At 69.4% G+C, this 82,915-nt stretch carries 74 protein-coding genes, 8 pseudogenes and 1 riboswitch; of the genes and pseudogenes, 40 read left to right on the top strand and 42 right to left on the bottom strand.

Annotated features, from left to right (window positions below; genetic code table 11):
- A partial coding sequence (locus ACIBA9_RS22700; protein ID WP_399365573.1) for a transposase occupies positions 1 to 513 on the top strand: 513 nt, incomplete at its 5' end.
- A gap of 98 nt (positions 514 to 611) precedes the next feature.
- On the opposite strand, the gene ACIBA9_RS22695 is transcribed toward ACIBA9_RS22700, so the two are convergent.
- Both ACIBA9_RS22695 and ACIBA9_RS22690 read right to left on the bottom strand, forming a co-directional pair.
- The gene (locus tag ACIBA9_RS22695; RefSeq protein ID WP_399365571.1) at positions 612 to 1,073 is read right to left on the bottom strand and encodes a hypothetical protein; all 462 of its coding nucleotides are present in this window, start codon (positions 1,071 to 1,073) and stop codon (positions 612 to 614) included.
- Between the two features lie 5 nt (positions 1,074 to 1,078).
- The gene (locus ACIBA9_RS22690; RefSeq protein WP_399365569.1) at positions 1,079 to 4,855 is read right to left on the bottom strand and encodes a DNRLRE domain-containing protein; all 3,777 of its coding nucleotides are present in this window, start codon (positions 4,853 to 4,855) and stop codon (positions 1,079 to 1,081) included.
- Between the two features lie 819 nt (positions 4,856 to 5,674).
- Between ACIBA9_RS22690 and ACIBA9_RS22685 the strand changes: the two genes are divergently transcribed.
- From ACIBA9_RS22685 to ACIBA9_RS22675, 3 genes are all read left to right on the top strand, one after another.
- Positions 5,675 to 6,106: a hypothetical protein gene (locus ACIBA9_RS22685; protein WP_399365567.1), complete on the top strand. Its 432-nt coding sequence runs from the start codon at positions 5,675 to 5,677 to the stop codon at positions 6,104 to 6,106.
- Between the two features lie 115 nt (positions 6,107 to 6,221).
- A complete protein-coding gene (locus tag ACIBA9_RS22680; RefSeq protein ID WP_399365565.1) occupies positions 6,222 to 6,701 on the top strand; it encodes a hypothetical protein in 480 nt (159 codons plus the stop codon).
- 943 nt (positions 6,702 to 7,644) lie between these two features.
- Positions 7,645 to 8,217 (top strand): TetR/AcrR family transcriptional regulator, encoded by a 573-nt coding sequence (locus tag ACIBA9_RS22675; protein WP_399365563.1) that lies wholly within the window; start codon positions 7,645 to 7,647, stop codon positions 8,215 to 8,217.
- Positions 8,218 to 8,342: 125 nt separating this feature from the next.
- Here the strand turns inward: ACIBA9_RS22675 and ACIBA9_RS22670 are convergent.
- Positions 8,343 to 9,566: pseudogene (locus ACIBA9_RS22670) on the bottom strand (phosphatidylglycerol lysyltransferase domain-containing protein); the annotation flags it as partial.
- A gap of 361 nt (positions 9,567 to 9,927) precedes the next feature.
- On the opposite strand from ACIBA9_RS22670, the pseudogene ACIBA9_RS22665 reads away from it, so the two are divergent.
- From ACIBA9_RS22665 to ACIBA9_RS22650, 4 genes and pseudogenes are all read left to right on the top strand, one after another.
- Positions 9,928 to 10,739 (top strand): annotated as a pseudogene (locus ACIBA9_RS22665) (M56 family metallopeptidase).
- Between the two features lie 164 nt (positions 10,740 to 10,903).
- On the top strand, positions 10,904 to 12,232 hold the full coding sequence (locus ACIBA9_RS22660) for a diacylglycerol/lipid kinase family protein (RefSeq protein ID WP_399365561.1): 1,329 nt from the start codon (positions 10,904 to 10,906) through the stop codon (positions 12,230 to 12,232).
- 187 nt (positions 12,233 to 12,419) lie between these two features.
- A complete protein-coding gene (locus ACIBA9_RS22655) occupies positions 12,420 to 13,262 on the top strand; it encodes a flavin monoamine oxidase family protein (RefSeq protein WP_399365559.1) in 843 nt (280 codons plus the stop codon).
- The gene (locus ACIBA9_RS22650) at positions 13,246 to 13,806 is read left to right on the top strand and encodes an FAD-dependent oxidoreductase (protein WP_399365599.1); all 561 of its coding nucleotides are present in this window, start codon (positions 13,246 to 13,248) and stop codon (positions 13,804 to 13,806) included. Before ACIBA9_RS22655 ends, ACIBA9_RS22650 begins: the two co-directional genes overlap by 17 nt.
- A 184-nt stretch (positions 13,807 to 13,990) precedes the next feature.
- Here ACIBA9_RS22650 and ACIBA9_RS22645 read toward each other — a convergent pair whose 3' ends face one another.
- Entirely contained in the window at positions 13,991 to 14,614 is a 624-nt protein-coding gene (locus tag ACIBA9_RS22645) for a TetR/AcrR family transcriptional regulator (RefSeq protein ID WP_399365557.1), read from the bottom strand.
- A 106-nt stretch (positions 14,615 to 14,720) separates the two neighbouring features.
- On the opposite strand from ACIBA9_RS22645, the gene ACIBA9_RS22640 reads away from it, so the two are divergent.
- Both ACIBA9_RS22640 and ACIBA9_RS22635 read left to right on the top strand, forming a co-directional pair.
- On the top strand, positions 14,721 to 15,374 hold the full coding sequence (locus ACIBA9_RS22640; RefSeq protein ID WP_399365555.1) for a CatB-related O-acetyltransferase: 654 nt from the start codon (positions 14,721 to 14,723) through the stop codon (positions 15,372 to 15,374).
- Positions 15,371 to 16,225, top strand: coding sequence for an alpha/beta fold hydrolase (locus ACIBA9_RS22635; RefSeq protein WP_399365553.1), 855 nt, complete (start codon positions 15,371 to 15,373; stop codon positions 16,223 to 16,225). The genes ACIBA9_RS22640 and ACIBA9_RS22635 overlap by 4 nt, the downstream gene beginning before the upstream one ends.
- Before the next feature lie 77 nt (positions 16,226 to 16,302).
- Here the strand turns inward: ACIBA9_RS22635 and ACIBA9_RS22630 are convergent, their stop codons facing one another.
- The 3 genes from ACIBA9_RS22630 to ACIBA9_RS22620 all read right to left on the bottom strand — a co-directional run bounded on the left by ACIBA9_RS22630 (position 16,303) and on the right by ACIBA9_RS22620 (position 18,417).
- Positions 16,303 to 17,073, bottom strand: coding sequence for a class I SAM-dependent methyltransferase (locus tag ACIBA9_RS22630; protein ID WP_399365551.1), 771 nt, complete (start codon positions 17,071 to 17,073; stop codon positions 16,303 to 16,305).
- 346 nt (positions 17,074 to 17,419) lie between these two features.
- Positions 17,420 to 17,656, bottom strand: coding sequence for a hypothetical protein (locus tag ACIBA9_RS22625; protein ID WP_399365549.1), 237 nt, complete (start codon positions 17,654 to 17,656; stop codon positions 17,420 to 17,422).
- Positions 17,657 to 17,769: 113 nt separating this feature from the next.
- Positions 17,770 to 18,417 carry a maleylpyruvate isomerase family mycothiol-dependent enzyme gene (locus tag ACIBA9_RS22620; RefSeq protein WP_399365547.1) on the bottom strand — a complete coding sequence of 216 codons (648 nt, stop codon included), beginning with the start codon at positions 18,415 to 18,417 and terminating at the stop codon, positions 17,770 to 17,772.
- A gap of 72 nt (positions 18,418 to 18,489) precedes the next feature.
- Here ACIBA9_RS22620 and ACIBA9_RS22615 point away from each other — a divergent pair, with 72 nt between their 5' ends.
- Positions 18,490 to 19,407 (top strand): LysR family transcriptional regulator, encoded by a 918-nt coding sequence (locus tag ACIBA9_RS22615; RefSeq protein ID WP_399365545.1) that lies wholly within the window; start codon positions 18,490 to 18,492, stop codon positions 19,405 to 19,407.
- 846 nt (positions 19,408 to 20,253) lie between these two features.
- Here ACIBA9_RS22615 and ACIBA9_RS22610 read toward each other — a convergent pair.
- The gene (locus tag ACIBA9_RS22610; RefSeq protein WP_399365543.1) at positions 20,254 to 20,808 is read right to left on the bottom strand and encodes a GNAT family N-acetyltransferase; all 555 of its coding nucleotides are present in this window, start codon (positions 20,806 to 20,808) and stop codon (positions 20,254 to 20,256) included.
- Positions 20,808 to 22,049 (bottom strand): MFS transporter, encoded by a 1,242-nt coding sequence (locus tag ACIBA9_RS22605; RefSeq protein ID WP_399365541.1) that lies wholly within the window; start codon positions 22,047 to 22,049, stop codon positions 20,808 to 20,810. The genes ACIBA9_RS22610 and ACIBA9_RS22605 overlap by 1 nt, the downstream gene beginning before the upstream one ends.
- Before the next feature lie 47 nt (positions 22,050 to 22,096).
- On the opposite strand from ACIBA9_RS22605, the gene ACIBA9_RS22600 reads away from it, so the two are divergent.
- Positions 22,097 to 23,503 (top strand): PLP-dependent aminotransferase family protein, encoded by a 1,407-nt coding sequence (locus tag ACIBA9_RS22600; protein ID WP_399365539.1) that lies wholly within the window; start codon positions 22,097 to 22,099, stop codon positions 23,501 to 23,503.
- A 132-nt stretch (positions 23,504 to 23,635) separates the two neighbouring features.
- On the opposite strand, the gene ACIBA9_RS22595 is transcribed toward ACIBA9_RS22600, so the two are convergent.
- Positions 23,636 to 24,289, bottom strand: a complete 654-nt coding sequence (locus ACIBA9_RS22595; RefSeq protein WP_399365537.1) for a TetR/AcrR family transcriptional regulator — start codon at positions 24,287 to 24,289, stop codon at positions 23,636 to 23,638.
- A 92-nt stretch (positions 24,290 to 24,381) separates the two neighbouring features.
- Here ACIBA9_RS22595 and ACIBA9_RS22590 point away from each other — a divergent pair, with 92 nt between their 5' ends.
- Together ACIBA9_RS22590 and ACIBA9_RS22585 are read left to right on the top strand one after the other, a co-directional pair.
- Positions 24,382 to 24,795, top strand: a complete 414-nt coding sequence (locus ACIBA9_RS22590; RefSeq protein WP_399365535.1) for a DUF4345 domain-containing protein — start codon at positions 24,382 to 24,384, stop codon at positions 24,793 to 24,795.
- A gap of 640 nt (positions 24,796 to 25,435) precedes the next feature.
- Positions 25,436 to 25,556, top strand: a pseudogene (locus tag ACIBA9_RS22585) (MerR family transcriptional regulator); the annotation flags it as partial.
- A 101-nt stretch (positions 25,557 to 25,657) separates the two neighbouring features.
- Here ACIBA9_RS22585 and ACIBA9_RS22580 read toward each other — a convergent pair.
- Positions 25,658 to 26,266, bottom strand: coding sequence for a TetR/AcrR family transcriptional regulator (locus ACIBA9_RS22580; protein WP_399365533.1), 609 nt, complete (start codon positions 26,264 to 26,266; stop codon positions 25,658 to 25,660).
- Between the two features lie 46 nt (positions 26,267 to 26,312).
- Between ACIBA9_RS22580 and ACIBA9_RS22575 the strand changes: the two genes are divergently transcribed.
- Positions 26,313 to 26,840: an SRPBCC family protein gene (locus tag ACIBA9_RS22575; protein WP_399365531.1), complete on the top strand. Its 528-nt coding sequence runs from the start codon at positions 26,313 to 26,315 to the stop codon at positions 26,838 to 26,840.
- 493 nt (positions 26,841 to 27,333) lie between these two features.
- Here ACIBA9_RS22575 and ACIBA9_RS22570 read toward each other — a convergent pair whose 3' ends face one another.
- The 6 genes from ACIBA9_RS22570 to ACIBA9_RS22545 all read right to left on the bottom strand — a co-directional run bounded on the left by ACIBA9_RS22570 (position 27,334) and on the right by ACIBA9_RS22545 (position 33,082).
- Positions 27,334 to 28,062 (bottom strand): DJ-1/PfpI family protein, encoded by a 729-nt coding sequence (locus ACIBA9_RS22570; RefSeq protein ID WP_399365529.1) that lies wholly within the window; start codon positions 28,060 to 28,062, stop codon positions 27,334 to 27,336.
- The gene (locus tag ACIBA9_RS22565) at positions 28,059 to 29,090 is read right to left on the bottom strand and encodes a GlxA family transcriptional regulator (protein ID WP_399365527.1); all 1,032 of its coding nucleotides are present in this window, start codon (positions 29,088 to 29,090) and stop codon (positions 28,059 to 28,061) included. Before ACIBA9_RS22565 ends, ACIBA9_RS22570 begins: the two co-directional genes overlap by 4 nt.
- Positions 29,091 to 29,980: 890 nt before the next feature.
- A complete protein-coding gene (locus ACIBA9_RS22560; protein WP_399365525.1) occupies positions 29,981 to 30,853 on the bottom strand; it encodes a GyrI-like domain-containing protein in 873 nt (290 codons plus the stop codon).
- Between the two features lie 804 nt (positions 30,854 to 31,657).
- Positions 31,658 to 31,828: a hydrophobic protein gene (locus tag ACIBA9_RS22555; RefSeq protein WP_093682652.1), complete on the bottom strand. Its 171-nt coding sequence runs from the start codon at positions 31,826 to 31,828 to the stop codon at positions 31,658 to 31,660.
- A 179-nt stretch (positions 31,829 to 32,007) separates the two neighbouring features.
- Positions 32,008 to 32,199: a hypothetical protein gene (locus tag ACIBA9_RS22550; RefSeq protein ID WP_399365523.1), complete on the bottom strand. Its 192-nt coding sequence runs from the start codon at positions 32,197 to 32,199 to the stop codon at positions 32,008 to 32,010.
- 256 nt (positions 32,200 to 32,455) lie between these two features.
- On the bottom strand, positions 32,456 to 33,082 hold the full coding sequence (locus ACIBA9_RS22545) for a TetR/AcrR family transcriptional regulator (RefSeq protein WP_399365521.1): 627 nt from the start codon (positions 33,080 to 33,082) through the stop codon (positions 32,456 to 32,458).
- A gap of 96 nt (positions 33,083 to 33,178) precedes the next feature.
- On the opposite strand from ACIBA9_RS22545, the gene ACIBA9_RS22540 reads away from it, so the two are divergent.
- Entirely contained in the window at positions 33,179 to 34,429 is a 1,251-nt protein-coding gene (locus ACIBA9_RS22540) for an NADH:flavin oxidoreductase/NADH oxidase family protein (RefSeq protein ID WP_399365519.1), read from the top strand.
- 826 nt (positions 34,430 to 35,255) lie between these two features.
- Here the strand turns inward: ACIBA9_RS22540 and ACIBA9_RS22535 are convergent.
- Positions 35,256 to 36,218, bottom strand: coding sequence for a hypothetical protein (locus ACIBA9_RS22535; protein ID WP_399365517.1), 963 nt, complete (start codon positions 36,216 to 36,218; stop codon positions 35,256 to 35,258).
- A 253-nt stretch (positions 36,219 to 36,471) separates the two neighbouring features.
- Between ACIBA9_RS22535 and ACIBA9_RS22530 the strand changes: the two genes are divergently transcribed.
- On the top strand, positions 36,472 to 36,702 hold the full coding sequence (locus ACIBA9_RS22530; protein ID WP_399365515.1) for a hypothetical protein: 231 nt from the start codon (positions 36,472 to 36,474) through the stop codon (positions 36,700 to 36,702).
- Positions 36,703 to 37,171: 469 nt separating this feature from the next.
- On the opposite strand, the pseudogene ACIBA9_RS22525 reads toward ACIBA9_RS22530, so the two are convergent.
- The 6 genes and pseudogenes from ACIBA9_RS22525 to ACIBA9_RS22500 all read right to left on the bottom strand — a co-directional run.
- Positions 37,172 to 37,494: pseudogene (locus tag ACIBA9_RS22525) on the bottom strand (IS5/IS1182 family transposase); the annotation flags it as partial.
- A 7-nt stretch (positions 37,495 to 37,501) separates the two neighbouring features.
- Positions 37,502 to 37,959: pseudogene (locus ACIBA9_RS22520) on the bottom strand (GNAT family N-acetyltransferase).
- Between the two features lie 198 nt (positions 37,960 to 38,157).
- Positions 38,158 to 38,595 (bottom strand): glutaredoxin domain-containing protein, encoded by a 438-nt coding sequence (locus ACIBA9_RS22515; protein WP_399365597.1) that lies wholly within the window; start codon positions 38,593 to 38,595, stop codon positions 38,158 to 38,160.
- 88 nt (positions 38,596 to 38,683) lie between these two features.
- Entirely contained in the window at positions 38,684 to 39,319 is a 636-nt protein-coding gene (locus tag ACIBA9_RS22510; RefSeq protein WP_399365513.1) for a BBE domain-containing protein, read from the bottom strand.
- Positions 39,320 to 39,352: 33 nt separating this feature from the next.
- The gene (locus ACIBA9_RS22505; protein WP_399365511.1) at positions 39,353 to 42,475 is read right to left on the bottom strand and encodes an FAD-binding protein; all 3,123 of its coding nucleotides are present in this window, start codon (positions 42,473 to 42,475) and stop codon (positions 39,353 to 39,355) included.
- Positions 42,476 to 43,620: 1,145 nt separating this feature from the next.
- Positions 43,621 to 43,968: an STAS domain-containing protein gene (locus ACIBA9_RS22500; RefSeq protein WP_399365509.1), complete on the bottom strand. Its 348-nt coding sequence runs from the start codon at positions 43,966 to 43,968 to the stop codon at positions 43,621 to 43,623.
- A gap of 722 nt (positions 43,969 to 44,690) precedes the next feature.
- Here ACIBA9_RS22500 and ACIBA9_RS22495 point away from each other — a divergent pair.
- A complete protein-coding gene (locus ACIBA9_RS22495; RefSeq protein WP_399365507.1) occupies positions 44,691 to 45,893 on the top strand; it encodes an IS110 family transposase in 1,203 nt (400 codons plus the stop codon).
- A gap of 283 nt (positions 45,894 to 46,176) precedes the next feature.
- Here ACIBA9_RS22495 and ACIBA9_RS22490 read toward each other — a convergent pair whose 3' ends face one another.
- From ACIBA9_RS22490 to ACIBA9_RS22480, 3 genes are all read right to left on the bottom strand, one after another.
- A complete protein-coding gene (locus ACIBA9_RS22490; protein WP_399365505.1) occupies positions 46,177 to 48,489 on the bottom strand; it encodes an FdhF/YdeP family oxidoreductase in 2,313 nt (770 codons plus the stop codon).
- Between the two features lie 36 nt (positions 48,490 to 48,525).
- Positions 48,526 to 49,146: an SRPBCC family protein gene (locus tag ACIBA9_RS22485; RefSeq protein ID WP_399365595.1), complete on the bottom strand. Its 621-nt coding sequence runs from the start codon at positions 49,144 to 49,146 to the stop codon at positions 48,526 to 48,528.
- Positions 49,147 to 49,393: 247 nt separating this feature from the next.
- Positions 49,394 to 50,059 (bottom strand): hypothetical protein, encoded by a 666-nt coding sequence (locus ACIBA9_RS22480; protein WP_399365503.1) that lies wholly within the window; start codon positions 50,057 to 50,059, stop codon positions 49,394 to 49,396.
- Positions 50,060 to 50,469: 410 nt separating this feature from the next.
- On the opposite strand from ACIBA9_RS22480, the gene ACIBA9_RS22475 reads away from it, so the two are divergent.
- From ACIBA9_RS22475 to ACIBA9_RS22450, 6 genes are all read left to right on the top strand, one after another.
- The gene (locus tag ACIBA9_RS22475) at positions 50,470 to 50,610 is read left to right on the top strand and encodes a hypothetical protein (RefSeq protein WP_399365501.1); all 141 of its coding nucleotides are present in this window, start codon (positions 50,470 to 50,472) and stop codon (positions 50,608 to 50,610) included.
- A gap of 23 nt (positions 50,611 to 50,633) precedes the next feature.
- Positions 50,634 to 50,786, top strand: a complete 153-nt coding sequence (locus ACIBA9_RS22470; protein WP_399365499.1) for a hypothetical protein — start codon at positions 50,634 to 50,636, stop codon at positions 50,784 to 50,786.
- Positions 50,787 to 51,354: 568 nt separating this feature from the next.
- Positions 51,355 to 52,524, top strand: coding sequence for a hypothetical protein (locus ACIBA9_RS22465; protein WP_399365497.1), 1,170 nt, complete (start codon positions 51,355 to 51,357; stop codon positions 52,522 to 52,524).
- Positions 52,525 to 53,123: 599 nt separating this feature from the next.
- Positions 53,124 to 53,882 carry a hypothetical protein gene (locus ACIBA9_RS22460; RefSeq protein ID WP_399365495.1) on the top strand — a complete coding sequence of 253 codons (759 nt, stop codon included), beginning with the start codon at positions 53,124 to 53,126 and terminating at the stop codon, positions 53,880 to 53,882.
- Between the two features lie 645 nt (positions 53,883 to 54,527).
- Complete coding sequence (locus ACIBA9_RS22455) at positions 54,528 to 54,800, top strand: hypothetical protein (protein ID WP_399365493.1); 273 nt, start codon at positions 54,528 to 54,530, stop codon at positions 54,798 to 54,800.
- A 466-nt stretch (positions 54,801 to 55,266) separates the two neighbouring features.
- Positions 55,267 to 55,334: riboswitch (guanidine-III (ykkC-III) riboswitch) on the top strand.
- Positions 55,335 to 55,345: 11 nt separating this feature from the next.
- Positions 55,346 to 56,224 carry an MBL fold metallo-hydrolase gene (locus ACIBA9_RS22450; protein ID WP_399365491.1) on the top strand — a complete coding sequence of 293 codons (879 nt, stop codon included), beginning with the start codon at positions 55,346 to 55,348 and terminating at the stop codon, positions 56,222 to 56,224.
- 81 nt (positions 56,225 to 56,305) lie between these two features.
- Here ACIBA9_RS22450 and ACIBA9_RS22445 read toward each other — a convergent pair whose 3' ends face one another.
- On the bottom strand, positions 56,306 to 56,566 hold the full coding sequence (locus ACIBA9_RS22445) for a helix-turn-helix transcriptional regulator (RefSeq protein WP_362163651.1): 261 nt from the start codon (positions 56,564 to 56,566) through the stop codon (positions 56,306 to 56,308).
- Complete coding sequence (locus ACIBA9_RS22440; RefSeq protein WP_399365489.1) at positions 56,566 to 57,180, bottom strand: DUF2975 domain-containing protein; 615 nt, start codon at positions 57,178 to 57,180, stop codon at positions 56,566 to 56,568. Before ACIBA9_RS22440 ends, ACIBA9_RS22445 begins: the two co-directional genes overlap by 1 nt.
- Positions 57,181 to 58,013: 833 nt before the next feature.
- Between ACIBA9_RS22440 and ACIBA9_RS22435 the strand changes: the two genes are divergently transcribed.
- The 5 genes from ACIBA9_RS22435 (at position 58,014) to ACIBA9_RS22415 (ending at position 61,649) form a co-directional block, all read left to right on the top strand.
- On the top strand, positions 58,014 to 58,220 hold the full coding sequence (locus ACIBA9_RS22435) for a hypothetical protein (protein ID WP_399365486.1): 207 nt from the start codon (positions 58,014 to 58,016) through the stop codon (positions 58,218 to 58,220).
- Between the two features lie 107 nt (positions 58,221 to 58,327).
- Positions 58,328 to 58,642 (top strand): hypothetical protein, encoded by a 315-nt coding sequence (locus tag ACIBA9_RS22430; RefSeq protein WP_399365484.1) that lies wholly within the window; start codon positions 58,328 to 58,330, stop codon positions 58,640 to 58,642.
- A gap of 281 nt (positions 58,643 to 58,923) precedes the next feature.
- On the top strand, positions 58,924 to 59,961 hold the full coding sequence (locus ACIBA9_RS22425; protein ID WP_399365482.1) for a TetR family transcriptional regulator: 1,038 nt from the start codon (positions 58,924 to 58,926) through the stop codon (positions 59,959 to 59,961).
- Positions 59,958 to 60,713: an SDR family NAD(P)-dependent oxidoreductase gene (locus tag ACIBA9_RS22420; RefSeq protein WP_399365480.1), complete on the top strand. Its 756-nt coding sequence runs from the start codon at positions 59,958 to 59,960 to the stop codon at positions 60,711 to 60,713. Before ACIBA9_RS22425 ends, ACIBA9_RS22420 begins: the two co-directional genes overlap by 4 nt.
- Before the next feature lie 57 nt (positions 60,714 to 60,770).
- Positions 60,771 to 61,649, top strand: coding sequence for an ABC transporter substrate-binding protein (locus ACIBA9_RS22415; RefSeq protein WP_399365478.1), 879 nt, complete (start codon positions 60,771 to 60,773; stop codon positions 61,647 to 61,649).
- Between the two features lie 998 nt (positions 61,650 to 62,647).
- On the opposite strand, the gene ACIBA9_RS22410 is transcribed toward ACIBA9_RS22415, so the two are convergent.
- On the bottom strand, positions 62,648 to 63,727 hold the full coding sequence (locus ACIBA9_RS22410) for a TDT family transporter (RefSeq protein WP_399365476.1): 1,080 nt from the start codon (positions 63,725 to 63,727) through the stop codon (positions 62,648 to 62,650).
- A 280-nt stretch (positions 63,728 to 64,007) separates the two neighbouring features.
- Positions 64,008 to 64,202 carry a hypothetical protein gene (locus ACIBA9_RS22405; protein ID WP_399365474.1) on the bottom strand — a complete coding sequence of 65 codons (195 nt, stop codon included), beginning with the start codon at positions 64,200 to 64,202 and terminating at the stop codon, positions 64,008 to 64,010.
- A gap of 153 nt (positions 64,203 to 64,355) precedes the next feature.
- Between ACIBA9_RS22405 and ACIBA9_RS22400 the strand changes: the two genes are divergently transcribed.
- Entirely contained in the window at positions 64,356 to 65,360 is a 1,005-nt protein-coding gene (locus ACIBA9_RS22400; protein ID WP_399365472.1) for a GlxA family transcriptional regulator, read from the top strand.
- A gap of 267 nt (positions 65,361 to 65,627) precedes the next feature.
- On the opposite strand, the gene ACIBA9_RS22395 is transcribed toward ACIBA9_RS22400, so the two are convergent.
- Positions 65,628 to 66,044 carry an ester cyclase gene (locus ACIBA9_RS22395; protein ID WP_399365470.1) on the bottom strand — a complete coding sequence of 139 codons (417 nt, stop codon included), beginning with the start codon at positions 66,042 to 66,044 and terminating at the stop codon, positions 65,628 to 65,630.
- 387 nt (positions 66,045 to 66,431) lie between these two features.
- On the opposite strand from ACIBA9_RS22395, the gene ACIBA9_RS22390 reads away from it, so the two are divergent.
- Both ACIBA9_RS22390 and gvpJ read left to right on the top strand, forming a co-directional pair.
- Positions 66,432 to 67,916 carry a DUF488 family protein gene (locus tag ACIBA9_RS22390; protein ID WP_399365468.1) on the top strand — a complete coding sequence of 495 codons (1,485 nt, stop codon included), beginning with the start codon at positions 66,432 to 66,434 and terminating at the stop codon, positions 67,914 to 67,916.
- Positions 67,917 to 68,249: 333 nt separating this feature from the next.
- The gene (gene gvpJ, locus ACIBA9_RS22385; RefSeq protein WP_399365466.1) at positions 68,250 to 68,636 is read left to right on the top strand and encodes a gas vesicle protein GvpJ; all 387 of its coding nucleotides are present in this window, start codon (positions 68,250 to 68,252) and stop codon (positions 68,634 to 68,636) included.
- A 526-nt stretch (positions 68,637 to 69,162) separates the two neighbouring features.
- Here gvpJ and ACIBA9_RS22380 read toward each other — a convergent pair.
- A pseudogene (locus ACIBA9_RS22380) lies at positions 69,163 to 69,388 on the bottom strand (VOC family protein); the annotation flags it as partial.
- Between ACIBA9_RS22380 and ACIBA9_RS22375 the strand changes: the two are divergent.
- Positions 69,345 to 69,551, top strand: a pseudogene (locus tag ACIBA9_RS22375) (IS5/IS1182 family transposase); the annotation flags it as partial. The pseudogenes ACIBA9_RS22380 and ACIBA9_RS22375 overlap by 44 nt on opposite strands.
- A 288-nt stretch (positions 69,552 to 69,839) precedes the next feature.
- On the opposite strand, the gene ACIBA9_RS22370 reads toward ACIBA9_RS22375, so the two are convergent.
- Entirely contained in the window at positions 69,840 to 70,556 is a 717-nt protein-coding gene (locus ACIBA9_RS22370) for a TetR/AcrR family transcriptional regulator (protein ID WP_399365464.1), read from the bottom strand.
- A gap of 181 nt (positions 70,557 to 70,737) precedes the next feature.
- Here ACIBA9_RS22370 and ACIBA9_RS22365 point away from each other — a divergent pair, with 181 nt between their 5' ends.
- Entirely contained in the window at positions 70,738 to 72,342 is a 1,605-nt protein-coding gene (locus tag ACIBA9_RS22365) for a CocE/NonD family hydrolase (RefSeq protein ID WP_399365593.1), read from the top strand.
- A 4-nt stretch (positions 72,343 to 72,346) separates the two neighbouring features.
- On the opposite strand, the gene ACIBA9_RS22360 is transcribed toward ACIBA9_RS22365, so the two are convergent.
- Both ACIBA9_RS22360 and ACIBA9_RS22355 read right to left on the bottom strand, forming a co-directional pair.
- Positions 72,347 to 72,538, bottom strand: a complete 192-nt coding sequence (locus tag ACIBA9_RS22360; RefSeq protein ID WP_399365462.1) for a hypothetical protein — start codon at positions 72,536 to 72,538, stop codon at positions 72,347 to 72,349.
- Positions 72,539 to 72,746: 208 nt separating this feature from the next.
- Positions 72,747 to 72,944 (bottom strand): hypothetical protein, encoded by a 198-nt coding sequence (locus tag ACIBA9_RS22355; RefSeq protein WP_399365460.1) that lies wholly within the window; start codon positions 72,942 to 72,944, stop codon positions 72,747 to 72,749.
- 160 nt (positions 72,945 to 73,104) lie between these two features.
- On the opposite strand from ACIBA9_RS22355, the gene ACIBA9_RS22350 reads away from it, so the two are divergent.
- A complete protein-coding gene (locus ACIBA9_RS22350) occupies positions 73,105 to 73,635 on the top strand; it encodes an SRPBCC family protein (RefSeq protein WP_399365458.1) in 531 nt (176 codons plus the stop codon).
- 18 nt (positions 73,636 to 73,653) lie between these two features.
- Here ACIBA9_RS22350 and ACIBA9_RS22345 read toward each other — a convergent pair.
- The 4 genes and pseudogenes from ACIBA9_RS22345 to ACIBA9_RS22330 all read right to left on the bottom strand — a co-directional run.
- A pseudogene (locus tag ACIBA9_RS22345) lies at positions 73,654 to 74,026 on the bottom strand (IS5/IS1182 family transposase); the annotation flags it as partial.
- A 55-nt stretch (positions 74,027 to 74,081) separates the two neighbouring features.
- Positions 74,082 to 74,858, bottom strand: a complete 777-nt coding sequence (locus tag ACIBA9_RS22340; RefSeq protein ID WP_399365456.1) for a hypothetical protein — start codon at positions 74,856 to 74,858, stop codon at positions 74,082 to 74,084.
- 227 nt (positions 74,859 to 75,085) lie between these two features.
- Positions 75,086 to 75,673 (bottom strand): hypothetical protein, encoded by a 588-nt coding sequence (locus tag ACIBA9_RS22335; protein WP_399365454.1) that lies wholly within the window; start codon positions 75,671 to 75,673, stop codon positions 75,086 to 75,088.
- Between the two features lie 409 nt (positions 75,674 to 76,082).
- Positions 76,083 to 76,958 (bottom strand): hypothetical protein, encoded by an 876-nt coding sequence (locus ACIBA9_RS22330; RefSeq protein ID WP_399365452.1) that lies wholly within the window; start codon positions 76,956 to 76,958, stop codon positions 76,083 to 76,085.
- Positions 76,959 to 77,861: 903 nt separating this feature from the next.
- On the opposite strand from ACIBA9_RS22330, the gene ACIBA9_RS22325 reads away from it, so the two are divergent.
- Positions 77,862 to 78,170, top strand: coding sequence for a hypothetical protein (locus tag ACIBA9_RS22325; protein WP_399365450.1), 309 nt, complete (start codon positions 77,862 to 77,864; stop codon positions 78,168 to 78,170).
- Between the two features lie 361 nt (positions 78,171 to 78,531).
- On the opposite strand, the gene ACIBA9_RS22320 is transcribed toward ACIBA9_RS22325, so the two are convergent.
- Complete coding sequence (locus ACIBA9_RS22320; RefSeq protein WP_399365448.1) at positions 78,532 to 79,389, bottom strand: ArsR/SmtB family transcription factor; 858 nt, start codon at positions 79,387 to 79,389, stop codon at positions 78,532 to 78,534.
- 363 nt (positions 79,390 to 79,752) lie between these two features.
- Here ACIBA9_RS22320 and ACIBA9_RS22315 point away from each other — a divergent pair, with 363 nt between their 5' ends.
- The gene (locus tag ACIBA9_RS22315) at positions 79,753 to 80,004 is read left to right on the top strand and encodes a hypothetical protein (RefSeq protein ID WP_399365446.1); all 252 of its coding nucleotides are present in this window, start codon (positions 79,753 to 79,755) and stop codon (positions 80,002 to 80,004) included.
- 100 nt (positions 80,005 to 80,104) lie between these two features.
- Positions 80,105 to 80,545, top strand: coding sequence for a hypothetical protein (locus ACIBA9_RS22310; protein WP_399365444.1), 441 nt, complete (start codon positions 80,105 to 80,107; stop codon positions 80,543 to 80,545).
- Positions 80,546 to 80,712: 167 nt separating this feature from the next.
- Here ACIBA9_RS22310 and ACIBA9_RS22305 read toward each other — a convergent pair whose 3' ends face one another.
- Positions 80,713 to 81,612, bottom strand: coding sequence for a LysR family transcriptional regulator (locus ACIBA9_RS22305; protein WP_399365442.1), 900 nt, complete (start codon positions 81,610 to 81,612; stop codon positions 80,713 to 80,715).
- A 98-nt stretch (positions 81,613 to 81,710) separates the two neighbouring features.
- Here ACIBA9_RS22305 and ACIBA9_RS22300 point away from each other — a divergent pair, with 98 nt between their 5' ends.
- Together ACIBA9_RS22300 and ACIBA9_RS22295 are read left to right on the top strand one after the other, a co-directional pair.
- Entirely contained in the window at positions 81,711 to 82,076 is a 366-nt protein-coding gene (locus ACIBA9_RS22300) for a YybH family protein (RefSeq protein ID WP_399365441.1), read from the top strand.
- Positions 82,028 to 82,702, top strand: coding sequence for a transposase (locus tag ACIBA9_RS22295; RefSeq protein ID WP_399365591.1), 675 nt, complete (start codon positions 82,028 to 82,030; stop codon positions 82,700 to 82,702). Before ACIBA9_RS22300 ends, ACIBA9_RS22295 begins: the two co-directional genes overlap by 49 nt.
- Positions 82,703 to 82,915 lie beyond the last annotated feature (213 nt).

Below are 82,915 nucleotides of genomic sequence, written 5' to 3'. Positions count from 1 at the left end.
GGCGACTGCTGGGCGGCGGCCACGAACGGCCGGTGCCGTCCCGCGACCCGGCACCAGGCCCTCGACGCGCTGCGACAGCAGGTCCCGCCGTGCCCGCACGGCCGTCTCGACACCGCACTGGGCGTCCTGCCTCTCCTCGTCGGCGTCTCGGCCGGCAACACACACGACAGCGAAGGACTGAAGCCCATGGTCGAGGGTCACCAAACGAGACACGACCCCCACCGCGGCCGTCACTTCAAACCCCAGCGCCTCCACGTGGACAAAGCCTACGACCGCGCCAACCTGCGGAAATGGCTGCGCGGCAGACGCATTGGCGTCCGGATCGCCCGCAAAGGCATCGAGTCCAGCGAACGACTGAGCCGCCGCCGGGTCATCGAGCGCACGATGTCCCGACTGTCCGGCTACCGGCGCTTGAGTCCCCGCTACGAGCGCGATCCCCGCAACTACCTGGCCCTTCTCGGCCTGGCAGCCGCCCTGCGCTGCTACAAGCGACTCGTCCGCCTCACCACGTAGGCGGTCTTACTATGCGTGCCGCGCCGGGTGCTCGCATGCGAAAGCCCCGCACGCTCCGTGCAGGTAGTCCGGAGCGTGCGGGGCGGATCAGCGGAGGATCAGTGGTACGCCTTGGCTGCGAACAGATCGATCCACCAGGTGTTCTTCACCCGTTCGAGCTCGACCGTCACACGCTGGTGTGTGTCCGTGAACTCCAGGTAGCCGCCGCGGCTGTCCTTCGGGTCCTCGTCGCCGATGTGAGCCACGACGCTGCCGTGAGCGGCCTTGCCGTAGCTCTTGACGATCCGGTCCGCTTCTTTCGCGGCGTCCGCCTCGGAGGCCGGGGCGAGCTGGGCCAGGGCGGCGCGGTCACGGGCTTCGATCCGCTGCACGAAGCAGCGGATCAGCAGCCGCACCTGCTCGGGCGGCGGCGGATCGCTGGACACCGGCGAACTGCCGAAGGTGACCCGCACGGCAGGCGTCCGCGACGCCGTGTACATCGGGTGGGGCTTGTCACCCCCCGAGCAGCCGGCCGCCGTCAGGGCCACGGCCAGTAGCAGGAGGTTCCGCACAATGCGCATGATGCCTACCAGGTCGGGGAGATATGGGCGATCCACACCGTGGCACCATGGTGCCTGGACCGTGCGGCGGCCAGGGTGTCGTAGCGGTGGGGGCTGCTGTGCTGGGCGATGTAGACCTTTCCTCCGCTGTTCTTGACCACCATGGCGGCGTGGCTGATGGGGTCCTTCGACTTCTTGTTGTAGTCGAAGAAGACGACGTCGCCGGGGGTCGCCTGGTTGTCGTAGGAGCGCCACGAAGCGCTGTGCTCCAGGTTGAGGAAGTGGAAGAAGTGGTTGGCGGCCGCCCACGAGTACGTCTGGTTGAGGTAGTTGCGCCACCAGTTGTAGTCGCTCCGGTACCAGCCCGAGTTCATCCCCATCCCGCCGCCGCGATTGAGCGCCTTGGAGACGAAGTTGGTGCAGTCCTCCCCGAACTCGTCCTTGTCGTTGCGGTGGCGGTAGGCCCAGTCCGCCGCGCCGGAGCGGCTGACGCTGGTCCGCATCGGAGTGATGGTCGACGGCTGGGCGACCGCGTAGCCGTCGCCGTCGGAGGCGGTGGGCGACGCGTCCGCGGCGTCGTCCATGACGGTGGAGTCGGGATCGTCGGCGGTCACGTACGTGGCCGCGCCCGCGGTCGGCGGCAGGTAGGTCTGCAGGTCCTTGTCGTCCAACTGCTGGGTGAGGACCGGCTTCCCGGAGGAGTTGTCGAAGACGAACGCGTCGTTCGTCAGCTCGGCCAGGGGCTCGGAGTCCCCTGAGCCGTCGTGGGTGACGGTGGTTCCGGTGTGGACGGCGTGGAGGACGACGGCGTTCGTCCCGTTGCCGGCCGCCAGCGGCGTCTGCAGGGCCGCGGTCAGCGTCGTGTACGTGATGCCGTGACCGGCGTCGGTGGTGTGCTGGTCGAGGAGACCCGGCTCCTGGCTGTGCAGCAGAGCGGTGAAGCCCGGGCCGTGGGCCGAGGCCGCGACAGCGGCGTCCGCGGAGGTGTACCGGCCGCTGATCAGGCCGTTGCGGGCGTCCAGGTACTCCTGGGCGATCTGCTGATAGGCGGTGGTGCCGTTGGCCACCGCCGCGGTGGTGACCACCGGGGACAGCGCGGCACGACCTGTGCCGTAGTCATTGGTGGCCGTCACCTCCACCGTGTAGGGCGCGCCGTTCGGCAGTCCGGTGACAACGACCTGGCTGTCCTGTGTCTGCTGTTGGGCGACCTGGGTCACGCCGCTGTCCTTGACGGTGACGGTGTAGCTGAGGTCGCTGCCGTTGTAGCCCGTGTCCTCGGGCGGGTTCCAGGACACGAGCAGTCCGCCGTCGCCGGCCACCGCCCGTGCCTGGGTGGGGGTGCCGGGAGCCGTGGCCGAGGTGTAGGTGACGGTGAGCTGCGGCCCGTCGGCGGCGGGGCCGGTGTCACGAGAGGAGTGGTAGGACACCCCGGTGGTGGTGGGCGAGGACTCGTCGTCCGCGCGGAGGGCGACGCCGTGGTTGGACTCGGGGTTCTCCAGCCAGCCTTCCACGACATCGGTCACGTCGAGGGCCGCCGGGTCCGCCGGGCCGGTGACGTAGGCGTTGGCGGACTCGGACGTCTGGAGATCGGCCGCCGTGGCCGAGTTCGACCAGTCGTCGTTCATGGGATGGAGTTCGAGGCCATGGGACTCACAGGCACCCAGGCAGCCGGCCGCGGTGAGGCGCAGGGCGGCGGAGGTCACGCGGGCACCGGCGGGTATCGCCGACAGGTCGGCCTTCAGGTAGCTGCGCCAGTGGGCGGTGCCGTCGGCGCCGACCTTCAGGGTGGCGTCCTGAACGGGTGCGTCCGACACCGACATGTCGGTGAACGCGTCCCGGCCGATGGTGATCGTGGACGTCGTGGGCGCGGCAGGGGCTGCGGGAAGCTTGACGGTGAAGGACACCGGCGCGGAGTAGGCCGAGCAGCCGCCTTCGGTGCAGGCCCGCATCTGCCAGGTGTAGGAGGCCCCGTCGGTCAGCAGGCCGTCGGGCACCTGCGCGGCGGCACGCTTGCCGCTTTCGGCCGACGTCGTGACCAAGGGGTTGTTGCCAACGACGGCGCCGGAGGAGTCCTTGAGGACGAAGTCCGTCGTGACCTGGCCGCCGGAGGCCGCGGTGATCATGCCCGAGAGGATGGGGGTCAGGGTCTGAGTGGCGCCGGTCTGCAGGCTTTGCGGAGCGTCGGCCCGCGCCGGAGGCGCCTTCGACACATCGACCGTGAAGGAGGTCCACGCCGACCAGTCGGAGGTGTCGGTGCCGTCACCTGTCTGACCGCGGAACTTGTAGGTATGGCCGTTGACGAGCTTGCCCGAGGGGACCTGGAGACTCGCCGCCGCCCCGGCCGAGACCTTGGCCCCGGTGCTGCTCAGAACGGTGGTCGTCCCCTCCGCGATCTCCCAGGAGGGGGTGAGCGTGTTCTTGTCGGCGTCCGAGGTCAAGTAGGACAGGGTCGGGGTGGTCGTGGTGACGTAGGCGCTGGTCCCCGTGCCACCGCCGGGGGCGGCGGTGAGAGCGGCGGGGGCGGCCGGCCGGGTGTTGTAAGTCACCGACAGATACGGGTCGTTGGACACCGCCTCGGAGGAATTGAACCGCTTCCAGCCGTACGGGTCGCTCTCGTCCGTGGCCCGGATGCCCAGCGCGTCGCTCACATGGCCGTTGTCCGACCACGCTTGTACCAGGCTGGTGATGTCGACCGAGTCATATCCCGCGGCACACGCCGAGGAGTATCCCTTGGTCGCGGTGGACGAGGCCCATTTCTTGTTCCACTTGGGCTGGTTGGTCCAACGGCTGCTGGTCGAGGCTTGGGCCGTGTCCCACACCTCCCAGGAACGCGCCGTGCACGACCAGGAGTGCGTCTCGTACAGGTTCAGAGCGGCCGACAGGATGTGCTTGCCCTCGTACGGCTGCTCCGGGAAGTGCAGGAAGGAACGGGCCACCTGGCTGGAGCCGTTGTTGCCGAGCTTCAGTTCGGTCGCCGCCGACTGGTCCGTCCCATAGCCTTGCTGGACGAACGTGTCGAAGACGTCGGCCAGTTTCAGGGCAGGGTCGACCGTCACCGGATACACCGTGTCCGGGTCCTTGAGGAAGGCCGGGTCGGCCGAGAATCGCAGGGCTACACCCGAGCCCTTCTGCTCGACCTTGACCTTGACCGGTGCGCGATGAAGGTGCTCACCGGAGCGGTCGTCAACGCGCGCGTCCCACATGGTCGGTGCGGGTATGAGGCCGGCGGGAAGCCCGGTCTTGTTGTCGACGAAGCTCACCCCGCCGTCCAGCGTGGCCCGTGCGGTCAGGCCAGGTGCGCGCAACGGCATGGTGAAGGTGCCGTCCGCGGCGGCGGTCCGGTCCTTGAGGACCAACGACTGCTCCACCCCGGTACGGGTCGACTCCACCACGATGTCCGCGTGCGGCAGGGCATCGGGGTAGGTCGCGACGTTCTCCCGGATCGCCGGCTTCGGCAGCGTCCCGTCCCAGCCCAGAGTGACGGACTGCTTCCCCGATCCCAGCGTGATCAGCGGCGCCGGCCCGTCGGACTTCCCGGCGAGCCGGAGCCCCAGCGGGTGAGCCTTGGCGCGTACGGTGCCGTCCGCGGCGCGGACCAAGGACGCGTCGACGTCCGTCCAGCCCGACCCACTGCGGTAGCGCACCGGACCGGCGTGCTGCTCCATCGTGAGCGTGCCGTTGGCGTTCGCCCACGTAGTGGTCGTCTCGGTGCGGTCGGCGACCACTTCGACCCGGTGCTTCTGCCTGGCGGCAGCGCGCAAGGCGCTCGCCTCATCGCCACCGTGCTTCGGTGCCACCTTCATCGGCGCGGCATGCGCATCCGACGCGCCGGTCGTCCCCGAAAGGGAGATCAGCGACGACATCAGCAGCACACTCGCGGCGGCACAAACCCCCCTGGCGCAGCGGCGCGGTCTCCCCGACCACAGCCGGCGCTTCCCCAACAGCTTCATTTGTTCCTCTGTCATGCACTTGTCCAAAGAGCAGAACCTTAACTCAGCTACAGCTGTTTTCCGCCACCAGCCGGGCCTCGACCTCGAACCATGCGAGCGACCATCTGACGTACCGTCCGATCGCGTGGAGCCGGCACCAGTCCTCGGGCCTGCCTCGGCATGGACGGGTAGGGGGCCGGACCGTCGTCCAGGGCGGTGAGGCATGTGGTTGCGGCCTGAAGCGGAGCCGGCGACTGAGAACTCGGCCTGCCCGGCCGGGAGATGGTAGCGGGGCTCGCGCCGCCAATGAGCAATGCACCGGAGGACGAATCCCGTTGCGGCTCCGCGGGCTCGCCTCCGCCTGGCGTGCCGCGGACTACGGCGGGACCGAGTGCAGGCTGACCTGCGGCTTTCACTACAGCGCCCCATCTACGTCACGTTTTCATTACATCTGGCGAGAGGCGCGCAGAGTCCTCTCTCGAGGACCGCGGTGACGCTAAATGCTGCTTCTCGGTGGATTCCGGCTCCCGATTGGTGAGCAATCCGGACATCACGTCAGGTCGCTTGTCGCGAAAGGGAGTTGAGCCGAAGGCCCTAGCTGCCACAAACGCCTCGACTGTGCCGGTTCGTCAACCCACCCAGCTGTCAGTGATCTTTGTGAGACTCCCCAAGCCGGACGCCCCTATACCCGGCATGAATGCGGAGCGGACCGAGACGAGCACCACCTACGCCAACCCCGACGGCACCCTGACGACCGAGGCGTTCGCCGCGCAGATCCGGGTGAAGCAGGACGGCAAGTGGAAGGACATCGACACCACGCTGTCCGACACCGGCGCCGACCTCACGCCCGAGACCGCGGCGGCACGTATCGCCGTCTCCGACGGCGGTGACACCGATCTGGCCTCAGTGTCGGACGACGGCAAGACCTTCGGACTCGGCTGGCAGGACACCCTGCCGACCCCCCACGTGGACGGCGACACCGCCTCGTACGCACTGGGTGAGGGCGAGACGCTCAAGGTGACCGCGCTGCCCGAGGGCTTCTCCCAGAACGTGCTCCTCGACCAGGCACCACACGGACCGGTGACGTACCGGGCACCATCTCAGGTGCCGGCTGTGACTCGGTGAGCGACGACGGCGAGTGCAGCGACGGCTGGGACGGCAAGTGCACGGTGTTCTTCACGGACATCGCTCTGGCAGAAAAGGCGCTTCCCGGAGGGGTCAAGAAGTGGTGAAACGAACGGTGAGACTCACAGTCCTCGCCGCCGTGTCCGTCGTGGCGATGACCGCGTCGGCGTGCAGCAGCTCCAAGCCCTGCGCCGGAGTCGGCGTCACCTCGCAGATCGGCGTGATGTTCCTCCAGCGGGGCTACACCGACCTGGCCGGCGCCTCCTACGAACTCTGCGCAGGAGGCAGATGCGGCAAGGGCCACTTGGCACAGGAGGACATCACCCGGATCAGCCTGCGCCTTCCCGACGACGTGGATGAGCACCTCGGCACAGTCCGCTTCCGCGTCACTCCCAAGGGGAGCAACCATCCCAGGATCGATGCGTCCACCGACGTCAAACTGACCCGCCAGCCTGACGGTTGCGGTGGCGGCGCCTACAGCGAAGGCCTCGCCTTCACCAAAGAGGGCGGCCTGACCACGAAGATCCCGCCCAGCGTGAGAGCGGCCTGGCGCAAGCACCTCGAGTCACTGGCCTCGCCCTCCGAGTCCTCCTGACACGCGCTCCTCTCCACAGCCGGCTCCCGGCTGTGGAGAGGAGCTGACAGCCAGATGCGGTGCCCGCCAGTCGCCGGCGAGCCACGGACACCGAGGAAGCCGCACCGCTCCTTTGAGAGATCACGACCGATGACTGCTTACCGAGGAGCACCTCCTCCTCTGCGGGGTAGATGTCGCGGATAACACGTCATCGACGGTCGGTTGGGCAGACGAGCTTCCGCTGGCGGTCGCAGCGCCGTCCGCTCCACGTCCTTGTATCCGGGAGTAGAAGTTCCACTTTGCGCTCGGAACCGGGCGAGCCCGAGCCGTTACTCCCGGACCGGACACCGAAGCGGGGTGGCCGCTGTGCGCTGACCGTCGCGACGGCGACACATACCGCGTGTCGGCGTTCGTCGAGGGCCCACAGGCGCAAGGGCCAGAGCATTCATCCCGACGTAGAAAATGGCCCAGGGCGTGGTGATCGGTTGTCCGAACAACGCCAGGTACAGGCCGGTCACGATCGCGAGCCCGAACGCGCCGATGTCTTCGCCGCGACGTACAGCGCGTGCTCCTGGCCCTCGGTGCGGTCGAGGCGGAACCAGTCCGGCATCTTCGCCGGGCGCACAGGTGCGCGCGGGCTCACTCTCCGGCACACCTGTCATGGCCGCCCCGCAGACGCGTGCCGCTTGCGAGGCCGGCGCCGTGGCGAAGGCCACCGGCACCAGCAAATCGCGGCCTGTCCCGCGCGTTTCATCGGCCACGGATTCCGCCCTGTGGGGCATCGGCTTCTCCGTTCGACTCATTGAAGTCGATATCAATTCAACTTCGAGTTCAGTGGGGGTTCAAGGCGTGTCAATACGTTCGGGCAATAAGGGCCGCCACGAAACTGATACGATCTCGAATCGTGTTCGGTAAAAATGCGACAAGCCGGGTTCCGGCTCGCCCGGCGGCCCAGCGTCGCGGGATGGAGCGCAGGAAGGCCATCCTCGACGCCGCCGAGGCCCTGCTCGCCGAGAAGGGCTACGAGGCCGCCACGCTGAAGGCGATCGGCGAGCGAGCCAGCATCCCGGCCGCCTCGATGTACCACTACTTCGCCGACCGGTACCAGGTTGACGCCGAACTGCTGCAGCGACACCTGAGCGAGCTGGACGGGCTCATCGACGCCATGCTCGCCGAACCGAGGGCGCAGACGCTGCGCGAGGCCGTCGACATCATGATCGACCTGCTCCTCGACTACCTCCGCCGTCACCGCAGTTGCACCGAGCTGTGGTTCGCGGGCCGTCACACCACGCTCGACGAGATGGTGCGCGCCTTCGACGAGGCCCAGGCGGAACGGCTCTGGCACCACCTCGTCGAGCAGCACTTGGTAGCGGCCGACACGCCCCTGCTCGCACTGCTCCTCGCCTTCGAGATCGGCACCCGTCTCTTCGACATCGCGTTCCGGCGCTCGCCGGCCGGGGACGACGCCACGATCGACGAGGCGCGCCGCCTCGTCACCGCTTACCTGGAGACCTACGCCTTCGAAGGGACGCGGTGACGCGAGCAGCGCGCACCGGGCGACCGGCGGGCGCGCCGGCGCACGGCTAACGCAGCTTGGTCGCCTCACCGCACCTGGTCGAGCAGCTTGTCCTTGAGGAGTTTCCCTCCCGCGTTGCGCGGCAGCGCCTCGGTGACGACCGTGGCGTGCTGCGGAACCTGGAAGTCGGCGAGCCGTTCCCGGCAGTGCGCGAGCACGGCTCTGCGGACCCGGTGGTACGCCTGGCGCACCCCGCGCATGGCACGGCCCTCCAGGCGGAAGTCCGCGATCTCCACGACGGCTTCGTCGCCAAGTTCCAGTGCGTCCAGTCCGTGCCGGGCGTACACGGTGCCGCCCAGTTCGCTCGCCCCCATCACCGCGGGCGTCCAGCCGTGCTCGCGCGCCTCGGTCAGCCACCGCTCGATCGCACCCGGCCAGGCTTCGGGATCGCCCAGCGGATCGGCCGAGGCCAGCGAGACCCCGCCGACCACCCGGTAGGTCACCGCTGCCTTGCCGGTGGGAGAGAAGGCGACGCTCTTGTCCCGACGCAGCGCGAAGTAGCCGAGCGGGTCGGTCTCGCCGTGCCGCGCCAGCAGGGCCCGCAGATGTTCCTCGTCGTCGGCGGTGATCGGGTCCGTGGCCCGCACCGAGCGGAACGCCGCCCACAGCACGGCTGCGAACAGCGCCGCGCTCGCCATGTTGATCAGCGCGTCGGCCCAGGCGGGGGTCGAGATGCCGGGGAACTCGCCCCGCGCCGGCTCCATGGAGACCGCGCGCATCAAGCCGTAACTCCAGCGTTCGGCGAAGGTCGAGGGCTCGGACGCCTCGTCGGCGGCCTTCACCAGGAGCGCGGCCAGGAGCGAGGTGACCAGGAGACCGCCGACCGCGGTGAGGAAGGCCCGTCTCGGGTTCGACCGGTCGCCCTTGGCGTAGAACTCGCGCCGTCCGTGCAGCAAGGCGCCCGCGAACAGCGCCGTCAGCGCCAGCGAGATCCAGTTCTGCGGATGACTGCGGCACTCCGGGGCGAGTGCCACCACTCCCGCGAAGACGGCCGCGAGGGACCCGGACAGTGCGAGGTTGAGGATCCACGCGGCCCGCTTGCGCCTGCGCAGGGTCACCGCCAGGAAGAACGCGAAGGCGCCGGCCGCGAAACCGGGTGTGACCAGGTACGGCGTGAACAGCTCCTCGGTACTGTGCCGCCGGATGTCGTCCCCCAGGGACACCCACACCGCGCCTAGCACATCGACGGCGGCGACCGCCCGCAGGTACGAGATCCCGTACGCGGCGCTGTGCCGGCCCCACCCGGTGGTGGGCCGGTTCTCACCCGATCTCAAGCGATGCCTCCAGGGACTTGGACGTAGTCGACCGATAGCTAGACTAGAATACGATTCGAATTCGAATTCACTGCATGCACCCTGTCGAGCCGCTCACGTGGATCACGCCGCGCACACGGGCGACGCGGCCAACAGGACGACAGGGGCGCGGCTCACCGCCATGACGACGGGGACCGGCGCACGCGAGGAACATGGACACAAGACACGAGCACCACTTGGAAACGGTGGCCGCCGCCGGCCGCCCACGCCCACCGGTCACCGGAATCACGGCATGACCGGTTGCCTGCTCCTGCTCTGCGCTCTCGGCCTGGCGGCTGCCGTACCGGTCGCTCGGGCGTTGAACCGGGCGACCTGGCCGGAGCATGGACCCGTGCTCGGCCTGTGGGTGTGACAGTGCCTGGTCGCCACCGCCCTGCTGAGCTGCCTGACCGCGCTGGTGCTGGGTATGGCCGCGGGATTCCGTACGGTCCGCGACCACCTCTTCGGCTCCGCGCCGCCCGGTGTCATGGCCGCCTACCAGCTGTCCTCCGCCCCCGCCTGGGCCATGGCCCTCACCTTGCTGCCGGCGGCGGGGGCCGCTTGGACAGCGGCCGTGCTGGTCGCGCAGCTCAGGGCGGTCCGCCGGACCCGGGGCGCGGCCCGTGCCCGACTGCGGGAGCGGGCGCCCGAGCTGCCCGCAGTCCTCCCCGCGGGCCGCGGCCCCCTGCTGGTCCTGGAGGAGGAGTACCCGGACGCCTGGTGGATGCCCGGCAGCCCGTCCCGGCTGGTCGTCACCACGGGCGCGCTGTATCGGCTCACCGATCGCCAACTGGACGCCGTCCTCACGCACGAGCGCGGTCACGCCCGCGCCCGCCACGACTGGCTGCTACAGCTGTCCGCCGCCCTGGCCGGCGCTTTCCCGAAGGTGCCGCTGTTCACCCATTCTGCGAACAGACCCATCGGCTGGTGGAGTTGGCCGCCGACGACACCGCCGCGAGGCAGTGCGGACATGTCACCACCGCGCTGGCCCTCATAGAGCTGAACCAGCACCGCGGAGTCTTCTCCCACGCAACCGGCCGCCGCCTGCTCCACGACCGGGTGAACCGTCTCCTCACTCCCCCGCCGACACTCAGGCCACGACAACGCACTCGCATCGCCACCGTGGCGGCACTGGCCCCGCTGCTGCCGCTGCTCATCACCTTCGCGCCGGGAATCGACGCGCTCGACTGACCGGCTCACCCATACAGGCGTCCGGGACGCACCCGTCCAGAGGCGCTGCGGCACGCTGGTGAGACGGGAACGGATCAGAACCCCTTCAGGAGAACGCCATCGACAGGACACGAAGAGCGCGGTCGCGGGCCGAGCGGGCCGCCCGGCTACTCGCGCGGTGCGCCGTGCTGGCGGCGATCGCCGCCGTGGCGGTGCTGCTGTTCGCGCTGGGCGGGGGTGGACTGCTCGTGGCCGCGGCCGGGGTCCTCGGGCTGGTGGTCTGCGCCGCCGGCCTCTGGTGGTTCGTGGCCCGGCGCGGTCTGGTGCGGCTGCTCGGCGCCTTCGTGGCCGTCGCGGCGCCGGTCGGCGTGCTGGTGTTCTTCGCGCGAAGCGGTCTGTGGCTCATCGCGTTGATCTCCAGCCTGTGCTGGGCGGCGGCGGTGACGTGCGGTCGCGCGGCGCTGCACCGAGCGCGGCCGCGCCGGTCGCAGCGGCCCACGCGGGCACGTCGGCCGAAGCGGGCGGTCCTGATCATGAATCCGAAGTCGGGGGGTGGCAAGGTCGCACGCTTCGGCCTCGTGGAGCGGGCGGAGCGACTGGGCGCACGGGTGGTCCTGCTGGACCCGTCGGCCCCGGTCGACGTGGCCGAACTGGCCCGCGAGGCCGTGGAAGACGGTGCCGACCTGCTCGGTGTCGCCGGCGGCGACGGCACTCAGGCACTGGTCGCGGCGGTCGCCGCCGAACACGGACTGCCGTTCCTCGTGATCTCGGCGGGCACCCGCAACCACTTCGCCATGGATCTCGGCCTCGACCGCGCCGACCCGGCCCGCTGCCTCGACGCCCTGACCGACGGTGAGGAGATCCGGGTCGACCTCGGCGACGTATCCGGCCGCCCCTTCGTCAACACGGTGTCCTTCGGCGTGTACGCGGACATCGTGCAGAGTCCCGAGTACCGCGACGACAAGACGGGCACCGCCCTGAAGCTGATGCCGGACCTGTTGGCCGGGGAGGGCGCGGGACGGCTCGACGCGCGGGTGGACGGCACCCGGCTCGCGGACCAGCAGGCGCTGTTGATCAGCAACAACCCGTACGCCTCCCCTGACGAGCTGGGCAGTGGCGGGCGCCGGCCCGTGCTCGATGACGGTGAGCTGGGTGTGATCGGGATCAGGGTGGAGAACGCGGCACAGGCGGCGGAGCTGGCCGTACGGGGCGCGCAGGCGTCGGGGCTCACCGTGACGACCGCGCGTCGGGTCGAGGTGACGGCCGGGGCACCTCAGATCCCGGCGGGCGGGGAGGAGGCGCAGATCCCGGTCGCGGTGGACGGGGAAGCGCTGTCGCTGCGCACACCGGTCGTGTGCTCGGTGCGGCCCGGCGCGCTGCGAGTGCTACTGCCCCGCGACCGCCCGGGCGGACCGCCACCAGCGACCCCGGTCGACTGGCGACAACTGCTCGCCCTCGCGTGCGGTTCCGCCGAGCGCACGGCATCAGGCGAGAGCCGGGCCCGACCGCTGTGATGGCGGCCCTCCCGGAGGACGCGCGAGCGAGCTGAGGGAACAGGTGAACTCGAACCAGATTCGAGATCGGTTTCTTGTTCTTGGACTGTCGACGGGTGCACCGGAAGGCGATGCGCGCACGCGCCCAGCCGACCCGTCGAGCCCGGTGTCACAGCCGTTCGGAATGCCGAAGTGAGGAGCGAGAAGGATGACGAACGCGGAGCCCGAGTCGGGTGCGGCGAGCGCGGCGAGGCCTGTACGCGAGGAAGCCTGCGACGTCGTCGTCATCGGCGCGGGGATGGCCGGGCTGATGGCGGCGACGACGCTCGCCGGCGAGGCCGACGTCATCGTGCTCGAGGCTGCGGACCGGGCCGGCGGACGAGTCGAGACGGTCCGCAGAGGCGACTACTGGATCAACGTCGGGACGCAGTTCACCGAGGGGACCGGGCCGTTGATCGACGCCCTCCACCACCACGGCATCGAGATGGGGTCGCTGGCGGGCAAGGGTGTCGCACTGGCCCTCAACGGGCAGTTGGTCGACACCTCCGACCTCTTCGCGCTCATGTTCCGCACGCGGATGAGTTTCATGGACCAGGTCGCCATGGCGATGGTCGGCGCCCGTATCCTCTCGGCCGTTCCGTTCCTCGAGTCGGACAGCCGCATCGCGAAACGGGTGCGCACCAAACTCGACAGGCGCGTCGCATCGGACCTGCTGCGCGGCGTCCGTTCCCAGGTGGCTCGTGACATGGTCCGATCGTGGTCGGGCCAATGGATGGGATGCGAGCCCGGGGAAACGGCGGCGACGCAGCTTGTGACGTCCATAGGGGTTGCCATGACGGACCCGGCTAAGGTGCCCAACTTCGCCCTGCCGGTAGGGGGCAATCAGATGCTCACCGACATCCTCGCCGACGATCTCGGCGAACGCCTCCGACTCCGCTCACCGGTCCGGTCCGTGCAGCCGGACGCGGACGGGGTCGTCGTGAACTACTTCGACGCGGACCGCCCGGCGCGGGTGCGCGGCCAAGCGCGCCGTCATAGCGGTTCTCAGTGACGTCGCGCTGCAGATCCTTCCGGAACTCCCGCAGAGGTACCGCAACGCGTTCGATGACATCCGCTACGGCCGGTACGTCATGTTCGGTTCTTCACCGAGGAGGAAGGGCCTCGGCCCTGGGACGAACTACTCGGCGTGTCCACACCGCAGCTTTCGTTCCAGGCGGTGTTCAACCACGCCGCCGCCGCTCGGAAGGGGCGGCGCACGGAAACCCGGAGGTGCGCTGGCCTGCTTCGCCGGCGGTGCTGTGGCCGACGACTTGTTCGAGCTGTCCGACGAGGAGATCGTCGCCCGGTTCGCCGAGGACCTGATTTCGGTCTACCCCCAGCTCGAAGGGAAGCTCGGGGAGGGGATCGTGCGGCGGCATCGCCGTGTGGTGCCCTTCTGGGCTCCCGGGAGGCGCGCATCGCTGCCGACGCTGCGCGATCCCCTCGGGCCGGTCCACCTGGCCGGCGACTACCAGCTCGACATGCCTTCGCTCGCCGACGCGGCGACCTCGGGCGAGAACGCCGCGAAGGCGGTTCTCGCGAGCCTGAGGCACTGACCTCGTCCTCATCGCCTGTCTGGTCATCGCGCGTCGACGTAGTCCGTGACCGGGGGCTCTTGAGGTGCTGGTCGCCTATCTGCCTGGTCAGGTGGCGTTCAAGCGCGCCACAGGGCCGGCACCATGCAGTATCGGCAGGGCGGTCCCGCCAAGCTGGACTCCTTCCGGATCCTGATGAAGAAGATCAGGATGCTGCCGCGTCGAACAGGCCGGCGCGGGCGGCGTACAGGGCGGCGACGGCCGCACGGTGGGCGGCCCGTTCGTCGAGGGGCTCGCCGGTGATGAAGAGTCGGTGGTAGAGCGGGGCCGTGGCCGCCCGGACCAGTTCCACCGGGTCGACGCCCGCGGGGAGTTGGCCCCGTTTCACGGCGCGAGTCACGACTTCGGCGGCCTGCTGGTGGCGGGCGGTGAAGAAGGCGCTCAGTGCCGCCGCGCCGACGGCGGAGCGGAGGGCCGCGCCGATCAAGGCGGTCGGGGTGGTGCGCAGTTCGGGGTCGGTAAAGGTGGTGTACACCTCGCGGGCCAGCAGTTGGATGTCCTCGTCTACGTTCCCGGTGTCGGGGATCGGCCAGGGTTGGTCGGCGGAGACCGCGAGCGCGTCGGCGATCAGGCCGTCGATGCCGCCCCAGCGCCGGTACACGGTGGCTTTGTGGACTCCGGCGCGATGGCAGATCGCCTCGACCGTGAGCTGGTCGTACCCCTTCTCGGTGAGCTCGGCCAGCGTTGCGGTGACCACGTCGGTGCGGACCCGGGCACTTCGCCCGCCGGGCCTGGTGCCTGCCTTCGCGACCTTCGGATCATGAGGCAAAGTCGACTCCTGTCGCTTTAAGGCTTGCGCGCGGGTAGCTGTACCGTCAGGATACTAATGCGACACAGGTCGCGTTAGTTGTTGCGGTGAAGGAAGGACTCCAGTCATGACCGCGTCGATCCCGAACCCCGCGGCCCTGCACCCGCTGCCCGGGCAGGACCGGGTGGTCCTGCTCCGCCCGCTGGTCACCGACTCGCGGATCGAGGTCGGCGAGTACACCTACTACGACGACCCCGACGGCGCGACGGAGTTCGAACGCCGCAACGTGCTCTACGGCTACGGGCCCGAGCGGCTGGTGATCGGCAAATACTGCGCGATCGCCGCCGGAACCCGCTTCCTGATGGCGGGCGCCGCCCACCCCACTCTGGGCGTCTCCACCTTCCCGTTCACCATGTTCGGCGGCAGCTGGACGGAACGGACCATCGATCTGGTCACAGGCATGCCCAGCCGGGGCGACACCGTGATCGGCAACGACGTCTGGATCGGATACCAGGCGCTGATCATGCCGGGCGTGCGGATCGGCGACGGCGCGATCGTCGCGGCCCGCGCGGTGGTCACCGCCGACGTCGAGCCGTACACCGTGGTCGGCGGCAACCCCGCCCGCCCGATCCGCCGCCGCTACGAGGACGCCGACATCGAGCGGCTGCTCCGAGCGGCGTGGTGGGACTGGCCGGTGGAACTGGTCACGGAGCACCTGCGCACCATCATGGCGGGCACGCCCGCCGAGATCGAGCGGATCGCGAAGGAGATCACCGCATGACGATGGAGACGCGGATCGACGGTATCGCTGTCCTCGACCACGGCGGGGAAGGGCCTGATGTAGTGCTGCTGCACGGCGCAAACCGCACGGCGCTTGACTGGGACCCCGTTCGGCCCCACCTGAGCGGCCTGCGGCTTGTCGCCATGGATCTGCGCGGTCACGGACGTTCGGCATCGGTGTCCTCGTACGAATGGGAAGACCACCTGGCCGACGTGGACGCCGTGGTCCGCGCGCTGGGGCTGCGTAGGCCCTGGCTGGTCGGGCACTCCCTGGGCGGCATGATCGCCGTGCGGTACGCGGCGTCGCGGGACTGTGCCGGCGTGGTGGACCTGGACGGCTTCGGCGGCGGGGTCTCCACGCTGTACCCCGGGCTGACACCCCAGGAGGTACGGGAGCGTCGAGCCGAGCAGATCGCTCTCTATGCCGGTGCTCCGGCGTTGACAGATCCCGGGCAGGTCGAGGCGCGGGCGCGGGCGACGGCCGAGCGCTTCGGATGGGACGCGGAGAGCGAGGCGGCGCGTGCACGGCGCGCCGAAGGGCGTCCTCTTCCAGGTGAACTGCCCGCACTGATGGCCCCGCTGGAGGGCTATGACCTGTTCGCCGAGGTTCGCGGACTGTGCGTACCGGTGCTGCTCGTCTCAGGCGCGCGTACGCCGGACCTCGACCACCTCCCCCAGCACATCCAGGAGTTGACCGAGGCGCTGGTGCGCGGCATCGGACGGGAGCTCACGGCGTTGCCGGATCGCGTCGGCGTGGTCCGGCTGGAGTCGGCCGGACACATGGTCCATCTCGACGAGCCAGCCTGGGTCGGCAAGCTGATCCGAGAGTTCGTGGGACCTTCCGGGAACTGACTGCGGTCTTGGACAGCCGCTGGCACCTGACGTCATCTCGCCTGGGCGACCTCGACGTCTCCAGCGGCCTCGACTCGCTACTCCGGGCCAGTGACCGACGGCAGCGCCTCGACGACGAAGAACAGGAAGCAGGGCTTGGTCGAAAGGTCGTCGAAGCCGTCGGGGAACAGTGCCCGGGCGGCTGGGTCAGGCTGCGGCTCGCTGATGGCGGACAGGCCGAAGCCCGCGGTCGTGAAAGCGTCGATCATTGCGTGCAACGGCTTTCGCCAGAGTCGCATCGGAGTGGACTGCCCGCCGAGCATCCAGTCGAATGTGTAGCTCGTGGTCGCGAAGTAGTCGGGCCGAGGGTCCCGGAACGTGTACGCCGTGACCGGGTGATCCACGGACATGATCAGCCGGCCGCCGGGCCTGAGTACTCGCCGGAACTCGGCCAGCGTCCGCCCCCAGTTCTCCAGGTAGTGCAGGACCAGGGACGCGACGACGTCGTCGAACGCGCCGTCCTTGAACGGCAGGCGCTCACCCAGGTCGGCCAGGTGCAGGGCTACGTCATCACCGAGCCTCTGCCTGGCCAGTGCGAGCATTCCGGCGCTGGCGTCGATCCCGGTGGCGACCGCGCCGCGGTCGCGCAGTGCGGCGGTCAGTGGGCCCGAGCCGCAGCCGGCGTCCAGAACTCGGTGGCCGGCCACGTCTCCGGCGAGGGCTAACATCGCGGGCCGTTCGTAGTACGCGTTCACGAGGTTGTTCTCGTTCTCCGCCGCATACGCCTCGGCGAAACTGTCGTAGTCGTTCACCCGGGCCGGTTCCGCAGCATCAGGGAAGCTCTGGGGTGTGTCGGTTGCGCGTGCCATCGTCGCAGCCTAGAGCCAGGCGGGCCCGCCGCACTGAATAGTGGGAAGTCGGGACACTGCCTCTTCAACAGTAGGTCCGCGTCACCACGGACACGATCATCGGAGCGGTTACCGGCTCCCTGACCGTCGCCGGCCTGCTCGCTGCGGGACGACACGGGCATCCCGGTAGGCCAAGGGACTTGGGCAGAGCAGCCGCAACGGCAATGTCAGCGATCCGACCACGGCGAAACGGCGTGGTGACTGCGCGGACACGGAGACGGTCCCACGGGCCGCGCAACACCTAGCGCAACAGACAGGCGCAATCCCCAGCGCAACCCTCGTGCTCCCGGTCGACCGGGACGACCGGTCACGCGACCTGGACGGCTCCGTGGGCGCGGGCGAGGTGGCGCAGCTCGAACCGTGCCGCCGGCACCGAGGGGACGGTCTCCCAGTAGGGGTGCCACCACAGCCGTACGGACAGGAGCTGCAGGCGGCGGCGCAGGGCGGTGGTGTCGCGGGGGCGGGGTGCGGCGAGTGCTTGGTAGGTGGCGTTCCAGGCGGCTTGCGTCTGCACGAGGTCGTCGGGGAAGCCGGTCACGTCCATATCGACATTAGATCGCTTGTTCGAATTGCGTGTCACGTCGGACACGGCCCGTCCGGCGGAGCCGACCTGGGTAAGGACGGTCAGCGGCGGGTCGGAAACGCATGGGGCGGCGTTCAGGCGGTGGTGAAGCGGCTGCTCGCCTCGCCCCGCAGCCGACCGGGTGGCAGCCTGCGGCCGAAGGCGACCAGGAGGAGGTCCTGGGCGTCGCCGTGCACGGGAACGCCTGATCCGTACGACCAGTCCAGGTCTTCGGCACGCAGCTGCACTCCGCCGATGTCGGCGCCGAAGAATTTCAGACCGCTGGGCCGGATTCCGTCGAGCAGGACTCGCAGTCGGTCTTCGGGGACACGCCGGTTCAGGCCGAGGGCGACGGTGATGTCCAGGCCGTGTACCACGTCGTGACCGAGGGCGGCTTGGAGACCACCGATCGGCGGCGTCCAGGGATGGCGGGCGCCCTCCCGCAAGAACGCGGCGAGTTCTACGGTGGAATGGGCCGCCGCGTCCCTGCGCGCGAGGCGGTCGGCCATGCGGTGCAGGTTTCCCCGGGCCCTGGCCAACTCGCCGATGGTCGCGGGCAGGGAGTAGCGGAATCCCATCGACATGTGGGCAGCGACCTCCCGTATCCGCCATTCCGTGCAGAGACTCGGCTCGTCCCACTGGGCGGGCCCCAGGCCGTCGAGCAGAGTGGCCAGCTCCTGGCGTTCCGCCGCGATGAAGGTCTTGATCTCGGCGTTACTGCACTCTCGGGATGCCTTCTCCATGTGATCCACCCTGTGGTCGTCATGGGCCATGTGTCCAATAGATGAATGTGCTGCGATCTAGAATCACAGGTTATGGAGCTCCGCCAGCTGCGCTACTTCGTCACCGTTGTCGAGGAGGGTGGCTTCACCCGCGCCGCTGCCCGGCTGCACCTCTCCCAGCCCGGACTCAGCGCCCAGATCCGCCAGCTCGAGAAGGAACTTGGACAGCCTCTCCTCGAGCGGTCCAACCGCGCGGTGACGCCGACCGAGGTGGGCCGGTCGGTCCTGCCGTACGCGCGAGCCGCGCTGGCCGCCGCGGACGCGGTGCGACACACCGTCGACGAGCACGCTGGACTGTTGCGCGGCCGGGTCACGCTCGGACTGGTCCCCGGTGCCACCAGCCACGCCTTCGACGTCGCCTCGTTCCTGGCGGACTTCCACGACACCCATCCCGCCCTGGAGATCGCGCTGACCGAGGACACCTCGGAGCGGATGCAGGCCGGGCTCCTGGCCGGCGAGATCGACATCGCCCTCTTCGGACCCACCGGAGAAGAACCCCCGCCCGGCCTCTCGTGCCGAACTGTCCTCGACGCCCCGCTCGGTGCCGCCGTCGCACCAGGCGACCCGCTCCTTACCTCCGTCGACCCCGCCGGCATCCCATTGGTCGCCCTGCGGGACCGTCCGCTGATCTGCCTACCGCGCGGCACCGGAGTCCGGGCGGTGCTGGAACGCTCTTGCGCCCGGGCGGGATTCCGGCCCCGGGTCGCTTTCGAGGCGGCAGCCCCCCACGTACTGGCACAGCTCGCCGCCCGGGGGCTGGGCGTCGCCGTAGTGCCCCTCGACGGGGAGGGCCCGGGCCGTGCGGGACCTTTGTGTACGCTGCCGATCATCCAGCCCAGGATCCGCGCCCGTATCGTCCTCGCTTGGCCGGCCATCGGCCCTGCGAGTCCCGCGGCCCGGGCGCTCCTCGACCGTATGCGCGAGGCCCTGCCGACGGCACCCATGTTGTAGGGGCCGCTCCCTCTGGATCTTGCCGCGTCTCTCCGAAAGGGCTTTTGGGCAACCGGGGTTCCTCCATTCCTGGCAGGCCGCAGCGGGCACACCCGGGACACGTAGTGGAGTCGTGGTCTCGATGGTCGCCGAGACAGGGGCGGCGATGGCGAGACCGAGCGGTCGGGCGGCGAGGGAGATCAGCGTGTCGAACGAGCCCACGCGCCCGAGGGCTTCTTGCGGGATGCGGCGTTGCATGGTGGTTTCACGCAGCGGGCCGTGAAGGCCGACTCCGAACATCCCGCCGAGGTAGGCAGCTGTGACGATCGGGATCCGTAGGACAAGGGCGAACGCGGTCAGCGGGAACGCGAAGACAGCGGCGCCCACGGCGACGCCGGCCAGGGGATGGCGTATGGGCAGCCGGGACGCGGCGTAGTTGCCGACGACCGTCCCCACCGTGCCGACTTCTGCGATGACGACCCAGGCGGTGTCTCCGTCCGAACGGCGTACGGCGATCATCGGGCCCAGGGTGAGGAGGAGGCCCGCCGTCCCGCCGGAGGGGGAGGTCTGGCCGCAGGCCGCCGAGAGTGGTGGCGGATGCGATGAACAGCGTGCCGGTGAGCAGGGAGGACCACCCGGGTCCCACGAGCAGCATCAGGCCGCCGGCGACTGCGGGAGCCGTTATCTGCGCGAGCCTTGCGCGGCCCCGAGTCCCGCGTTGATCCGAAGGCGCTCGGGTCCGGCCGCTACAGCGGTGACCAGCGTGCGGACGGCTGGTGTCCCGAAGGCCACGGCCCCACCCGTCACCTGCGACAGGGAGCAGAACGAGCATGGGGAGCGGTTCGCAGGACAGCACAAGGCCAAGGCTCATGGCCGAACGTTTTCGTCTTGGGACAGGATATTTCTGTAAAAGCAGACTCGATCTTGTCCCGGGCCGTCGTAGTCGATGCGCACGGGCACTCCGTCGATATCGCGATCACCCGGCTCGACAGTGAATCCCATGGCCTGGTGAAAGGAAATCGAACCGGTATTGCCTGGCGAGGTGATTGCACGCACATGGCGGCGGCCCGCCTCGGCAGCGTGTCGGAGAAATGCCGTGTAGAGCCTGCGGGCCAGGCCCTGCCCGCGCAGCGAGGGATCGACCCCCACGAAGTGGATATAGGCTTCCTCCTCGTTGTCTGCGGCGTGGAAGCCGATGAGGAACGCTCTGATCCCCTCATCGTCCTCCAATACCAGACTGGTGCGGGAGAAGAACTGCAGAAACAGCCTGGGAAGCAGCAGCGAAAGTTCGTGAGCCTGATCAGGGGTGCGGGAGTCGTTCCACCACTGCTGCACGCACCCGACGATCACGTGGTGATCAGACACTCGTGCTTGGCGCAGTTCGAGTACCGCAGTCACTTTCACCTCCTTTCGATAGCTCATCACTGCTTCTTCTTCTCCTCTCGCGGTGCCGCCGGGTCCGCGGTCCCCGTTGCCTGGTGTCTGCCCACGGCCGCCCTGTCCCACCAGGCTGGGACGAGGGCGGTCAGCATGAGGGCGCCGGTCAGGACGAAGGCGCCGGGGTAACCGGTCAGGCCCGCCACCGCGCCGAAACCGACCGCGCCGATGCCCATGCCCGCGTCGTAGGCGACATTCCACAGGGCACTCACGGTCCCGTACCCGGAGGCCGGGACCCGGGAGTACATCAGCGTGATCGTCGCGTTCTGGGTGATGCCGAAGCCGATCCCGAACACGGTCACGCCCAAGATCACCGTGACGGGGACGTCCGTGAGGGCGACGCCCAGGATGCCGACGGCCGAGGTGAGCAGCCCCGGCAGGACCAGCCCGGCGGGTCCGTGCCTGTCGCCGTGCCGGCCGGCGAACCACCGGGAGAGTGTCGCGGCGGCCGGCTGCATGAACAGCGCCGCTGCGACCACGTCGGCATTGCGCGACGCCACGGCCAGCGGCAGGAACGTGACGGTGATGCCCGCGCCGAGCGCCGTCGCCGCGAAAACGGCGGTGGGCCGGGCGATCGCCCCGGAACGGGCCCCCGCGAACACGCCCAGGGGCGGGCCCGTCGCCGCCTCCCGGTCGGGCAGGCCCGGTACGACGACGATGGAGACCAGCGCGAGCAGGGCCGCCACTGTGCAGACCGGCCCGTATCCAGTGTGCGAGGCCAGCCACGTCCCGAGCGGCAGCCCCACGAGTGAGGGCACACCGGCCACGATGCCGGTCATGGCCAGACCCTCGCCGCGGCGCTCGGGCGGGATCAGCGACACCGTCAGTGCCCCGCCCGCCACGACGGTGAACGCGAAGCCGAGACCGCGGACGAGACACACCGCGACGATCCACACCATGCTCTGCGAGACCGTCAGGACCAGCGCTGGAGCACCCAACAACAGCAACCCCGCGCCCAACGCCACGCGATAGCCACAGCGTGCCGCCAGCCACGGGGCCATCAGCTCGCCGGTGACCGTCGCCAGCATCAGCGCGCCGGTGACCAGGCCCGCCCCGTCGCTGCCCCGGCCCGGCACGCTCTGGGCGTACATCGGGACGACGGACAGCAGCAGGAAGAAGCTGGCCGAGGCTCCCACGACCGTGACGAAACGCATCAGCAGCGCGCGGGTCAGCAACCGTGGCCGTGCCTCGGCTGCTCGGTGTTGTGCATCGACGGATGAGGTCATGAGGTGAACCTAGGAATCGGACCGGCCCCTCAGTAAGCTCCAATTCCATGCCTGTTGAGTGGGCCGGTTCATCGCCGGATCTGTTGCTGGTGATCGATCGGGAGAGCCCTGAGCCGCTCCGCGCGCAGGTGGAGCGTCGATTACGGGAAGCGATCCGGGCCGGCCGACTGCACAGTGGTGAGCGGCTCCCGTCCTCCCGCTCTCTCGCGCGCGGTCTCGGTGTGTCCCGCGGTCTGGTGCAGGAGTGTTACGCCCAGCTCCAGGCCGAGGGCTACCTTGTGACCCGTGCCGGCTCGGGCACCAGGGTCGCTGCGCACACACCCGTACCGCAGCCGCCGGCCAAGCGCACCACGATGCAGCCGGCGCTGCTGGCGGACTTCCAGTGGGGCGTGCCCGACCTGCGGTCCTTCCCCATGACCGACTGGCTGTGGGCCATGCGCGAGTCCGCCCGCTCCTGCTCCGTCTCGGCGCTCGCCTACGGGGACGCCCGGGGCAGCGCGGTGCTGCGCGAGGTCCTGGCGGGCTATCTGCGGCGGGTGCGTGCCTGCGTGGCTGATCCGGAGCGGATGGTGGTCTGCTCCGGATATGCCCAGGGCCTCGGTCTCGCGCTGCACGCCCTGGCCCGCTCGGGGGTACGTACGGTCGCATATGAGGATCCGGGTTCGCCCGCGACGACGCGTTCCGCTGCGGCATCGGCGGGAATGGCGTCGGTTCCGGTTCCGGTGGACGACCGGGGCATCGACGTCGAGGCACTCGCCGCGACCGACGCCCGCGCGGTGGTGGTCACCCCGGCGCACCAGTGGCCCACGGGGGTCGTGCTGGCTCCCGAGCGTCGGCTGGCGCTGGTCGACTGGGCGGTGCGCCGGGACGCCGTGATCATCGAGGACGACTACGACGCGGAGTTCCGCTACGACCGGGATCCGGTCGGCACCCTGCAGGGTCTCGCTCCCGACCGTGTCATCTCCAGCGGGACGGTCAGCAAGTCTCTGGCGCCGGCGGTGCGACTCGGCTGGCTGCTGTGCCCGCCAGGCCTCGACGCCTTGGTCGCGGAGCACAAGCACCTCGGCGACCGCGGCTCCCCGACACTTGACCAGCTCGCCCTGGCGACACTCATCCAGTCCGGCCGCTACGACCGGCACCTGCGTCGGATGCGTAGCCGCTACGCGGCCCGCCGCACCACCCTGGTGGAGGCGTTGGCCGCACACGCCCCGGGGGTGGCGGTGACCGGTCTGGCCGCGGGTTTCCATGCGGTCGCGCATCTGGGCCCGGACGCCGACGAACGGGCGGTCGTCACCGCTGCCCGGGAGCGGTCGATCGGTCTGTACGGCATGAGCACGTGCCGTACGTCGGGGGCAACCACACCGCCCCGGCTCGTCCTGGGTTTTGGGAACGTGAGTCACCATGCCCTAGCCGTCGGCGTTCAGGTGGTGGGCGACCTGCTCCGCGGTGACTGACGTCACCCGCATGGCCGTGCTTCCGGACAGGTGTGAAGCACAAGCCAAGGGAAGGGAAGGGAGGGACCCTTGTGCGTCGGCCTCCCCCATCCAGATCTTCGAGCCCGACCTGCCGGCGGCGCCTCGGGCTCTCTACGTGTTGTGGGGCGGCCAGCCCTGGGCAGCCGCGCCGGATCCTTGTGGCGGCCAGTCGGGGGCGGGGTCTTCGGCGAGCAGCGGCCGGAGGGCGCCGAGAACCGCGCCGATGCAGACGTCGCGCAGCTGAGTGCGGGTACAGGTCCCGTGGGCAAGCCAGTCGACGCAGAGGACCCGGACGAAGACAAGCCAGCTCTTCAGGACATCGGACACTGCCTCGCGGGCGCTCTCGTCCGCGAGCGGGAGTACGGCCAGCAGTCGGGCACGGAGCGCGTCCAGCTCGTTCGTCATGATCGTCTGGATCACCGGGTCGCCAGCGAGGACCCGGTTCGCCGCGAGGACGGCGTTGCGGTTCGCCACGAAGTAGTCGAGGTGGACGTCCATGCCGTGGATGAGCTGCTCCGCCAGGGGGGCGTTGGGGACGAGCTGCGTTCCGGCGAGCAGTTGGTCCGCTGCCTGCTGGTAGACGGCTGCGAAGAGGGCGTGCTTGCTGGGGAAGTGACGGTAGAGCAGGGCCCGGGAGACACCGGCCTGTTCGGCGACTTCGTCCATCAGCACATCGGCGTAGGGGTGTGCGGCGAAGAGCCGTGCGCCGACGGTGAGGAGCTGGGCGCGGCGGTCGGCGGGGCTGAGTCGTCGGCGCGGAGGCATGACACGCAGCTTAGTTGACATGAGTCTACTAGTGCGCCCATCGTAGTAGACCCGTGTCAACTAAGCGTCCTTCAGGACGGCTTGGAGGAATCATGGCCAGGACTCTGCGTCTACTCGCACAGCTGATGGGCTGGACCTGTGTGGCGATCGGCCTCTTCCACGTGGCACTCGGCAACGCGGCGATCCCCGGTGCCGCCTCCGCCGGTGCGACGGTCGACAGCTGGGGCCGGTTCATGGGCGCCGCGTTCGCCGGCTACGGGCTGGCTTGGCTCTGGGTCGTGCGGCAGCGCCCGATCCCGGCTGGAGTGGTGCGGTGGCTGGCCGGCGTTTTCCTGCTGGGTGGCGCGGGCCGACTGCTCTCGCTCGCCGTGCATGGCTGGCCGCAGTGGTTTCAGATCGCACTGGCGGTGATCGAGCTCGGCCTGCCGCCGGTCTTCTTCTGGCTGGCCGACGCAGAGGAGCGGACCCTGCGCAGCGATGCGGAGGTCACGCCTGCCAGGCGGTGAAAGTGCCCGAGCGCGCCCGGATCGGCCACTTGGGCGGGGAAGTCGACGCTTCCGGTGGGGAACCGGGTGATCATCGGCAGCGGTCCGGTGTCAGCGTTCGTGGAGGACCTCGAGGCCGACTTGGAGCGGGTCCCGGCCGATCTGGTGGAGGCGGAAGGGGTGCTCCGGCGCCGGGTGATCGGCCTGGAGCAGTATCTGGAGGTGGTGGCGGAGGAGGATGCACCCGCCGTGGCCGTCGTGTCGCGGAGGAAGCCGGTGGGCCCGCGCCTGGCGGTGCCTCACCGCCAGGTTTCCGCCGGAACCGAGGTGTTGTCGATGGACCACCAAGCGTTGTTCGCCGCCGCCGTTGAGGCGGAAGGCGATGCGCTCGGTGCCCGTCGGGCGGCGGCGGTGCTGGGCTGGGCTGGGCTGGGCTGCGACAGCCTCCGTCTCTCGTCTCGAGAACGGCTGGTGGGACGGGGCTCGTCGGCGTCGTGCTCAGGCGTGTACAGACGAACGTGCTCAGCCGTGGGCCCCGGAGGACAACCCTGCGGCCGTGGGATTGTCCGCGAGCGTCCACGACTCGACGGCGGTCTGAACCTGGAGCAGGCGGGCGTAAACTCTCAGGGACGCGGACAGGCGAGTGTCCAAGCGCACGGGCGTGAGTCCGCGCTCACTGCGGTACTGCGAAGAGCAGGGCCTGCTGACCAGCTCACGCTCCGACGCGGGGCAGCGTCACTATTCCGATGCTGCGGGTCCAGCGCGTGTCACTCATTCGACAGCGAGCCGTGAACCAGGTCGAGGTGTACGTGTCCCTCTGGGGACGTCGTTCGAACGGTGGCGTGTCGTCTGGCCCGGGGGCGTGGCCTGATCGCTGCCTCCGTCACTCCGGTCCGTAGTACAGCTGGAGGAACTCCTCCATTGCCGCGTCGACGCCGGTACGGTCGCCGGTGGCGAGCAGGTCGAGCAGCAGTCCTCGGACGGTGGCGAGTCCCAGCCTGGCGCGGTTCCGGGCCGTGACAGGGCTCGCGCCCGCGTCGACCTCGGCCGCCACGAGCGGCTCCAGCCAGTCCGCCACGAGCCCTTCAAGGATGGCGACAGCCTCGGGGCGGCCCCGCAGCGCCTGCCCGCAGATCTCGAAGAAAAGCCGCTCCTGACCTTCGAGTTGGGGGTCAGCCAGTTTCTGCCACAGCAGCCGCGCGACATCGGCGGGCGAGAGACCGGGCTCCAGACGGAGCCGGGACAACAGATCGCGCTGGCGCCTCTCCGAGGTCCGGACGATCTCGACGAACAGCTGTTCCTTGGAGCCGAAGTAGTGGATCAGCATGCGGTGGCTGACACCGATCGCGGCGCCCAGGCGACGGAGACTCAGGTCCGCGATGCCGTGCTTCGCGACATGGTCGACAGCCGCATCCACCAGTTGCGCGCGGCGGCCCCTGTCCGTGTCTCGCCCTGCCTCGTCTTCGGGATGCGAGTCGTCCGCAGTCACCACACAGGGAGTGTACCAATTGGTACACGCTGCATGTACCGTGTGGTACATGAAGTCTGTCAGCGTGTCGATCGACGTACGTCAGACGCCCGAGCAGGTCTACGACTTCCTTGATGTCATGGCTCACCACGAGCGGTTCACAAACCATTACCTGACCGACTGGCGCTACAGCGGCCCTGTTCGCGGCATCGGTTCGTGCGCCACGGTCACTGCCACCCTGGGCGGCGCGAAGAGCGACGTCACCATCGAGGTCGTCGAGGCCGAGGTGCCCCGGCGCATCGTCGAACGCAACGTCAGCGCGGCCGGCCGACGACTGGCCCACGGCACTTACGCCATCGAGCCGCTGCGGGGCGGTGGGACCCGCATTTCGTTCACGTACACCTGGTTGCAGGCCCCTCTCGCCGAGCGGCTGCTGGCCCCAGTCGTGCGAACGGTGATGCGCCGCGCCAACCGCACGGTGATGCAACGCCTGGCCACCGAGTTGGCTCGCCACGTATCAGATAGCAACCAGACGACGGCACATACCGCGTCTTCTCCCCGACGCGGGCACGACACCAATCGCGGCCCGGCTCAGTGAAGTTATCGGCTTCCCGGCTCGGGGCGTCGAGCCGGGAGACAGAGCGGATGGGCGCACACGGACCGGGACACGGAACGGAGAAGCGGCGCGGCACGAACACGGTCGGCACCCAGAATGACTTACGCCCGCCGCGGGGTGGCAGACAGCCAGGAGGCCGGGGTCGGGTGCCGCGTCGGGATCCAATGGCATGAATAGATCTGAGGTATCCCCGAGATGCGGGAAGGGGTGACAGAGGGTCAGACGGGTGTCACGGGAGGAGCCCAGACCATGCCTGCACCGAGGAAGTAGCCGCTGGAGTTGCGTGAGCGTGCGGTCCGGATGTACCGGACCGCCGAGCCGGAGCCCGTGATCCACCGCATGGCCGAGGAACTCGGCGTGCACCAACACCCGGGCGTCTAGCCCGTACTCCGGGAACTCCCATTCATAGGCTCATGCGCACAAGCGTCCGTCCCCTATACCTGTGACGCAGCGAGCAACTGCAGTGCACGCTGTTTCAGTTGAGGACTGGCGTCTGAAGCGTTGCCGGAAGCGAAGGGGGGTGGGGGTCATATTCGAGGGCGAGCTGGATCGCCTTGGCCGTGTCGTCGTCCGCGATGACGGACGCGAGGTACAGGGCCATGTCCACTCCGGCCGTTACTCCGGCCGCAGTGATGATCTTTCCGGAGCGTACATAGCGCTGCGGCAGATAGGTGACATCGAACGTGGACTGGAGGTAGTCGGCAGAGGCCCAGTAGGTCGTCGCCTCCCGCCCGTCCAGCAGTCCTGCCGCGGCAAGGACGATGCTGCCGGTGCAGACGGAGGTGGTCCACCGGGTGTGGCGGTGCATCTCCCGGATCCAGCGCAGGAGCGCCTCATTGCTCATCGCCCCGGTGGTGCCGCGGTTGCCCGCACCCGGCACCAGGAGGACGTCGAGACGGTCGATCTCGGCGATGGAACGGTCTGCGACCACGGCCACGTCTGCCGTGTCCGTGCGGACGGCTCCGCGTTTCTCGGCGATCATGGTCACGGTGGCGTCGGGCAGCCGGGACAGGACCTCGGCCGGACCGGTGGGGTCCAGCAGGCTGTAGCCGTCGTACAGCAGGATGCCGATGTTCGGGCCCGTTCCGCCGCCATGCGGGGCCGCGTACGCCGCTTCGGTCGGGGCAGCTGCGGCCGTGGCCGCGAGCGCGGCGGTGGCCACGGTCCCGCGGAGGATGTTTCTGCGTGTAGTGGAATGGCTCATGGGCCAGGAGTCTTCTGCCTCGGCGCGACACGTGGGGGTGGCATGTCCGGCATCCTGCGAAGGATGTCCCCCGTGACCCCGTAATGGTCGAGGAACGCCTGCCGCAGCGTCTCCGCCGACCCGAAACCGCAGCGCCTGGCGATCGCCGCCATGGACAGGGCGCTGGAGTGCACGAGGTGCGCCGCCGCCTCGGTGCGCGCCGCACGCACGGCCCGCGCCGGAGTCGTTCCGAGAGTCGCGGTGAACAGACGGGTCAGGTGCCGGGGGCTGATCCCCGCACGGGCCGCCAGGGCCGCGGGGGTGAGGTCCTCGGCCAGGTGGCCGACGATATGGCCCATCAGGTCCCTCACCAGCCGGTCCTCCGGCGGTGGCGCTGCAAGGAACATCGATATCTGGGCCTGGTCTGGGGGCCGGTGCAGATGAGTGACCATTTCGCGGGCGACGGTCCGCGCGAGGGTTGGACCATGGTCGTCCTCGATCAGGGCCAGGGTCAGGTCGAGGGCGCTGGTGACTCCGGCCGAGGTGTAGACGTTGCCGTCGCGGATGTAGAGGGGAGCGGCGTCCACGGCCACGGCCGGGTGGCGCTCGGCGAGCCGGTCCGCCCATCCCCAGTGGGTCGTCACCCGTCTGTGGTCGAGCAGTCCTGCGGCGGCCAGTACATAGGCGCCGGTGCAGACCGAGGCTACACGCCGGCTGTGTGCGGCCAGCCGGCGCACCTGGCCCAGTAACCGCTCGTCCGCCGCCGCGTCTTCGCAGCCGATGCCGCCCACGACGATCAGCGTGTCCAACGGCCCCACAACCGCCTCCAGACCCCGCCCGGCTCCCAGCAGAATCCCCGCCGAGCTCCGGGCCGGCCGGCGGCCGAGGGTACCCAATTCGATGGAGTACGGCGGCTGCGCGCCGTACCGGTTGGCGATGTCCAAGGCACCGCTGGGACAGGCGATATCGAGGATCTGCGCGTCGTCGTAGGCAACGATGAGAACGCGCCGCTGGTCCCTGTGCTCGCTCCCACCGTGATTCAAGCGCATACGCCGCAACATCACTTCTCTCGTAAGGCGCCCCCAGGGGGCCGTGCCTCGGCCGAGGGCCTCAGGCAAGGTACCTGACCGCCAGGAACGACCTGCCATAGGTGACCACCGCCGCACTCGCGGTAGACCGACCCGACGCCCCTCCCGACCGCCACGACGCACGAGGTGCCCAACTGGTCCCGGTTCAGGTGCCGGACGACCGGCGAAGGTGTCGTGGCCATCGCCCCCTCATTCCACCGAGGCCGGCGCACCGCCACCGCGATGCTGGCCCGCCACTTCGCGGCACAAGGACGTACGACGGGAGGCGACACGGCCGACGCCGACACCGGACCAACAAGCCCGGACACCAACACGGCCACGACGGCCGTCGCGGTGACCAGATTCCGGATCACGGATAGCCAACACCCATCCCACAGGCCCACGTCACGGTCTCCGGCCAGAGATCACCCACCCGAAACGCACGGTGGGCCAAACTGCGCGCGGTCCGGCCTACGCACACGAGCGGAGGACTAACCCGGGCCCGGAGGCAAAGCCTGGGACCAGCAGGGAGGCCCTGTACTCCCCTCCTCTGGTCGCGGGAGGCATTCAAGGCTTCAGCGGCTTGCATACGGGCCGCGCCTGCGGCAGTGTCCCCCGCGCCGCCGGGACTTGCGCCGCTTGCACCCGCTTCCGGCACCGTACGCACCAGGCACACCCGCGCCGCCCTGAATGCACCCAACCCTGCGCCCAAAGCGCATTCCCTGTGCCTGTCGTCTTGGCCTACGCCGAACATGACGCCAAGCCCTACCGCTCGAGCCGGCACCCTGGGGATGTACGAAGATCGCTCTGAGCCGGGAATCGACGTTCCGGGGTCGGGCGCCTCGCCCCCGAAACGTCACTTGGCACCCGGCTCAGACCGTGGTGCGGGTAACCGGTATCCACAACTCCGCGTCGGACTGCGTCGGGTCGCCCTGGGCCGGCCGGGTGCGCAGGATCTCCGGGCCCGGGCGGTACTCGTACGGGTTGGACGGGATCCACTGGGCGGCCACGTCACCCCACATCCGCTGCAGCGCTTCCGGGAACGGCCCGGTGTTCTCGAACACCGCCCAGGTGCCCGGCGGGCAGTCCAGCACGTCGAGTTCGTCGGGCACCTCTCGGAAGTGGGTCACCACGGCGTGGTAGTAGTCGAGTTCGCTGCCCTCCTCGATGGCGTCCGACAGGCGCACGGTCGCCGACACCACGCCCTGCGGATCCTGGTCCGAAAGGCCGGCGATCCGCAGCATCGTCTGCGGAGAGATGCTTCGGATGTGCTCGGCGATGTGCGGGTTGACGCCGTGATAGATGAGCGGGACGCGGGCCTTCTTGCCGACGATCCGAAATGCTTCCTTCTCAACGATGCGGTACCGCATGGTGCTGTTCCCTTCGACGATGAGGCGGAAGGACAGCCGGGGCTGCGAGTTCAGAGCCGAGCCGGTACGCCTGGCCTCTCCGGGACCGACACCGTGCACGGCACGGAACGCCCGGGCGAAGGCCTCCCCCGAGGTGTAGCCGCAGCGGATCGCGATCTCCAGCAAGGTCCGTTCCCTGGCGAGCACTTCGGCCCCCGCCACGGTGAGCCGCCGGCGCCGGATGTACGCCGACAGAGGCATTCCCGCCAGTGACGAGAACAGCCGCCGGAAGTGGTACTCAGACGTAACCGTGATCCGGGCCAGCGCGGACACCTCGATGTGCTGGTCGAGGTGCTCCTCGATGTGCTCCATGGCCTGGTTCAGCCGATCCAGCAATCCCGGCCTCCTTCCCTTTCGATCACCAACGTTAGGAAGGACCAAGCCTGCCGCACCCGACAACCTGTGCCCGCTCCCGTCGGGTACGAACGGCCCGTGCGGGCGCGGTCGGCGGCTCGGTCCCCCGGCGCCGGCGGGGCCGGCTATCCAGTTGGCGCGGAAGCCGAACGGGACGCGGGCCGACAGGCGAATCACGGCCACCGGCGCGGCGGCGATGTCGTCGGCGGCCTCCAGGGCGACCAGGTCGCTGCGGCGATGTGGGCGTCGCCCGCCGACGTCCGCACCCGCCCCTCCACTACCGGACATCACGCAGTTCCCGGCGCGGCGACCTCAGCGCCTTGGAGGCACCCATCGCCTTCGCCGAATCCGACAGGTTCAGCAGGGTCGTCGCCCGGCTCGTGACCTTCCCGTCAGATCTGGCGGCATCTGACCGCCCCCGTGCGTCACATGGCGCGGTCACCGGCCGCGTCAGATGAGGAAGGCGGTGCGGCTGCCACTGAGCGAGTTGCCGTCTCCGAGCCCCCAGCCGTGCCCTGGCGGCCGAATTACGTGGCCAGCCGCCTGGCGGAGCCAGATGCAAGCCCGATACGCACCGGCCCCGCAGACAGGAGGAGCAGGGTTCCACTGCTGGGTCTGCGGGGCCCGTGCATGACCCACGTACCCTACGGTCCGTCCGATAAGCCCGATCACTCCCAACGGCCGCACAGATGGCTCTCTTTCACGCCAGTGGGGCCCGGCCATGTCGGCCGGGCCCCACTCATAGCTCGCGCGTGACGCATTCCTCGCGCCTGGTGTGGCTGTCGTCTACCAGCGGTACCAGCGGCCCTTGCGGCCACCACTGTCCGCCGTGCGGACGACGAATCCGAGCAGCCACACGATGAGCACGATCACCGCGATCCACCACAGCGCCTTCAGCGCGAAACCCGCACCGAAGAGGATCAGAGCCAGCAGAAGAACCAGAAGCAGGGGAACCATAGTTATCAACCTCCTGGCCATCAGATGCCCTTACATCAGGCCGACAAGCACACAAAGCGGGAGTTATTTCGAAGCCGGACGGGGCATATTCATGGGCTGCGCGCCATGCATCGTTCCCCCGGCCTCGCCCCTCACGCACCGCGCCACCTCCCCATCAATCTCGGTGGGCGGGCCGGTGGTCAGGGTGCGTCGCCCAAGTAGTGGAAGCGGCAGACGATCCCCGCGCCCGTTGTACGCGGCTCACCGGCGCCGGCGTCGTTCAGCGCGCGGCCACCGGGCCACCGCGACAGCTCGGCAGCCAGGGCGACACCGCCCTCGACTTCCTTCCCCGTCCATCCGGTGATGTCCGGCAGCAGACCGTCCAACGTCATCTGCTACGGCCACGATCTGGCTGGTTACCTCGACCGCGAGTTCGGCGAGGTCGACGAGGACGCGCCTCGGGCTCCGCAGGCGCCCGCGTAAGTGCTCTGGCCGCCTCCACAGCCTCCTCGTCGGAGGTGGGACGCACCCCGAAGGCCGGATGCCAACTGCCATGAGTGACATGGCTCAGCACTTCTCGTACCGGCCGCCCCAGCCGATGGCGCAGGTCAGCTTGAGAAGCGCTCGCCGCGAGCCGTGCGCCCACAACTACCGCTGACCTGAACCGTCACCCGCCCGGTCGGCTGCCGCGGGCGACAGCGCCGGGGACACCGTGAACAGTGCGCGCACGGCGTTGCGTACCTGGGCGGCGACCACTTCGGGGGTGGAGGTGTCGAGTTTGCCGTCGAGGTGCAGGAACGCCAGGCCGTGGACCAGGGCCCACACCGTGGTCGAGAGAACTTCCGCGTCCGAGCCGGGGAAGGCGGCACGAACGATACCCCGGACGTATTCCGTGATCACCGCGGTCGCGGCCACCCGCTCCTCGCCGCTCGGGTCGCACGGTTCGGCGAACATCGCCCTGAAGAGGGCGGGATGCCCGAGTGCGAACTGCACGTAGACGACGGCGACCGCGGCCAGGTCGTCGGGGGTCGAGGGGGACGGGTGCGCCGAGGCGAGGGATGCGGCCAGCTCGCGGTAACCCTCCGCCGCGACCGCGGAGACGAGCGCGTCCCGGTCCGCGTAGTGGCGGTAGGGAGCCGTCGCCGACACCCCGGCTCGCCGCGCCACCGCCCTCAGTGACAGCCCGGCGCTGCCATCCTCCTCGAGCAGCTCCCGTGCGGCACGCAGACAGGCGGCCCGCAGATCGCCGTGATGGTACGCAGCCGCTTGCGACACAGCTCACACTCCCTCATGTTTGCAGCGCTAACATCGGGCGCCTAATGTAAACGGTGCATACATCGTAAACGATCGAAATGGAAGAGGGGAACTCGGATGTCCAGCGAGCTCTTTTCGCCGCTGCCCCTGCGCTCCGGGCAGGTTCTGCGCAACCGGATAGCGAAGGCGGCCATGGAGGAGAACATGGCCGGCGAGGGCCAGCTCCCCGACCAACGACTGCTGTCGCTGTACCGGCGTTGGGCCTCCGGCGGTACCGGGCTGCTGATCACCGGCAACGTCATGGTGCACGCCGAGGCGCTGACCGGCCCCGGAGGGGTGGTGCTCGACGAGCACGCGCCGCTGGAGCCGTTCACGGAATGGGCCAGGGCCGGGAAGAGCGGCGGTGGGGTGATCTGGATGCAGATCAACCACCCCGGCCGTCAAGTCCAGGCCGACATGCCCGGCGTCGCGTGGGGCCCGTCCGACGTCGCCGTCTCGCTCGGCAGGCACAGCAGCCGGTTCGGCCGTCCCGTCGCCATGACCGAAGAGCAGATCCAGGCCACCGTGACCCGGTACGCGATCACGGCCCGCCGCGCCGAGGAGGCCGGATTCGACGGCGTCGAGATCCACGCCGCGCACGGCTACCTGCTGTCGCAGTTCCTGTCCCCGCTGGTCAACACACGCACCGACGCGTGGGGCGGCTCGCTGGAGAACCGGGCCCGGATGCTGCTGGACATCGTCCGCGCCGTCCGTGCCACCGTTTCCCCGTCCTTCACGGTCGCGGTGAAGCTCAACTCCGCCGACTTCCAGCGCGGCGGCTTCGACGCCGACGACGCACGTCAGGTGATCGAGATGCTCGCACCGCTCGGCGTCGACCTGGTCGAACTGTCCGGCGGCAGCTACGAAAGTCCTGCGATGTCCGGCCGGCCCGCCGACTCACGCACCCAGGCACGCGAGGCGTACTTCCTCGACCTGGCCAGGGATCTGGTCAGGACCAGCCCACTCCCCCTGATGCTCACCGGCGGCATCACGCGCCGCGAGACCGCCGAGAAGGTCCTCGAAAGCGGCGTCGCGATCATCGGCATGGGTACCGCCCTCGCCGTCACCCCCGACCTGCCCGACCGCTGGCGCGACGGCCGCGAAGCCGACCACCGACTGCGACCGGTCACCTGGTCCGACAAGGCCCTCGCCTCCGCCGCCGGCATGGCCCAAGTCCGCCACCAGATGCGCCGCATCGCCCGCAACCGACGGATCACCCCCCACACCCATCCGGCAGTCGCCCTCATCTCAGAACAGCGCCAGCAGCGGCGCGCACTGCGCAGCTACCGCACCTGGCTCTCCGAGACGCGAGACACCGCCGGCAGGTGAACCAGCCCTCCCGTCGAGCGTGACCCGAGACCTGACCAGCGGATCCTCCTCCACCGGTCAGGTCTCGAGTCATGCTCGACGGCACCGTGCACGGCGTCCGCGCCGATCCGCCTGGCCCTCGTTGGCGAGGGACTGTCGCGACCAGGGCCTTGCCAAGTCAAGTCAAGCGAGGGCAAGTCAAGCCAGGCCAGCCGTCGCTGCACCGGGCATCCAGGCCGCGCAGGAACCGTGAAGCGCGGTTCAACCCCCGTGGGGCGTTCGGCGGACGGCCTCGGAGCCGGGCGCAGCGAGTGCGAGGACCCGCGCGGCGAGCCGGCACCTGGAGTGGGAATCGCGGCAGGCCCTGCAGGAGTTGAGCCAGGCCGCCATCGATGCTGCGCGCGCCGGGCTCGAGGCCAGTGTGATCGGACGGGAATACGGGAATGCACACGCGCGGCTGGCGCCCTCCCGCCGCCCCGGTATAGAGGCTCCGAGTCGGAAGAGGCCCCCGGCAAGCAGGCGTTGGCAAAGCTGCACTTGAGGCTGCCCAAGACCGAACGCCCGAAGTCGGATGACTCGCTCGCCCCGATCCCCGGACCACTGGCTGAGCTGACCGGAGGCACCACCCGCAAGTACCTGGGCAACCGCCCCGGCACCCCACCGACGCAGCATCCGGGCCACCGGACCACCACAAGATCGCCCGTGCAGTTGGGCGAACTGCGGCAGGCAGGCCGTTTGCCGTGGCCGCGGTGCATGCATTGTCGCCAGGCTGCGCCGCCGGGTGGGTGGCTGCCTTTGCAGGCGAGCGAACCGACCTCCGCGGCTCGACGAGCAGCAGGGCCGGCACTTATCGACAGCCCTGCGCGGAGGGTGTGTTTCTGGCGGAGGGACGGCCCGTCGGGGGCGTGGGTGAGGCGGAGGCGGAAGACCCGGTCGAGGCGGGGGACGACGTGGATTGCGAGTCGGGAGTCGGCTTCGACGCGGATTCTCCCGTCGGCAGATGCCAGCCGGTGGTAGTGGGAAAGCCGTCTGGCACGCGCCCCGCCTGTTCTCTCGCCGCCGCAACGAGCGGTTGGAAGCCGAGGTATTCCGCCGACACGGACAAGGCATGCGTGGTGTTCGAAGCCGAACGGCACGAACCGGTCCCCTTGTCGTAGAAGACCACCACACCCACCACGCTCGCGGAGACGGCCAGCACCACGGCGGCCGCCACGGTGGCACTACGGCGTGGCAACCTGCGACGGACACGAAGTAGTCGGGTGGAGGCCGCTTGGGCGGGCTCCGTCGTCTCGCGGTCGGTTCGCAGGCGTTCGGCTTGCTCCCTGGCGTGCTCCAGGAGTTCGTCGGCCTGCTGCTTCGCCGAGGCGGTCAGCCGGTCGGCGGCGGCCTCGGCATCCGCACGGATCCGGGCGGCTTCGCCCCGCGCGGCGCGGCGGAGTGCCTCTGCCTCCTTCTCGGCTTGGTCGAGGGTGGCTTTCACCGTCGTCTTCAAATGTCCCAGGGGATCCTGGGCCTGTCGCTGAAGGCTTCTGACATGCGTCCAGCGTGAGCGCCACTCAGCCCGCACGGCATCCAAGGATGCGGCGTCGTCGGTGCCGACGTGCGGCTCGAGACTCACCACCCGGACGAACTCCAGCAAAGCCTTCAGCTGAGGCAGACGTCTGCCCTTGAGGAACTCGGTGATACCGGCCTGACTCAGCTTCGGCTCACGTGACGCCTTGGCGATGTCCCGGTAGGACGGCGCACCGCAGGAGATGTGAAAGGCGTTCAGTTGATCCGCGAAATCGTGCAGTGCCTCCCAGTACGCCATGACGGCCTCATCGCCGCCGTTGCCCACCAACTCGGAGCCACCCTCTGCCACGAGCCCGTCCCCCTCTGTTGCGTCCCCTCACGCTAGAGCAGGCCCATGCCGAACATCCGTGGAATCGGGGAGAACGATCGGGAACGCCCCGCGGCGTTCAGCTCCGCACCCGTCGATCCCGCTGTTGACCTGCAACGAACGGGTCCATGCGAAGGCGATCAGGACCCTGTTGCCAGCCCCCGGCACGCGCTCTGCTTAAGGCATGGACGACACCGACGCCACCCTCCCCGCACCCGACACGCCACCCTCCAACGAGCCCCGCACGCCCGCACCCGTCCCGGCCAAGCCCGGCTACGCCATCCTCGACGGCACCGTCCTGCTCGCACTTCTGGGCACCTGCGCCGGCGTCTACTACACCGTCGGCAACATCGGCTTCTCCGCCATCGTCGGCGCAGCCGCCGGCCTCTACGGCACCTGGCGCAACCGACGATGACCCCCCACCACCGCCGCCATCGGACCGTCGCCTGCAAGAGCGAACCGGTTCCCGGGACTCTTCCCCCCTCCGCAACCCGCCAGCAGGACAGCAGTACGCCCGTGTGCCCCTCCGGTGTCAGCGGCCGGCCTTGGAAGGGCCCATCCGACCCAGCCGCGAACCGCCGACCGCCGCCGCCCTTTGCTCGACACCCGGCCCGGCCTCACTCAGTTCCGCGACCCCGTCCAACGACCACATCGTCCGGCCGGCCGCCCGCGTCGTGCTCACATCTGCCGATCACGCTGGGCGCGCCCTCACGCGCGGTCTCGATCATGACCGTGCCGAAGTCGGCGCGGCCGCTGCAGATCGTGGTTCACGCACCTATACACAGGAGCAACCAGGGGTCAGCCTCCCCCATGACTGAACCCACGACTGAGCCCAGGACTGGCGCCATGACGGGGCCGCCGAGCGTGCGCACCCGGTCCACACCCCCCTGCAGCGGCCGTCCGACCACGACGACGAGACGACTGTCGGCATCGACGACGACCTGATGGTTGGTCGAGTAGTCGAGTAGCGGGAGTTCTTCGACCGCTCGGCCAGCGGGGCGAGCTGGCGCAGCGTCACGTTTGCGCGTCAGCATGCCGTGACCGCCAGGACCCGGCCCCCCAACGGCAGGCTCCATGGACGTCCTCGCCGCGCCTTGTCAGCGATCTCGCGGCGCACCATGTTCACCGACTTGCCGAGACAGCGTGGGCTCAGCCCGGTAAACAGTGCTGTCCAAGACGCCTTCGACGCCGTGATCACACCAGCCACAGCGAGATCATTCCACCGTGACTGATCCCTCCAACCGGAGATCGAGCCACGGGATCGTCTCACCTGGCAAAACGTACTCGTCGAACACGACGAACCCGCGCTGCTGTGCGAAGCGGAGACCGTGCTTGTTCGATGCCAACACCACGGTCTCGATGACCTCGGCTCCGAGATCCTTCGCCTGCGCGAGGCCACGCGCATACAACTCTGAACCAAAGCCCTGGCCGCGGTGGTCGGGCAGGACACGGGCGATGAGGTTGCCGCCGCCGTCTCATTCGTGGGCGGGCGCACTGTCGTGCAGCCGATGAGGGTGTCGTCGAGATAGGCAACTTCCATGACGTTGTGCCCAGAACGCTCCCGCACCTCTTCAAGAGACCGGTAGTGCGTTGGGATGACGAGGTTGTGGACGTGCTGCCAGTCGTGGACCGTGGCATCGCCGTCCACCTTTTCGATGCGAAGGCGGGACATGGGCCCAGCAAACCCACAGGTGACGATCCTCGTCAACGATCAATCAGGGTATGGCTCCAGCGCGAGGACAGCTCGTGTCCGCTCGGAGCGAGGGACAGCTCCCCACTTGCAGATCATTTACGGGACAGCCCTTGGCTTGTCTTCCAACCTCGGTGCGCCTGGGCCTGCGGGCGCCTCCCTGGTAGGTCGTCGTTCTGATCACGTGGAAGGGGAGAGCTGTTCGCGCACCCATTCGGGATCGGGGTTGGTGTGTGGCTGGCCTGCCACGACGACGGTCGGCACGGTCTCGTTGCCGTCGTTGGCTGCTCTCACCGCTGCGGCTGCTGCCGGGTCGCGCCAGATGTTGACCCAGTGCAGCTGGTGGGCGCTGCGGCCCAGCCGGATGCGCAGTCGTATGCAGTACTTGCAGCCCGGCCGCCAGAAAACGACCGGGCGGCCGTCGACCGCGCTCTGGCGTTGCGCCTCGTGCGCACTGATCGGCCTCGGGAAGATCAGGGGTGAGTTCACGCCGGCGAGCGCCAGGAACGCCAGCAGGAGTGCTGCGGCTGTGCCGGGGCTCCCGTCGAAGATCTGCCCGGTCGCGACGGCTGAGCCGCTGAGCACAAGCAGTACTGGCAGGATCCAAGCACGCATCATGGTGACGCAGGCTATCAATGACGGGAAAACAACCAGACGCCCCGAGAGGATCATCGAGCGCGACGTCCTCAGAGGTTGAAAGACAAGCTCAGCACCCCGTCGGTTCGGGAGTGACTGCTTGGGGGAAGGCGAAGAGCTGCTCGGGGTCGCAGGCGGCCTTGACGCGTTGCATTCTGGGGTAGTTCGCGCCGTGGTAGGCCATCGCCCAGTCGGTGAGTTCGGGATCCATTCCGTTGGTGTAACCGCCGGTCCCGAGGTGAGGCTGCATGGTGGCGTGGATGTCGCGCAGCCACGTGAGTCTGCGGTCGACGTGCGCGCGGTCGGTGAGCTGGTGCCAGTAGGAGTGGTACTGGACCACGCCGACGGCCGATCGGTGCGGGAAGGCGGTCGCGCCCGGGGGCCGGTCGTTGACCGCGCCGCCGAGGGCGTCGATGAGCAGGCCACTGGCCCCACCTACTCCGGTGAAATGGTGCAACAGCTCGAGTCCGGCGGCCATGTCGGCCGCTGTCGCCAGGCTGAGAGGTTCGCGCACGATGTGCGACTTGGCGGCGAAAGCGACTCGGGGTCCCCAGGTGCCACCGCCCCAGCGGTCGGCTTCGCTGGCGGCCCGTGTGTAGTCGCAGGGGACGAGCACCCGGCCGGTCTCGGACCGGCCCACCGCGGCGGCCAGCCGGTTGAGGACCGGATCGAGGTCGCCGGGTGTGCCGATGAAGGTGCCGGTCACGGTGGGCAGGGAGGGCAGGCCGGAGTCACTGAGTCACTCAAAAGCGCTGCACACCGTACGGGGTGTGGTCGGGTCGGCGTTCCAGGCCGTCCAGCCCTGGATCACGGCCGCCGTCGTCGTGACGGGCCAGGTGAGCATGAACCGGGTGTAGCTGAGGTCGCGGATGTCCTCGGTGGCGAACTGCAGTTGCGTGACGACCCCGAAGTTGCCTCCGCCTCCCCCGCACAGGGCCCAGAACAGGTCGTCGTCCGGAGACGGGGAGTCGGGGTGCACGCGGCGGATGTGGCCGTCGGCGGTGACGAACTCGATTTCGGTCAGGCGGTCGCAGGCCAGGCCCCACGCTCGGGTGAATGCGCTCAGTCCGCCGCCGAGGGTGACCCCAGCGAGGCCGATGGTGGGGCAGCGGCCGAGCGGAAGTCCGGCTCCTGCTGCGGCCAGTGCCAGGTGGGCCTGCCCGCCCTTGACGCCGGCTCCGAACAGCGCCCGCCCGCCGCCGACGGCGGTGGTGCTGAGGGAGCTGGTGTCGAGCACGAGTCCGGGGCCGGTGGAGTATCCGGCGTAGCTGTGCCCGCCCGAGCGCAGCGCCAGCGGAACCCGGCTCGTCCGGGCGAAGTTCACGCATTCGACGACGTCGTGGGCGTCGGCCGGGTAGGCGATGGCCTGGGGGCGGATGTCGTCGAAACGCTGGTTGACCAGGAGCCGGGCGTGTTCGTAGGCGGCCTGCTCCGGTGTGAGCAGCACACCGCGCAGGCCCGTTTGCAGAGCCGACCAGTTCACCTTGGATGCGCTGGGCGTGCGGCTTGCCGGGATGGCGGGGATCCGGGCACTGCGCAGAGCGGACAGGGTGTGGATGTCGGTGAGCACCGGGTAGTCGAACGGCAGCGGCCGCGGGCCGACCTGGTCGGGTGGCGAGGTGAAACCGCCGTCAGCGTCCTGCTGCGCAAGCAGGTAGGTGATGGGCCGGCCGGCGGAGAGCGGGTCGCCGTGCCGTGCCAGGACGGAGACGGCCTGGGCGGTGGACAGGACGTCGCTGGGGTCGTCGGGGAGCTGCCCGAAGCCGCCGTCGAGGTGCTGCGTCTTGACCAGGCGCGCCACTGAGCGGGAGGTCGCGGCGGCGATCCGGGCAGCGAGTTCCGAGCAGGCTGGCGGGATGGCGTGCAGTGCGTCCAGTGCGCGCAGGATGGCGCTGGACTCGCTGACCGTCCAGCTGCGCTCGAAGGTGCCGTCGGCACGCTGCGCGTCGAGAACGAACTCGAGTGCACCGGTAAGGAGCCGCTCGTGCTGGAGAGCGTTGGGAGCCAGGGCGAGGATGGCGCCGGCGGTCATGTCCAGATCCGGTGCGTCGCCGCGCACCCAGGTGGGGAAGGCACCGTCGGGGCCGGCGATGTCGGTCAGGTACCTGGTCGCCCGCTGAAGCGCCTCATGGTGGCGGGTGGGGTCGGCTGCGTGAAGGAACTCCATGCAGCGGGTGGTGGTGTCCACGTCCGTCTGCTGCATGCCGGTGGCAAACGGCCAGCCCCCGTCCGGGGCCTGCCAGGCCGCCACGAGATCGGCCATCCGGGCCACGAACGGCGCCAAGGTGTCCTCACCGGTGAAGGCGAGGCCCGCCACAGCGGTCAGCCACAGGTCCTGGCTGTCCAGGAACGGCACACCGCCGTCGGCGTTGATGGCCAGGCACAGCCGCAGCACGCCGTCGTCGAGGACCTGGGCTTCGGGCCTGAAGGTGCGCAACGCGTGCAGGCCGAGCAGGTGGGTGGTGGCGCTGGCCTCCCACAGCACCCTGTTGCGACTCAGGGACATCAGCGACAGCAGGCGGTCGCGTTCGGTGTCGGTGACCGCGTGCGGGCGGCCGCAGGCGTGGGCGTGGATGATCCGGGTCGACAACACGTGCACGTCGGTGAACGTGGTGATGCCCTCCGGTCCGGCCGGTGCGGGAGCGTCCTCGAAGTCCAGGGGCGAACCGCACAGCAGGTGCAGCACCGTGGCCAGCATGACGGCTTTGAGTCGCCCGCGGCCCGACGTTCCGTGGTTCACCGCCATCGGCAGATCGGCAGCCGCCTCCAGGGCACGGGCGGTCATGCCTGCCGGGTCCAGGCAGGCGTCGATCAGCAGGGCGTCCAGCCGGCTCGCGCCGGGCCGGCGCCTCTTCAGGTACTCGGTGAGCCGGTCCTGCTCGCCCGGTTCAACACCCAGGGCGCGCAGCAGGGCCATCAGCAGTGCGGATTCCAGCACGCGGCTGCCGCACCGGTCGTCCACGCTGCCGTCGGCGTCTACGGCGACGGCCAGGTGCTGGGCGAGCCCGCGCACCCCCCGCTCGTGGTGGTCGGCAGTCAGGCCCGCTCCTGTCGGGTTGCGGTGGGTTTCCCGCTGCCAGGCAAGGGATCCGTCCCGCACTCGGCGGATCGGCGCCGTCCGGTCGCCGTGCGCCGCGCGGTCGAAGTCGTCCATGCGCTCGGCCAGCATGTTCCGCGCCAGTAACGCTGCCCTGGAACGGCTGCACCGGTGATGGCGGGCCAGCACACCGACGAGGTTCTCCGTACCCTCCCGCAGTTCCCGCGGCGCCGAGCGCAGGTCGTTCGTCCAGGCCACAATGTCCGCCGCCGCGTCCCGCAACCCATCCAGCTCACCGGCCGCGGGCAGGGCCCGCTCCACCACGGCGAGAGTCGGCAGCACAGTGATCGTGCGCCGGCGCAACGCCAGGTAGTCCTCCAGCCCGAGCCGTTCACCGGCGGCACGCAGCCGCACCTCGGTACAGGTGGCCTCGGCGAAGTCTTGGTACAGCGCGAGGAAACGCTGCCTCCACCCTGGCCGGGCCGCGATCCGGGTACGCTGCCACAAGTCGGCGAGTGCGTGCACCGCAGGCATTGCCGAAGCCGGATATGTGGTCCCGTCGCCGTCCGCGAGCACGTCGAGCAGCTGGTCCAGCACGGTCCGGACCCGCTGCGGTGACTGGCCGTGCCGATCGAATTCGTCGTCGACCGCTGCGATGAAGGCACCCCACTGTGCCAGCAGCCCCTGCTCCGCCGGGCTTGCCTCGGGGGCCAGCCAACCGGCCATGCGACCGTGCCCCATCCGCGCCAGCCGCCGCGTCTCCTCCCCGCCGGCGACGAGGTTGTGCCGCAACACCCAGGCCCGGGCCCGGCGTTCCGCATCCACCCACCCTAGACTGCATGACGTAATCACATGAGCGCTCAGTGTAAGCATCGGATGAGAAGCTACCGGAGCGGGGCAATCCGACAACCTCACCCGGCGAATCGCCAGGGGCGGCCAGAGGCGAACTCGACCACCAAAGCACGTCCCCACGCGCCCCGTCTGCCCCCACAAGGCCCAGAAACAGTGCCCGCGAGAAGGGTTTCCCGGCCGTCCGAGTCCCGCAAGGAACCGCGACGGTGTCCGAGCAGAGACAGCTAGCTCGCACCTTCCCGCCAGCCGCTCGACTGCCGTTCAGCCGGTCAGCCGCTCATGTACGGTCGCCGGCCTGGTGTCGACGGGTACAGCACCCATGCGCGGTGAGCCGGCGGTCGGCGAAGAGAGCTTGCAGGGCGACCCCGCGGCGGCGGTAGGTCCACTCGGTTGTCCGTGCCGGAGAGCCGAAGCAGGTCGAGGGCCACCTGCTGGCCGACACCAAGGATGAAGCTCCGTAAGGAATGCGCCGACATGCGGATGCCCCCGGCCACCGTCGGGGCCGGCCAGCCGGAGGCATCCGCCTATCAGCCCGTGGCGGGTAGGCACGATCCCCGCACCCGCCGGACATCTCTGCCCCCGCCCCACGGCAGCAGGCCAGTGCCGCGCGCTCGGGCGGCCAAAGCGGCACGCCCGCGCGGCCGCATCGTCAGCAATGAGCGGTCACAGGACAGCCGGGCATTCCTCGGGTGCAGGTGTGGGCCATCCGTTCCCCTCGCGTTCGCCGGCTCCGGCTGACGGCGAGAGGCTGAACCGTGAGTCCGGCCGAGCCAGGGAGCCAACCGCGGTGATCGTCACCCTGCCGCCAGGGTCCAAGTCTCTGAGCGTGCTCACTGAGGCTGGTCGTCGCAGGCGCTGAAAGCATCTCGCGGTGGCAGTTGCTGAATGCGAACGCCGGTTTCCCGGGCCAGCCCCGCCCTTCGAACGGGGTCGGTGTCTACCGGGCGCCCTCGTGGGTCGGGGCGGCGGTTAGGGCCAGCCGGGCGGTGAGGCGTTTGCCGACCGGCTCCCGCGTCGCTTCGAAGCCCGACGATGACACCGCACCCCGCCCCCGGCAGCCACGCCCGATCGACCATGCGCAGTCACACGACACTCAGCCGTTCAACAGGGCGGGGTCATCACGTGCGTTCGGCGCCCTCACAGGCTGCCGGCGTGTCGCAGAGCAGGCGGTCGAGGGGGAAGGTGGCCGGGTTCGTCTCCGCGGCCAGGCGCAGCAGCCGGAGCGGCTGCGGGCGCAGCCCCGTGGCGGTTATGCGGCGGTCCGGGCGGCCGAGCGGGGCGGGGGCGAAGAGGAGGTACAGGCCGGCGACGTCCATGAAGAACGTGTGGTTCAGGTCCCACAGCAGGCCGGTCACGTGTGCGGGCAGCGCGTCGGCCGTGGCACGCAGCGGGGGCAGGGAGTCGAAGTCGACGTCACCGCGCACCGTGATGGTCGCGTTCGTGCCGTCGATGGTGGTGATGTTCATGCTGGGCGCGCCCCCTTCCGGGGGTCAATGAGCCCACAGGCGAAACACCCCGAGGGTGAACGACGATGGCAGGGGGCCAGGTGCCCGGGATGGGGGCAACGCCCGACTCCTCCGAAAGACTGGCCCCCAAGGGGGCCGGTCGGTCTCGTTGTCTCCCCACCGTCGCACACTCACACGCATGCCCGCGAGGTCCTCGCAGGACGGGCGTTCCACGCGGGCCGGACACGGCGGTGCCCTTGGCCTTTCCCGCCGGGAGGGCCGAAGCGAGCATCTCGCGTACGGGCACACCCCAGCCAAGGGTTACGCGCGACGTCCCGCCTGGCCAGCTCACAGGACGACGTCTCAAGCGCGTCGTCTTGACCCGTTGTCGCCGTCATCGTCGGTGGTGACGGTTACGTGTCCTGAGACTCAGGCGGCGAGCAGGACCCGAAGGATCCACCGACCGAAGTGACAGGACGCCCCGGAGTAGCACAAGCCCACCCCCCCGTTACCGTCTTCGTGGCTCCGCAATGGGGCCTCCGGCCTTCGGATCCGGCATGACTTCCCCCCCTTGTTGTTCATGATCCGGGGGGTGGTGTCACCGGGTCCGGAGGCATCGACGGACCGCTGATGAGGGGCTTGAGCACCGGCTTCACCCACGCCGGGAGAGCTCTCCGTAACGTGGATGTGGCAGCTCGGTGCCCTGGCAAGGCCGGACGAAAGCGTGATGGAGGGGCCTGCACGTGATCGACACCGGCGACATCGACGTCTTCCTCGGACTGGACGTCGGCAAGGGCGAACACCACGCCACCGCCGTGACCCCGGCCGGGAAGAAGGCGCTCGACAAGCGCCTGCCCAACACCGAGCCCAAGCTCCGCGAGTTGTTCGCGAAGCTCCAGGCCAAGCACGGAACGGTATTGGTCGTGGTCAACCAGCCGGCCTCGATCGGCGCCCTGCCGCTGGCCGTGTCCCGCGACATGGGCTGCCCGGTCGCCTACCTGCCCGGGCTGACGATGCGGCGGATCGCCGACCTCTACCCCGGCGAAGCCAAGACCGACGCGAGGGACGCGTTCATCATCGCCGACGCCGCCCGCGCGATGCCCCACACCCTGCGGGCCATCGACGGCGAGGACGAGACGATCGCCGAACTGGAGATGCTCGTGGGCTTCGACGACGACCTGGCCGGCGAGGCAACACGGGTCGCCAACCGCCTCCACGGCCTGCTCACCCAGATCCACCCCTCGCTGGAACGGGTCCTGGGCCCGCGGTTGCAGCACCCGGCCGTCCTCACGCTGCTGGAACGGTTCGGATCCCCGGCCCAGATCCGCAAGGCCGGCCGACGACGGCTGGTCACCCTGCTGCGGCCGAAGGCACCGCGGATGGCCGAGCGGCTGGTCGAGGACATCTTCGCCGCGTTGGACGAGCAGACCGTGACTGTCCCGGGGACCGAGGCCGCCGCACTGATCGTCCCAAGCCTGGCCGCCTCGCTGACCGCCGTTCTTGACCAGCGCAAGCTGCTGGCCCGGCGGATCGAGGAACTCCTGGAGGCTCACCCTCTTTCGAAGGTCCTGACGTCGATGCCGGGAGTCGGCGTCAGGACCGGAGCCCGCATCCTGATCGAGGTCGGCGACGGCAGCACATTCCCCACCGCAGGCCACCTCGCCGCCTACGCAGGACTCGCCCCGGCCACCCGCAGCTCCGGCTCCTCGATCCGCGGCGAACAGCCCTCCCGGAGAGGAAACAAGCAGCTCGAACGCGCCTTCTTCCTCTCCGCATTCGCCGCCCTGGGCGACCCTGCATCCCGCGCCTACTACGACAGGAAGATCGCCCAGGGCAAGCACCACACGCAGGCCCTGCTCTGCCTCGCCCGCCGCCGGGCCGACGTCCTCTTCGCCATGCTCCGCGACGGAACCTTCTACGAACCCCGGCCGGCCACATCGGGCTGATCCTCAGCACCCTCGCCGCACACAGGGCAGTCACGCTCGTCGATCGAGTCGATCACGACCGGGTGACCACAGAAGTCGCACGGACGAATGCCCTCACCACCCGGCTCCCGGACAGGCGCGTCATCACTCACGACAGCCACACTGCCAGACCCCACCCGACACCAACCCGGCCACCTTGACCAAAGACATAGGGGCACCCCCCACCCGTTCCAGACGAAATCGCCTGGACGGGTGGCGGCGACCCGCTGCTGTCAGCGGGCCCCCGCGGCGTCGTCGGTTTCGGTCAGACGGGTGCCGGCCGGGATCGGTCGCCTGTGGGTTCGAGGCGGACGACGATGCCCTTCGACGTGGGCTGGTTGCTTACGTCGGCGACGCTGTCGAGCGGCACCAGGACGTTCGTCTCCGGGTAGTAGGCGGCGGCCGAACCCTTGGCCGCGGGGTAGGACACGACCTCGAAGTTCTCGGCCCGGCGCTCGGTGCCGTCCTCCCAGACGCTCACCAGGTCTACGCGATCGCCCTGGGCGAGGCCGAGTTCGGACAGGTCGGCCGGGTTGACGAGGATCACGTGGCGGCTGCCGTGGATGCCGCGGTAGCGGTCGTTGTTGGTGTACGGGACGGTGTTCCACTGGTCGTGCGAGCGCAAGGTCTGCAGCAGCAGGTGACCCTCGGGGGCCCGGGGGACCACTCGCTCGTTGCAGGTGAACCGGGCCTTGCCGGTCTCGGTCCTGAACACGCCCTCGTTGACCGGGTTGGGCAACTCGAAGCCTCCCGGACGGGTGACCCGGGCGTTGAAGTCGTGGAAGCCCGGCACGATCCGGGAGATGCTGTCGCGGATGGTGTTGTAGTCGCCCTCGAACTTGGCCCAGGGGATGTCCACCTCGCCGCCGAGGCTCAGCCGGGCGAGCCGGCACAGGATGGCGACCTCGCTCAGCAGCATGCGCGAGGCCGGTTCGAGTCGTCCCTGGGAGGTGTGCACCTGGCTCATGGAGTTCTCGACGGTGACGAACTGCTCGCCGTCGGCCTGGACATCACGCTCGGTGCGCCCCAGCGTCGGCAGGATCAGGGCGGTGTCGCCGCAGACGGTGTGCGAGCGGTTGAGCTTGGTGGAGATGTGGGCGGTCAGCCGGCACGAACGCATCGCCTTCTCGGTGACCTCGCTGTCGGGCGCCGCGCGCACGAAGTTCCCGGCCAGGGCGAGGAAGACCTTGACGCGGCCCTCCAGCATCGCCTTGATCGAGTTCACCGAGTCCAAGCCGTGCGGGCGCGGCGGATCGAAGCCGAACTCCTTCTGAAGGGCGTCCAGGAAGGTGTCCGGCATCTGCTCCCAGATGCCCATGGTGCGGTCGCCCTGGACGTTGCTGTGGCCGCGCACCGGGCAGGCGCCCGTGCCGGCGCGCCCCAGATTGCCGCGCAGCATCAGGAAGTTGACGATCTCCCGGATGGTGGGTACGCCGTGCTTGTGCTGGGTGATGCCCATCGCCCAGCACACGATGACGCGTTCGCTTCGCAGGACCTCGTCGCGGACCTTCTCGATCTCCTCGCGAGTCAGTCCCGTCGCCGCGCGCACGTCGTCCCAGTCGACGGTGCGGGCGTGCCGGGCGAACTCCTCGAATCCGGAGGTGTGGGCGTCGATGAAGTCGTGGTCCAGGACGGTGCCGGGACGCGCGTCCTCCGCCTCCAGCAACAGCCGGTTCAGTGCCTGGAACAGGGCGAGGTCCCCGCCCGGCTTGATGTGCAGGAAGCGGTCGGCGATCTGGGTGCCCCGCCCCACGACCCCACGCGGCTTCTGCGGGTTCTTGAAGCGTCGCAGCCCCGCCTCCGGCAACGGGTTCACCGCCACGATGCGGCCGCCGTTGCGCTTGGCCTCCTCCAGGGCCGAAAGCTGCCGCGGGTGATTGCTGCCCGGGTTCTGCCCCACCAGGAAGATCAGGTCCGCGTGGTGGAGGTCGTCGAGACTCACCGTGCCCTTGCCGACGCCCAGCGTCTCGTTCAGGGCGAAGCCGCTGGACTCGTGGCACATGTTGCTGCAGTCGGGCAGGTTGTTGGTGCCGTAGGCGCGGGCGAAGAGCTGGAAGACGAAGGCGGCCTCGTTGCTGGCCCGGCCGGAGGTGTAGAAGACCGCCTCGTCGGGCGAGTCCAGCCCCTTCAGTTCCTGCGCCAGGACGCCCAGGGCGTCGTTCCAGCCAATGGGCTCGTAGCGGTCCGACCCGGGCCGCTTGATCATCGGCTCGGTGAGCCGACCCTGCTGGTTGAGCCACATGTCGGAGCGAGCGGCCAGATCGGACACGCTGTGCTCGCGGAAGAAGTCGGCGGTGATCCGGCGCGTCGTGGCGTCGTCGTTGATGTGCTTGGCGCCGTTCTCGCAGTACTCATTGCGATGGCGCCGGCCCGGAGCGGGGTCCGCCCACGCGCAGCCGGGGCAGTCGATCCCGCCCACCTGGTTCATGGTGAGCAGGTCGACCCCTGTCTTGCGCGGGGAGGTCTGCTCCAGGGAGTACTCCAGCGCGTGTACGACGGCGGGAACCCCGGCCGCCCACTTCTTCGGCGGTGTCACGGAGAGGGATGTCTCCGGCTCCTCACCGGTCGGGTTCTGCATCGCTTGGCCTTTCTCTTGCCGTGTGCGGTACGCGGGTCAGCCGACGGGCCACTGGGCGACACGGCTCCTGGGCGGTTCCGAGGTGTCGTGCTGAACCCGGCCGTTGCGGATGGTCCCGCGCCAGGCACCGCCCTCCTGACCGAGCCCTTCGATGAAGTGCTTGAAGCTGACCAGTTCCTCGCGCACCAGTCGCGCGGTCATCCCCACGACCCTGGACGAGCGGGTGAGGACCTTCGCGGCCCCGCGCGGTTGGAGGAGCATCCGGACCGTGATCGCGGTGCCACCGGACTCCGTCGGCCTGAACTCGACCTCGCCCTGGTGGGTGGGGTGCTGCTCCAGGCCGCGCCAGGCCAGGTAGGCGTCAGGGTCCTGTTCCACGATCTCGACCGCGAAACGGTGACGCAGGGGGCCGTAGCCGATGGTCCACGCCGTGACGGTAGGCCTGATCTGCTCGACGTCGCGCACCACGGTCGAGAAGCGCGGAAACGTCTTGAACTGCGTCCACTGGTTGTAGGCCGTGCGGACCGGCACCGCGACCTCGACCGTCTCCTCGACGTGCCGCTCGCCAAGCGGACGGCGGCGTGTGACGCCGTCGCCGTCGGAGCGCATGCCGGGGGTGTTCGGCACGGCGTGCCCACCGTCGTCCTCGTGCGCCATCATGGTCCTTCTTCCGGTGAGGGAGCCGGGCGTCCGGAGACCCGGCCCTCCCCTTGTGGGGCAGGGCATCTCTTCCGGTTCCCCAATCCCGCGTTTCGAGTCACCCGACCGCGTAGGCGTCCCGGGCGGCCCCGAGCGCGAGAAGGGGCCGAGCCCGGCTCGAAGGAGGACGCCGGGCTTCGCGGGGACGCAGGGATGCCCACCTGGTGCGTACATGGCACCGTGACCATCTTCTGCGCAAGCGGCGTCAGTGCCGCAGAGCCGGTGAGTCGGCGGGCGCAAGTCGCGTGGCACTGCGGTAGATGCAGATGCCCAGAGCGAGCATCCAGTAGCTGAAGATCGCACCCATCAGGGCGGTAGTGCCCCAGCCGTTCGCCGCGTAGAAGTGTGCGGGGGTGTTACCGAAGAACAGGGACGGTACGAAGACCAGGTTGACCCCTGCCAGGATGAAGGCAGAGCGGTCGGTCCAACGCGGCAGCAGGTGCGTGCGGGAGATTCCGTAGCCCACGGCGGTCAGAAACAGCGCGAGCATGAGGCGGCCGATCGCCCCGTAGAGGATGTAGGTGCCGCTGACCGTGATGGTCGGGTCGATCGGGTGGTCGGCGGCGATAACGGCGCCGGCTTCCAGACCGCTGGAGACCAGCGTGATCGTCGCGTAGACCAGTCCGCTGGCGAGGGCTATCGTGCCGACCCATTCGTAGGCGGGATTCGCCCCTTTCACCAGTTCACGGAAGGCCGTCACGAAGACGATCAGGAACGCCAGGGCGAGGATTCCGATCAGCAGCCTGGCGAGGACGTTCGAGTCCGGCGGTGAACCGGAGTAGATGAAGTACAGAGGTACTTCGACGATGAAGGCGGCCGCAGTGGCGATGCCGGCAAGACCCGTCAGACGCCTGGCGACGGTTTCGTTCATGGCTGTCCCCCTGGGATCCGTGTGGTGGGTTCCTCGTTGGTTCGTCGACGTGAATTCTGCCGATCTCAGCGCTCTTCGTCGCTGGGCCTGGACACCGGACAGGGGGTGGCCCTACCGACACCCCCTGTCGGGAAGGGGTTCTCCATGACGCCGACAGCCTGGCGGCACCGGTTTCAGATCGCGTCCGCACGGTCGGTGTGGGCGTGGATGCGGAGAGGCGGGATCCATCCCGCAACTGCCGGCCGGTGGGCAGGATCCGTTCGCGGCACCCCCACGGCAGATCGGCACCGGTGGCGGGCGACTCCGTGGTCACCCGGGGGTCTTCCGGAACGCGCAGTGGTGCGGAGCTGCGTTGTGCGGGTGGGGACGATGCGGTCCGGCGCCAGCGACAGCGCCATCTCGGGGGCCGGGTGTCGGGACGCGCGGACGCGATCGGGCAGCCGGTGCGGCCCCGTAATTGGGGATGGGCCTCCCTCGGAGCCGCCTGGATCGAGCCGGCGCTGTGGCTGCTCTGGCTCATCGCCCACGGCCACACCGCCGAGCAGGCGTAGAGCGCCGCCGCTGCTCACCCGGCGTGGAAGCTCGCCCGACTGCAGGCCTCGACGCCCTGGCCCGCGTCCAGCAACGCATCTGGGACTCGATCGCCGAGCAGAGCGAAGACCGCTGGGCGACGCCCACGCAACTCGCCGCGCAGGCCTGGAACGAGCACCGGCGCTCGCAGTCCTGACCGCCGCCCCGTACGCCCCCCGAACCCCCGCCCACGGCGGGCGTTGCTTGCTTCTCCCGAACCTCGCGCGCCTCAAGGTGTAACGCCTCGAGCGGCCACTCCGCCCATAAGCGGGCTCGGGACTGGTGAGCTCGCATGTTGAGGTGTCGCGTATTCCAGCTCAGAGCGCGCCGATCGGTCACTTTGGGTCATGCGGGCGGTGTCCAGGGTCCGGCCCGGAGTGAGTATGTTCGTCCGATGGCGCGTTCGAAGCACTTCGGGAGGGGAGAGTGCCGGCGGACGTCGTCGCGATTGTGGGAGCACTGGCTGGACAGGGCGTGACGGTGCTGTTCAAGGCCGACGCTGAGCGGATGGCTGAGAGGGGCAAGTCTTGGACCTTCGTCGCCAGTGGAACGCCGTTGCGCGAGGGCGTCCTTGTGCGAACCGATGCCGCATCTGTGGAGCAATGCCCCGCAGTGTGCTGTGCTTACCCCGCCTGCGTGAGCCGGCCTTTTCGTTCCCTGAGTGAGGGAGCAGGTGTGACCGAACCGCCGCCCTGGATGTCAGTGCCGGCTGCTTACATGAGCCCATGGACACCGTGCACACGACCGCCGCCCTCCTCCCGGACCCCGCCGAGCTCCGCGCGCACCTGCGCGCGCTGGCCGTGCTGGACCAGGCGATCTGCCGCGACCCGAGGTTCTCCCGCTACTCCTTCTCCACCACCTGGGGGCCTGGGACCGAGGCGGCCCTGATGGACAACGGCTCGGGCGACGACTTCTCCGTCCTCTTCACCCCGGCCGGTGTGCTCATCCGCGGCTTCGACCACGAGTCGGAGATGAGCCCGTACGCCACGGACGACGGACAGGTCTGGCCTGGTGTCATCGACGAGGTGCCCGCCGCGCTGCGCCCGCTCCTGGACGACCCGGCCTTCGTCGACGAGGGCCTCGGCGCCCCGCGGGTCACCGCCTGCCTGTGGTGGGAGACCGGCGGCAGCGCCTGGCGCACCGGCTCGGGCATCGAGTTCCCCTCGGACAGCCCGGACCCGGACGGCTCCGGGCACCTCTTCCGCCTCCTCACCGACCGCTCCCCCGAGGCCGTCCAGGCGCACTTCGAGGAGGACTACGGGCGGCCCGTCCCACTCGACACCGTCCGCCACGTCCTCGCGGGTCACCCCCTGACCCCCGAAGCCGCCCACGGCCTCAACCCGGCCGCCCTCTCCGACGAGGCCCTGCTCCGCCGGATCGCCGCCGACCCCGAGGTCGAGGCGTACCTCGCCTGCGACGGCGAGTTCGACCTCACGCGGACCGACCCCATCGAGTCGATCGCCCTGCCGGCCGGTCTCCCGGTGGAGCCTGTGGCCGGCTGCAACGCGGGAGGCACCCACTACCTCTGCGGCCCGGCCGGCTCCGACCGCGTCCGCCCCGTCCTCTACACCGACTCCGAGGGCCAGGCTTCCCTCATCGCGGAGTCCCTCGCCGAGGCCCTGACCCTGGCCATCGTCCTCCCCTCCTGGCACGACGCCCTGGCCGGCTTCCGTCCCCCCGCACTCAACGCCGACCATCTTGAGGACAACCCGGACCACCCCGAGGTCCGCGACCGCCTCCTCGCCGCCCTCCGCCTCCCCCCGGCCACCGAGCCCGAGGTCCTGGCCCGCCTCCTCACCACGGCCGCCCGCACCGTCCCGGACGGCTTCCTCCCTTCGGTCGAGGGCGAGGAGGACGCGGCCTTCGAACCGATGCTCCGTCTGCCGGCCGAGTAGGACGGCCCCGCCGCGCGCACTGCCCGACTGGATGCGCCCGCCCCGCGCGGAGGGCTGTTCGCGGAGGACGTGGACCGCCTCCCCGAGGTTCGGCCCGGCTCATGCCGGATCTTCGGCCGGAGACTTTGGGGTGATCGACCTCGAGGACGTGGACGGATGGGTTGTCACCGGGCATCACAACGACGTCCTTACCTATGTCGGCCCCGATGAGTCTCAGGATCAGTCGCAGGTCGCTGTCGGGCTGTTCGGAGGTTCCAGGCGCCCGGACGTGTCGTCACGCGGAGCGCTTAAGAAGATCACCGACCAGCCGGCACCGCCGCGGCCGCCCCCGCCTTCAGGCCCGGGAGCACCTTCGGGAGAGCGGATAGGTCGGCAAGGCAGGGAGTTCCGGCACCGCCCGCGCCTCCCCGGCCGCGTGGACCCCGTGTCGACGGTGACGTGATTCGGCTCTGTCGCTGATCTTGTGACTGGTTGCCCGGCCATCGCACGCGGCTGGGAAACTGGGTAACTGCCGTGACGATGGCTGATGGGACCCGGTAGGGTTGTGATCTTCGGTTGGCGGAAGCCACCCGGAGTCCCCCTGAGGCTGTGCCGACACGATGAACCCCGACGACACTCCCGCACGGCTCCGACTCGACCGTGCTCTGGACTGTTTGGACGTCACCTTTCGCGGAATGACCGCCCGCAGCGACGAGACCCAGTGTGACTGCCACTGGGGCAGCGAAGAAGAACTTGCGCAATTGAAGGTCCCGGACGTGGTGCTCGACCCGGACCTTCTGCGTCGCACCTGGAATGCTCCCGACTGGAACGACCACGGCGCGGTGCTGCGCCGTATCCTGCCTCAATTCGCCAGGGCGCTGGTCAGTGGCCTCGTGGAGCCCATGTTCGGCATGGACGAGGTCGGACGTTCGTTCATTCGCGGCCGCTGGAGGCAGTGGCCTGCGCACCAGAGCGCGGCGGTCTGGGAGTTCCTGCGTGCCTGGTGGGCTCACACCCTCGCCGAATCGGATCCCGCCGTTCCCGTGTATGAGGTCCTCGCGCTGTGCGCTGAGGCATCTGCCACGCTCAGCCCGTGGCTCAACACCTGGGAGGCACTCGAAGACCGCGTTGCCGACCGGCACCTGACCGAAGCTGCTGCCCACTGGGAGTACGACCTTCTGGGCGATCAACTCCCATGGGACGCTTGGGATAACGCAGATGACCTGCGCACCGAGCTCGCGGCCTGGTTGGTCCGTCACGCCCCAGCGCGGCTTCAGGCCCAGGACGCTCCCGAGGAACTGCTTCACCGCATACGACTCATCGGACTCACCGGCCCCGCCCGCTGGGAGGACCCGCACTGGCCCAACCACCGCTATTGAGTCGGCTTCGCCGCGCCGCCTTTTCTGTTATCAAGGGGCCGTCTTGTCCTGATGGGGCAGCCTCAGGGCGTGAGGAGTACGCGTTTTTGCGGAGGAAGTCGAGGTTGGCTCGCCCGAATCCCTGCCGTTTGAGTAGTTTCGTTCTTTTGGCCTGCCCTTCGACCTGGCCGGAGCTCCAGGGGGCGGAGAGTCCGGCGGTGACGGCGTCGATGTCGCGGCTCAGTCCGTTGATCAGGGCGGGCAGGGCGGGCAGGGCGTAGGCGCACCGTGCAACAGGCCCTGATCGACGAGGGCCACCCCATCCCCGGCGGCCCCACACCGGATTCTTCGGCGAACGGACCAGGACGGCCTACCGCAGGGAACAGCTCGCCTTGGGCCACTCGGATGCCGAGGCCGACGGCGTCCCCGGCTACGCCTCCCTGAGCGCACTCGGCGAACACGCCCACTTCACCGTTGACCGCCCCGCGGCCCCGGTGGGGAGCGGACGGCTCGGCCTGAACCAGGTCACCTACGACGATCCACACGACGGGTCCGGGCCGGACGCGATGCGGCGCTACGCGGGAGGCGTGCGAACTGACCGGCGTAGACCCCCGGTACGGCGCTGGTCACCATCACCGAGCGCGAGTCCGCCAACAACGACCCGCGGTGGCGGGTCAACCTCAACGACGTCAACGCGGGGGGCGCAGGGCACCAGACGGCCACCCGCAGAACTGCTCGCGGGGCGCCACCCAGTGCATCCCCACCACCTTCGCCGCCTGCCACCAGGAGGGCACCGCGACCACCCCGTACGACGTGGTCGCGGACATGTGCGCCACGATCAACTACGTCCGCGACCGGTACCACGTGAACCTCTCCGGTTCGAACTTCGCCGCCCGGGTGCAGCAGGCGGATCCACACCGCCGGCCGCACGGATACTAGGAGCAGCCCCGCTCTCCCCTGCGGAATCCGCCCGGCGGACCGCGTGGGCACCGGGGAGGTCCCACGTCCGGAGGCGTCCGATGGCGCCCTCGTGGATCACCACGGACGATGGTGACGAACCCCCGGCACGGTGACGGACTCCCCGCGGCCGCGCCGGCCGCGGGCCGGCCTCACTCGAGTGCCGGTGGGTGAGGCACTTACCAGGACACGATCACGTACCGCCGCCGCCCTGGTGCCCAGAGCCGAAAGCAGGGCCGCCGGAGCCGCCTGTGCCACCCCGCCGGCCATGACGGGGACGCCCGGGACGCCCGGGACGCCCGCAGGCACCTCGCCGCGGAACAGGACGGCATGTCCGGGTTGGGCTGCAGGGCCGTTTCGGTCGCTCACCGGAACGCACTGTGCCGGTGTGTGCCAGGGGGTGGAGCGACCGGACGGAGGCGTCGATCGACCTCGTGGTAGCTTCGCGGCGGAGGCTCTCAAGTGCCGGCCCCGGACGAGATGTGCGCCGTACCCGGTCTGCCAAGACGACGCACTCAGGAGACGTCATGTCCGCAGGCAACCCCTTCATGGATTGCGACCGCCCGGTTCACCGGCTTCGCGAGATTGACGTCCGCTGGATCCACGGCTCACCGTCGTCCAAGCACAACACGGACCCGGACATCCAGGTCTACGCCTACGACGAGCACACCGTCATCCTGCGGCAGAACATGGCGATCGACTACGAGGCACCGTTCCTGTTCCTGCTGTTCGGCACCACACAAGCAGTGCTGATCGACACCGGAGCCACCACGTCCGCCGAGTTCTTCCCCCTGCGCCGAGTGGTTGACGAGCTCGTCGACGACTGGCTCGCCCGCCACCCCCGGCGGAACTACCACCTGCTGGTACTGCACACCCACGCCCACGGCGATCACACCGCGGGCGACCCCCAGTTCGCCGACCGCCCTCAGACCACAGTGGTCGACGCAGAGCTCACCACGGCCTGGAGGCACTTCGGATTCGACCACGACCCCAACGCCGTGGCGCGAGTCGACCTGGGAGGCCGCGTGCTCGAGTGCCTGGCCACCCCCGGGCACCACGAGGCAGCGGTCACGTTCTACGACCCGTGGACGGGGTTCCTGCTCACCGGCGACACCGTCTACCCCGGCCGGCTCTACGTCCAGGACTGGTCCGCCTACGCTCACACCATCGACCGCCTGATCAAGTTCAGCGAAGGCAGACCGGTCACCCATGTCCTGGGCTGCCACATCGAGATGACCACCGAACCAGGCATCGACTACCCGGTCCGCACCACCTACCAGCCCCACGAACCCCCGCTCCAGATGACCACCGGCCACCTGCACGACATCCGCGCCGCGCTCAACGAAATCGGCGACCAACCCCGCCGACTCGCCTACCCGCTCTTCATCATCTGCCCAGACGACTGAGTCACTGGCCCGACCCGGGCCGGCAACCGGGGCGACCAGACACGCCAGTTCAGCCGGCGCCAGTACTTCGCGATCCTGCGGTCAAGGCCTGCGCGGGCGTCCGTCCGAGGATCCCGGGCGATAACTGAGCAGGTCTCCTGGCTGGCACTGCAGGACTTCACAGATCCGGGTGAGGGTGGTGAACCGGATCGCCTTGGCGCGCCCGTTCTTGAGCACGGACAGATTGACGTTGGTCACGCCGACGCGGTTGGCGAGCTCGGTGAGGGTCATGCTGCGCTCGCTGAGCAGCCTGTCGAGGTGCACTTCGATGTCGTGGCCTTCGTGGTCGTCCGCGGCAGCCATCAGACAAGCCCTTCGAGGTCTTCACGCATGGACACACCTTGGCGAGTGATCCGTGCGAAGGTCAGAACGCCGAGACCGGTCAGAACAGCCAGGTACGGAAAGTGCCACATGCTCAGCACGATCCCGGCCGAGAAGTCCACGTCCTTGGCGAGCGCCGCAAGCAGGGCTGCCCTGGCATTCGCCTCGGCGAACTCGACGACCAGGCTGCCGGCAAGCAGCCACCAGCCGACCAGGCGAAGCCGAGACGCCGTACGCGCGGTGTAGACACCCTCCCCCTCCGCTCCCCGCAAGAACCGGTGCAGCAGGTACAGGCCGCTGATCAGGAGCAAGGTCGACGGCAGGCTGCTGAGCGCGTCCAGGATGCGCAAGTGCGCGTCGGGCGCCCCTGCGCAGTAACGCGGGATCGACTCGACCTGCGCTCCACTCTCGGCGGCGAAGCCGCCGGGTGTGGCGGAACTGCTGCTCGACTCGTCGGCGATGCAGACGTTGAAGCCTCCCCAACTGCCGTGTACGACCGCAACGACGAGTCCTGTTATGGCAAGGGCCAACAGAATGCGCAGGACCACGGACACGACCGTCGCCATGGGCTCGAGCATCTTCCGGTCTTCAGTCATGGAGTCCCCGCCTCGCATATCGATTATCGATGGTATCGAAAAACGATAAGGGCTCGTGAGTGTACGAAGCAACCCCGACACTGTCCCTGGCGAGGGTTGCTCGCCGGCCGCCGAGGACCAGCCAAGGCGCGGCATCGCGGTAGACGGGCGCTATGACCGAAGGCAGTGGCACCCCGTACCAGTAGTCACCGAACCGGCCCTCCTTCACAGGCGATTACGCGGAGCGGGTCGAGTCGAGCCCGGAAGCCTAGGCGAAGGCCCGGGCTCTGCTCGAGCGGCTGGGCGGCGCTGCGGCACGGTCCGCGGGCGGCCGCGTAGTGGCAGGGATCGCGGTCGTCCTGAACCAGGGCCTCTCCCCGGCGCTTTTGGGCATGAGCTGGTGTCAGCCAACCGCGCCGCGCCCCCGGCCTGCGCGCACGAGGTCGCCCGGCGCCCCGGCCCGCGGTCGACACCACCGGCGCGACGGTCGTACGGCTGACGCCACCGGCGCGGCGGTCGTACTGCCGACCCACCGGCGGGCGACGGGTACGGCCGTACGCCGTGGGAACACGCCCCTCGCCCCCGCACACTGCGTGAGGGGCACCACACCCGATACCTGCACAGGCGGGGCCCCCTCGTCGACGGCGAGCAGGCCCGCTACAGCTTCATCGCCGTCGACCAGTACGACAACAAGCTCACCCCTCAGACCGGCGCCGCCGTCCAGGACGTCACCGAGCTCGACCTGCGCCCCGACGTCGACGCCACCCCGGCCGTGGGCGACGACCCGCTCGGCCGGCTCAACCGGCTCGGTCCACTGGTGGCTGGGCAGCGACGCGGGCGCAGGCGGCAGCAAAGTGACCGGCTTCGCCGTATACCGGTGGAACCGGTCGACCCACGCCTTCGACAAGGTCGTCGTCCAGGCGCGCGGTGACCACACAAGCTGGTCGTACGCGGACACCACCGTGCCCAAGGGCACGACCACCCACTACCGCGTGACCGCCACCCTCGCCGACGGCATGGACACAGCCGCCCGCGAGACGGCGATCGCCTCGGTCGACTAGGACTTGTCCGGCCGATCACCGGGCCTGCGTGGTTATGGACGTGCGATGCAGCGGGTGTCATGATCACGCTGTCATCGGGCGTGGGCCCGGTACGCAGGGGGAAAACCGTGAAGCTGTACCTCGCCGTGCCTCTTGTCCTGTTGGCGCTGCTCATCGCCGCATCCGGTGTTGCGGCGGTTACCAGCGGCTGGGTGCTTCCCATGAATCGGCGCCATGTTCGGGCCCCCCGGATCTATGGCTGGGGTCAGCTGGTGGTGGCCTTCGCGCTGTGCTGGCAGCTGATCTTCGGGTTGATGATCAGCGATTCCGGTGCTCGACCGTTCGGAACGGTGATCGGCGCCGCGATTCTCCTTGCCGGCCTCGTCGTGATGATGGTGGGTCAGCTCGTCGGTGGTAACCGGAAGGGTGGCGGCACGCCCTGAACCCTGCCCGAGCGGTCATGTGCGGGGCCGCATGACAAGGGCAGCTGCTGTCGCGGTGCAGAAGAAGACGTAGCCGCGCTTGTCATAGCGCGTGGCTACGGCCCGGGACTGCTTCAGCCTGTTGATCGCTCGTCCGACAGTGCCGCGCTTCCTGTACCGCGTCCGCGGCATGGACATCGGCGGCGACTTGTACGACCTGGCCCGGGTCGACGACACCACCGCCGCCGCCGCCATCGGAGCTCCAGGGCCACAACGTCAACGCCGCCGCGCCCATGGGCCGGGTGCGCCCCGCCATCCGCTCACACGGACTGTCCCCCACCGAGATCCCACTGACGCCCGGCACCGTCCTCGCCCTGTACACCGACGGCCTCGTCGAGACTCCCGGGGTCGACATGGACGACGCCGTGTCAGGGCTCGCCACCCAGCTCGCCCGGGCCTCGGCCCAACCCATGGACCGACTCGCCACGACCCTGATCGACCATGCACGGCAGACCACGCCCCGGACGGACGACATCGTCCTGCCGCTCATCGGGCTTGCCACCGCCGGGTACCGCGCCCCCGGCTGGGCATGCGCGGCAGGCACTTTGGCCGTACGGCCTGCCTTGACAGCGGAGGGAGAGAGAACAACGATTGGAACCATGGAAACTAATTCAGTTCCTTCAGTTTCCCACAGTGACGAGCGGCGTGCGGACCTGATCTTGGCGGCGGCCGGCCGGCTGTTCTTCGGGTCGGGTCTCGCGCGGGTGAGCATGGACGATCTCGCTCGTGAGCTCGGGATGAGCAAGAAGACGATCTACCGTCATTTCCCGGACAAGCGCAGCCTGCTGGCCGCGGTGCTGGACCACCAGTTCGCCGCGGTGGAGCGCACGCTGGCGGCGGCGACCGAGGACGCAGCAGGGCAGCCCTTCGCCGTGCGGGTGCAGCGGTTCCTGATCGCGGCGGGCGGTGAGCTCGCACGGATCGGCGCGCCTCAGCTCGCGACCGGGCGTGGCGACGCGATGCTGCGCCAGTACGTGGAACAGCGTGTGGACGCGGTGGTCTACCAGCGGCTCGACGAGCTGTTCCGGGAGGGACACCAGCAGGGCTTGCTGCCGGCGCCGCCCGAGCTGCTGAGCGAGATCACCCGCGGCGCGTTGGAGCGGCTGCTCATGTCGGAGTTGCCGCGGGATCTGGACTGGACCGCGGCCGATCTGCTGCGGGCGACCGTCGACACCGTGCTGTACGGGGCGATCCACCCGACAGGCCAGGGCATCGACGACGAACGACCCCGGGCGGTCATCCCGACTGCCCGCGACGACGAGCAGGAGGTGGGCCCATGACCGGGACGACCGGCAGGGTGGCGTTGGTGACGGGGGCCAGCAGCGGAATCGGCACGGCCACGGCGCGACTTCTGGCCGCGCGAGGAATGCGCGTAGTGGTCAACTACCTCCGCAACACTGAGGCGGCCGAGGAGGTCGTGGCCGGCATCGAGGCCGCCGGAGGCCAGGCCATGGCCGTGCAGGCCGATGTACGCGAGGAGGCGGCCGTCGAGAGCATGGTCGGACAGGTCCAGGCGGCTTGGGGCGGCATCGACGTGCTCGTGCACAACGCGCTCATCCCGTATGCGGTCAAGCCGTTCCAGGACATGACGTGGGAAGAACTGGGCGGCAAGATCGACGCCGAGATGCACGCGGCGTTCGCGGTCACCAAAGCCGTACTGCCCACGATGACCGAACGAAAGTGGGGACGCCTCATCTACATCGGCACCGGACTCAGCCGTCTGCCTCGCGCGGGCATGATCGCGCTGGGCGTCTCCAAGGCCGCACTCGAGCAGTTCGCCCGATATCTCGCCCAGGAACTCGGCCCGCAGGGCATCACGGTCAACGTCGTCTCGCCAGGCCCGGTGGAGTCCCGTACCGCCGATGCCGTGCTCGACGACGCGACGAGGCGGCGGCAGGTGGCCGCCACCCCCTTGGGCCGCCTGGCCCACCCGGCCGACGTCGCCCAAGCGGTCGCCTTCTTCGCCGCCGAGGACAACTCCTTCATGACCGGCACCACGGCCGCGGTCGACGGCGGCATGGCCATGTACTGACACCCCGCTGACCTCCGCACACGCGGCCGAACCTTAAACAATCAAGGAAAGACGTTCATGCACACGATCGACGTGGCCTACGTCGGACGGGGCCTACACGAAGAACTCGCCGCCTACATCGCCGACCAGCAGGACTACTACGCCGAGGAGGGTGTCCACGTCGCCCTGCGTGACGGCTGCAACTGGGACGTGGAACGGCTGCGCCGCTGCGCCACCATCGGGCTCGGCCGAGCACTGCTGTCACGACTGACCGACGGGACCCCGTGGGTCGCACTCAGCGTCAACACCCAACGCCCGCTGTTCTGGTTCCTCGCCCGCCCCGGCCTGACCTCCCTGGCCGACCTGGCCGGTCGACGGCTGGCGGTCCACGCTCCGCACACCCCACCCGGCGTATTCGCCCGGATCGTGCTGCGAAAGGCCGGCCTCGACCCGGACCGCGACGTGAAGACCATCGTCCGCTCCCCCGGCGACTACGGCATGGACCTGCGCCGGCTCAACGACGGCAGTATCGACGCCGCCTACGTCGGCAGCACCATGGCACCGGAGGCGGTGGCCGCCGAGCACGGCTGGAACGTGCTGGCCTGGGTCGGCGACCACTTCCAGATTCCCACCGTGGGCGTGGCCGTCGACCCCACCTACATCCCACCCGACGACCCCGCCGTCCAAGCCGTCGTACGAGCCCACCGCCGCGCCCTTCAGGTGATCCACGACGACCCCCACACCACGGTGCGCCACATGCGGACGTTCCTCGGTGGACAGACCGCGGAAGAAGTCCGAGCCCACTACGACACGTTCATCGCGCCGTACTTCACCACGGACGGCCAGGCCGACCTCGCTGTCGGCGACAAGGCGATCACCGCGATCGCCGCCGAACTCGGCGTTCCCGCCGGCGTCAGCGCGGCCGATTTCTACCACACTGTGGCCACCACAGCCTAGGCATCAGGACCTGTGGAACGACGTCGGCGGCGCCTGTGCGGGAGTCATGGCACGTGATCCTGTCCATCGGAGCTCTCCCGGCGCCTTGGCGTTGTCGGTGCGGAAGCCCGTCGCAGCGCGCAGCGAATCCCGTCCCCCGCCAGGAAGTGCTCCGCCGTCCGGTGATCGCGGGCGTTGAGGTAGGTGGCGGTAGGCGAAGCGCCGGCAAGCCACACGTACGGGTGCCGGTCCGCACCGGCCGCGATCGCCACCTCGACCACGGTGGCGTGTTCCTTGAGTCGGCGCCCCGTGCGGTGTCGGGAAGACCAGGACGAGGGTCGACGCGCCCTCGAGCGCCGTGCGCATGGCCGAGGCGTCGGCATGAGCGGCCGGCCCGTCCAGGAGCGCTCGGTTCGGGATGCGCTCCGGGGTGCGTCGTACGAGGAGTCGGGGAACGCCGGAGTCGGTGAGTCGGGCCGCGATCCGGCTGCCCTGCGCCCCTGTCAGTCCGGTGACCGCGACCGCGGCGTGGTTCTTCTCAGGCGCACGGGTTTCCTCCCTCCGGGCCGCCGTCGATCAAGCCCCTCCCGCCTCCCCGGTCCTCCACCGGCGACCAGCGCAACGGTCACGGACTACGCCGGGCCCGTCTCGTAAGTGCCCGCAGTGGTCGTGCGGAAGACGGCCCGGAACGCACTGGGTGTCACACCCAGCTGCCGTAGAAACGCTCTGCGAAGCGACTCGGGCGAGCCGAACCCGTGCGCCGGTCCACCACGGCCATGGGGTCATCACCGGTCGCCAGCAGCACCTGGGCCGTTTGCAGCCCGATCGGGGCCGCCCCACGACCGGGCACGGATCCGCCGGTGCGGGGCGGACGGCCCGCCCGCGGAGCACGGCCTCGACGGCACCCGGGGCGCTACCACAGGCACGTGTTGCGGTGCGGCGCGAACCCGGCTGCCCGTCGGCAGACAGCCGGGTTCGCGCGACGCGTCCGTGTCATACGGAGCGTTACACGAGCGCCGTCAGCGGCGGGTGCGCTCACGCTGCCGGACGGCATGGCGCAGGGAGTGCCAGGCGACCACCGCCCAGGCGGCGACGAGCAGGGCGTACAGGACGACAGCGATCCAGACGAACAACTGCGAGCCGGTACGAGCGGCGAGCGCGCTGGTGCCGGTGACGCAGGCACCGAGGGGGAAGATGAAGGACCACCAGGTGGCTGCGAAGGGCAGCCCTCTGCGGATTTCCCGTACGGTCAGCGCCGTGGCCAACACCAGCCACAGCAGGGCGAAGCCCCAGATCCCGAGCCCACCCAGGAGCGCTACGACCGCGCTCCCGCGCGCGTACGGGGCGGGCAGCGCGCTCGACGCCGCCGTGGCCAGCGTCCCCAGCGCCGTCACCGCCTGATCCAGTGCTCCCACACCGATCCACACCGTGGGCACCACCGCACCGCCGGGCGCGTCATGATGCACCAGGCGGCTGTAGACCATGGCCAGGACCAGCAAGACCGCGACCAGCCCGAGCCCGAGCATCGAGTAGCACCCCAGCAGCAGGGCCAGCCGCACCTGCCCGGCCGGGGCACGCGGAATGAGCAGCGCGCCCGTCGCGGCGGAGACCACAGGGGGCACCACCGGCAGCAGCCAACCGCCGAACGCCGCGTCCGGTGTGAAACGGTGCCGCGTGACCATCAGATACGGCACCGTGCAGGCGGTGGCGAGACCCAGCACCGTACCGGCCGACCACAGCACCCAGCTCACATCCACCGCCGCACGCTCCCCGATCAGCCGACGGCCGAGCAGCAGCGTTCCGGCCCCGACGGTGAGCAGCGCCATCGGCGGCGCCCCGAAGAACTGGACCAGTACCGGATCACCGGCATGCACCCGCAGCATCCGCTGCCCGATATAACTGCCGACCAGCACGATCAGCAGCAGCGCGGTCCCCGCCCAGACCACCGTGGCGGCCTCGCCGAGCCCGGGGAAGCCGCGCGGCAGAGTGGCGGCCGCGACGGCGACGATTCCGCTGCCCATGACGGCGGCGAACCAGCCGGGACCGAGCCGGCCGCCCTCCCTGCCGTTCGCCTCGTCCGGCCGGTCACGTACATGCACGGATGATCTCGTTGCCGAGCCGACCGCGGACGCTCTCGGAGCCGGGCCGGCCTGGGACGGGACCGCTCGTTCGGTACTGGGGTGGGTCACGCGCGGAGTGCCTTCTCTTGGGGTGTCGGATTCGTCACCGTCCACGACCAGCCACGGTGACGGGCCGGCCGACTGGTCGGGCCACACCCGGCAGCTGACGGGACGCGGCCGAGACCGTCGGCCCGTTGGCGCCCTCGACGCTATGGCGAAACGCGGTTCCCGCCACAGAACAGCACGCGCCATGACGCCCTCACACCAGGACATCGAGCACCGCGCAGGCCGTTGCCGGATGCAGGCCGGATACCCGATGTCCATGTCCGAGCGTGTTACGGCCACACCTGTGGCCATGACGAGAGGGCAGGCGACCGCTGAACACGGGCGAGGCGCCGAAACCCGATGCCTCGTTCCACACCGCGGAAGGCAGCACCTTGGAAGGCAGCACCATGGAAGGCAGCATCAGGTCGCGGGGACGCGGACGACGCTCGGCACGGGCACGGGCACGGGCACGGGCACGGGCACGGGCACGGGCACGGGCGGGGCGTCGCCGCGGATGATGGTGTCTTCCACTGTGGGTCCCAGTCCGTTGGGGAGGCGCACGATGAAGGACAGGCCGTCAGGCCGGAAGCCGCTCCTGGTGACCGTGCTGGTCTTTCCTGGCGTACGGCTGCTCGACGTCACCGGCCCGATCGAGGTGTTCACGACGGCCAACGACTTCGGCGGCCGTTACCGCGTGCGCACGGTCTCCCCGGACGGCGCCGACGTGGTTACCGCGGCCGGCACCGGACTGCGCGTCGACCTCGCTGCTGCGCAGGTACAGGCGGCCAGCGATGTGATCATCATCCCCGGCGGCCCGGAGTGGCCCCCCCTCATCAAGGACGACACCCTGCTGGACGCCGTGAGGGCGCTCGACGCACGCAGCTGCCGCACCGCTTCCATCTGCACCGGAGCCTTCCTCCTCGCCGCGGCCGGACTGCTCGACGGACGCAAGGCGACAACGCACTGGCGCTGCGCCGACCAGCTCGCCCTGCGCTACCCGAAGGTGAGCGTGGAAGCGGACGCCCTGTTCGTGCGCGACGGCCACATCATGACCTCCGCGGGCGTCAGCTCGGGCATCGATCTCTCGCTCGCCCTGGTCGAGGAGCACCTCGGCGCCGATGTCGCCCGCGCCGTGGCCAAGGACATGGTCGTGTTCATGCAGCGGCCGGGAGGTCAGTCCCAGTTCAGTGTTCGTACCCACACCCCGCGCGCGAGACAGGAGATGCTGCGCCGGGTACTGGACGCGGTCGCCGAGGACCCGTCCGCGCCGCACACCCTTGCCGCCATGGCGCGCCGGGCGGGTGTGAGCCCCCGCCACATGTCACGCCTGTTCCACGACGAGATGAGCACGACCCCGGCCCGCTATGTCGAGCAGGTCCGCATGGAGGCCGCCCAGGCGATGCTGGAAGACAGCGACGATCCCATGGGCACGGTGGCCCGGCGCACCGGCTTCGGGTCGCCGGAGTCGCTGCGCCGCGCCTTCACGCGCAATCTGGGCATCACGCCGGGGGCCTACCGAGCACGCTTCCGCACCACGGACACCGCAGGCGACGGCAAGCCCGCCTGATGCCCTTGATGTGTCCGGCGCGCATGGGCAAGCGCCGAGATCCGGCACGTCGGCCGTGCCGGACGAGGTCGATCAGGCATCCTCTATGGTTCGCCCCGGCGTCGGCTCCGGGAACGCGGTCCGCCACGCGGGCGTGCCGAGAGGAGCGGCGAACTACCACCTCTCGTCGACGACCTGCTGGTCGGCGAATTCCATGCGCTCACCGAGTACGAAGGCGCACCGTCGTAGGTGATGACGGATTCGCTCACCGGTACGGCAGCGGAAGGGTCATGCGTCGGCCAGGCCGAGCTGACGCAGCATGCCGAGTTCGTCACTGCTGCCCCAGCGCTCGACGAGCTTGCCGTCGCCGTCGAAGCGGCTGATCTGCATGCCGCGGTAGCTCACCTTCTTGCCGGTCGCCGGCCGCCCCATCAACGGCCCCAGATGCGTCCCGCTGATCATGTAGGCGAAGGCCAACTCGTCGTCGGTGGCGAGTAGGTGCTCGACCTCGATGTGCAAGTCAGGGAAAGCCACTCGCAGCTCGTCGAACATGGCCTTGTACCCTTCGGGGCCCTGAGCCTGTCCTGGAGCGGGGTCGTGATCGACCGAACCGGGCGCGACGATGTCGTCGAGGGCGTCGAGGTTCCCGGTGACCACGGCCTCTCCGAATGCGGTCTGTGCGGCGATGTTCGCTTGCTGCGCCATGGGCACTCCAGGGCGTGTACGGGGTCCGGCTTGGTCGCCGGCCGAGAGATTCGCATCTAAGCGGTAAACCGACCGTACATCCGGCGCTTGCACGCAGCATGTCTACGCGGGGACGGCATCCGAGCGCCCGACGACGACCGGAATCTCGCCGACGACCGTTGGGTGCGAATCGGTCAGAGGACGAGACGTCGGCGCACCCGCACGCAGGCTGGACAGCACAGGTGATCGCCCACACCGTCCCCCCAGCACCCCAGGCCCTGGCCCGGGTGGCCGTCATCGCGGTACCGCCGCCCCGCACCACCCCCCGCACCGCGCCTTGCCCAAAACGCGATGAAATTCGCATAACAGTAGAATGCTTCCACCGCGAGAGCGGTCGGAGGATGCGTCATGCCCGAGATCATTTGCCGCCGACTCGATGAGCAGATGCCAAGCGAGGACGGCGAGGTCGGCGAGCGCGTGCTGGTCGACCGGATCTGGCCGGAAAGCATGCGTCGGCCGCACGGCGCACCGTTCGACGAGTGGTTGCGGGAGGTCGCACCGTCCGTCGAGCTGCAGCGCTGGTACGGCCACAACCCCCACCAGTTTCGTGAGTTCCGCCGCCGCTATCTCACCGAACTGGGCGATCAACGGCACAAATACGCAGCTGCCCGGCTTCGGGGCCTGGCCGAAGACCGCGGCCTCACCCTGCTGACCGCCGCCCAGGACGTGGACCACAGCCATACCGCGGTCCTGGCCGAATGGCTCACCGAACCCCGCTCGCACGATGAGCGGCGTCCGGATGCCGCCCCTGCCAAGCCCGGACGTACCGCTCCCGGTTTCCGGCCACCCGGACACCGCGCCGCCGGCTCCGCCGCGGTGGCCGACCTCAACGCGGGCGCGCTCGCGTTCGTGATGGGCACCGGCATCGTGTCCACGGCCCTGTACGTCAACGGCGCCGGCACCGCCTCCGCCGTCCTGTTGTGGGTGGCCCTGGCCGGTTTTGCGGTACTGGTGCCCGCCTACGGCTGGCGGCTGCTGCGCCGGCGCGAGCGGTTCGTCGCCGATCTCCTCGGGCCGCGCGCCTTCGCGTTCCTCACCCTCGCCATCTCCTCGAACGTGCTGGCCGCACGCTTTGTGCCGGACGGCCACACCGCAGTCGCCGGAGCGTTCCTGGCGTTCGGGACGCTTGCGTGGGTGGTGCTGGACTACGGCATCCCGCTCGCGCTCATCACCACCCTGAAACGCGGCCCCTCGCTCGACCAGGTGAACGGCACCTGGTTCCTGTGGGCGGTGGGATCGGAGTCGGTGGCGGTCGCGGCGGCATCGCTGGCCCGGGTGACCCCCGGGCACGTACTGCCCGTGCTGGCGGTGGTCTGCTGGGCCGCCGGGCTGATGCAGTACCTGCTGACCGCCGCACTGGTGCTGGCCCGGCTGCTTGCCCGGCCGGTGCGGCCGGAAGGCCTCATGACCTCGGTATGGATCTTCATGGGGGCGGCGGCGATCGCCGTGCTGGCGGGAGTGCGGCTGATCGCGCTCCCGCCCGGCAGCACAATGTTGTCGAGCCCGCTCATCATCGGGTCGTCCGTCGTCCTGTGGTCGTTCTCCAGCTGGCTGATCCCGCTCCTGCTCGCTCTCGGCGTATGGCGGCACGCGCTGCGCCGCATCCCGTTGCGCTACGAGCTCGGCTGGTGGAACCTCGTCTTCCCGGTCGGCATGTATGCGGTCACCACGCACGAGCTGGGACGCGCGACGGCAACCTCGTGGATGACGAGTGTGGGCCGCTGGGAGGTCTGGATCGCCGCGGGGTTCTGGGCTGTCGTGTTCGCCGGCATGGCGGCTGCCACGCTCCGCCCCCGCCCCGCGACCGGGCACGGACCCGCCGGTGCGGGGTAGACGGCCCGCCCGCGGAGCCACAGCCTCGACGACGCCGGTTTCAGGGAAGTTCCCGGCGAGTGTGTAGCTCACGGTCACGTCCTTGTCGTCCCGTATTCCCGTTGACCTTCACCGAGTGATTTCCCGCTGGACGGTGGGCAGGTGGCGCAGTCCTCGTAGGACGTGATGTCGGTGGCGGATCGCGCGATGTCTGGTGGGCCCTGCCGGTCCAGACCACTGGGGCTCCGGGTTTAGCCGCAGATGGTCGGGGTCATACGGAGCAGGCGATCTGCGTTGTGGCCTGGTTCGGTGCCCGGCGAGGTCAGCTGAGCGGACGGCAAGGGGTTGATCGTGATGACAGTGGCGGCACAGGGCGGTGGCGGTGGGTCCAGCGGTCTCTATGACGTTCTGGAATTGATCCTCGACCGCGGTCTGGTGATCGACGCCCACGTCCGGGTGTCCCTCATCGGCATCGAGCTGCTCACGATCGACGTCCGGGTAGTGGTTGCCAGCATCGACACCTACCTGCGGTTCGCGGAGGCCTGCAACCGACTCGATCTGGAGGCAGGACCGCGCAAGCCGGCCGGGATCGCGGAACTTCCCGGGCGACTGAAGGAGTCCGGAAGCCGTGGTGCGGCGCAGGGCATATTGTCCGGAGCGGCGGAAGCATTCTCCGACGCCTTCCAGCAGGCCCGCTCAGACGGCCAGGCACAGCACAGGCGCCGGGGAACAGACGACTGAACACCCGCTGTGGCGGATGGCGCGCCCACCGTGGGTGATGCGCCTGTCGTCCGGGCCGGTTCCGCTGAAGGTATGTGAACCCTGTCGATAGCCCTCCTGCCGTGAGCGGACCCGAGAACCGTCGCCGCCAGACACTGGTTTCCCAAGGCCCCGACCGTCCCACGGGCGTGGCCGCCGGGCGCGGTGGATCTACCGGCCGGCCTCCCGAGCGCGTTCGACATGCGTGCGGCGCGTGCCGCCACTGGGCGAGGCGCAGCGTTCGCCTGGCGGCCTCCAGCAAGCCGGATGGACGCAGAGGGAGCGTCTCAGCGAGCCCGCAGACAGCGCTACCTCCGCCGACGGAAGTAGGTCTTGCAGATGGCGGCAAGCGCAATGCCAAAATGATCGAACCGCCGGACGCGTCAAGCGAAGGTGCGACGACACCGGGGCGTCGGCCGCGTCCTCTACCGCGCCCGTACTCCAGGCCCCCGGCGTCACCGCGTCGCCCAACTGGCACGCCGGCTGAGCCCCGCATGCGACGGGCCGCCTACCTCGGCCGTGTGGCGGTCCGGATCGGGTTGCCGCAGGAGTCGTCGAGGACAGCGGTGGTGACAGGGGCCATTTCCAGGGGCTCCTGGGTGAAGCGCGAACTGGGTGAGCGGGATGCCGTCGTTGACGAGCGCGTCGCGGTAGGGCTTGACGGCCGGGTGGCCGGCGGGCTCCAAGAGCCTGGAGGATCTCGGAGCGTTACCCGCCGACATCACTGTCCACCTGGGCGCCGGCTACGACTCCGACAAGACCCGCATGCTGCTCGACGAACGCGGCCTGCACGGCCGGGCCGCGCACAAAGGCGAGAAGGCGCCGATCCAGGCAAGTCGGAGGTGGCACGTGGAGCGCACCCATGCCTGGCCGAACGCCTTCCACCGCTTCGCCCGCCGTACCACCGTCACCAGCAGGGCCAGGCGGAGGGCATCCTGCGCTGCCTCGGCCGGATCGCCGCCGGCAGCGGCGGCCCGGGGGTTGAGGTCGGTGGCAGGCAGGCCGGGGGACGAGCGAGTTGACCTCGAACCGCCATGCTGTGATCCGCGCGCCGCCCACGCAGGCCCCGACTCGGCTGGTAGCCGGTCTGCCGCCGAAAACAGAGCTGGCGGCCGCCTTCGTCGCGGCCGTGGCCTCGGAGAGGGTGATGGTCTGTTCCTCGGAGGCAGTCACAGCCGTGCGGCATCAGTCCGTATCGAGGCCGTCGATCAGGCGGTTGAGGAACCGGGTGAAGGTGGCGTCGGGAGTGAGGGGACGTCCGGGGGCGGAAAGTGCTTCGGCGAGTTCCGGGTGGCGGCCGTCGGCGGCGACAGCGGCGAGGTAGCGGGCCTCGGCTGCGGCCCGGTCCGGTGATCCTGAGACTGCGGCCTGCGCGATCTCATGGGCAACGTGCCCGGCCACGAAAGCGGTGATCTGGGCGAAGACCTCCAGCTTCGCCGCGCCGTCCAGCCCTGTTGGCCGCAGGACGGCGAGCACGTGTTCCAGGAAGGCCAGCGTGTTGGGGCCCGGAACGCGGCGGGTGGACAAGGCGACGGGCAGCCAGGGGTGGCGCAGCATGTGGGCCCGCTGCAGGCGGGCGACGGTCTTCAGATCGGCACGCCAGTCGCCGCTGGGTGGGTTCGTGACCGTGAGTTCGCCGCTGACGTGGTCGACCATCAGTTCCAGCAGCGTCTCCTTGTCGGGGGCGTAGCTGTAGAGCGACATGACGCCCGCCCCGACCTCGGCGGCCACCCGCCGCATGGTAACCGCATCGAGTCCTTCCGAGTCCGCCAGAGTGACGGCCGCCGCGGTGATCGCCTCCCGGCTGAAGGAGGGCCTGCGACCCCTGCGGGGCTCGGCGGGACGAAGCCAGAGCGGTTCGGGATCGACGCTCTCGGCACCGGACTTTCCGTCACTGGACATGACCTCGCACTCCTTCCCCAGGTTGTTGAGGCGGCTCTTGCCAAGGTCATCCAAGCATCCTCTATTCTCGTACATCGTACGAGAATAGAGGAGGGGAACGATGCCATCACGCACGCCCGACGCCGTGGCCGGACCGGCCTGGGTGCCACCCGCCAGGAAACCTCCGCTTTCCTCACGGATGATGAGGACGACCTGGCGAGGTCTGCCGACGAAACGGCACGAGGTCGGATGGGAGCCGGGGTTGGTGGTGCCGGCCGCCGACGGCAGCCCGTTGATCACTGACCACTACTTTCCGCGTGCCCAGGGCGACTTCCCCACCCTCCTGGTCCGCTCTCCTTATGGCCGAGGCCTGCCGTGGTCACCGCAGTACGGGCTGCTCTTCGCCGAACAGGGCTTCCATGTGATCCTGCAGAGCTGCCGCGGCACCGGAGGTTCGGGCGGTGTGTTCGATCTGTGGCGCAACGAGGCCGCCGATGGCCAGGCCACTGTTTCCTGGCTGCGCGAGCAGCCCTGGTTCAACGGAACACTGGGGACCGTCGGCCCCAGTTACCTGGGCTATGTGCAATGGGCCCTGGCTTTGGACCCACCGCCAGAGCTGAAGGCAATGGTGGTGCAAGTAGGGCTGCACGATCCCTACGCCCTGTTCCACGCAGACGGTGCACTGCGTCTGGAGAACGCCCTCGCCGTGGGAGTGGGCATGAACTACCAGCACCAGGGCATCGCACCGTTCCTCAAGGCGACGCTGCGCCTGCAGCGCCGCCTGCGCGACGTCACCACCGCGCAGCCCCTGCGTGGGGCGTACGCGTCAGTCCTCGGCAGCGCACTTCCCTGGCTGGACGACGTGATGACACACCCGGACGCCAAGGACGCCTACTGGCACGGGGCGTCGTTGGCGGAGCCGGCGGAGCGGCTCCGCGTGCCCACGGCCCTGATCACCGGATGGCACGACGCACTGGTCGACCAGACCTTCGGGCAGTACGACCGGCTGCGCCGAGCCGGATGTGAGACCGCCCTGCTCGTCGGTCCCTGGACCCACACTTCCGCCCTGCAGCAGGGATGGCCTGAGGTGTTCGCCGAGAGCCTCGCATGGCTGCGCGCCCACCTGTACGCCGATCCCTCCGGCCTGCGTCCCACCGCGGTGCGTGTGCACATCGGCGGCGAAGGCGCCTGGCGGGATCTCGACCACTGGCCGCCAGCCACGGCTGCCACCTCGTGGTATCCCGTCCCCGGCGGGCATCTCACCCAGGAGGCCCCCGCAGACTCCGCCCCTGTGACGACGTTCCGCTACGACCCAGCCGACCCCACCCCCTCCCTCGGCGGCCCACTGCTCTCCCGCACCGCCGGTCCCCGGAACAACGCCACTCTGGAGGCCCGAGACGACGTACTGACCTTCACCGGCCCACCACTGACCGAGCCCATGGAGATCCTGGGCCCCGTCTCCGCTCGGCTGAGCATCTCCACAGACACCGGACATGCCGACGTCTTCACCCGCATGTGCGACGTGGACCCTCAAGGCCGCTCCATCAACATCTGTGACGGGTTTGGCCGACTCCGGACGGCCGGACACGCGTCCTCGCAGGTCACCGTGCCGATGAGCTCCACCGCCCACCGCGTCCCCATCGGCCACCGCATACGCTGGCAGATCAGCGGAGGCGCCCACCCACGCTACGCCCGCAACCCCGGCACCGGTGAGTCGCTGGTGGACGCCACCACCTTCACACCGGTGCGCATCACGCTCCACACGGACTCGGCACTGGTACTTCCGAGCAACTCTGGGCTCGCGTAATCCCTCAGCCCTCCAGGGAACGGTCGACGACCCGGACCGTCCGGCCCGGCTCACTCCCCCCGCCCCGCAGGCCATCGAGCGAGAGGACCTGCGGGGCCGGCCAGGCTCGGGCCATCGTGGACTTGCCCGCACCGGAGGCGCCGATCAGCGCGATCAGCCCGTTCTCGGGCAGGTCCGGGTGCAGCACTGAGGTCATGCCACGTCTCCTTGCGGGTCGAGGGAGCGGGCAGCCCTGTTCAGGCGCTGCCCGGCGTCGTCGGTGAGCCGGGCGGCGGCCTCGTGCAGGGGGCAGGAGGCGTTGCCGTCGCGGTCCGGTTCGATCTGCTCCGCCCGGCGCGCTGGGTGGTGATCACCTGCGCGAGCATCGGGAAGAGGCCGCCGGGGACGTCGACGCCTCCTGGAACTCACGCAGGGGCCCGCCGAGGTCGCGGGGCGTCGACGTCGTCGGCGTTCAGGTCGTCCTGAACCTGCTGGAAGGCGAGCCGGGCGATGCCCAGCGAAACGCGCACCCGGCCCAGGCGCATGCGGGTGCGGGTGCGGGTGCGGGTGCGGGTGCGGGTGCGGGTGCGGGTGCGGGTGCGGGTGCGGGTGCGGCCGGTCATCGGGTGGTCGCCTCGGCGGTGGCGACCAGGGCCGCGACCGTTTCCCAGCCGTGGTGCCAGGCGGAGTCGAGGCGGAAAGCGCCTTCTGTGAACTAGGGCCTGTTGCGGAAGTGGATCAAGGTTGTGGATGATCAGGGGATCTGACGTCAAAGGGGGCGACGTGCGATTTACCGATGGTCCGAGCGTGCACTGTGATGTTTATGTCGAGGCAGTCGTGCCGCGGGTTTGGGAACTGGTGACCGACATCCGTCTGCCTGCCCGTCTCAGCCCGGAGCTGCAGCGTGTCGCATGGCTGGATGGTGCGGACGCGCCCTTGGTGGGGGCACGCTTCGAGGGCTACAACCATCACCAGCAACTCGGCGAGTGGCGGACCGTCTCCCATGTGGTCGAGCTGGATGAGCAACAGGTCTTCGCCTGGGCCGTCACGGATGCGGATGGCCGGTATGGAGAACCGACGCTGGATCCGGCCGAATCCATGGCGTCCTGGCGCTACGAACTTCAGGCCGAGGGCGGGGGCACCCGGCTGCGGCAGTCAGCCCTCATCGGGCCGGGCCGCAGCGGCGTCACCCTGGCTCTCGAGCGCTGGCCGGACCGGGAGGAGGAGATCATTGCCTTCCGGCTGAAGGAACTGCGTGCCGGGATGGAAGCCACCCTTCGCGGCATCAAGTCGCTGGCCGAGGAGGCCGTTTAAGACCGACCGGCCCATGGATCACTTGAGGCGGCGGCTGGTGGGTCGGCCATCCCAGCGGTAGCGGCTGCGTGCCTGCCGGATCGGCATGCGAAGTCTGACGAGGGTAGCGGCGAGGTAGCGGTAGAACTCCACGACCCCGCCGTTTCTTTCGGTGCATCGCCGAAGCTTGCCGTAGCCGTTCATCCACGGATGCGTGCGCTCGAAGGGCCGGCGCCTGCTGGCCTGGATCGGGGCGGGCACCCTTCTGGGCGATCTCGGCAGTGAACCCCAACCCGGTCAGCAACTGGCGGGACTTGATGCTGCCGTTGCCCCGGTCGAGGTTGACGTTCACGGTGTCCGGCAGCATGCCGACCCGCTCCTGCGCGGCGTCCAGGGTCAGTCCAAGCAGTGGCTAGCGGCACACGTGGGAACCGTGCGCAGTGGGCAGAGCGCAGGGGCGGCCCCGATCAGTTGGCCGACGTGTTCCGTGTCATCTCGACTGCCTCGATGATGGCGCGTTGTCTGACATCGCCGAACAGCTGCATCGTGACGGCGGCCAGGACGTCGTTCCCGCCAACAGTCCGCCCGTCCCCGCGACGGGTGGACAGGGCGAGAAGGGGGTCCTTGAGCAGCGGGGCCGGGGCCGGCTCGCCCGGCACCACCAGACTGACGGTCCCGAACCGCTTGACCCCGCCCTCGCGGACGACCTTGGCCGCGTCCCGGGCCAGGTCCGTCAGGAACACGCTCACGATTCCGTCCAGGTCGCGAACCATCGCCGGGACCGCCCTCACTCCCCGGCTCCCCAGCAGCCTTCTCACCCCGGCCTCGAACCGGTGGGCGCCGGCCACACCACTCGGCGTACGCGCCCCGCGGCGCTCACGAAGAGACACGAGCGCACCATCGGCGTTGCGTAGCTCGCCCATCAGGCCACGGAACGTCGGGCTGTACAGGTACCACGTCGATCCCACCTCCACCTCGACATTCCGGTCGATCGCCGAGATGAGGTCCTTCGGAATCAGCCTCTTCCTGGCCTCCTCGGCCGCCGCGCTTCTCGCGCCGTCGATGATCTCCGACAGCACGGTCCGTGCCACCGACGCGGCGGCCCACGTGGCAGGCCGGGAGACGTGCAAGGACGTCACGTCCCTGAACACCGCTTTGACGAGCTGAGGCTTGAACGGCAGGTCGGTCACGACGGAAGCGGTCCGCGGACCGCTGCGCTCGGTACGTAGGGGTGCTGTGGTCATCGAGGAATGTGCTTTCTGCTGTCGGAGGTGTGAGTGGCCCGCGCCGCACCAGGCGGCGCGACCACGTAGCTCTGCGGAGGGCGCCGAGCCGGCACAGGGTATGCCGGGCGGAGCCGCCGGCACACAGAGGTGCAGGCGGCCCCGCCCGGATTGTCGGCGTTCCGGCGACCGTGCGTGCGGCAGTGGGTGCCACCCGGGCGACGCGCTGTGGTGCGGCGCCGTACCGGTCAGGCGACCTGGTACCTGCCGACTTCCAGGAAGTGGCGCAGTGCTTCGGGTGTGTTGTCGTCGAGGGCGGCGTTTGCTGCCGCGCGCAGGGCCGGGCTGATGGACGGGTCGGCGAGGATGCGGGCGATGGCGACGCGGTCGTCCTCGGCCTGGGCGATGCGGTACCCGGTCTCCAGCCAGGCTCGGATCGCGTCGGAGTCGTTGGCGTCCAGGAGGGCGTTGACCTCGGCGATGACGCGCCGGCCGCTGTCGGGGTCGCCCAGCAGGCGCGTGATGGCGACGCGGTCGTCCTCGGCCTGGGCGATGCGGTACCCGGTCTCCAGCCAGGCGCGCATCGCCTCGGGGTTGTTGGCGTCCAGGAGGGCGTTGGCTTCTCGTGTCACACGCCGGCCGCTGTCCGGGTCGGCGAGGATCCGGACTATTGCCACCCTCAGGTCGTCGGCGTCCGGCTCGTCCGCGGACGAGGACACCGCGGGCGCCGTCACCGCGGTCGGTGCCGGCGTGGCGGCGAAGGACGGGGTGGCGAGCAGGAGGGCCGGGGCGAAAATGCCCGCGGCGATGCCGGGCGCTACGCGATGCAGTCGCAAGGGGAATGCTCCTCTTCGTTTGCCATGGAGGTGAGTTGAGGACGCCTCAGGGTGCCCACTTCGCTAATGCTGCCACCTGGGTCTGACAGTGGCAGTTGTCCCACTGCGGTCGCAGGGCACCGTCGCCGCGGACGTGGCTGGTGTTTCATGGCGGCGCGCCTTCGAGAAGGGCGGCCTTGAGCGCGGCTCGTGGCTGTCGGGGCGTGATCGGAGCGAGGCGATTCCTGGAGACGGTCGTGGTGTGGTCCGCGTGTGGTGGTGCCCGACGGGGTTCGGCTTGTCTGCCGGGACTGTGGGCACCCCGCGAGCGAGTCATTCCGTACGCGCCGAAATCCACCTCATCCTGCTCCAACTCGCCTGCTGCATCATCTGCTTGAGACGACTCCGAACTTCGTTCTGAAACGGTCAGTCAGTAGCGACCGCGCTGAATACCGACGAGATCCAGAAGGAGTCCTTCCCGTCCGCCAGGGATCTTCGTCAAGTCAGTCTGTACGATCAGCCCGGGCCCGAGCTGACCAACTGCCAGATACCAGACGCCAGGAACCAGCTCGGTGATGGGTTGGGCACCGCCTTGCAGGGAGAACACCGGACTGGGCTTGGCTACCGCGAACCAGAAGGGCGTCCCATCTTCGCTGGACGCGGGTTCTGAAGACGCAGGCACTGGCACCGATCGTCGCAGGTTCGCCTTCAAGGCATTCGCCAGTGCCGTGGTGTCCCACGTCCACTGATCCTCCGCCTCGGCCACTTCTGTGCTCCCCCACGCTTCATCGGACACCGTCTTCCGTAATTCGTCCGCCATGCGCCGCGCTTCTGAAACGATCTGCTCGGCCTCCTCGTACGCTGCCGCGCGGATGGCCTCGGCGTCGCGGAGTGCCTCGTCGCGTATCTCGCGCACGGTGTCTCGGAGCCGGCGCCAGGGCATCTGGGCCCGCCGTTGCGTGAACTTAACCTCCCGCCACCGGGCCCGCCAGGCGTCCAGTAGTTCTCGCTGGCCCCGTGGGGTTGAGGCCTCGGGCGCTGGAGGCAGTGGACTACTGATAACTCGAACGAGCTCCAGCAATGCGTCCACAGAGGGCAGTCGTTTGCCGGACAGAGCCTCATTGATGCCGGCCTTGGTGAGCTTGGGCCGCACCGATGCCTTGGCGATCGCGGCATAGGGCGGCGCTCCATAAGCAATGTGCAGCCGATTCAGCTCAATGGCGAAGTCGCGTAGCGCCACGTCGTAAGCGGCAATGGCCTCGGCGTCCTCCGCGTCGACCTTGGGTTCCCCCTGTGTCACTGTCATCCCCCTTGACTGTTACCGAGCCACGGTAGAGGGGGACGTTCTGAACGTCCACGCATTCTGTCGAACGTTCCCGAACGCCTACGCCATCCAGAATCCGACGGGTTCGTACGGCGCTGGATCATCAGCGTTCGGGTGCATGCGAGGCCGTACGGTTCACTAGGTGGTCAGGGTTGGCATGAGCTCTGCTGGATGCATGACCTGCATCGCATCCACCCGCACTCACCGCCTCCGCCGCGCTGCTCGGAAGATCGCGACGAATGTAGAGAGCAGTCGGCCTCATTCCCCACTCCCCGCGCGGATCGCCGGCCTGGTCTGTGGCGGAGGCGCGATCGGCGTCTCGGCGTTCGTCCACGCTCCCTGGTGGGTCTACCTCGGCGGTGTGCTCGTGGCTCTGGTGCCGGCGGCGCTGCCCCAGGAGTCTGACCACCGACGCGACTTCTACCGGGACTACTTCCGACACCGCGAGCAGATGGCTCGAATCCGACTGGAACACCCAGAGAGCTTTGATTGCCCTGTCATCAAACGGGCGGGGCGGTTGCAGCCACCTCGCTGCGAGCGAGACGCTTACCAGCTGGGTAGGGCACCGGACTGACCATCTGTTACATGATGCTGGACCGGCCCCAGCCTTGAGGGGCGGGCACAAGCACGCGCCAGGCGGTGGGGTGGGTCGGTTCCTCGCCGGCGCGGCCGCCGACACCAAGAGTCCGCGCGGGGCCGGGCGGTGGGGAGATTCTGATGGCACACGTTCGCGGTCACTACCGGTCGGATGGCACCTACGTCCGCCCGCACCACCGCCGCTCCCGTCCGGCTGCCTCCCGCCCCGCCTGTTCTGCCCGCGTCCCCCGCCGGGTGAACACGAATCCTGCCCCGCCGCGGCCGGCGCCGGCCGGCTCAACGACCTGAGTGCGGAACTACAACCGCACGGATGGCATAGCAGGTCAACGCCACCGTCGAGGCGACGACGGCGACTACCGGATCTCCGACGGCATCGCCCTGTACAAGGTCAAGCGCGCCGCCCCGCTCACGACGGTGATCACACCCGAGGAGGTCGCCAAGGGCGCCAAGGTGACTGTCACCGGCAAGCTGTCGCGGGCCAACTGGGAGGAGCACCTCACGGAAGGCGGCGGCCGCAGACGTGCTCAACCTGAAGTGGCCGGCGAACGACACAGGGGAAGTCCTCCTCGGCCACGGCGCATCCGGTGGGCTGCATAGGCTCACGGAATGTGTCCCCGGGTGCGAGCGACACCGCAGCCTCAATGCACGCATGACCGGTGCCCCCAGACATGACAAAGCCCCCGCCGGCCCGATGGGGGCTGACGGGGGCTCCTGCGACAGATCTCTCAGTAGCGCGTCAGGTCCACGACCACATCGCACAGCGGATCATCGGACGACAGTGGTGAGCAGCGGCAGCAGAGCACGTGCCTCGACCACCTGATCGCCATGGAGCGGGCCGGGCGGTGGGCGGCCCGACGTGTGGCTCAGACCGCTACCTGATCGCGTCGGCCAGACAGGCGCGGTCACGCACGAAAATCGCAACCGGACCCTGATCCAGCCGAGGAAGTACGCGTTGCGATCAGGGCTTGGCGGCGGCTTCCGGTCGTGCCAGCTGGTAGCCCAGGGGTGTCGCGACGTGCGCGACGGCCTGGCCCCTTCGCAGGGTCCGAATCAGGCCGGCACGCCGTAGCACCGCGGCGTGCCGACTGGCTGCCGCGTTCGACACGCCGAGCAGGGAGGCCAGTTGCCGCCCGGTGACCCCGCCGGACATGACGATGCTCCTGAGCGCTGCCGCCCTGCCGGCACCCAGCAAGGCTCGAAGTGCTTCCTCCTGGCCCGGCTCGGTACGCGGAGCGGGTCCCGCGGGTATCCGGACGGTCAGCTGATCGTCGGCGGGCTCGGCCAGGGTGACTTGTGAGCTGAGAGCGACTGCCTGGATCTGTAGCGAGCGCCGGCCGAGTTCAAGGTCCGCGTCAAAGGATGTCGGTAGTTCCAGAACGCCGCGACGGAGCCTGATGCCGTGCCCGAGTTGCTGGAGCAACACCGAGGCGCCGCTCGTGACGTAGCGGTGGGACAGGCCGGCGGCCCGGGTGGCCACCGCAGACCGGATGCCCGAACGCTGTGGCTCGACGGCTGTGCCGCGCAAGTGGCCGATGGCGTCGACCAGGACGCTGCGGGCGTGCTCCTCGCCCTCGGCGAGCGCTTTGGTGAAGGGCGTGGGGTTACGGCAGGCGAACAAGTGGGAGAGGTGGAGGGGGCTGATGCCCTCCGCGAGATCCGGTGCGATGCTCCGCGCGTAGAGCTGCGCCAGTGGGTCCTGTGGCCGCCGCCTGCGGGCGTGAGCCCTCCCGGCCGCCGTCAGTTCGGCGCCGAAGTCCGGGAGGTCGCATATCCGGACGCTGCCCAAGCCGTCGGACCCGAGATGAATCCGTATCAAGGTTGGCCTTCCTCGTTCTTGACTTCCCCACCAGGGCTTTTTCGCGTCCATGGCAAAAGCTACCCATGGCCCGACGCAACCGAAACGATGTGCAGGCACCACGGCACTAAACGGCTGGTACGCAACCTCCCAGCGAGGTGCTGCCTCATCGTTCCCGTCGACTGACACCGGGGCCACCCGAGCTGTCCGAAAACGGTGGAACAAGGAACCTGAAATTCCATTCTGGAGGGAAGTGCAATGACTCGTTCACTGCGCAGAGCTGCGGCAATGTCCGTCGGAGCCGTCCTGTTGGCCGGGTTGGGACTGGGAGGCACGGCATACGCGGGTTCAACCGGAACGGTGACCCTCACCGTTCCCGGCTGCGTGGGCAAGCTGCACCTAGACGGCGGAGGCTCTCCCAACTCGGCCACCGCCGATGTTCAGTCCACCGGCCCCAACACCTGCTGGCTGGCCTTTTGGCAACGCACCACTAGCGGCAAAACCTCTCAAGGCGTCAGGGTCAGCCCGTACTCATCCGGCGGCGCGGGCTCGCCGTACTACCACGACAGCACGCACCAGGTCGCCATCTCCATCTCCAACGGGGTCCAAGAGGCGGGCAGCAACTGGTACAACTAGAGCATTCAGGCACGCGTAATTCCGGGCGCCCAGTTCCGGATGGCAAAGGCCGGCACTCAGACGGGGTGCCGGCCTCGCTACATCTCGGAAGCGAGTTGTCGTGTCGCATGCGATCGCCACCTTCTCGCTGGTCAGCCAAGAATCGTTGTTCCTGCGGGACATTAAATACGTCGCCGGTGAGGACGACGTACACCGATGTGAGGCGCGGGTGGTAGATCCAGAGGTAGCTTGCGAAAAGCATTCGGACGTCAAGAACTTCAGCTTCGATACGGCTCTGGGCTACCACCTCTACCACCTCTACCACCTCCTCACCGCAGGCATCGCCGCCGCCACGGAGACGGTAAAAGCCAGTTCCCACCCCGACCGCGACCGCAGCCTGGGCGGACCCAAATCGTGGGCCCACCAAGCCGCGCGCCTCGGCGAACGCGAGGCGTCCTGCCTGTTCATGACCGAGTGGGCGGCAGGTGAGCCCGAACCGGCGACACACTCAACACACTGCAATTCCACCTCGCCCAGCTCGGCTACCTCGCCGAAGCCGTGAAAATACAGAAGGAAGCCGTCACGATCAGTGATTCGTCGTGGTCAGGAGCCAGGGTGAGCAAACTGCCCACCCTGCCCGGCCCTTGAGCCACAGGCCGGGAGGCACGCATGAAACGCAAGGTCGGCTACACCCGGCGGCTCCGCGAGGTCATGGCCCAGCACGCTTCTTCACGGGGAAGACGCGGGGCCGGACCTGGTGAATGCTTGCCGGCTGTGTACGAGCAGCTCACGCATCCCTGGGCTGTGCGTGCTCTTCCAGATCAGGGCGAGCAAGGCGGGTGTATCGACGTCAGCGATGGTGCGGCCGATGAGCCGGTCGCTGTAGCCCGCAGCCATGGAGTGGCTGAGGATGGCGACGGCGAGCCCTCGGGCGGCAAGGTCGGCAATGGCGTCCGCGGCGCTGGCTTGCAGCGCGATCACGGGTTGGAGGTTCTGTGCGGCGCAGGCCTGGTCGAATACCGTGCGCAGGCCGGTGCCGGGCGGCATGCACACGATCGGGTGGGCGACCACGTCGCGCAGGGTGACCCGCCGCTGATTCGCGAGGGGGTGTCCGGCCGGGACTGCCACGACGAGCCGCTCGTTGATGATGGTCATGGCGTCCAGCCCCTCCGGGGTGGCGGCTGCGACCCCGACGAGTGCCAGGTCGACTGCACCGGTACGTACCCCCTCGACGAGCCGCTCCGAGCTGTCCTCCAGCAGCGAGATCTCCACACCGGGATGTGCCTGGTGGAATGCGGCGAGGGCGTCGAACAGCAGGGTGAGGGTGCAGCCGATGACCATCCCGACGGCAAGGCGACCCCGGATCAGGCCGGTCACCTCGCCCACCGCCTGGCCGACTGCCCCGGCGGCGGCGAGTGCGGCGCGGGCGTGTTCTAGCGCTGCCTTTCCCGCGACGGTGAGGGTGACGGTGCGGGCCGACCGGTCGAACAGCTCGGCACCGAGCTCCCGTTCCAGCTGGCGGATCTGGGCGCTGACGCCGGACTGGCTGATGTGCACCCGGTCGGCTGCCCGGGTGAAGTTCTGCTCCTCAGCGACCGCGACGAAGTATTCCAGCTGCCTCAGCTCCATGACTACAGATTCTAGTTCTCAGAAGATCCAGTTGTTGGACTTCTGATCACTCGGCGGCCACGCTGGGAAGCATCGAGGCCCGACATCAGGAGGAATTCATGCCGGAGTACGAGAAGGCCATGCGCCCTGAGGACATCACCCGCTTGTTCGTCGAACGGTCCAACGCCGGTGACGCGGCCGGGGTCGCCGCACTGTACGAAGAGGGTGCGGTGATGGCCTTCCCGCCCGGCGGCCAGACGGTGGGCCGGAACGCGATTCGCGCGCTGTGGGAGAAGGTGCTGGCCAACCGGCCTCATTTCGAGCAGGAACAACCGCTGCCGACGCTGATCAGCGGTGACATCGCCCTCACCTCGACCCCGCCGAAGGACGGGGCCGGTGCCCGGGCGCAGGTCGTCCGGCGCCAGCCTGACGGAAGCTGGCTGCGCCTGCTAGACCAGCCCGAGTTCGTCCCGCCCACCCGCTGACTCCTCGCCACCGTGAGTTCGCGGAACCGGAGGCTGTCGGGCGTGGCCCCGACACCGAGCCTCGTGATCACGGCTCGGGCCGCTCGCGCGACGGGTTCAGCACCAAGCTGCATCTGGCCGTCGATCAGAGTCAGAAGCCCATGGCGATCGTGGTGACGGCCGGGCGGCGGGGAGACTCGCCGCAGTTCGAGCCCGTGCTGAAGAAGGTTCGTGTGCCCCGCATCGGGCCGGGCCGACCCGCGTTCGTCCCGACCGGGTGCGGGCGGACAAGGCGTACGTCTCCCGGAAGAACCGCGCCTACCCGCCGCCGCGGGATCCACTGCACCATCCCGGACAAGGCCGACCAGGCACGCAACAAGTGCCCGCCAGGCAGCGCTGTGTGCGCGGCGCCAGCGCGAGCAAGACCGGGCGCGCGGTCTGTCCGCGCGTGTCCTCGGCGTCCAGCTCTCCCCCGCCGCAGAATCCCGTCCCCCCGGCGCCCCCGGCCTGACCGACTCCACCGAGGCATCGCAGCTGCTGGTCGGCCTTGCACGCGCCGGATGGCTCGCCACAGCACTCGCCCGGCGCCTGGACATCGACACGCACCGTCGGCGAAGTCCGTGACAACGCCCCCGCCTCCGCCATGACCTGGGGCTACGGATACGCCGCCTGCACCGCGCCCTGATCAGCCTCGATCCCTCCAGCTACGGCATCCACCCCACCGCCAGCGCCCGCACCCGCGCCGCCACCACCCGACGCACCACGGCGACAGCCGCCTGATCCGGGCAGCTCCAACGCACTCTTGGTTCTCTGGACTTGGGGCACCGTGTGGGGGCCCCACCCGTGCCGCCGAGCAGCGA

Source organism: Streptomyces sp. NPDC051452 (assembly GCF_044454765.1).
In the GTDB taxonomy this organism is placed as follows: domain Bacteria; phylum Actinomycetota; class Actinomycetes; order Streptomycetales; family Streptomycetaceae; genus Streptomyces.
Note: the sequence above shows the minus strand (reverse complement) of the source record. Positions and strands in the feature narration are given on the sequence as shown.

Coding starts and splice junctions, on each gene's coding strand:
- ACIBA9_RS22695 (WP_399365571.1), bottom strand. CDS start 1,073: ATGCGCATTGTGCGGAACCTCCTGCTACTGGCCGTGGCCCTGACGGCG.
- ACIBA9_RS22690 (WP_399365569.1), bottom strand. CDS start 4,855: ATGAAGGTGGCACCGAAGCACGGTGGCGATGAGGCGAGCGCCTTGCGC.
- ACIBA9_RS22685 (WP_399365567.1), top strand. CDS start 5,675: ATGAATGCGGAGCGGACCGAGACGAGCACCACCTACGCCAACCCCGAC.
- ACIBA9_RS22675 (WP_399365563.1), top strand. CDS start 7,645: ATGGAGCGCAGGAAGGCCATCCTCGACGCCGCCGAGGCCCTGCTCGCC.
- ACIBA9_RS22655 (WP_399365559.1), top strand. CDS start 12,420: ATGACGAACGCGGAGCCCGAGTCGGGTGCGGCGAGCGCGGCGAGGCCT.
- ACIBA9_RS22640 (WP_399365555.1), top strand. CDS start 14,721: ATGACCGCGTCGATCCCGAACCCCGCGGCCCTGCACCCGCTGCCCGGG.
- ACIBA9_RS22635 (WP_399365553.1), top strand. CDS start 15,371: ATGACGATGGAGACGCGGATCGACGGTATCGCTGTCCTCGACCACGGC.
- ACIBA9_RS22630 (WP_399365551.1), bottom strand. CDS start 17,073: ATGGCACGCGCAACCGACACACCCCAGAGCTTCCCTGATGCTGCGGAA.
- ACIBA9_RS22625 (WP_399365549.1), bottom strand. CDS start 17,656: ATGGACGTGACCGGCTTCCCCGACGACCTCGTGCAGACGCAAGCCGCC.
- ACIBA9_RS22620 (WP_399365547.1), bottom strand. CDS start 18,417: ATGGAGAAGGCATCCCGAGAGTGCAGTAACGCCGAGATCAAGACCTTC.
- ACIBA9_RS22615 (WP_399365545.1), top strand. CDS start 18,490: ATGGAGCTCCGCCAGCTGCGCTACTTCGTCACCGTTGTCGAGGAGGGT.
- ACIBA9_RS22610 (WP_399365543.1), bottom strand. CDS start 20,808: ATGAGCTATCGAAAGGAGGTGAAAGTGACTGCGGTACTCGAACTGCGC.
- ACIBA9_RS22605 (WP_399365541.1), bottom strand. CDS start 22,049: ATGACCTCATCCGTCGATGCACAACACCGAGCAGCCGAGGCACGGCCA.
- ACIBA9_RS22600 (WP_399365539.1), top strand. CDS start 22,097: ATGCCTGTTGAGTGGGCCGGTTCATCGCCGGATCTGTTGCTGGTGATC.
- ACIBA9_RS22595 (WP_399365537.1), bottom strand. CDS start 24,289: ATGCCTCCGCGCCGACGACTCAGCCCCGCCGACCGCCGCGCCCAGCTC.
- ACIBA9_RS22590 (WP_399365535.1), top strand. CDS start 24,382: ATGGCCAGGACTCTGCGTCTACTCGCACAGCTGATGGGCTGGACCTGT.
- ACIBA9_RS22575 (WP_399365531.1), top strand. CDS start 26,313: ATGAAGTCTGTCAGCGTGTCGATCGACGTACGTCAGACGCCCGAGCAG.
- ACIBA9_RS22570 (WP_399365529.1), bottom strand. CDS start 28,062: ATGAGCCATTCCACTACACGCAGAAACATCCTCCGCGGGACCGTGGCC.
- ACIBA9_RS22565 (WP_399365527.1), bottom strand. CDS start 29,090: ATGCGCTTGAATCACGGTGGGAGCGAGCACAGGGACCAGCGGCGCGTT.
- ACIBA9_RS22555 (WP_093682652.1), bottom strand. CDS start 31,828: ATGGTTCCCCTGCTTCTGGTTCTTCTGCTGGCTCTGATCCTCTTCGGT.
- ACIBA9_RS22550 (WP_399365523.1), bottom strand. CDS start 32,199: ATGACGTTGGACGGTCTGCTGCCGGACATCACCGGATGGACGGGGAAG.
- ACIBA9_RS22540 (WP_399365519.1), top strand. CDS start 33,179: ATGTCCAGCGAGCTCTTTTCGCCGCTGCCCCTGCGCTCCGGGCAGGTT.
- ACIBA9_RS22535 (WP_399365517.1), bottom strand. CDS start 36,218: ATGGCGTACTGGGAGGCACTGCACGATTTCGCGGATCAACTGAACGCC.
- ACIBA9_RS22530 (WP_399365515.1), top strand. CDS start 36,472: ATGGACGACACCGACGCCACCCTCCCCGCACCCGACACGCCACCCTCC.
- ACIBA9_RS22515 (WP_399365597.1), bottom strand. CDS start 38,595: ATGATGCGTGCTTGGATCCTGCCAGTACTGCTTGTGCTCAGCGGCTCA.
- ACIBA9_RS22500 (WP_399365509.1), bottom strand. CDS start 43,968: ATGAACATCACCACCATCGACGGCACGAACGCGACCATCACGGTGCGC.
- ACIBA9_RS22490 (WP_399365505.1), bottom strand. CDS start 48,489: ATGCAGAACCCGACCGGTGAGGAGCCGGAGACATCCCTCTCCGTGACA.
- ACIBA9_RS22485 (WP_399365595.1), bottom strand. CDS start 49,146: ATGGCGCACGAGGACGACGGTGGGCACGCCGTGCCGAACACCCCCGGC.
- ACIBA9_RS22480 (WP_399365503.1), bottom strand. CDS start 50,059: ATGAACGAAACCGTCGCCAGGCGTCTGACGGGTCTTGCCGGCATCGCC.
- ACIBA9_RS22465 (WP_399365497.1), top strand. CDS start 51,355: ATGGACACCGTGCACACGACCGCCGCCCTCCTCCCGGACCCCGCCGAG.
- ACIBA9_RS22460 (WP_399365495.1), top strand. CDS start 53,124: ATGAACCCCGACGACACTCCCGCACGGCTCCGACTCGACCGTGCTCTG.
- ACIBA9_RS22450 (WP_399365491.1), top strand. CDS start 55,346: ATGTCCGCAGGCAACCCCTTCATGGATTGCGACCGCCCGGTTCACCGG.
- ACIBA9_RS22445 (WP_362163651.1), bottom strand. CDS start 56,566: ATGGCTGCCGCGGACGACCACGAAGGCCACGACATCGAAGTGCACCTC.
- ACIBA9_RS22440 (WP_399365489.1), bottom strand. CDS start 57,180: ATGACTGAAGACCGGAAGATGCTCGAGCCCATGGCGACGGTCGTGTCC.
- ACIBA9_RS22420 (WP_399365480.1), top strand. CDS start 59,958: ATGACCGGGACGACCGGCAGGGTGGCGTTGGTGACGGGGGCCAGCAGC.
- ACIBA9_RS22415 (WP_399365478.1), top strand. CDS start 60,771: ATGCACACGATCGACGTGGCCTACGTCGGACGGGGCCTACACGAAGAA.
- ACIBA9_RS22405 (WP_399365474.1), bottom strand. CDS start 64,202: ATGGTGCTGCCTTCCAAGGTGCTGCCTTCCGCGGTGTGGAACGAGGCA.
- ACIBA9_RS22400 (WP_399365472.1), top strand. CDS start 64,356: ATGAAGGACAGGCCGTCAGGCCGGAAGCCGCTCCTGGTGACCGTGCTG.
- ACIBA9_RS22395 (WP_399365470.1), bottom strand. CDS start 66,044: ATGGCGCAGCAAGCGAACATCGCCGCACAGACCGCATTCGGAGAGGCC.
- ACIBA9_RS22390 (WP_399365468.1), top strand. CDS start 66,432: ATGCCCGAGATCATTTGCCGCCGACTCGATGAGCAGATGCCAAGCGAG.
- gvpJ (WP_399365466.1), top strand. CDS start 68,250: ATGACAGTGGCGGCACAGGGCGGTGGCGGTGGGTCCAGCGGTCTCTAT.
- ACIBA9_RS22370 (WP_399365464.1), bottom strand. CDS start 70,556: ATGTCCAGTGACGGAAAGTCCGGTGCCGAGAGCGTCGATCCCGAACCG.
- ACIBA9_RS22365 (WP_399365593.1), top strand. CDS start 70,738: ATGAGGACGACCTGGCGAGGTCTGCCGACGAAACGGCACGAGGTCGGA.
- ACIBA9_RS22360 (WP_399365462.1), bottom strand. CDS start 72,538: ATGACCTCAGTGCTGCACCCGGACCTGCCCGAGAACGGGCTGATCGCG.
- ACIBA9_RS22355 (WP_399365460.1), bottom strand. CDS start 72,944: ATGACCGGCCGCACCCGCACCCGCACCCGCACCCGCACCCGCACCCGC.
- ACIBA9_RS22340 (WP_399365456.1), bottom strand. CDS start 74,858: ATGACCACAGCACCCCTACGTACCGAGCGCAGCGGTCCGCGGACCGCT.
- ACIBA9_RS22330 (WP_399365452.1), bottom strand. CDS start 76,958: ATGACAGTGACACAGGGGGAACCCAAGGTCGACGCGGAGGACGCCGAG.
- ACIBA9_RS22305 (WP_399365442.1), bottom strand. CDS start 81,612: ATGGAGCTGAGGCAGCTGGAATACTTCGTCGCGGTCGCTGAGGAGCAG.
- ACIBA9_RS22300 (WP_399365441.1), top strand. CDS start 81,711: ATGCCGGAGTACGAGAAGGCCATGCGCCCTGAGGACATCACCCGCTTG.